The sequence below is a fragment of the Rathayibacter sp. RFBD1 genome, assembly GCF_002932915.1.
Lineage (GTDB): Bacteria > Actinomycetota > Actinomycetes > Actinomycetales > Microbacteriaceae > Rathayibacter.
Window position 1 is genome coordinate 166957 of record NZ_PSWQ01000002.1, and the last position, 87042, is coordinate 253998.

The window sequence follows — 87042 nt, forward strand, 5'->3', positions numbered from 1 at the left end:
GCGGCTCGCAGGTCGTCCTCTCCACGCACTCGCCGATCCTCGCCGCCCTCCCCGGAGCCGACCTCTACGAGCTCGACGAGGCGGGCCTGCGCCGCTGCCGCTACGACGACCTCGACCTGGTGCGGACCTGGCGCGGCTTCCTCGACCAGCCGGCCCGCTTCCTGCGGCGCCTGGAGTAGGTCGGAGGGCGCTCGGCCGCGCCGGAACGGGCCGTTCGTGTTCACAAGGAAGGGAAGTACGTCGGCAGGCAGTCCCGTTCTCGCGGATCCCGGGCCGGCCGGGCGAAAGTCTCCGCCGGCACGAGCACTGTCAGGCCGCGGAGGCCGCCGTCGGCCGGGCGACCCGGGGCGCCCAGCCCACCGCGATCGCGGCGCCGGTGAGCGCGAGCTGTCCGAGCGGCGGCAGGATCGCCGAGACCAGGGAGCCGTCGCCGCCGGAGGTCACGAAGGTGTCGGCGACCGACATCCCGAAGCCGAACCCGGCGAAGAAGCGGAAGACGACGGCACCGGCGACCAGGGCGAGCATGAGCACCGCGATCCGCCGCGGAGTGAGCGGCGACCTCCGGCCGACCAGGGCGCCGACCGTCACGACGATCGCGGCGGCCGTCCAGAACGCGGCCCACCCGGTGACCCAGATCGCGTGGGAGCCGAACTCGAAGCCGTCGCGCTCGGACATGGTCGCGTAGATCTCCGCCAGGGCGACGCCGGGGACCTTCGCCTGCGGATTCCAGACCAGCAGATCCACCGCGCCCACCACCGTGACGCCCGCCACGAGCGCGAGGCCCGCGAGCGCGACGGGGAGGCGCTGAGCGCGGGTCGCCGTCCGCGGTGCGAGGGCGATGGTCCGCGAGCCGCCGAGGACGATCGCCCCGCAGACGAGTCCGGCGAGGGAGACGGGCAGGCCGACGAGGGCGAGGGGTCCGGGGAGGAGGAGGCCGGCCGCGGTGAGCACCGGGCCGACGACGGCGGCGACCAGGGAGATCCGCGCGAGCACCGTGCGGGCCGACGCCGCAGCGCCGAGGAGGTGGACCGCGCCGAGGACCGCGACCGCGACGGCGGCGACGAGCACCGCGGTCTGCACGACGCCGACGGCGGCCAGGGCGGTGTCGGAGGCGGCACCCGGCTCGGGGACGATCCCGCCGCCGGTCAGCGCGATGCCGCTCAGCATCAGCGCGGCCGCGGCGAAGAGCGCGAGTCCGCGGCGGGCGAGGCGGCGCGGGAGCGTGCCCCGCGCTTCGCCGGTGTGCGCGGGCAGGTCGCGGTCGACGCTCACCAGCAGGGCGAGCGCTCCGAGGACGACGCCGCGCCGGGGCAGTCCCAGCTCGGCGGCCCCGGCCAGGTCGGCCCGCCACTCCTCGAGGTAGCGCTCGCGGGCGAGCGGGGGCAGCAGCAGCGACAGGAGCCGCAGAAGCGCGCTCATGCGGTCGCCTCCGCCGCTCGCGGCGCCGTCCGCGCGGTCGACCGCATCCGCTCGACGGCGGCCCGGGCTGCCGGGGCGCCCTCCGCGGTCAGCTCGTAGAGCCGGCGACGCGGGCCGCTCCGCTCGCTCGCGGCCTCCCACTCCGAGACCACCCAGCCCGCTCCCTCGAGCCGCTCCAGGATCGGATAGACGCTGCCCGCCGGTCGCCCGGTGGCCTTGATCACGACCATGCCCCAGGTCGGGCCGTCGGCGTCGAGGAGGGTCCGGAGGACGTCCGCGGTGGCGGACGTGAGGCGAGGGAGTGGCTGCACACGGACGACGCTACCTATGTAGAGATAGGGCGGTCAACTGCTCCGGAGAGTTGTCGACGGGCGGCTCGGACGCGATCGATCACGCGCATGCCGAGAGACCCGAGGCCGTCGACGCGCCGCTCGCCCTGGTTCACGACCTGACGCGCGAGACCGCGCCGTCGATCGTCACTCCGCTGAAACAGCGCCGCAATGAGCGCTTCAGATACTGGGGAGGTTCCAAGCTCCCTCCCACTCGATCCGAAGGTGCACGCTTGTCTCCCTCCCCCTCTCCCTCCTCTTTTAGTCGTGCCGTCCGGCTCACCGCCGCGGCAGCTGTCTGCTCCGGGCTCGCGCTCGGAGCAGCGGTGACGGCCCCTTCCGCTGCTGCGTCCGTCGCGGACGCCGCCCCGGCTCCCGCCGTCGTCGACCTGAGCATCACCGACGCACTCGCGCTCCTCGAGTCGGGGGCGACGACCTCGGTCGCCGTGACTCAGCGCTACCTCGACCGCATCGCGGCCTACGACGACCCCTACGGCGACCAGCCCGGACTCGCCGCCGTGATCCTGGCCAACCCCGACGCCCTCGCCACCGCCGCGGCCCTCGACGCCGAGCGCGCCGCGGGCTCGATCCGCGGACCTCTCCACGGCGTCCCGATCCTGGTGAAGGACAACTACGCGACCTTCGACATGCCGACCACCGCCGGCAGCGCCTCCCTGCACACCTACCGGACGGCTCTGGACTCCACCGCGGTGCAGCGTCTCCGCGACGCCGGCGCGATCATCCTCGCCAAGACGAACATGGCGGAGTTCGCGTGGCACGGCACGTACACGCTGAGCTCCGAGCGCGGGCGGACGAACAACCCGTACAACCAGGCGAACAGCGCCAGCGGATCCAGCGGCGGCACGGGAGCCGCGGTCGCCGCCGGCTACGCCCCAGCCGGGCTGGGGACCGACTCCTGCGGCTCGATCGTCGGGCCGAGCGCGCACCAGAGCCTCGTCGGGTACCGGCCGACCATGGGCCTCACCAGCGTCACCGGCATCGTGCCGTTGTCGTTGCGCCAGGACGTCTCGGGACCGATGACGACGACCGTCACCGACGCGGCCCTCCTGATGGAGGTGCTGGCCGGGTACGACCCGACCGACCCGCAGACCGTCATCGCGCAGAGCATCGACTCCGACTCCTTCGTGGCGGGGCTGAGCGACACCGCACTCGAGGGGAAGCGCATCGGCTACGTGCGCTGGGACTACGAGGAGGACCCGGCCCGCCCGGGTCTGGCCGAGACCACCGCTCTGGTCGACGCGGCGGTGGCCGACCTGCGCGCACAGGGCGCCGAGGTCGTGGAGGTGCCGGACTTCACCCGGGAGTTCGTCTCGGGCACCCTCAAGCCCGGCGGATGGATCGACATGCGGCCGAGCATCGACTCCTTCTTCGCGTCGACGGAGGCGACCTGGCCCGAGGGCCTCGACGCGCTCACCGAGCCGGCCGACGCGTTGACCTTCTCAGACGTGATCGCCGACGGGAAGTCGTCCCTGACCCAGGGCGACATCGACTACTTCCTCAGCAACGAGGACGTGCCGAACCCGGCCTACGACGCGGCCGTCGCCGAGCAGGACGCCGGCAAGGCCGCCATGGACCAGTACTTCGAGGATCACGAGCTCGACGCTCTGGCGATGCCCACGAGCGCCACCTCGGCCACCCCCGACTGGGCGGGCACGACGTTCTGCGACGTCGGAGCGAACACGGGCGTGCCGACCGTCTCGCTCCCCGCGGGCTTCACCTCCACGGGTGCGGCGGCAGGCCTCGAGCTGGCCGCTCCGCGCGGCGCCGACGCGTCGCTGCTGGCGATGTCGTACGACTACGAGCAGGCGACGCTGCACCGCGTGGCTCCGGCCTCCACTCCGGAGCTCGCCGTCACCGAGCCGACGCCCGAGCCGACCGCCACGCCGACCGCCCCGCCGGTGGAGCCGACGACGGCGCCGACCTCGGCCCCCACCACTGCGCCGACCACGGCGCCGGGCCCGCAGCCGACCGCGACGCCGAGCACGGCACCGGTCGCACCGGCGCCGACCTCGACTCCGAGGCCCGGAGCCGCCCTCGCGCACACCGGCGCCGAGGGGACGACCGGTCTGGCGGCCCTGGCCCTCGCGCTGATCACGGGAGGCGCGGGAGCCCTCGCGCTGACCGTCCGCCGCCGGCCCTCGCGCCGCTAGCCGGACCCCGCACGCAGAACGTCGGCCGAGAGCAGCCGCCCTCCACCCTCGGGGGACGGCGGGCACTCTCAGCCGACGTTCTGCGCGCGAGCGCGGGGACTACTTGCGGAACATCCGCGCCGTGGTCTCGAAGAGGCCCTTCACGGGGCGCTGCTGCTCGCCCTGCTGGGCGCCGAGGACGATGATGACGGCGGTCAGCACGGGGATGGCCCACTGGGTGACCTTCTGCACGCGGAGGGCCGTGGTCAGCTCCTGCGAGTTGTGCTCCGACGCCTCGGTCACGCCGGGGGCGCCCTCGTCGGCGTGCTTGGCCTGCGTCGCTCCGGCGACCGCGGCGATCACCGAGGCGGCACCGGCGAGCCCGGTCACGACGGTCTTGACGACGGTGTTCGTGCGGCTCTCCTGCTGGTTGGCCAGGCGGGTCTTGTTGGCGAGGACGAGTCCGATGCCGCCGACGCCGTGGGCGGCGATCGCGGCGAGCTGCACAGGGGTCCAGCGGGCCCAGCCGTTCGAGGAGAGGCGGAGGCGCTCCGCCGGGTCGGACGAGGTGGACGCGGCGCCGTTCAGGCCGACGGCGCCCATGAGCGAGCCGCCGAACCAGGCGGCGGCTCCGAGGTCGTGGAGACTGCGGACGAGGGTGTTGCGGGAGGGCATGTGGGCCTCTTCTCTGCGGCGGCGGACGCCGGCGGTGGTCGGCTGGTGCGGACTCCTCCGACGCTACGCGCGCCCTGGAACCGCGCACGGGGCTTGACCTCTCCCCCACCGACACGCTCCGCTGGAGGTCACCGACCGACCCGAGGAGCCCCGCGATGCCCACCGACGACGAGAAGCGGACGACCCGCGACGAGTTCCACGACGCCGTGAACATGACCGCGAAGGAGCTCGAGGAATGGCTCGGCACCGACGAGTCGAAGGAGGTCGGCCAGAAGCCGGAGGGCGGCGGCGAGTCCGTCGGCCACGAGAGCGGGCGCCGCATCGTCGAGCTGCTCGGCACGAAGCAGGCCGACCTGAGCGACGACGACTACGCCCACATGACGAAGGTCGTCGGCTACGTGCACCGGCACGCGAAGCAGCGTCCCTCGGGCGATGTCACCGAGACGAAGTGGCGCTACTCCCTGATGAACTGGGGCAACGACCCGCTGAAGTGACGGCCGGGCCCGGGGCGGGGTCAGGCCGTCGCGCAGCTCCCGTCGACCTCGCCGATGACGCCGTCCGTCACCGACACCACCGCGCAGTTCGGGTAGCCCCGCTGCGGCCGGTGCGCGGGGTCGAGCGCGCGGAGGATGCTCCCCAGCACCGCTCCGTGCGTCACGACCAGCACGTCCCCGTGCTCGGCCGCCGGCACGAACCGCCCGATCGCGGCCTCCACGCGGGCGCGGACGGTGGCACCGCTGTCGGCCCGGCCGGAGGGGTCGTGGCGGTGGATCGCGTCGAGCACCGAGTCGAGCCCGGCGTCGGTCATCCGCGGCCAGTCGGCGGAGGAGGGCACGTAGGAGTAGCCGTGGTCGGCGAACACCGGCTCCCAGAGCGAGGCGTTCGGCTGCCCCTCGAAGGCGCCGAAGTGCCACTCGCGGAGCTCGACCATCGGCTCGGCCTCGAGCGACGGGTGCCCGGCGAGCGCCGCCGCCGCCGTGGTGCGGGTGCGGGTGAGGTCGCTCGTGAACGCCGCGACGAGCGGCACCTCGCGCATCCGCTCGCCGAGGGCCGCCGCCTGGCGCTCGCCGCGCTCGGTCAGGGGCGAGTCGCACCAGCCCTGCAGCTGGCCGGCGACGTTGAAGAGGGTCTCGGCGTGGCGGACGAGGTGGATCGTGCCGCTCACGGGCGCTCGCTCGCGGGCGTCGTCGGGCGGGCGGGGGTGGTGCGGTGCATGCGGTTCTCCGGGGTCAGCGCGCTACTCCGGAGCGGCGCGCGCGATGTGGAGGGCCACGAAGGCGACCTCCTCGTTGGGCAGGGCGGCCTGGTACTCGGCCGCCACGAAGGAGCGCACGCGCTCGGCGGAGGCGATCGCGCGCGGGTAGCGGGCGCTGAGGCTGGTGAAGAGGAAGTCGTCCTCGCTCTCGAGCAGGCCGCCCGAGAAGAAGCGCTCGGCGAAGTACTGCAGGTGCGCCACGAAGCGGGCGGAACGGAGGTCGTCGCGGTCGAGCGCGGCTCCGCTGGAGTGCTGGATGATCGCGGTCACCGAGCGGATGAGCTGCACGATCCGGAGCGAGTCGATCCCGACCTTGCCGAGCTCCGCGTTGGCGAGGTGGAACGCGACGTTCGCGGCCTCGTCGGCGGGCAGCTCCACGTCCAGGCGCTCGCGCATCCGCTCGACCGCCCGCTCCCCCACCGCGTACTGCACGGGGTAGACCGTCCGCATCTCCCAGGCCAGCCGGTTGGCGACCGAGAGCCCGCGCCGCTGCCGCTCCACCGCGAAGTGCAGGTGGTCGGTGAGCGCGAGGTACACGTGCGGGTCGAGCTTCAGCCCCTGCTCCTCCGCGTCGGCGACGACCGCGCGGGTGAGCTCGACGAACTCCGGCGGGATCTGCGCCAGGAGCTCGACGAGGTTGCGCTGATCCGAGTCGTCCAGCGCCACGAACACCTGGTCGACGCTCGAGGGCTCGATCGCCTCGCCGGCCTTCGCTCCGAAGCCGATCCCCCTGCCCAGGAGCACGCGCTCGACGCCGCGCTCGTCGACGACGAGGACGACGCTCGAGTTGAGCACCTTCTTGATGGTCTGCATGCGTGTCTCCGTCGACGGCCGCGTCAGGGCTGGGGTGGGGGTGGCGGGGCCTCTGCCCGGAGAGCCGGACGGCGCCTCCGGGCAGAGGAGGATCATCCCAGATCCGCGCCGTTCGAGGCGATGACCTTCTGGTACCAGAAGAACGAGTCCTTCCGGTAGCGCTCGGTGCTGCCGTGGCCGAGGTCGTCCATGTCGACGTACACGAACCCGTAGCGCTTCGAGATCTGCGAGCTGGAGGCGCTGATCAGGTCGATCGGCGCCCAGCTCACGTAGCCGAGCAGCTCCACGCCCTCGTCCACGGCCTGGATCATCTGCTCGAAGTGCGCGCGGAAGTAGTCGATCCGGTACGGGTCGTGGACCCGGCCGTCCTCGGTCAGCTCGTCGCGCATACCGAGCCCGTTCTCGACGATGAACAGCGGCTTGCCGTAGCGGTCGTAGAGGTCGATCAGCGAGATCCGCAGCCCGACGGGGTCGATCTGCCAGCCCCACTCGCTCGACTCGAGGAACGGGTTCTTGACGCCGAGGACCGTGTTGCCGGGGGTGCGCTCGGCGTCGGGGCGGACCGACTCCGTCATCGACATGTAGTAGCTGAACGAGATGAAGTCGACCGGGTGCTCGCGCAGCAGCTCGACGTCGCCCGCCTCGAACGGGATCTCGACCCCGCGGCTCTCGAGCGCCCGCAGCGCCAGGCGCGGGTAGGCGCCGCCCGCCTGGACGTCGGTGCAGAGGTAGAGCATCCGCTCCTTCGCCTGCGTCGCCGCGACGTCGTCGGGGTGGCAGGTGTTGGGGTAGGTGGTCAGCATCGTGAGCATGCAGCCCATCCGCGACTCGGGCCACAGCTCCTTCAGCGTCCTCGTGACCGAGGCGGAGGCGACGAACTGGTGGTGCAGAGCCGTGTAGCAGGCCTGCTCCACGCTGCCCTCGACGGTCTCCTCGATGATCCCGCCCGAGGTGAACGGGTGGCGGATGATGCCGTCGATCTCGTTGAAGGTCAGCCACATGTCGACGAGGTGGCCGAAGCGCTCGAAGCAGGTGCGGGCGAAGCGATCGAACAGCCCGATCGTGCGGCGGTCGACCCAGCCGTTGTGCTTCAGCGCGAGCGCGAGCGGCGGGTCGTAGTGCGAGAGCGTGACCAGCGGCTCGATCCCGAGGCGCCGCATCTCGGTGAAGAGGGCGAGGTAGTAGGCGATGCCCTCCTCGAGCGGCTCCGCCTCCTCCCCCGTCGGGTAGAGGCGGGTCCAGGCGATCGAGACGCGGAGGGTGGTGAAGCCCATTTCGGCGAACAGCGCAAGGTCGCCGGGGTAGCGGCGGTAGAAGTCGATGCCGCGGCGCTTGGGGTAGTACTCGGTGTCGTCGTCGGACATCGCCGCCGTGATGCTCTCCACCGTGTTGCGGTGGTGGATCGCGTACTCCTTCGGGTCCGCCTTCGGCTTGTAGGAGGCGACGTCGCTGACCGCCGGGCCGCGCCCGCCCTCGCGCCACGCGCCCTCGACCTGGTTGGCGGCGAGGGCGCCGCCCCATCGGAATCCGTCAGGAAGCGCCATCGGCGAGCTCCTTCTCTCTCTGCGTCACGGTCATGATCCGGTCGCCGGCGGTGATCCGCTCGGCGGCCTCGACGAGCACGGTGTACTCGGCGGAGTTGGTCACGAGCACCGGGGTCGTGGTGTCGTAGCCGGCCGCGGTGATCGCGGCCAGGTCGGCGGTGAGGAGCAGCTGCCCGGCCTCGACCCGGTCGCCGACCGCGACGTGCGCCTCGAACGGCGCGCCGTCCAGCTGCACCGTGTCGATGCCGACGTGGATGAGCACCTCGACGCCGTCCGCGCGGCGGAGCCCCACGGCGTGGCGAGAGGAGAGCAGCGCGATGACCTCGCCCGCGAACGGCGCCCGGACGGCTCCGTCGGCGGGGCGGATCGCCAGCCCCTCGCCGAGCACGCCGGCCGAGAACACGGGGTCCGGCACCTCCGAGAGGGGGATGACGGAGCCGGTGAGCGGCGCCTGCAGCGCGAGCGGGCTCCCGGCGTCGGCCGCCACGTCGCCGAGCGCCTGGACGCTGGCGGAGGCGTCGTCGCGCCAGATGACGAAGGAGACGACGAACGAGACGGCGACCGAGATCAGCAGGCCGATCACGGCGTTGAGCAGGTTCCAGGGGTTCAGCCCGTCGATGAACATCGAGATGCTGGCGACGCCGGGGCTGACCAGCGCGAACGCGGCGACCTGCGTGGCGCCGATGTAGGCGCCTCCGACGACGCTGCCCGTGATGACGGAGACCAGGGCGCGCTTGTTCTGCAGCGTGACGCCGTAGAGCGCCGGCTCGGTGATCCCGAAGAGGGCCGAGAGGCCGCCCGAGAAGGCGGTGGCGCGGAGGGTCGCGCTCTTGGTGCGCAGGGCGATCGCGAGGCTGGAGCCCGCCTCCGCCGCGTTGTGGGCGAGCGAGGAGGCGAGGTAGAAGGTGTCCTTGCCCGCGCTGGCCATCGTCGCGATGGTCGGCGGGATGAACGCCTTGTGCATGCCGACCGAGATGATCAGCGGGAGCACGCCGGCCAGCAGCGCGACGGCCACCCAGCCGAGCGCCCCGTAGAGGCCGATCATCGCGCCGGTGAGCATCGAGCCGAGCCAGTAGCCGAGGGGGCCGAGCAGGAAGATCGTGGCCGGGGCGACGATCACGAGGCACATCAGCGGCACGTAGAACGTGCGGATCGGGCCCCACGAGTGCTTCGTGAAGAAGCGCTCGACGACCGAGAGCAGCAGCACGGCCAGGATGGCCGGGAACACCTGGGCGTTGTAGGCGATGACCGGCACCGGGATGCCGAAGAGCGCGACGCCGCCCTCCTGGTTGAGCAGCGTCGTGAACGCCGGGAAGACCAGGACGCCGACGAGCCCGAGCGCGAGCGGCCGGTTCACGTCGAGCTTCTTCGCGCTCGTGTACGCGACGAGCAGCGGCAGGAAGCCGAACACCGCGTCCGGGATGGCGGACAGCAGCTTGAAGTTGTCGGAGGCCGGGTCGAGCCAGCCCAGCGCCGAGGCGAGGACGAGGAACGACTTGAAGATGCCGGCGCCCGCGATGGCCGGGATGATCGGCGTGAACACGCTGACCACGAAGTCCATGATCGTCGCACCGAGGCGCTTGAGGGACCGCGGCTGCTTCGCCTGCTCCGCGGATGCGGTGGTGCCGCCGCGCAGCTTCTCGACCGCCGCGTACATCTCGCTGACGCCGCTGCCGACGATGACCTGCGTCTGCGGGCCGGTGACGACGCCGATCACGCCGGGCACCGCCTTCAACGCCTCGACGTCGGCCTTCGCGTCGTCCGCCAGCGCGAACCGCAGACGGGTCGAGCAGTGCTGCAGCTTCGCCACGTTGGCGGCGCCGCCGACGTGCTCGAGGATCGCCTTCGCGCTCTCCTGGGTACTCATCGGTACTCCTCCGGGTGTGTGGGGACGCGCGCTTCCCTGCGCTGTGCTGCCCGGCCGTCCGTCGCCGTCCCCGCCCCCCTCCGGCACCGTCATCGGTGCTCCGGCGGAGCGTCAGGAGGCGTCCGGGCACAAAAAAAGGACCCGACGACGCTCATTACGCGTTTCGTCGGATCCTGCCTGCACGACCAGTCACATGTCCGAGAGCGAACGTAACACGGGGGTGGGTGGGGCGTCAAAGAGGGAGGGCGTGCGCACGGCCATCGCGTACGGGCGGTTGTCGCACCGGTGTCGGCATGATGGACACGTGGACACTCTCGACGTCGTTGCGGCGGTCATTAGCGATCGCGGCCGTATTCTTGCCTGCCGTCGGCGGGCGGACAAGGCGGCTGGCGGGCTCTGGGAATTTCCCGGCGGCAAGAGAGAACCTGGCGAAACGGCTGAAGTCGCCCTCGCGAGGGAGATCCGCGAGGAGCTGAGCGTGGAGATCGAGGTCGGCCCCAAGCTGACGTCAGACGAAACGGAGGTCGGCACTCTCACCATTCGGTTGCACTGCTTCCGAGCCGTGGTTCGTGGCCCACGCCCCACGGAGAGCACCGACCACGACCAACTCCTCTGGCTCCTTCCGAGCGAACTCCCCGGACTGGAGTGGGCCCACCCCGATCTGCCGGCCGTTCGGCTTCTTTCCTCTACGGATCGATGAGGTCGAAGCCCTCGTCAGACCTGAACGCTGTGATGATCGAGAGGCTGCGGATGAGATCCAGCATGTCCGCTTCCGGGCGACCGGGAAGCAGGATGACGGGGACTGCCGCGTAGCCCTCGCGCTGCGCAAGATGGGCATAGTCGAGCACCTGCCCGATGGCCATGCGGACGAAGGACCGGGCGGTCGACTTCTTGGCTTCGACAATCCAGCCGCTCGATCGGACATAGAGGTCCGGCTCGACCCGTGAGCTGCCGACCGGGAGCGTCAGACGACTGGGCGGCGTGCCGTTCTCGGTCAGCCAGAGCCCAAAGTCGGACTGCAGCTCGAACTCGATTCGGGAGACGACCCGGTCATCGAGAGGGCTGACATCCGCACCCGCGATGACGATGTCGGAGTGCTCGGGAGGCGTCCAGTCGCCGAGCGAGGCAGCGGACTCCTGCGTGCCACCGTAGGTCGGCAGCCGAGTGATGTCCGCCGCAAGCGGCAGGAGAGTGAAGATGATGCCGCGTCGCTGCGTCCCTTCGGTGTCCGGGATGATCTCCCACCGGTAGGTCGGAGTCCCCGTCGTGAAGGCACCGATGTAGGTCACGCTCGTTCCCTGCACCGTGAAGAGTCGAAGCACCCGCCCATCCTGTGCCGCGTCCCGGAGAGCCCTGTTGCCGCGAAGAAAAACCTGGTCACCGACCTGCCCTTCTCCCGTGTAGGAGTAGGACCCGTCCTCGCGAAGTCCCTCGAACCGGTCGTAGCCGTATCGAGCTCCCTTCGCCGGATCGGTGAAGATGAAGATTTCACGGAGCGCTCGCGGCGTCACGATTCCCTGCTGCTGCTGCCCTCCGTATGCGCGGTGAATATCACGTCGGAGGACCTGGTCGCCCACTTCCAAGGTGAACCGACGCTCGGTGGTGTCTCGTCGAAGTAGACGGGAGCGGACAGCCTCCGCCTGCTCTTCGGTCAGATCCCACCGGGATTCCTCAGCGGGAAGAGTTCCGTAGGAGGAGCGGAGGAGGCTTCGGATTCGACGCTGAGAAACGCCTAGTTCAAGTGAGAGTGTGGCGGGAGTAACGGGAGGCATCTCGCGAGACTAGAAATGCTCGGAGCACGTTCTGTCGAGATGCACTCGTGTTAGCGACAGAGTTACTCATTTTGCGTAAGTGCTGAACTTTGTGCCGCATGGGTCCCAGAAAAGAGGTCACGGAAGAGACCATTACTCACTATTGTCGTAGTTGAAAGACGCTACTGCGGTCGCGTCTGCCGCTGTTGCGGCGTCGGGACGACCCTCCATCAGAGGAAAGAGGTTCTCCCCCTCACTCCCCGCACCCCGCCAGCACCGCCTCCGACGCCGCCCGGTCCCGCGCGTCGATCCCGAGCCCATAGACGCTGAGCACTTCCACGAACTGCTCCACATACCCGCAGCGCAGCTCCGCGGCCGGTGGCAGCCACTCCCCCGGGCCGGCGTCGCTCTTCGCGCGGTTGGTCTGCTCGGACGCGGCGACGAGGTTCGCGGGGTCGTTCGCGAAGGCGAGGCGCTGGTCGTCCGTCCACGACCAGGCGCCGTGGTGCCACGCCCAGCCGAGGGCGACGACGTGGTCGATCTGCACCAGGCGGGAGGTGTCGGTCCCGGAGACGAAGGCGACCGAGGCGCCATCGTAGGGGTCGATCAGGGTGCCGGTGAGGACCTTGCAGTCGCGGGTGCCGGGCTTGAAATTGGGGCCGAGCAGGTCGCGGCCGAGGACGTCGTTGCGGGTGTCGCAGCCGTTGCGGTCGACGTCCGACCACGCCTGCCCGAAGAGGTCGCGGTCGTAGGGGACGGCGGCGGGGCCCTCGACCGAGGGGAGAGCGGCCAGCGTCGCGAGGGACGGAGTGGACGGCTCCGCTTCCGGAGCGGACGGCTCCGCTTCCGGAGCGGACGGCTCCGTTTCCGGAGTGGACGGCTCCGTTTCCGGAGCGGACGGCTCGACGTCCGCCGAGGGGCTGCTCGGCGCGGGAGCAGCCGGACTGCTCGACGCCGCAGAAGCACCGGCCGAGGAGGACACCGCCTCCGGTCCGCCTCCTCCCGCCGTGTCCGACAGCGCGACGGCGGCGACGGCGAGCGCCGCAGCCCCCAGCAGGGCGAGGATCATTCCGGCCCGTCGACGAGCGCGCCGACGCACAGGGGCGGCCGACCAGTGGCGCATGATCGACCCCTCCTGCGATGAGACCCGCGATGCGGTCGACGCGACGCGCCTCCTCAGTATGCGGAGTGACCCGCTCCGGGCTCGACGGTCGGGCGGAGCGTCGGGAACGGGGCGGCCGCGCGGAGCGACGGCGTCGACGGCCGGGATCGAGCCTCCCGGAGGCCACCTCGTCGCGCCCGCGCCGGCGACCCGCGCCTGCTTGACTGCTCCCATGGAGATCTTCATCGGAGTGGTCGGCCTGCTCGGCGGGCTGGTCATCGCCGGGCTCGCGGTCGTCGCGGTGGTCATCGGACGGCGGCGGGCGGTGCCGGCGTCGCTGGTCGACGTCGAGGTGCGGCTGACGCACGCCGGGGACGACTGGTGGCGGGTGGGCGCGCGGGTGCGCAACTCCGGCCGGTCGCTCGTGCCGGTGACGAGCTACAGCGACGGGCGGCCGATCTCGGTCGATCTCGGCGGGGCCGTGTCGGCGGAGTGGTACGGGGCGGCTCCCCGGTCGGACGCGTGGCGGATCGATCCGGCGGTCGGGCTCCTGCTCGGACCCGTCGCGCTGGAGCGCGGGGCCGACCTGGGGGCGACGATCGTCGTTCGCGGGCGGCCGCAGGTGCGGATCGACGCGCCGCTGCGCTACGTGCCGGTGCGCGAGAACGTGATCGAGTCGCAGACGCCGGACGCCGCTCCGGTCTGGGGCGTGTCCGAGGCCGCGGCCGCTCCGGCAGCAGCGCCGGCGTCGGCTCCCCCTGCGCCGATCCGTCCGCGTCAGCAGCGTCCGAGGGACGCCGACCCGTCACGTCCCGAGCGTGAGAGCGTCCTCCGCGGCGGCTTCGGAGTGTGGGCGGCGATGATCGCGGGCGGCGCAGGAGCCGTCGGCGTCGCGATCGGGATCGCCCTCGAGCTGGCCGGCGTCGAGGCGTCGGGGCTGGGCGGCGCGGGCATCATCCTGATCGCGGCCGGCTTCCTCGGCCTCGTCGGCACCCTCGTGATCCGGCTGCTGCGCCGCTGGCTCGAGCCGCCGGCCCTCTGGCGGACGCCTGCGCAGCGCCTCCGCCGTCCCGGGACGATCACCGTCCTCATCCTGAGCTACGCCGGGCTGGCGCTGTTCTGCACCGAGTTCGCGGCTCAGTCGGTGACCGGCGACACGACCTGGGTGGCCGGTGTCGCCGTGCTGATGCTGATCGCCGCGCTGATCGGCATGGGACTCGTCGGGTTCCTCCGCCTGGTGGTCCTGCTCGGCGTGCGCCGGGCCTCCCGGGAGACCCCGTGACCCGAGAGGTCGTCGTCGTCGGAGCCGGCCTGGTCGGAGCGGCGACAGCCCGCGCCCTCACCGAGCGCGGCGATCGCGTGGTGCTCGTCGAGCAGTTCGAGCGGGGCCACGACCGCGGCTCGTCCCACGGCGAGACGCGCATCTTCCGCCGCGGATACCTCGAGGACGACTACCGCGCCCTCACCGGACGGGCCGGGCGCGCCTGGGCACGGCTGGAGGCCGAGACCGGCCGCCGCCTGCTGCACCCGGTCGGCGCGATCGACCACGGCGACCCCGCCGTCCTGGCCGCCGTCGAGGCTGTCCTCCTGCGCGACGGGATCACCGTGGTGCGGATCGGGGCGGACGAGGCGCAGCGGCGCTGGCCGGGACTCCGCTTCGAGACAGACGTCCTGCTGCACCCCGAGGGCGGACGCCTCGACGCGGCGGCCGCGATCGACGCGATGCTCGACTCCGCCCTCGGACGCGGCGCTGTCCTCCGGACGCGGACGCGAGTGCTGGGCATCGAGGAGCGCCGACGACGTGCGCGTGCTGACCACCGACGGCGCCCTCGACGCGGACGCGGTCGTCGTGGCCGGCGGATCCTGGACGCCGCCGCTCGTGGACGGCCTCGTCCGCGCGGCCGGCCGACGCCTCCCTCCGCTGCGCGTCACACAGGAGCAGCCCGCGCACTTCGCGACCGACCTGCCCCTCGACTCCTGGCCGAGCTTCGCCCACCACCGCCCCGGCCTGCCCGTCGTCTACGGGCTCGCGACGCCCGGAGTCGGGGTGAAGGTGGGCGAGCACGGCACCGGTGTCGTCGTCGATCCGGACGAGCGCACCTTCGAGCCCGAGCCCCGAGCGCTCGCCCGCCTCGTCGGCTACATCGCGGAGTGGATCCCGGGCGTGGACGCGGAGAGCGCCGCTCCGATCAGCTGCCTCTACGACAGCACGCCCGGCGAGGACTTCGTGCTCGACCGCGTGGGACGCGTGACTCTGGCGACCGGCTTCTCGGGGCACGGCTTCACGTTCGGCCCGGTCCTGGGCGAGCTGCTCGCGGACCTCGTCGCCGGCGGAGCGGCGCGGGAGCGGTTCCAGCTGCTGTCGGCGTGAGGGGCGGGTGCGTCCGGAGGAGCGGCTTCCGACCGGGGAGCAGCGGGTGCTCCCGGGAGGCGGATTCCGATCCTGCAGCGGATGCTCAGCGGCCTGCGGGGCCTGTCCCGCGCTGCTCGCGGCCGTCCGGGTCGAGGAGGACGGCGTCGTCCCAGCCGCTCGCCGCGTCCGTCGTACGGGCCTTCGCCGGCGGGCGCCGCGCGACCGCGACGACGATCAGCGCCCCCAGCATCACCAGGGCGGCGGTCTGGAGCGGCGGCGCGACCATCGCGAGCGCCTGCCGCACGTAGAGCTCCGGCGGGACCGTGATCGAGTCGCCCTGGTACTGGTTCGGCAGCAGGAGGACGACGACCGGGAGCGCGAGCACTGCGGCCCAGAGGACGACGGTGACCGCGATGGCGGCGGCCCAGAGCAGGCGGACCCGCGTCATCAGCGGGGAGCCCTCAGCAGCGGGACCACGACCGCCAGGCCGAGCGCGATCAGGCCGACGGTGAGGAACGGTCCGATCGCGTTGTCGCTGAGCACGCGGAGGTACTGCTCGGGCCCGAAGGCGCTCTGCGACGGCGAGTAGTCGTACCAGCTGTGGGAGCTGTTCCAGAGGGCGAGGAGTCCGACGAGGACGCTCACGGCGCCGACGACCCCCAGGGCTCCGGCGATGCGGCGCGTGGGGACGGCGGGGCGGGTGTCAGGGCCTGTGTCGGCGTCGGTCGCGTCGCGACGGTCGCCGGAGTCGGGTGCCGCGTCGCGGGGAGCGGGGTCGGGTTCGGCGGGAAGCGGGACGGTCGGCTCGGTCGGGAGTGGGACTGTCGGCTCTGCGGGTCGGGGCGCGGTCGGCTCCGCGGGTGTCGGGACGGCCCGCACCGCCGCTCTCGCGCGCTCCGGAGCGGTCCGTCGGCCGGAGACTCGGGAGCCCGTCGGGCCGCCGACCGATCGCACGTCCTCCTGATCGGGAGCGGACCCGCCGCCTCTCCGGACAGCCGATCGCCCGGTGCCCGCAGCCCCGCCCGACAGGAACGGGGAGCGGAGGCGCTCCTCGCCGCTGCCGCGCCGCTCGGCTTCGCGTCCGTCGTAGCCGCGCTGGAAGCCCGCGTGGTAGCGCGGGTCGGTGCCGCCCTCGTCCGTCCCGCCGCTCTCGCGTGGGGAGCCGTCCGCTCCGGTGCTCCGCGCCATGCCGTCCCCCGCTTCGTGCAGTCGGGCCATCATGTCGCACCTCGCCCGCTGCGGGGAGGTGCCGGGCGGAGCTCGGGGTGCGGTCGACAAAGGCGGGGGTTCAGCGCCCGGCCGCGGTGGTGCGGGACGGGAGGCTGACGATCCCCGCTCCGACCAGCAGCAGGCCGATCGTCACCGCCGTCAGCGCCGGCCAGCCACCGGCTCCGACGGCCAGGCCGAGTAGCCAGCCGCCGGCGGCCGAGCCCGCGTAGAAGGCGATCGTGTAGACCGCGCCGGCGTGCCCGCGGAGTGCCGGAGCCGCGCGCGCTCCCGTCCAGGCGGCGCCGGTCGCGTGCAGGGCGAAGAAGCCGGCCGTGAAGACGAGGAGTCCCGCGATCACCACGGCGACGTTCTCGGCGAGCATCACCAGCAGTCCGACGATCATCAGGGCGACGCCGATCCGCATGACGAGGCGGGGGCCGATCCGCGGCCCCCATCTCCCCGCGAGCCGGGAGGAGACGGTTCCCGCGAGGTAGGCGGCGAAGAGGAGGGAGACGAGCGCGGGCGCCAGCGCGAACGGCGGCGCCTCGAGCCGGAACGCCAGGTAGTTGTAGACCGCGACGAACACGCCGACCGCGAGGAACGTCTGCAGCGCGATCGCGACGAGCATCGGATCGCGGAGCACCTGCGCCGTCTTCGCTCGCCAGCCGCCGGGGGCCGCCTCGCGCGCGCCGCCGCCCCGGGGCGCGAGCACGGCGAAGACGATCGCCGCCGCCGCGCAGACGGCCGTCACGACGAGCAGGGCTCCGCGCCATCCGAGCGCCGCCGCGAGCGGTCCGGCGAGCAGGCGTCCGGCGGCACCGCCGATCGTGGTCCCGGAGACGTACGCCGTCGCGGCGGCCGTCGCTCCGGCGCCTCCGACCCGGTCGTGGATCGCCGCGACGGCGAGGGCCGGGACGGCACCCAGTGCCGCTCCCCCGAGGAAGCGCAGGACGAGGAGGAGCTCGAAGGTCGGGGCGACGCAGGCGAGCAGCGCCAGGACCACGGACGTGAGGACCGCGATCCGCATGGATTCGAGCCGTCCGATGCGCTCGGCCGCCGAGGCCCACGGCAGCACTGAGAGCGCCAGTCCGAGGGTCGCGGCCGAGACGGTGAGCGCGGCGTCGGACGGGGCGAGGGCCCACTCCCGCGCGAGCTGCGGGAGGACGCTCTGCACGGCGTAGAGCTCGGCGAAGGTCGCGACTCCGGCGGCGAGGAGGGCGATGGTCAGCCGCCGCTGCGAGAAGGGTGCCGCTGCGCGCATCGGTCGGGTGCGTGCGGCGGTGCTCATGGTTCCGACGGTAGACCGCCCACGGTTGCATGACTAATGTCCTTTCTCGTACTGTTCATGCGTTCTGGTCATGTCCGGATCTAGGGTGGTGGCGTGTCCGACGACTGGCCCGCGACCCTCCGCCTCCTGCCCCTGCTCGTCGCGGTCGCCCAGACCGGGAGCGTGACGGCGGCGGCCGCCGAGCTCGGGATCCCGCAGCCGACCGCGAGCCGGTCGCTCGCCCGGCTGTCCGCTCTGGTCGGCACTCCCCTGGTCCGCCGGGAGGGCCGCGGGGTGGTGCTGACGGAGGCGGGGACCCGTCTCGCCGAGGCCGCTCAGGACGGCATGTCGGTGATCCGCGCCGGGCTCGCGGAGGTGCGGCAGGCGGGCGACGTGGAGCACGGCCGGATCGACCTCGCCTTCCAGACGCTCCTCGGGGAGAGCTTCGTGCCGGATGTGATCCGCCGGTTCCGCCGACGTTGGCCGCAGGTGGGCTTCGGGCTCCGTCACGGCTCCCGAGCCCTCTGCCTGAGGGCCGTGGCGGAGGGCGAGTCCGAGCTGGCGATCGTCGCGGATCCGCCCGATCTCCCCGGAACCACCACGACGACCCTCTACTCGGAGCCTCTTCTCGCGGTCGTGGACCCCCGTCATCCGCTGGCCTCGCGGCGCTCGGTCACGGTCGAGGACCTCCGCGGCCTCGACCTGATCATGCTGGCGCCCGGCTACGGCCTCCACGAGTCGGCCCGGCGCCTGCTCGCCGTGGACGGCCGCGACCCGGTGCCGGCGTTCGAGGTCGGCGACTACCGCGCCGCCCGAGGACTCGCGGCAGCCGGCCTCGGACTCACGATCCTGCCGCCGAGCCCGTCCTCGGTCGACGACGACGTCCGCGAGATCCCGATCGACGATCCGGGCGCGAGCCGTGAGATCGGTGTGCTCGCCCGCGACACCGGGAACCCGGTCGTCCCCGAGTTCCTGCGGGCCCTGCACGCCGCGGCGGCCGCCCGGCGCCGGTGACCGCTGCTCGGCTCTGCTGTCAAGCACAGGAAGCGGAGGCCCTTCGTGCAGCAAGCTTCGAGAGGATCCCCGCACCGCCAGCGACACCCCCCTCCCCCCGCTCCTGCACCACGTCACCGAGGACGGCCCCGGTCATGATCCTTCTCCGCACCCACGCCAACCGCTGGACCGCGCGCGCCCGCCGCAGCGGCGTCGTCCTCGGCATCATCACCCTGGTCTCCGATCTCCCCCGCCCGGCCTACCGGACGGTCCGCCTCGATCCGACGAGCGGTGAGCGCGTCCTGCTCCGCGACACCGCCGAGCTCGAGGAGGCCTTCGCCGTGCTCCTCGCCGGGCTCGAGCGCTCGCGCATCGCGGCCTCGGCGCCCCCGGCCGAGTCGGCTCCCCTGTGCGCCCCGGTCGACGCGCCCGTCGCAGACGAGGACGACCTCGAGGAAGCCGCCTGACCCGACGGCGTCCTTGCGGGGAGACCCTCACCGCGCATCAGGCGCCGAGCTCTCCGCCCGCCTCCTTCACACTCGACGTGTCGGATCGACGTGCCGTGACACCTCGACCGGCGGATCCGTCCTCGGCAGGTCCCGCGGACCGATGACGCGTCGGAGCCGGGCCGACCTGCGCGACCGCAGGAGAGCCCGGCGCCAGCGCGGATCGGTGCGGGCCCGGAGGTGGGGGTCGAGCGGGCGGAAGCCTCCCGCGGTCCGCTCCTCGATCAGCACGATCGTCGCGGTCGCGAGGTGCAGTCTCCGGACCGGCTCCCTCTCGGGATGCGGATGTCCGGAGCGCGTGCGGAGCTGCTGCTCCAGCTGCTCCGGATCGGCGGACCACCAGGTGCTGACGCCGACGCGTCCATCGGGGAGAGGGAAGCGCTCGGTGATGCGGTACGGGAGGCCGTGCTCGGTCATGCAGTAGTGCCTTTCGAGGAGAGGGTCCGGGAGCCCGGGCCGCGCTGCAGCGGCCCGGGCTTCGGTTCACGAGGTGCGGGTCGAGCGACGGCGCAGCGCCGTCAGAGCGCCGCCGGCCAGGAGCAGAGCGCCGGCTCCGGCCGCGAGGGGCCCGGCCGCCGCTCCCGTCGAGGCGAGCACCGTCGGCACGAGTCCGACCGGAGGCACCGCCACCTGGGCGCAGCTGGCTCCGCCGTCGTCCGCGCACGGGTGCAGGACGGTCGTCGGATCGAAGCCCTCCGGGACCTCGGTCAGGCGCGCCCGGTTGGGGATGGTCCACGCGTCCACGCCGTCGGCGACCCGTCCGGTCACGGTGAACGTCGTCGACGCTCCAGGGGCCAGAGACAGGTTCTCGACAGTCAGGTCGGACGACGCCGGGCCGCCGTCCCGGGAGATCGTGACGTCGCTCAGGTGCGCGAGCTCGGGGATGTCGGTGAGGGTCACCCCGTTTGCCGGCCGAGCCCCCTCGTTGGCGACCACGATCCGGAACCCGGCACGCCCGCCGTGGTCGACCTGATTCCCGATCGCCGTCTTCTCGATGGAGAGCCTGCCCTCGACGGGCGGCACCGGGATCTCGGCGCAGGACGACGTCGCATCGTCAGCGCAGGCGTTCTCGACCGTCGGCGGGTCGAAGCCCTCGGGCTGGTGGGTGATCGAGACGCGGTTGGGGAGGGTCGCGGCGTCGTACCCGTCGGCGACCCGGCCGCTGACGTGCAGCGACACCTGACCGCCGGCGGGGATGTCGAGACCCGTGACGGGCTCCGTGGCCGGCTGCGTTCCTCCGGCGCCGTTCTCGATGGTCGCCTCGAGCAGGTGGTCGAGCGTCGGGACGTCGGTCACGGTCACGTCCGTCGCGTCGACCGTTCCGGTGTTCGCCACGACGATGTCGAAGCCCGCCGTGCCGCCGTGCTCGGCGCTCGCCTGGGACGCGGTCTTCCGGATCAGGAGCGCCCCCTCGCCGATGTCGTGCGGGACGGTGGCGCAGGGATTCGCGTCGGTCCCCGTGCCGGACGAGGCGGGAGCGAAGGGCGCATCGGCGAGGCAGGCCGTGTTCGTCAGCGCACGGTCCCCCTCGCCGGTCACGATCACGTCGAAGGTCAGCTCGGCCGTCGCCCCGACCGGCAGGCTGCCGGCCGCCCAGGAGATGCGGCCCGTCTCCGCGTCGATCGTGGCCGTGCCCTGCGAGGCGCGGAGGGAGTCGGCGTCGAGCTCGGCGTCGTCGAGCACGCCTTTGTCGAGGTAGTCGATGACGGCGGCGTCGGAGTAGTCCCCGGTCCCGTCCGAGGTCAGCGTCACCCGGTAGGGCACGCGGGCGCCGCGGAGCAGCGGAGTGGCGGAGTCGACCGACGAGGTCTTCGCGATGGTCACGTGCGGCGCGAGCGGATCGAGGCGTGCGACCGCGACCGCACCGTCCGAGCCGTAGGCCCAGTCGTCGATCGCCCGCAGGTCGCCGTAGGAGCCGTGCACCGAGTCGTTGGCGTTGGGGACGCGGCCCCGCCCGGAGTCGTCGCCCTCCCAGCGGTGCACCCCGCCGGACGAGTCGGTGCCGCCGTCGCCGGACGTCACCGCGGAGGTGCCGGAGTACCGCTCCGAGTTCGATCCGGCGAGGAGCGAGTCGTCCCAGTGGACCGTCGACGGGTCGTCGCCGCCGCCGGTCGACCTCACGACGGACACGCCGCCGGCGGACGTCTCTGCGTCGACCCGCGTGAAGTGGAACTCGTTCGTGCGGCCGATGGAGGCGCGGAAGGTGACGTCGGGGTCGGTCACGTCGACCGTCCCGCCCTTCGCGTCCCGTCCGTCCCAGTCGACCGAGAAGGGACCGGTCGTCCCCGCGATCCGGGTGAGGTGCACGTCGCGCTCGCCGTCGTAGGAGCCGTCCCCGTCCGCATCGACGTCCACGACGACGGTGCCCGGCTGCGTCCCCAGGACGCCCGTGAGCGTGCCCGCGTCGGAGCCCGCGGACGACCGCCGGAAGGCGAGGCCCTCGATCGTCGGCGCTTGGTAGGGCGGAGCGATCGACTCCGGCAGGTCGGACGACGGCGGATCCAGGAAGAGCTTGTAGGTCTGCAGGCCGTCGATCCCGGAGCGTCCGGACGCCTGGACGTACTGCGCCCCGATGCCGCCCGCCTCGCTCGACTGCGGCATGGGGACCGAGAGATAGGACGGATCGGACGACCCGACCTTCACGTTGCCCTTGTTCGTGGCCTGGACCGTCGAGGCGACCCCGTCGTAGCCGCGCAGCCCGAGCTCGTAGCGGGCACCCGTCTCCGTGACGGCGTGGAGCGTGAAGGAGGAGCGCCGCTCCTCGGGCGAGGAGTAGGACTCCTTCGCCCCGGACTGGATCGCATAGGACTCGGACCACACCCGGCCCGCGACCGCCGCGCCCCGCGCGGCCTGGACGCCGATGCTCCAGACGAGGTTCACCGGCGCCGTCACGTCGTCGTCGGACACCCGGATCTGGAAGACCCCGGTCTCGTCCGCCACGAACGAGCCGCCGGCGGATACCGAGGGCGCCGCTCCGGGCGCGAAGTCCTGCTCGTCGAGGACGGCTCCGCCCGGAGCCGTCACCCGGGCGGTACCGCCGCCGGTCTCGCCCTCGCCGGTGCCCGAGCCCGCCTGGAGCGGGTGGAGGTCCACCCGGAGCGTCTCGCCCTTCTGGACCCAGGCCGAGACGGTCGTCACGCCGGCGTTCGTCGCGCCTCCCTGCAGGAGGGTGTTCTCGATCGTCGTGTGAGGACCGTCGGCGGCGAGGGCGGGCGGCGGCGCGAGGCCTCCGCCCAGCAGCCCGCTCACGAGCACGCAGCCCGCCGTCGTGCCGACCAGCGCTCGCGCCGTCCGCGCTCGGGGTCGTCCGCGCTCGTCCCGCCCCGACTGTTCCGTTCGACTCATCCGATGTCCTCTCCTCTGCCGACCGAGCGCACTGCGTCGGCGGCGACCGTTCAGCCCCACGGAAGGAGAGTATTGCTCGGTTCGACGTCACCACGGCCGGGACGGCTGCATCCGTGGAGAACGGCGCGAGATGGGCGCTGTGGAGGAGGAAACGGCGCGTGAGACGAGCCGAGCTGCGTGTTCGCGACACGTGATCGCAGAGCCTGCGAGGAGTGATCGCGAGCGCGGGCGCGGACTGACCGCGGATGCGGGCGGAAGACGGTCGACGTCGTCGACGGCGCGAAGAGGCGTCCTGCGAGGCGGAGAACCGGCTGTTCCCTCGCCCTGCACTCACCGGGAGACCGACGCCGACGGCCAACGTAACGAGCGACCGTTAAAACGAGAACGGCCCGCCGAAGCGGGCCGTTCTGCTCTGTCTCAACCAGAGTGCGCCCGGAGGGATTCGAACCCCCAACCTTCTGATCCGTAGTCAGATGCTCTATCCGTTGAGCTACGGGCGCAGTCCATCGCGTGGGCCAGAGGCGCACGCAACGAGGTACGACTATACATGCCGGGAGCCCCCTCCGCGAATCGGCGGCGGCGGCGCAGACGGCTCCGTCTCGGGACGCCGCCGCAGCCACGAGAACCCAGGCTCCGTCGCGGTGTCCCGGAGCGCCTCGCAGAGCCTCCGACCGGCGGACGCCGCTGCTCCCCCTCACGGCGTACCGTGGGCTCATGGAGGCCGCCGCGATCGAGCTCGTGGGCTTCGTCGTCTCTCCGCTGCACCGCTACGAGGGCCGCCCCGCCGATGGCCCGGTGCCGTCCGAGGGCAACGAGCAGCCCGAGCGGATCGAGATCCGCGCAGGCCTCGGCATCGTCGGCGACCGCTTCTTCGCCCAGCGCGCGCACCGCCCCGCGGCGATCACGCTCTTCGCGGTCGAGACCCTCGAGCACATCGCCGCCGAGCTCGGCGCAGGGCCCTTCGACCCCGCCGACGCCCGCCGCAACATCATCGTCCGCGGCGCCGACGTCGATGCGCTCGCCGGCCGCACGTTCGCGATCGAGCAGGGCGGGGAGCGGATCGAGTTCCAGGGCGGACGACCGGCCAACCCCTGCGCCTGGATGGACGTCGTGCTCGCCCCCGGGGCGTTCCGGGCGATGCGGAGGCGCGGCGGCGTGCGCACCGCCCCCCTGACGAACGGCGTCCTCCACACCGGGCCGGCCCGCCTGATCCTCCACAGGTCGGACGACATGCTGATCTGAGCCCGGCGGCGAGCGCCTAGGCTCGCAGCGACCGACTCCCCCGATCGAAGGAGGCCCCGTGCTCCGCCCGAGCGACCTCCTCCCCACTCTCGCCACGACTCTGCGGCGCGGAGTCCGCGACGTCTTCGCGACCACGCGCTCTCGGGGGCGAGATCCGCACCGCCGCACCCGCAGCACCGACGTCTCGGTCCAGCGGGTGCACCACCGAGACGTCTGGGCGCGGGTGAGCACAGTGGGGCGCGACGGCGAGCGCACGTTCGTCCTCGTGCCGGGGATCGGAGTCGCGGCCACCTACTTCGAGCGCCTCGCGCCCGCGCTCAACGAGTTCGGTCCGGTGCACGCTCTCGACCTGCCGGGCTTCGGCGGCGTACCGCACCCGATCGACGCGCGGCGCATGGACATCGGCGACTACGCCGAGCTGGTCGGCGCCGTCATCGACGAGCTCGGCCTCGACGATCCCGTCGTCCTCGGCCACTCGATGGGGACGCAGGTGGTGGCCGAGCTCGCCGCGCGCCGTCCGGAGCTGACCACCATCGTCCTGCTCGGACCCGTGATGAACCGGCACGAGCGCCGCCTCCCGACCGCCGCGCTCCGCTTCGCCCAGTCGAGCGTCCGCGAGCCGCTCAAGGTCGCGATCCTCGCCGCGGGCGCCTACCTCCTCTGCGGACCGCGCTGGTTCTCCCGTGTGCTGCCCGAGATGATGCACTACCGGATCGAGGAGACCGTCCCCCGGATCCGCGCGTCCGCCCTCGTCATCCGCGGCGAGTTCGACCGGCTCGTGCCGCGCGAGTGGGCGGAGGAGATCGCCCGGTCGATGCCGCACGCGCGGGCCTGGGAGATCCCCGACGCCTCCCACTCCGTGATGCACGCGCACGCGGAGGAGGTCGCCCGCCTCTGCGTCGAGCACGCGCGGGCGCCGCAGCCCGACCGGGACGAGGCCGCCCTCCGCCGCTACCCCGACTCGGAGGTCGACCACTCCGAGGAGGACGCGCCCACCGAGGACCCGATCGGCGCTCTCCGGGGACGCATCACCGAGCTGGCCGGGATCCTCGTGGACGACGACTCCCTCATCGCCGAGGGCAAGACCCTCCACGCCGAGGCGAGCGATCCCGAGGCACTGCACCAGGTCGCTCCGGACCCGGGCGACGGCGAGCTCGTCGAGGGCGGCGGACCGAGGAAGGACGGCGAGCAGGACGGCTGACCACCGCAGGCCACCACGAGCCGCATGTCGCGCGGCGTGAGACGCCGAGCGCTCGCGAGAGCAGACCTCCCGCCGAGGCCACTCGGCGCCCGCCCGTCAGGACTCCGCGCCGACGATCTCCTCGCGGATGCGCCGCAGGTCCTCGGCGAGCGCCCCCAGCAGGATCCAGTGCTGCGGATGCGGAGTCGCGATCACGAGCGGCGCGGTGAGAGCGGGCAGCTCGTCCGTGATCGCCTCCGGCTCGGGAACGTCGACCGAGGACTGCACGAGGAGCCGCAGATCGTGGGCGGCCCGGTGCAGCTGGACGGCGATGTCGGCGATCGTCGGCTCCCCGACGAGCTCGTCGTCGTAGAGGTCGTGCACGGTCCGCGTCATGCCGCGGACCCGGGTCACGATGCGCCCCAGCCGCGGGACGACGGAGTCGAGGGCCAGCAGCCGGTCGCGGTGGGCGGAGCGGCGCGGGTTGAGGCGGAGGGACTCCTCGCCGGTCGCGATCGCCTCCTCCGCCTTGCTCTGCATGGTCTGCAGCAGCCGGGCGTTGATGAGCAGCTCGTCGAGCCGGCGTCGCGGGACGGGGGCCTGGAGGGCGTCGCCGAGGTCGTCGAGGGCGGCGGCGAGCTGAGCGGTGAGGTCTCCGATCGCCCGCTCGGCCGGCGCCAGCACGACCGGAGGGACGATGAGCACGTTGATGACGACTCCGACGGCCGCGCCCAGCAGGGTCTCGAGGATGCGGTCGAGCGCGTAGTTCGGCGTGACCGCGCCCACCGAGAGCACGAGCATCGCGCTGATCGGGATCTGCACCGCGGAGGCGGGGGTCAGGCGCACGGCCCACCCGACGGCGATCGCGGCCACGATCGCGAGGAGCACGATGATGCTCTCGCCGCCGAGCACCGTGCCGATCACGGATCCGACGATCACGCCGATGATGACGCCGACCGAGCGCTCGAGTGCCTTGGAGAACGACTGGTTGATGCTCGGCGCGACGACGAGGAGCGCGGCGATCGCACCGAAGACGGGCAGCGTCCCCGGGAAGACGACGCCGGCGAGGAGCCAGGTGACGACCGTGGCCGCCGCCGTCTTGACCAGCTGCAGCACCGGCGGCCGCGTCGGCACGGTGAAGCTCGAGGTCAGGCGCATGGGACCACGGTAGCGAGCGCCCGCCGCCTCGCGGTCCCCGCGCGCATCACCGGCTCGCGGCCGCCTCGACGCTCGCGAGCACCGCGCGGAGCGAGCGCGACGCCTCCGCCCGCAGATCGGCGGGCACCCCCGAGAGCAGCGCCCGCTCGGCGTCGAGCACCTCGGGGAAGGCCCGGTCGACCAGCTCCTCCCCCTCGCGAGTCAGCGTGATGAGCGAGCCGCGCCCGTCCGCCGGGTTCGCGGCCCGCCGCACCAGGCCCCGCCGCTCCAGCGAGTGCACGCGCTTGGTGATCGCGGGAGCGGAGGCGAGGGCGATGGTCCGGAGGGTCGTCGGCGACTGCGGAGCGCCGGCGCGACGCAGCGTGGAGAGCACGTCGAACTCGCCTCGGGTCAGCCCGTGGGCGGCGAGCAGCTCCTCCGTCGCCCGCACGATCAGCGCGGAGGCGCGGATCACCCGCCCGACGACGTCGACGGCGGAGGTGTCGAGCTCGGGCCGCAGCACCGCCCAGCCCGCCCTGATCTCGTCGACCGCGTCGCCCGGCTCGCTTTCAGACTGATTCACACGTAAAGTATATCTGCTTCACCCGTGAAACACTTCTCCGGCCGCCGCCGCTCGGACCCCGATCAGAGGACCCGATGGCCGCCACCCCCGTTCTGCCCCACCCCCGCGAGCTCCTCACCTTCGGCCCGCACGCCGGCGCCCATCGCGTCGCCCTGCGCGCCGGCGTCTCGATCGCCGTCCCGCTGCTCGTCCTCTGGGCGCTCGGCCGCACCGATCTCGCCCTCTACGCGACCTTCGGCGCCTTCACGGCCCTCTACGGTCGCCAGCACACGCACCGGCCGCGCCTGCTGATGCAGCTGTCGGCAGCCGCGTTCCTCGTCACCACCGTGACCCTCGGCACCGTCGTCTCCCTCTCTCCTCACCGCGACTGGCTGATCATCCCCGTCGTGGTCGCCGTGACCGTCGCGGCGGCCTACCTCAGCGACTCCCTGCACTGGCACCCGCCCGGCCCGCTGTTCCCGGTGTTCGCCGTCACGGCGTGCGCGTCCGTCCCGTCCGAGCCCTCGCGGATCCCGCTCGCCGTCGCTCTCGCCGCGGGCTCCGCCGCCTTCTCGCTCGTCGTCGGCCTGAGCGGTCTCGCGCTCCCCCGCGCACGCCGCCTCGCCCCGACGCCGTGGCGCACCTCGTTCCGCGCGGCGGCGGCCCGTCCGGCGACGCGCGCCGCCCTGCTCCGCTTCGGGGCCGTCGTCCTGGTGGCGGGCACCGTCCCGACCGCGACGGGCCTGGGCCACCCCTACTGGGCGATGGTCTCCGCCGTCGCAGCCGTCTCGGGAGCGGACGCGGGCGCCCGGCTCGTGCGCGCGGGCCACCGGATGCTCGGCACGATCGTCGGAGTGCTGATCGCGGCCGCGCTCCTGGCCCTGCCGCTCTCCCCGCTCGCCGTGATCGTGGTGGTGGTGCTCCTCCAGATGACCGCCGAGCTCGTCGTCGGCCGCAACTACGGTCTGACCCTCGCCTTCGTCACTCCGCTCGCGATCCTCATGGTCGAGCTCGCGCACCCCGTCGACGAGCTCGTGCTGCTGCGCGACCGGGCGCTCGAGACCGCGCTGGGCGTGCTCGTCGGAGTCGTGGCGACGCTCCTGACCCACGCCGCCTCGCAGCGCTCGCGCTCCCGCTCCTAGGCTCAGGAGGATGGACCGCACGATCCCCGCTGTGCTCGCCGAGATCACGGCGGCCGTCGCCGAGGTGCGCGACGTCGCACGGTCGCAGCAGGACGGCGCGCGGGCCCGCGTCGCGGACCGGCTCGACGAGCTGTTCACCGGAGCGACGACCCGCCGAGACGTCCGGGCGGCGGCCGCCGACGCGCTCGGGCTCTGGGGCGGGGCGGGCTCCTTCTCGGACGTCGGCTCGGCCGAGGCCGACCACGCGATCAGGCGCCTGTACCGGGCCCTGCGCGCCGGCCGCTCCTGGCTGCTCCGCGCCGGCTGACCCGCACGTCGCGACCGCCGCACGACGCCGAGAACGACGAAGGCCCCCTGCTTCCGTGGAAGCGGGGGGCCTTCTCGTTGGCGGTACCGGTGGGATTTGAACCCACGGTGGACGCAAGCCCACACATGTTTTCGAGACATGCTCCTTCGGCCGCTCGGACACGGTACCGGGGTCGAGTGTACGCGACGGCCGGAAGTCGCGCCAATCGAGCGGACGGGCCGCCGTCAGGCGGGAAGGAGGAAGCCGAGCACGCGGTCCCACTCCGGGATCGCGAGCAGGTGGCCGCGGCCGGGCACGACCTCGAGGCGGGAGTCGGGCAGCCGTGCGGCGTACCACTCGGCGTGGCGGCGGCCGGCGACCGCGTCCTCGGCGCCGTAGAGGAGGAGCGCGGGCGGCTCGGCGGACTCGACGGCGAAGCCCCACTCCTGCACGCCGTAGCCGATGAGGTCGGCGGCCATGCCGAGGGCGCCCTGGGCGACGGCGCGCTCGAGCATGCGCGAGAGGCGCTCGCGGACGCCGGGGGTCTCGAGCACCGCGGTGTCGGCGTCGCCGGAGCCGAGCATCCCGAGCAGGGCGTCCGGGGCGGGGGTCGGGCCGAAGGCGCCCTCGAGCGTGCGGGTGAGCGAGCGGACGGCCTCGTCGAGCGGGAGGTCGGCCAGGCGGGCGAGCTCGGCGCGGTTCTCGTCGCCGACCCACGGCACGGCGTCGTCGGGAGCGGGCGTGCCGATCACGGCGACGCGCTCCACGAGGCCGGGGTAGTTCGCGGCGAGCGCGAGGGCCACGCGGCCTCCCGCCGACCAGCCGGCGGCGCTGACGGAGGCGATGCCGACGGTCGCGAGGTACTCGGCGATGTCGGCGGCGGCCTGCTCGGGGCTGGCGCCGACGCCCGCTCCGGCGGGGTCGAGGTCGGTCAGGAGGGAGGAGGCGCCGTAGCCCGGGCGGTCGAACGAGAGCAGGCGCACCCCGTGGCGCGCGGTCGCCTCCGGGTCGGGGTCGAAGTCCGAGGAGCCGGGAGCGGGATGCGCCAGGACGACGACCCGCTCGGAGCCCTCGGGGCCTGACCAGCTGACTCCGAGCGGGCGGCCGGACTTGAGGACGTGCACTGTCGAGGGCATGTCCCACAGTCTCCCGCAGACGTCCGACGCCGACGGAGCGGCGCTCGGGGCCGAGTCGTTCTCCGAGGCGCGATCCTCCGCCTCCGCCCCTCCGCGACGACGCTCCTCCACAGACGGCTTCCACGCGACCTCTCCCCCGGCCTGGCGCGCCCCGCTCGCCGCGTCGGTGGTCGACGGTACTGTCGAAGACACGTTCGAACGAGCGGCGGTGTCGGGGGTCCCCCGTAGCGTCGCGCTCGTCCCCCTCCTCCGCCCCGAAAGGACCTCATGGCCTCCTCGAAGACGCGCACCGCCCCGTACCGCTGCTCGGAGTGCGGATGGACGACCGCGAAGTGGGTCGGCCGCTGCGGCGAGTGCCAGCAGTGGGGCTCCGTGATCGAGAGCACCGAGCGCACCGGCCTCGTCCGCGCGGTCGCCGCTGTGGCTCCGGCCGCCGGCCGCATCGCGCGGCCCATCACCGAGATCGAGACCACGTCCGCGGCGCACCGCCCCACCGGCGTGGGCGAGCTCGACCGCGTGCTCGGCGGCGGGATCGTCTCCGGCGCGGTCGTGCTGCTCTCGGGAGAGCCCGGCGTGGGCAAGTCGACCCTCCTGCTCGAGGTCGCGAGCCGCGCTGCGGCCGAGGGCCAGCGGGTCCTCTACGTCAGCGCGGAGGAGTCGGCCGCGCAGGTGCGCATGCGGGCCGAGCGCACCGGCGCGATGCACGACAGCCTCTTCCTCGCGGCCGAGACCGACCTCGCCACCGTGCTCGGCCAGATCGACGAGGTCCGGCCGGACCTGCTCATCGTCGACTCGGTGCAGACGGTGGCGAGCGACACCGTCGACGGCCTGCCCGGCGGTCCCAGCCAGGTCCGCGAGGTCGCCGCGACCCTCATCCGCGTCTGCAAGGAGCGGGCGCTCCCCCTCGTGCTCGTCGGACACGTCACGAAGGACGGCTCCATCGCGGGGCCGCGCCTGCTCGAGCACCTGGTCGACGTGGTCTGCCACTTCGAGGGCGACCGGCAGACGGCGCTGCGCTTCGTCCGCTCGCTCAAGAACCGCTTCGGCCCGACGGACGAGGTCGGCTGCTTCGAGATGACCGCCGAGGGCATCGCCGAGATCCCCGACCCGAGCGGTCTGTTCCTCAGCCGCACCCGCTTCCCCACCCCGGGCATCTGCGTCACGGTCGCGATGGAGGGACGCCGCGCGCTCCCCGTCGAGATCCAGGCGCTCGTGATCGCGAACGACGGCGAGCACCCCCGCCGCGTCACGAACGGAGTCGACGCGTCCCGGGTCGCGATGATCCTCGCGGTCCTCGAGCGGCAGGCGGGCATCCCCCTGCGGCGCTGCGACGTCTACGTGTCGACTGTCGGCGGCGTGAAGCTCATGGAGCCGGCGGCGGACCTGGCGATCGCGGTCGCCATCGCCTCCGCCCACGCCTACACGCCGCTGCGTCCCGGGATCGCCGCGTTCGGCGAGATCAGCCTCTCGGGAGACATCCGGCCCGCCTCCGGAGCGAAGCAGCGCGCCTCCGAAGCGACACGACTCGGGCACTCCTCGCACCTCGACTCCAGCGCCTTCACCCTCTCGAGCGCCATCACCCACGCGCTCGTCCCCGTTCCCGAGCGCATCCGTCCGGAGCGGGTGCCCACGCACTGACGGCCGCGTCCCCGGCACGCTGCACACGCGCCCGTCCACCGCTCGGAGCCGCCGGCGCCCCCGTCCACCGCATGGTCGAGGATCGCCACCGGAGGCGAACACGGGCTCGATGGGCACTGCCCGACAGCTCCGCCCGACCACGCACGCGTCCGCTCCGCCGCGGCCGCCCGTCGCAGCCTGCCCCTAGACGCCGCCCCCGCCGCCGCCCCCGCCGCCCCCACCCGAGCTGCCGCCGCCGCCCGCGCCGCCGCTCGAGGAGCTCGACGAGGATCCGACGTAGCTCGACGTCGATGACGAGAACGAGGACACGCTGCCGGCGAAGGCCGCCGCGTGGAAGCCGTTCGGTCCGGAGTACCAGACCGGCTCCTCGCCGGTGCGCTCGTAGGCCGACGCGAGCTCCGCCGACCACTCCTTCTCGAGACCGAAGAGCACGGCCCACGGCAGCAGGCGCTCCGTCACTTCGACCACCTCGACCGGTCCGACCGTGCGCCGGTCCGCCCCGCGGGGCGACTGCAGCATCGCGATCCGGTCGGCCTCGGCCAGGCGGATGTACAGCTCGAGCCCGCGCAGATGGTCGCGCAACTCCGCGCCCGCGGCCGTCAGCGGCACCCTCGAGACCAGGATCGTCCCGACGACGGCCGCGACGATCGCGACGAGCATCAGCACGAGCGGGAGCGCTCCGCCGAAGGAGCGGGTCATCAGGAGGATCGCGCCCAGGAAGGCGGCCATGACACCCAGCAGCAGCGGGGCGATCACGAGCACGCTGCCGCCGATCGTCCCGGCCTTCTTCAGTCCCGCCTCGGTCACCCTGTTGCCCAGCGCGGTCTGGAACTGTCCGACGGCCTTGCCGAACTCCTTGTCCTTGCCCGAGAGCTCACGCACCGTCCCCGGCGCCCGGCCGAGGGCGATGTCGAGGAACTCGCGGTCGTCGGAGGCGAGGGGCCGCGGGCGTCCCGCGCGTCGCGTCGGCGTCGTCGCAGGGTCGAGCACCCGCACGGCGTACTCCTGCTTCCGCCCCTCCCCCGTCTCCTCGATGCGCACGAGACCGCGGACGGCGGCGTCCAGGAGTCCGGCCGCGGGGGCCTTCGACGTCTTCCGCAGCAGCGCGGCGGAGAGGAACAGCCCCTCCGCGGGCGGGTCGTACTCGGCGACGACGGTCGGGCGGCCGGGAGCGTCGCGGAGCACGGTCCGGCGGCGGTGCACGGCGAGCGCGAGGCCGATCAGGACCGCGGCGAGGCCGCCCAGCTGCACCCAGGACCAGCCGGAGGCGAGGTAGCGGTCGTCGCGCGGCGTGAAGGTCCCGGGAGCGAAGCCGATCGCCACGGTCACGTTCTCCCCCGGAGCCAGCGACTCCCCCGATGCCGTGACGACCGCGCCGTCGCGGCCGATCGGACAGGGCGTCGTCGAGCCCTCCGGTCCCCGGTAGCAGCTGACGGTCCCCGTCGCGGCGGAGGCCAGCGACCCGGCGAGCTCGACGCGCACGTCGTAGCGGTCGAAGGACTGGCGCCAGCCCGTGCCGTTGACGTCCCAGTAGAACTCGTCCTCGCCGCTGCGCGTGCCGGATCCAGGCAGGGTCGTGTTGTGCTGCGTGTAGGTGAAGACGTAGGTCTGGCTGCCGCTGACGAACTCGTCCGCCGCGCTGGTGACCAGGAGGAAGCCGTCCTCGCGCTCGGTGTCGACCGGCCGCGCCTCCCCGTCGCCGTCGGTGACGGACACCAGGTCGACGTCGGTCGGGTGCCCCTCGTAGTCGAGCGGGATCGCGCGCTGCATGCCGCGGTTCTGCGACGGCGGGAACTCGGCGACGAAGGTCTCGACAGTGGTCAGCGTCGAGCGGCCCTCCTCGTCGCGGTCGAGACGGAAGTCGGCCGAGTACTCCGAGAACCGGAAGCCGTCCACGTCCGCGCGCACGACACCCGCGACGGGCTGCGGAGCCGCGACAGGGTGCGGAGCCGCCACGGCCTGCGCCGCCGCTCCGCCGACCAGCAGCGGGACCGCGAGGGCGACGGCCGCCGCGCGCCGCGCGACCACCCCCGCCCGGCCGGTCGAGGCGGACAGGATCGTGCCGAGCAGCCCCCACATGCCTGCGATGCTACGCGCCGACGCTCGCCCGGCACGTCCCCCGGGCGGACTACTGGAGCAGGAACTGCGTGGGCGAGCCCGAGGGGATGCCGGAGACCGATACCGACAGGTTGTAGGCGGCGCCGCCCGCCTCGACCGCCTCGCGACCGCCGGAGCAGGTGTCGGCGGAGGAGCGGGTGCGGTCCCACGTCAGCGCGCTGCCCATCACCGAGCGGCCCGCCTGGAGGAGCACCGGCAGATCGGCCGCGCCGGTCTGGCAGTCCGTCGAGGTCCAGATCTGCTCGGAGCCGCTCGTGATCGTGAAGACCTGCTTGCTCGTGCCCGCGTCGATCACGCAGTCGGTGCTCGAGATGTTTGCCAGCGAGAGCGAGAGCTGCGGATCCTCGCCGGGCGCGTAGCTCGTGGCGTCCGTGACCGCGGTGACGGCGACGGAGTCGGCCGTGCAGGCGGGTGCGGCGCCGGGCGTCGCACCGGGCGAGGTGGTCGGGTAGAGCGTCGGCAGCACGACGGTCGGCGTGGGGCTCGACGCGGCGTCGGAGCCGGTCATCCGCGGGAGCAGCGACAGCACCACCGCCAGGCCCGCGACGATGACGACCAGCGCGAGCAGCACTCCGGCGCGGCGTCGCCGGTAGACCCGGGAGGGCAGGCGGCGGGGCGGCGGAGTCACCGGGACAGGCTACGACGTGGCGGCGGTCAGAGCGTCTTCAGCATGCGGGTGTTGCCCAGCGTGTTCGGCTTCACCCGGGCGAGATCGAGGAACTCGGCGACTCCCTCGTCGGGAGAGCGGAGCAGCTCGGCGTAGACCTCGGGGTCGACGACCTTCTCGCCGATCGGCTCGAAGCCGTGGCGGGCGAAGAAGTCGACCTCGAAGGTGAGGCAGAACAGGCGCTTCAGGCCGAGCTCGCGCGCGTCGTTCTCGAGGCGCTCCAGGATGTGGTGGCCCACGCCCCTCCCGAGCCAGTCCTGCGCGACCGCGAGGGTGCGCACCTCCGCGATGTCGTCCCACATCACATGCAGCGCACCGCAGCCGATCGCCGTCCCTTGGCCGTCCTCGGCGATGCGGAACTCCTGCACGGCGCCGTAGAGCACCACGCGGTCCTTGCCCAGGAGGATGCGCTCGTTCACGAGCGGCTCGCTGAGCTCCTGGATGAAGGGGACATCGCTCGTGCGCGCGCGGCGCACCGGGTACTTCCAATCGGCCATTCGACAAGCCTAGGCCGCACCGGGCGCGGGATCCTGCGAGCAGGCGCGCACCCCCGGACGACGACGTGCCCGCCCCCTCGCGAGAGGGGACGGGCACGGGGTCGTTCGGCAGCCTGCTACGACATCAGGTCGGGCGTCGCCGGGCCGGCCGTGGCTGCTCCGGTGGACGCGCCGGCGCTGATCGAGATCAGACGCGGGGTCGTGGTGAAGACGAACTTGTTGTCGGCGAAGTCCACGTGGATGTGGTCTCCGGCGCCGAGCTCGCCGTGCAGGATCCGCTCGGACAGCTGGTCCTCGATCTCGCGCTGGATCGCGCGGCGCAGGGGGCGCGCACCGAGGGCCGGGTCGAACCCGACCTCGATCAGGCGCTCCTTGGCCGGCTGCGTCAGCTCCACCGTCATGTCGCGGTCGAGCAGGCGGTCGCCCAGGCGCTTGATGAAGAGGTCGACGATCTGGAGCAGCTCGGGCTTCGACAGCTGCGGGAAGACGATGACGTCGTCCACGCGGTTGAGGAACTCGGGCTTGAAGTGCTTCTTGAGCTCCTCGTTGACCTTGCCGCGCATGCGGTCGTAACCGGTGGCGTTGTCGCCCTCGATCTGGAACCCGACGGGACCACCGGCGATGTCACGAGCACCGAGGTTGGTGGTCATGATGATGACGGTGTTCTTGAAGTCGACGACACGGCCCTGGCCGTCGGTCAGTCGACCCTCCTCCAGGATCTGGAGGAGCGAGTTGAAGATGTCCGGGTGCGCCTTCTCGATCTCGTCGAAGAGGACCACGCTGAACGGCTTGCGGCGCACCTTCTCGGTGAGCTGGCCGCCCTCCTCGAAGCCGACGAACCCGGGAGGGGCGCCGAACAGCCGCGAGACGGTGTGCTTCTCGCCGTACTCCGACATGTCGAGCGAGATCATCGCGTTCTCGTCGTCGAAGAGGAACTCGGCGAGCGCCTTGGCCAGCTCGGTCTTCCCGACGCCCGTGGGGCCGGCGAAGATGAACGAGCCCGAGGGGCGCTTGGGGTCCTTGAGGCCCGCGCGGGTGCGGCGGATCGTCCGCGAGAGTGCCGCGATGGCCTCCTCCTGGCCGATGACGCGCTGGTGCAGGGCCTTCTCCATGAAGACGAGCCGCGAGGACTCCTCCTCCGTGAGCTTGAAGACCGGGATGCCCGTCGCCTGGGCGAGGACCTCGGCGATCAGGCCCTCGTCGACCACGCCGGTGGCCTTGACGTCGCCCGACTTCCACTGCTTCTCGAGGCGCAGGCGCTCACCGAGCAGCTGCTTCTCCTCGTCGCGGAGCGACGCGGCCTTCTCGAAGTCCTGGTCCTCGATCGCGGCCTCCTTGGCGGAGCGGACCACGGCGATGCGGTCGTCGAAGTCGCGCAGCTCCGGCGGCGCCGAGAGGATCGAGAGGCGCAGGCGTGCTCCGGCCTCGTCGATCAGGTCGATCGCCTTGTCGGGGAGGAAGCGGTCGCTGATGTAGCGGTCGGCCAGGTTGGCCGCCGAGACGATCGCGCCGTCGGTGATGGACACCTTGTGGTGCGCCTCGTAGCGGTCGCGCAGGCCCTTGAGGATGTTGATCGTGTGGGGCAGCGACGGCTCCGCCACCTGGATCGGCTGGAAGCGGCGCTCGAGAGCGGCGTCCTTCTCGAAGTGCTTGCGGTACTCGTCGAGCGTGGTCGCGCCGATGGTCTGCAGCTCGCCGCGGGCGAGCAGCGGCTTGAGGATCGAGGCGGCGTCGATCGCGCCCTCAGCGGCCCCTGCGCCGACGAGGGTGTGGATCTCGTCGATGAAGGTGATGATGTCGCCGCGGGTGCGGATCTCCTTCGTGACCTTCTTGAGGCGCTCCTCGAAGTCACCGCGGTAGCGGGATCCGGCGATGAGCGAGCCGAGGTCGAGCGTGTAGAGCTGCTTGTCCTTCAGCGTCTCGGGCACGTCGCCGCGCACGATCGCCTGGGCGAGGCCCTCGACGACGGCGGTCTTGCCGACGCCGGGCTCGCCGATCAGGACGGGGTTGTTCTTGGAGCGGCGGGAGAGGATCTGCATGACCCGCTCGATCTCCTTCTCGCGCCCGATGACCGGGTCGAGCTTGTTGTCGCGCGCCGCCTGGGTGAGGTTGCGTCCGAACTGGTCGAGGATCTGCGATCCCCCCTGAGGCTGCTGCTGCTCACCGCCCACGGCGACCTGCTCCTTGCCCTGGTAGCCGGAGAGCAGCTGGATGACCTGCTGGCGCACGCGGTTCAGGTCGGCACCGAGCTTGACCAGCACCTGAGCGGCGACGCCCTCGCCCTCGCGGATGAGGCCGAGCAGGATGTGCTCGGTCCCGATGTAGTTGTGGCCGAGCTGCAGCGCTTCGCGCAGGGACAGCTCGAGGACCTTCTTCGCCCGAGGCGTGAAGGGGATGTGGCCGGTCGGCTGCTGCTGCCCCTGGCCGATGATGTCCTGCACCTGCTCGCGCACAGCGTCGAGCGAGATCCCGAGGGACTCGAGCGCCTTGGCGGCCACTCCCTCGCCCTCGTGGATCAGGCCGAGCAGGATGTGCTCCGTGCCGATGTAGTTGTGATTGAGCATCTTGGCCTCTTCCTGGGCCAGGACGACGACGCGCCGCGCGCGATCGGTGAATCTCTCGAACATGCTGTCACTCCCTACAGAACCCGCAGGGGTGGGCTCCGATACGTCGACTGTAACCAGCGCTCCCCCCGGTGAGCAGGCCTGTTCGCCCTGGGCGTGCACGCGATCCGGAGGGGTGCGGGCGGCGGTCCCGTCCACCGGTCCATGCGAAGGCATACACTTCCCGCATGAGCAACCTGGAGGAGCATCCCGACGAGCTCCCCGTCGCCGCGGAGCCGGTCCCTCGCGAGTCCGGCGCGGTCGAGATCCTGGAGGCGCGACTCGTCCCGCTCGGCGGTCCGCGCGCGATCGAGGTGCGCCGCACCCTCCCCCAGCGCTCGCGCTCGACGATCGGCGCATGGTGCTTCGCCGACCACTACGGCCCGGTGCGGCTCGGCGAGGAGGCCGGGATGGACGTCCCGCCGCACCCGCACACCGGCCTGCAGACCGTGAGCTGGCTCTTCGAGGGCGAGATCGAGCACCGCGACAGCGTCGGCAGCCTCGCCGTCGTGCGCCCGGGCGAGCTCAACCTGATGACGGCCGGACGCGGCATCTCGCACTCGGAGGTCTCGACCGGGGGCGCGCCCGTCCTGCACGGTGTGCAGCTCTGGGTCGCCCTGCCCGAGGAGGCGCGGCTCGTCGATCCGTTCTTCGAGCACCACCGAGGCGTTCCCGTGGATCTGCCCGGCGCGCTGGTGCGCGTCTTCGTCGGAGGGATGCTGGGCGCGTCGGTGCCCGCGAGCACCTTCACTCCGCTGGTCGCCGCCCAGATCGACCTCGAGCCGGGTGCCCGGGTCGAGCTGCCGGTCGAGGAGTCGTGGGAGTACGGCGTGCTCGTCGACGCCGGCCCCGTGGCGGTCGAGGGCGCGGACGTCCCTCGCACGGACCTCGCCTACCTGGCGCCCGGCCGCTCGCACCTGGTGCTGACGGCCGGGGACGCGGGCGCCCGCGTGGTGCTGCTCGGCGGCGAGCCGTTCGCCGAGGAGCTGGTGATGTGGTGGAACTTCGTCGGCCGCAGCCACGACGACGTAGCGGCCGCCCGCGAGCGCTGGCAGTCCGACGTGATCGCCGGGGCGGATCCCGCTGGACCGTTCGGCACCGTCGACGGGTACGGCGGACGCGCGCTCTCCGCGCCCGTGCTGCCGACCGTGCGCCTCAAGCCGCGCCGCCGGGCCTGAGCCGAGACCGTCAGGGCGAGGCGCTCCGAGGCGGGGCCCACGACGCGGGAGCGCGGAAGTCGCGATGATCCCGCTCGACCACCGCGACTCCCGCGTTCCCACCGGTGCGTCAGGACGCGTCCGACTCCTTCTTCGCGGCGGCCTTCGCCGCGGCCTCGCGATCGGTGGCCTCGGCCGTCTCGCGGAAGGCGCGGCGCGGATCCTGCAGCGCGCTCATCGGCGAGAGGTCGCGCGGAGTGACGGCGTCGACGAGCCAGCCCGTGATGATCCGCCACTTGCGGTCCAGGGTCGGCATCGCCGCTCCGTGGTAGGCGCGGTGGGCGAGCCAGGCGGGGAGGCCGCGCAGCTTCACGCCCTTGATCAGGCCCGCGCCCTTGCCGATGCCGTACTCGGCGACGGTCCCGACGGAGGCGTGGCGGTACTCCTCCACGGTGCCTCCGGTGAGGTCGGCGATGATGTTGCGCGCCAGGAGCTTGGCCTGCCGGACCGCGTTCTGCGCGTTCGGCGGGTAGTACGCGGGCTGCTTCTCACTGGTGAGGTCCGGCACCTGCGCGCCGTCGCCGGCCGCCCAGGCGCCGCCCACCGGCTCGCCGTCCTCGCGGATGACCCGCAGGCGCGCATCCGCCATGACGTGGCCCTTCGGCCCGCGGGGCGCGTCGGTCGCGTCGAGGATCGGGTTCGGCTTCACGCCGGCGGTCCACACGATCGTGGCCGTCGGGATGCGCTCGCCCGAGGAGAGCTCCACGACGCCGTCCTCGCAGGAGGGCATCGTCGTCTTCAGGTGCACGTGCACGCCGCGCGAGCGGAGGTGGTCGAGCGTCCACTTCGAGAGCTCGGGACCGACCTCGGGAGCGACCCGGTCCAGCGCCTCGACGAGGTGCCAGGTCACGTCGCCCATCGAGAGGGAGGGCTGTGCGGCGAGGGTCTTGCGGCTGAGGTCGAGCAGCTCGCTCAGCGCCTCGACGCCGGTGTAGCCGCCGCCGACGAAGACGAAGGTGAGCAGGCGCCGGCGCTCGGCGGGATCGGTGGTGAGCGCCGCCTTCGCGATGTTCTCGATGACGCGGTCGCGCAGGTGCGCCGCCTCCTCCACCGTCTTGAAGCCGATGCCGTGCTCGGCGAGGCCCGGCGTGGGGAAGGTGCGGGTGACGGCTCCGAGCGCGAAGACGACCTGGTCGAACTCGATCGTGCGGGTGGAGCCGTCCATCGCGGCGACGGTGGCGCTGCGCTCGGCGAGGCTCACGCCGGTGATCGCGCCGCGGATCACGCGGGTGCGCTTGAGCGCGGAGACCAGCGGCACCGTGACGTGGCGCGGCTGGACGTGCCCGCCGGCGACCTCGGGCAGCAGCGGCTGGTAGGTCATGTAGGGGTTCGGCTCGACGACGGTGACGTCGATCGGCGCGTCCCCCCGCCTCTTCTCGAGGCCCCAGGCCGTGTACAGGCCGACGTAGCCGCCGCCGAGGATGAGGATGCGCGTCGTACGGGATGCCGTCATGTCCGTTCCCTTCTCGAACCCGGCGCCGGGCAGGCGGAACCGGATGGTGCTGAGGACGCTCCGACGCTACGCGGGGCGCGGCGGCCCGCACAGGGACTTGCGCGACGAGTCGGGGCCGCGCATCCTCCGCAGGCGGGCGGACGGGAGCCGCGCTACTGCAGCGCCGAGGTGAGCCGCGCCAGGTTGTCGAGCAGGGTCGAGCGGAGTGGCTGCTGCCGCCACTCGCGGAGGGTCAGCTCGCGGGAGTGCTCGCGGTAGTCCTGCTGCACCTGGCGCAGGTCCTCGACGAACTCCGAGCCGCGCACCATGAGCGAGACCTCGAGGTTGAGCGTGAAGGAGCGCATGTCCATGTTGCTCGAGCCGATCACGGCGACGTCGTCGTCGATCGTGAAGTGCTTCGCGTGCAGGATGGTCGGCTTGCGGTACATCCAGATGCGCACGCCCGCGGTCAGCAGCGTCTCGTAGTACGAGCGCTGGGCGTGGTAGACCACGGCCTGGTCGCCGATCTCGGAGACGAAGAGCTCCACGTGCACGCCCCGCCGGGTCGCCGTCGTGATCGCGTAGAGCATCGCCTCGTCGGGCACGAAGTACGGGCTGGTGATGATGATCGACTTCTGCGCCGAGTAGAGCAGCGTCAGGAACAGCCGCAGGTTGTTCTCGCCCTCGAACCCCGGCCCGCTCGGCACCACCTGGCAGTCGATCGTGTCGCGCTGCTGCAGCGCCTCCATCGGCTCCGACTCCCGCAGGAGCAGCTCGTCGGTCTCGCTGTACCAGTCGGTGATGAAGATGGCGTTGATGCCCTGCACCACCGGCCCCTCGAGGCGCACCATCAGGTCGTGCCAGTGCAGGCCGCGGCGGATGTTGCCGCGCTTGTTGTAGCTGGAGTCGACGACGTTCTGCGAGCCCATGAAGGCCGCGTTGCCGTCGACGATCAGCAGCTTGCGGTGGTTGCGCAGGTCCGGCCGCTGGTACTGCCCGCGCCACGGCCGTACGGGGAGCATGTACGACCACGAGGCGCCCGCCCGCTCGAGGGCGCGCAGCCGGCGGTGGGTGCCGCTGTAGTAGCCGGGCACGCGGATCGACGCGATGTGGTCGAGGAGGATCCGCACCCGCACCCCGCGCGCCACCGCGCGGTCGAGCGCGTCGAAGAAGGGCGCGGTGGTCGAGTCGGCGGCGAGGATGTAGAACTCGCAGTGCACGTACCGGCGGGCGCGGTCGATCTCGGCGGCCATCGCGCGGATGGTCTGCTCGTAGTCGCCCTGGAGGCGCGCGTCGTTCCCGCCGACCAGCGGCATCGCGCCGAGGTTGCGGTTGAGGGTGACCACCGACTCCAGCCACTGCGGCCACGGGTGCTCCCGGGCGACGCGGTCGATGCCGTCGGTCGACTCCAGGATGAACCGGTTGATCTCCTGCTGCTTCCGGCGGCGCTTGCGCGGCAGCCGGTAGCTCCCGATGAAGAGGAACAGCAGGATGCCGACGTACGGGATCAGGAAGATCGCCATCAGCCAGGCGAGACCGGTGGTCGGACGGCGGTTCCGCGGCACGACGATCACGGCGATCACGCGGACCACGAGCTCGACGACGACGGCCGCGATCGGGAGGATCACGGCCCAGTCGGGTGCGGGCACCGCGCCTCCTCGTTCGTCGTGCGGAGCCGATCAGCGGGCGCGGGAGGCACTCGCGAGGCGGCGGTGGTCAGGAGGCGTCGCGGGGAGGCAGGCCGCGGCGCTCGCGCTCGCGGGCCTCGATGCGGTCGTACGCACGGCGCTCGTTGCGGTCCGAGCGGATGAGGGCGCGCATCACGAACCAGAAGATGGCTCCGACCGTGATCGTCGGCACGAGGGCCCACAGCCCCTGGTTCCACAGCTCCCAGTCCATGCGGCGATCCTACCCGCGGCACCGGCGCGGGAGCCGTGAGCCCGGAGGCCCGTGCGCCCAGCGGCCTTCGCGGGCGCTGGGCGCTACTGGCTCTCGACCGACTTGTTCAGCGCCGCGGCGTCGGAGTTGAGGCCCTCCAGCTCCGAGCGCAGGCCGTCGTACACGGCGATGTCCGCGTCGATGGCGGCCCGGGTGGCGTCGACGGCCTGGCTGCGGGCGAGCAGATCGGCGCGCTCCGTCTCGAACTCGGCCGTCGATCCGAAGTCGCCGCTGTCGGCGCGCGAGTTGAAGTCGTCGATCTCGACGTTGAGCGCGTCGTACTCGGCGTTGTTCGCGTCGACCCGCGCCGTGAGGTCGGCGTACATCGTCTCGATCCGGGAGACCAGGTCCTCGATGCGGTTCTCGAGATCGGTGAAGACCGCCTCGTAGCGGGCGTTCAGGCCCACGACGACCGAGCGGTCGTCGAAGAACTCGGCGTAGTGCGCCTCGAGCGCCGGCGGCAGGTCGGCCACCTCGGTCCCCAGGATCGAGTGCAGCTCGTTGACGCGCTCGCCGAGGCCGCCGGTGCGGTACAGCTCGAGGCGCTCGGCGATCGTGCCGTCCTGCGGGAGGGTCTCGTACGCGGCCTCGAGCTCGTCGCCCAGCTCGGCCTGCTCCTCCGCGTCGAGCCGCACCCACGCGGCGTGCAGCATCTCGTGGGCCGCCGTCACGTCGCGGATCCCGTCGAGGTCGGGATTGGCGACGTCCGAGATGTAGATGCTGGTGCCGGTGTAGCAGCCGAGGACGATGTCGTCGGAGGCGCCGTAGCCGCAGAGGTCGTTGAAGCCGGCGGTCGGCTCGACCGACGGGCTCGACGCGTAGTAGAGGGCGCGGCCGCGGTCGGACATGGCGGTCCGCTCCGCGAAGCCGGCGATCGTGGGGTCGGGCGTGAACGCCTCGGCCGCCCGCCGGTCGGCCAGCGCGGTGCCGACGTCGCCGGAGGAGGTGAGGACGCTCGCGGCGACCGCGGTCCCCACTCCGAACTGCGCGATCGTGAGGACGCCCGCCGCGACGGCCGCGACGATGCTCGATGCCCTGACCATGTCTCCCCCTCGGCTCCTGCGACCCTACTTGACGAGCGGGAACAGGATCGTCTCGCGGATCCCGAGGCCGGTGATCGCCATCAGGAGGCGGTCGATGCCCATGCCCATGCCGCCGGTGGGGGGCATGCCGTGCTCGAGGGCGCGGAGGAAGTCCTCGTCCAGGCGCATCGCCTCGTCGTCGCCCGCGGCGGCCTGGCGGGCCTGCTCGACGAAGCGCTCGCGCTGCACGACGGGGTCGATCAGCTCGGAGTAGCCGGTGGCCAGCTCGAAGCCGCGGACGTAGAGGTCCCACTTCTCGACGACGCCCGGGATGCTGCGGTGCGCGCGCACGAGCGGCGAGGTGTCGACGGGGAAGTCCATCACGAAGGTCGGACGCGTCAGGCCGCCCTTCACGAAGTGCTCCCACAGCTCCTCGACGTACTTGCCGTGCGTGGGGACGTGCACCTCGACGCCCTCGCGCGCGGCGAGGGTCTCGAGCTCGGCGAGCTCCGTCTCCGGCGTGATCGCGATTCCGGCCGCGAGCGACAGGCTCTCGTACATCGAGATGCGGTCCCACCGGCCGCCGAGGTCGAACTCGGTGCCGTCGGCCCAGGTGACCACGTGCGAGCCCGCGACGGCCTGCGCCGCGTTCTGGATCAGCTCCTGGGTGAGGTCGGCGATCGAGTTGTAGTCGCCGTACGCCTGGTAGGCCTCGAGCATCGCGAACTCGGGCGAGTGCGTGGAGTCGGCGCCCTCGTTGCGGAAGTTGCGGTTGATCTCGAAGACCCGGTCGATGCCGCCGACGACGGCGCGCTTGAGGTAGAGCTCGGGCGCGATGCGCAGGTACAGCTCGGTGTCGAACGCGTTCGAGTGCGTGGCGAAGGGGCGGGCGGAGGCGCCGCCGTGCATCACCTGCAGCATCGGGGTCTCGACCTCGAGGAACTCGTGCGAGGCGAAGGTGTCGCGGAGGGAGGCGTTCACGCGGGCGCGGGTGACGACCGTCTCGCGGGCCTGGGGGCGCACGATCAGGTCGAGGTAGCGCTGGCGCATCCGGGTCTCGTCGCCGAGCTCGTTGTGCAGGTTCGGCAGCGGCAGGATCGCCTTCGCGGCGACCGTCCACTCCGACACCCACACGCTCAGCTCGCCGCGCTTGCTCGAGACGACCTCGCCCTCGACGAAGAGGTGGTCGCCCAGGTCGACGAGCTCCTTCCACGCCGCGAGCGACTCCTCGCCCACGTCGCCGAGCGAGACCATGGCCTGGATCCGCTCGCCGTCGCCGGCCTGCAGGGTCGCGAAGCAGAGCTTGCCCGTGTTGCGCTGGAACACCACGCGGCCCGCGAGGCCGACGCGCTCGCCGGTCTTCACGTCCGGCTCGATGCCCTCGTGGCGCGCCCGGACGGCCGCGATGGTGTCGGTGACTCCGACCGCGACGGGGTAGGCGCCGGCGCCGAGGTCGTCGCCTGCGAGCTCGAGCAGGCGCTCGCGCTTGGCGAGGCGGACGGCCTTCTGCTCGGAGGCCTCCTGCTGCGCGGCCCGCTCGGCGGCGGCCTGCTCGGAGTCGGCCTGCTCGGAGTCGGCCTGCTCGGAGGCGGGAGTCGTGGACTCGGGGACGTCGGGGGTGTCGGCCATGAGGGGTCGCGGTGCTTTCGGTTGGGGGCGGACGGCCGCGATCAGGCGAGCAGGATCGGGGCGTTGTCGAGGAGGCGGGTGGTGCCGACGATCGCGGCGACGAGCACGAGTGCCGGGCCGCGGTGGTCGGCGTCGACCGGGAGGAGCGTCGCGGGATCCACGACGACGAGGTAGTCCAGCTTAACGAGCGGCTCGGCGTGCGCGACGGCCTCGGCGGCCTCGATCGCCGCGGCGGCACCGCGGTCCGCGGCTTCCGCGGCGGCCGCGAGGAGGCGCGGCAGCACGAGGCCCGCGCGGCGCTGCTCCTCGTCGAGGTAGCGGTTGCGGCTGGAGCGGGCGAGCCCGTCCTCCTCCCGCACGATGCCGACGCCGTCGATGTCCACGGGCAGGTCGAGGTCGCGGACCATGCGGCGCACGAGGAACAGCTGCTGCGCGTCCTTCTGCCCGAAGACCGCGACGTCCGGCTGGGCGATGCTCAGGAGCTTGGCGACGACGGTGAGCATCCCGTCGAAGTGGCCCGGCCGCGCGCGCCCCTCGTAGAGGCCGCCGACCTCGCCCGCGACGACCCGCGTCGAGGACGGCCCGTCGGGGTACATCTCGGCGACTCCCGGAGCGAAGAGGAGGTCGGCCCCGGCCGCGTCGAGCAGGGCGGTGTCGCCCTCGAGGTCGCGCGGGTAGCGGTCCAGGTCCTCGGTCGGACCGAACTGCAGCGGATTCACGAACACCGACACGACGACGACGTCGGCCAGCTCGCGAGCCCGCTCGACGAGGGCGAGGTGCCCGGCGTGCAGGGCGCCCATCGTCGGCACGAGCGCGATGCGCCGACCGGCCCGCCGCGCCTCCTGCAGCCGCTCGCGGAGGTCGCCGATGCGGTGGAGGGTGCTGATCACCCGACGATGCTACCGGCGGTCCCGCGGCCGCCGGGGCCCTCGGCACCGGGACGCCGTGCTCCTCCGCGAGGCACCGCCTCCCGAGCGGCGTCCCACCCGGGGAGCGGCGTCACGAGCGGCACCGCGCGTCAGCCCGCCGCGCGGCGCAGGGCGTCGTCGACGGAGGAGCGGACGAGGCTGGAGAGGAAGAAGCCCGGCTTCTCGACGCCGATGCCTGCCAGCAGTCCCGCCGCCTGGTCGACGATCGCGGTCGAGAAGGTCGTGGCGGTCGAGACCGCCTCCGCGTAGGCGGCGCGGTCCGACTCCGCCACGGTGACCGGCTCCCCGCCCATCTCGACCACCAGCGCCTGCGCGATCGGCAGCACCGGGCCCGGTGCCGACACGGCGAAGTAGGTCTCGGCGAGGCGCGCCAGGTCGAGGCTGGTGCCGCTGAAGGCCATCGCCGGGTGGACTGCCAGGGGGATGACCCCGGAGGCGAGCGCCGGAGCGAGCACCCCGTAGCCGTGCTCGGGTGCCGTGTGCAGCACCAGCTGGCCGGGCTGCCACGCTCCGGTCGCGGCGAGCCCCGCGACCAGGGCGGCGATCTCGCTCCCGGGGACGGCGACGATCACCAGCTCGCTGCGCTCGACGAGCTCGGGGATCGCGAGCACGGGGACTCCGGGGAGCAGCGCGTCGGCGCGCTCGCGGCCGCTCTCGCTGGTGGTGGCGATCCCGATCACGGCGTGGCCGGCCCCGGCGAGCGCGGCACCGAGCACCGGGCCCACGCGTCCGGCACCGATCACGCCGACGCCCAGGCGTCCGTCGCGGCGGTTCTCAGGCATGCGGTTCCCCCTCCGGAGCGGGCCAGTCGGGCGGGGCGGGTGCGGCCGCCCGCCGCCCCCACTGGTGGCTCGCGTCGCGGTCGGCGGCCCGCACTCCGGCCGTAGCGAGGCTCTCGAAGAAGGCGAGTCCGTCGGCTGCGCTCATCACCGGCACGAGCGGAGTGACGGGGCCGGCCACCGTGTGCACGCGCGCCGAGGCCAGCCCGAGCAGGCGCTGGAGCGGTCCCTGCTGGACCCCGACGCTCTGCATCCGCGCCAGGGGCACCACGGCGACCCGCCGCCAGACCGCTCCGCTGCGCAGGATCGCGACCTCGTCCGTCAGCCGGTACCCGGTCCTCCGGAACGAGAAGGGGCGGAGCCACACCGCCGAGCGCGGCGCCCGGGTGAAGCCGGCCGCGTCGCGGTGCCGGAGTGCGTCTCCGACGGGAGTCGACTCCGCTCCCTCAGCCGGTCCGGGCAGCAGGAGGGCGAGGACGCGCTCGACCGCGGCGAGGTCGCCGACGGGCAGGATCGTGGTGTTCGGCTCGCCGTTCGCCCCGCGGGAGGCCGCGTGGCCGGCGCGGTCGATCCGCACCTGCCACCAGCCGAAGGGGCGCCAGAGCAGCGGCTGAGTGATCTCGACGGCGTGGATCCGGCCGGGCGGGATCGTGTCGCTGCTGGTCGAGAGCACGCCGTAGCCGACCCGCACGCCGTCGGGCGTCGCGGCGATCGAGTACCGGAGCGAGCGCACGAACTGGCGGACGTAGTAGCTGCCCGAGCCGATCAGGCCCGGCAGGATCGCGAAGAGCACGTAGGGCGAGCCGTAGACGGCGACGAACACCACGGCGACGACCGAGGCGGCCAGGAACAGCGTGAAGCCGCTGAAGACGAGCGAGCCGAGGAGTCGGCCCGGCGGGATCGAGACGACCGACTCGGGCGGCGTCTCGTCCTGAGGCTCACCGAACTCCTCCAGCCGGCGCGCCAGGAACCCGCCCGCCGGAGCCGCACCGTCGACCGCCGCCTCCCGCTCGCGCACCCCGGACGCGAGCCGCAGGATGTCGCGGCGCAGGGCGTCAACCAAGCGCGACCCGAGGTACGACAGCTGGACGTTCGCGTCCTGCCCGGCCACGCTCACCTCGAGCTTCGCGGCCCCGAACAGCCGCGCGAACAGCGGACGCTGCACCGCGATGCCCTGGATGCGGTCCAGCCGCGCCCGCCGGTTGGTCCGGAAGAGCACGCCGGAGCGCACCTCGACGACCTCGTCGGTGATGCGGAAGGTGTGCATCCGCCAGGACAGCCAGAACGCGAAGACGGCGACCGCCAGGCCCACCGCGACCGCCAGCAGCGCCCAGCCGACGAGGCCGCGGCGCAGCAGCTCGTCGACCGGATCGCCGCTCTCGAACCCCTCCGGCCCGGGCAGGAACAGCTCGACCAGGCGCTCGCGGAGGTTCGTGATCACGATGCCGAGGACGACCAGCAGGCCGATCCCGCCCTTGAGGACCGGGGTCGCGGGATGGAGGCGGTGCCACTCCCCGTCGGCCAGGTCCGTCTCGACGGCGCGGAGCTCGGTCACAGGCCGGCCCGGCGCGACTCGGCGAGCTCGACCAGGCGGTCGCGGAGCTCCTCCGCGTCCTGCTCGGCCAGGCCCGGGATGCTGACGCCGGTCGCCGCGGCGGCGGTGACGAAGCGGAGGTCGGCGAGGCCGAGCGCCCGGGCGAGCGGCCCGCGGTTGACGTCGATGAGCTGCATCCGCCCGTACGGCACCGACACGAAGCGCTGGAACATGATGCCGCGGCGGAAGAGGAGGTCGTCCTGGCGCAGGAGGTAGCCGTAGGCGCGCGCACGGCGCGGGGCCACGATCAGGAGGGTCACCGCGAGGGCGGCCGCGGCGGCCAGCGGGATCCAGCCCCACGGCAGGCCGATCAGCATCAGCACCACGGGCACGGCGAGCAGCAGCACGCTCGACACGACGGCCGACACGATCTCGACCGCGACGTACCGGGGCGAGACGCGGCGCCACTCCCCCGTGATGTCGAGGCGGTCCCGCCGGCGTCCCCTCGCGTCGCGGCGGGTCGTCGGCGACGCGTCCTCGGGCTCGGCGGGCATGGCGTCGTCCTCACTGCCCGCGGCGGTCCGGGCGTCGGCGTCAGGCGTGGTTCACCTCGCCGACGGCGGTGTCGTCGTCGTCGCTCGGCGGGATGGTGCACAGGTGCTCGGCGACCAGGCCGGCCACCAGCAGGACGAGCGCACCCACGATGGTCGCGACGTCCTGCCACACGGAGCCTAGCGAAGGGATCGCACGGCTCAGCAGGTACACCAGGATGCCGCCGGAGGCTCCGAGCAGCAGAGCACCGACGTGGCTGGACGCCTTCGCCAGCACCACGACGCGCATCGCCCGGAACGGATCGATGGGCCGGCGCAGCGTGCCCTTCGTGGCGCGGTGGATCGGGACGGCGAAGCCGAGCACGAGGGCCGCGACCACGATCAGGGTCAGCGGAACCGTCAGCGGCGGGATGAGCACGGGGCGGCCGGCGGCGGCGATCGCGAGGTCGAGGAGGAACCCCGCGACGGCCCCGGCGAGGCCGAGTCCGAGCAGGGTGCTGATGCGGGTGCGCCTCACGGGGTCCTGCTCTCGGGGTCGGCGGTGGTGCCGCGGGCGGAGTCGCGCCCCGGCCAGGTCAACCCGGCCGGGTGGTCGGTCACGCGGTCGGTCGCCCGTGCGCGCAGCTCGGCCACGGGTCCGGCTCCGGGAAGGACCGCCGCCGGCTCGGCGTCGAGCCACGGCTCGAGCACGAACGCCCGCTCGGCGGCCCGCGGGTGCGGGAGGGTCAGGTGCGCGTCGTCGCGGAGCACGCCGCCGACCGCGATCACGTCGATGTCGAGGGTCCGGTCGCCCCAGCGCTCCTCGCCCTCGCCGCGGATCCGGCCGCCGGCCGATTCGATCGCCGCCGTCGCCGCGAGCAGGTCGTCGGGCTCGAGGACGGTCGAGCCGGTCACGACCGCGTTGAGGTACCCGGGCGCGTCCGCGTCGACGCCCTCGGGCTTCCACGCGGGCGACTCGACGACCTTGGACACCGCCTCGATGCGCAGGCCCGGCGTCGTGGCGAGGGACCGCAGCGCCTCCTCGAGGTGCGCCAGGCGGTCGCCGAGGTTGCTGCCGAGCGCGAGCACGACGTGGCGCACCGGGCGGACGCGCTCCTGCCGCGGCCTCACGAGCGGGTCCTCGTGATCTGCACGGCCACGTCCTCGAACGGCAGCGGGATCGGCGCGTCCGGCTTGTGGACGGTGATGCGGACGACGTCGGCGGCGGCGAAGCCCAGGGCCACCCGGGCGAGGCGCTCGGCCAGGGTCTCGATGAGGTCGACCGGGTCGCGGGTCACCGCGTCGGCCAGGGCGATCGCGAGCTCGCCGTAGTGCACCGTCTCGGCCAGCGCGTCGCCCTCGGCCGCCGGCGCGGTGTCGAGCCAGACCGTCGCGTCGATCACGAAGTCCTGGCCGTTCTCGCGCTCGAAGTCGAAGACGCCGTGGTGCGCGCGCACGCGCAGCCCGGTGAGGGTGATGGAGTCGCGCACGGCCAGGGCGGCGGGGTCGATCGCGGTCACGGGGTCTCCTCCTGGAGTCGGGCGGCGAGGGCCAGGGCGCGGGCGGACGAGCGGACGTCGTGGACCCGGACGCCCCAGGCGCCGTGCCCAGCGGCGACGAGGCTCAGCATGGCGGAGACCTCGTCGCGCTCGGCGGCCGGGGCGCCGGCGGGGGCGAACGGAGCGAGGAACCGCTTGCGCGAGTGGCCGACCAGGACCGGGAAGCCCAGCGAGACGATCGCGTCGAGCCCGGCCAGCAGCGCCCAGTCGTGCGCGCCGACCTTCGCGAAGCCGAGGCCGGGGTCGAGCAGGAGGCGGTCGTCCCGGATCCCGGCCTCACGGGCGGCGTCGACGCGGCGCTCGAGCTCGCCGCGGACGTCCGCCACCACGTCGCCGTAGGACGCGAGAGCGGTCATGCCCGCGCTGTGCCCGCGCCAGTGCATCGCGATGTAGACGGCGCCGCGCTCGGCGACGAGCGGGAGCATCCGCGGATCGGCGAGGCCGCCGGAGACGTCGTTGACGACGACGGCGCCCGCGTCCAGAGCGGCCTCCGCTGTGGCGGCGCTCATCGTGTCGATGCTGACGCGCACCCCCTCCGCGGCGAGGGCGCGGACGACGGGCAGCACGCGGCCCTGCTCGGCGGCGGAGTCGACGCGCGCCGCACCGGGGCGGGTGCTCTCGCCGCCGACGTCGACCAGGTCCGCGCCGAACGCGGCGGGTCCGTCCCCGGCGGGCCGGGTCAGGTCGAGGCCGTGGCGGACGGCGTCGTCGACGGACAGCCAGCGTCCGCCGTCGCTGAACGAGTCCGGAGTGACGTTGAGGATCCCGAGGAGCGCGGCGCGGCCGGTCGGCGTGAGGTCGGCGACGGTGGTGGCCACGTCACTCCCCCCGCGCGGCGCCGATCAGCGCGACGATCTCGGCGCGGGCGGCCGGGTCGGCGAGGGAGCCGCGGGCGGCGACCGTCACGGTCGAGCTCGCGGTCTGGCGCGGCCCGCGCATCCGCACGCAGCCGTGCTCGGCGTCGACCACGACGAGCACTCCCTCGGGAGCGAGGCCCTGCTCGAGCGCGTCGGCGATCTGCTCGGTCATCCGCTCCTGAATCTGCGGTCGCGACGCGACCGTCTCGACCACGCGCGGCAGCCGGCCGAGGCCGACGACCCGCTCGCGCGGCCGGTAGGCGATGTGCGCGACGCCGAGGAACGGCAGGAGGTGATGCTCGCAGACGGAGCGGAAGGCGAGGTCGCGCACGATCACCGTCTGGTCGAGCGGCGACTCCTGGCCGCCCTCCACCACCGCGAACGTCTCGGTCAGCTGGGCCGCGGCGTCGTCGTCGAACCCGCCGAAGAACTCCTCGTACGCCTCGGCGAACCGCCGCGGCGTATCGAGGAGTCCCTCGCGGCCCGGGTCGTCCCCGATGGCCGCGAGGATCTCGGCGACGGCCGCCTCGATGCGCGCCTTGTCGACGGGCACGCGCGCGCTACGCCGTCGCGGGGCGCGGGTTGATCAGCGGCGGGCGCTTCGGCGCGACCTCGTCGGCACCAGCGGAGGAGACTCCCCCGTCGGTCGCACCCGAGTCGATCGGCGCCTTGGCGACCGGGACCGCGATGGGCGGCAGGTCGGACAGGGGGCGCTTGTCGCTCGAGAGCCACTGCGGGCGCTCGTCGATGCGGCGGACGTCCTTGAAGATCTCGGCCAGCTGGTCGTGGTCGAGCGTCTCCTTCTCGAGCAGCTCCATCGCGAGGCGGTCGAGGATGTCGCGGTTGTCGTTGATGACCTGCCACGCCTCGTCGTGCGCCTGCTCGATGAGCTGGCGCGTCTCGGCGTCGACCGTCTCGGCGATCTGCTCGGAGTAGTCGCGCTGGTGGCCCATGTCGCGGCCGAGGAACATCTCGCCCGACGACTGGCCGAGCTTGACCGCTCCGACGTTCGCGGACATGCCGTAGTCGGTGACCATCTTGCGGGCGATGGAGGTCGCCTTCTCGATGTCGTTCGACGCTCCGGTGGTGGGGTCGTGGAAGACGATCTCCTCCGCGACGCGGCCGCCCATCGCGTACGTGAGCTGGTCGAGGAGCTCGTTGCGGGTCGTGGAGTACTTGTCCTCCAGCGGGAGCACCATCGTGTAGCCGAGGGCGCGACCGCGCGGAAGGATCGTGACCTTGGTCACGGGGTCGGTGTGGCGCATCGCCGCCGCCGCCAGAGCGTGTCCGCCCTCGTGGTAGGCGGTGATCAGCTTCTCCTTGTCGCGCATGACCCGCGTGCGGCGCTGCGGCCCCGCGATGACGCGGTCGATGGCCTCGTCGAGCGCGCGGTTGTCGATCAGCTGCGCGTTGGAGCGGGCGGTGAGCAGTGCGGCCTCGTTGAGGACGTTGGCCAGGTCGGCGCCGGTGAAGCCCGGGGTCTTGCGGGCGACGACCTCGAGGTCGACTCCGCCGGCGAGCGGCTTGCCGCGGCCGTGGACCTCGAGGATCCGCTTGCGGCCGAGCAGGTCGGGGGCGTCGACGCCGATCTGGCGGTCGAAGCGGCCCGGACGCAGCAGTGCGGGGTCGAGGATGTCGGGGCGGTTCGTCGCCGCGATCAGGATGACGTTCGTCTTGACGTCGAAGCCGTCCATCTCGACCAGCAGCTGGTTGAGGGTCTGCTCGCGCTCGTCGTGACCGCCGCCCATCCCGGCGCCGCGGTGGCGGCCGACGGCGTCGATCTCGTCGACGAAGATGATGGCCGGCGAGTTCTCCTTCGCCTGCTGGAACAGGTCGCGGACACGGCTCGCGCCGACGCCGACGAACATCTCGACGAAGTCCGATCCGGAGATGGAGTAGAAGGGGACGCCCGCCTCGCCCGCGACCGCGCGCGCCAGCAGGGTCTTGCCGGTGCCGGGAGGGCCGTAGAGCAGGACGCCCTTCGGGATGCGGGCGCCGACGGCCTGGAACTTCGCGGGCTCCTTGAGGAACTCCTTGATCTCGTGCAGCTCCTCGATCGCCTCGTCGGCGCCGGCGACATCGCCGAACGTGACCTTGGGCGACTCCTTCGAGACGAGCTTCGCCTTCGACTTGCCGAACTGCATGACGCGGTTGCCGCCGCCCTGCATGCCCGAGAGCATCAGCCAGAAGAATGCGCCGATCAGCAGGATGGGGAGCAGGAAGCCGAGAGCCGAGAGGAACCAGTTGGTCTGCGGGACCTCATCGTTGTAGCCGGTGCTGCCGAGATCGGCCGCGGACACCGCGTCGACGACCTCCGCGCCGCGAGGGGCCACGTAGTAGAACTGCACCTGCGTGCCGTTGTCTCCGTCGGCCTGCTTGAGCGTGAGATCGACGCGCTGCTCGCCGTCCACGATCTTCGCCGAGTCGACCTTGCCGTCCTTCAGGAGGTCGAGACCCTCCTGCGTCGTGACCGGCCGGAAGCCGGACATGGTGATCAGCGAGGAGCCGATCCACACCGCGACGATCGCCAGGACGACGTAGAGGATGGGACCCCGGAAGATGCGCTTCACGTTCATGCTTGTTGCGGGTGCGACACCCGGCGCCTTTCTGACGAGGAGATTGTGGCTGCCAGGCTACCTCCCGCACTCTGAGCGCCGCCCACGCGTTCGCCGTGGGCCGAACAGCCGCGGGCTGTGTTGTCCGGCGGGGATGCGGCGGGCCGCATCCCCGCGCGCGGTCGGCTCCACGAGATGGTGCGTTCCGCAGAGCGGGGTGCGTCGGACTGCCGGGAAACGCTGGCACGCGTCGGCACCGTCCGGCGGGGATGCGGCGGGCCGCATCCCCGCGCGCGGTCGGCTTCGCGAGATGGTGCGTTCCGCGGAGCGGGGTGCGTCGGACTGCCGGGAAACGCTGGCACGCGTTCCCCGGTCCGCGTCCTCTGCCTTGCGGGTGGAGGCGGATGTCTCACGGGCAGGACGGGCCGCGAGAGCGCAGGAGTTGTCGCACTCGAGCTCGACAGCGACGACTACTGCGGTCTCGGGAAGGAGGCGAAGGTGTCCGAGCAGGACGCGCCGCGAGAGCGCAGGAGTTGTCGCACTCGAGCTCGACAGCGACGACTACTGCGGTCTCGGGAAGGAGGCGAAGGTGTTCGAGCGGGGCGCGCCGCGAGAGCGCAGGAGTTGTCGCACTCGAGCTCGACAGCGACGACTACTGCGGTCTCGGAGGGGGCGAAGGTGTCCGGGCGGGGCGTGCCGCGACGAGGGGCAGCAGGCGCGGACGGATCGGGCCCGCCCGGCCCGGGTCAGGCCGACTCGAGGAGGGGCTCCGGGTCGCGGAGGGCGGGCACGAGGCCGCGGCGGCGGCGGGCGGCGGCCAGCACGGTCACGGCGAGCGCCCCGACCAGCCAGAGCACGAGCACCAGGACCGCGTGCGCGACTCCGATGCTGCCGCCGGCGATCAGCGAGCGGAACGCCTCCACCGTCCAGGTCAGCGGCAGCACGCCGTGGATCGCCTGGAAGAAGGCGGGAGCGGTCTCGACCGGGTAGGTGCCTCCGGCCGAGGACAGCTGCAGCACGATCATCAGCAGCGCCAGGAACCGGCCCGGGGCGTCCAGCAGCGCGATCAGCGCCTGGTTGATCGCCACGAAGGTGAGGCTCGTGAGCACGGCGATCCCGATCAGCCCGGGCAGGTTCGACGCCTCGACGCCCACTCCGAAGCGGATGACGAGCGCGGCCAGGACGCCCTGGGCGACCGCCATCAGCGCGCCGGGCAGGTAGCTGCGCAGCGCGATGACCCAGGCGGGACGGCGCGCGGCGAGGAGGCGGGAGCTGAGCGGGGCGCTCATCAGGTAGAAGGCGAGCGCGCCGACCCAGAGCGCGAGCGCCATGAAGTAGGGGGCGAGGCCGTAGCCGTAGGACGGCACGCGGTTCATCCGCTCGGCGTCGATCCCGACCGGGGCGGCCGCGACGGTGCTGAGCTCCTGAGCCTGCTCGCCGGTGTAGGTGGGCACGTCGTCCGCGCCGTCCGAGAGTTTCGTGTCGAGGGTGCGCGATCCGGAGGCGAGCGAGTCGATCCCGTCGGCGAGGTCCCGCGAACCGGTGGCCGCGTCGGCCGAGCCGGTCGCGGCGGTCTCGGCGCCGTCCGCGAGGTCCGAGGCGCCCGTCGCGAGGGCGGCCGTCCCGGAGGCGAGGTCGGAGGCGCCGGCGGCCGCGGAGGCGATGCCGCTGGTGAGCGGGCCGACCGCGCCGGAGAGGGTGTCCACTCCGCCGGCGACCTGCGCGGCTCCGCCGTCGAGGGTCGCAGCTCCCTGGGCGAGGGCCTGCGCACCGGTCTGCAGCTTCTGGGCGCCGTCGGCGGCGGAGGTCGCCCCGGTGGACAGAGCGGCGGTGCCGGTCGCGAGGTCGGAGGCTCCGCCCGAGACCGTGGCGGCACCGGCGGCGAGCGCCGTCAGTCCGCTGCCGTCGTCGCCGACGAGCGCGGTCGCACCGGAGGCGAGCGTCTGCGCGCCCGCGTCCGCCGAGGCGGCTCCGCCCGCGAGAGCGGCCGCACCCTGCTCGAGGGCGGTCAGCTCGGCCACACGCTGGGCATCGGACAGCGAGTCGTACCGCGAGAGCAGGGAGGCGAGGCCGGAGTCGACGCCGGAGGCCCCGGTGGCGAGTTGCGGAGTGGCGGTCGCGAGCGCTCCCGCGCCGGTCGCGAGCTGCTGGGCTCCTGCGAGGGCCTTCCCCGCTCCGTCGGAGAGGGAGGCGGACCCGGTGGCCAGCGCCTCGGCGCCGGACGCCGCCGAGGCCGCGCCGTCCTTCAGGGTCGACGTCCCCGCGGCGAGGTCGGCGGCGCCCGAGGCGAGCGACGCCGCTCCGCCGTCGAGCTGCTGGGCGCCGTCGGCGACCGTGCGGGCTCCCGTGTCGAGCGCCGCCGCCTGGTCGGGCAGCTGCCCGGTCCCGCTCGCGATCCGCTGGAGTCCCGACGAGAGGTCGGACGCTCCGGAGGCCGCGCTCCCCGCGCCCGAGCGGAGGGAGTCGGCGCCGGTCGCCAGCTGCGCGGTGCCGTCCTGCAGCTGCGCGAGCCCGACGACCAGCTCGGAGGAGCCGGACGCGGCGGTCCCGGCGCCGTCCGCCAGCTGAGCGGCGCCGTCGGCGGCCTGCTCGAGGCTGGAGTGCACGTCGGTGAAGCCGAGGTAGACGTTCTCGAGGTAGGTCGCGCCGACCTTCTCCTCCAGCGTCTTCGTCACGGTGGTGCCGATGGTGGAGGCGATGTTGCCGACGATCAGGTTGGCCGCGTCGTTCGTCTCGATCGACAGCTTCGCCTGCACGGCCGCGGCGGGGTCGTCGCCGCCGACAGAGGCGACGTCGGCCGAGAAGCCGGCCGGCACCGTCAGCACGGCGAGGACGTCGCCGGAGGCGAGCTCGCGGGACGCCTCGTCGGCACCGGTCGCCGTCCAGGCGAAGTCCGAGCCGGACGTGTCGGTGGTGAGCTGCTCGGTCAGGTCGTCGCCGAGGGCGAGCGCGGAGCCGTCCGAGGCGGTCGCGCCGGTGTCCTCGTTGACGATCGCGGCGGGCACCGTGTCGAGGTGGTGCGTGGGATCGAGGTTGGCCGAGGTCAGCAGTCCCGCGTAGATCAGCGGAATGAGCGCGATCGCGGCGAAGACGACGACGAGGCGCGGGTTCACGGCGCGCAGGGCGCGGCGGAGCGGGGAGGTGGTCATGGTCCTTCTACTTCGTGGAGTGCAGGGCGGCGAGCCGCGGCGAGGCGACTCCGGTGACGAGGAGCTCGGCGATGTCGGCGGAGGCCGAGGCCGCGGGACGGCGGGCGTCGCCGTCGAGGAGCCAGCCGACGACAAGCCAGGTGGTGCCGGCGGCGAGGAGGACGGCGAAGCGCTCGACGCGTGCGTGGTCGCCGCCGCCCGATCCGCGCTCGGCGAGGGGCGAGAAGGCGAGGAGCCGCTGCGCGAGGAACGCGACGACCGACTCCTGCACGGCGCGGGCCGTGCCTCCGCTCAGCACGCGGCGGTAGAAGTCGGCGTGCACGAGCAGGCCCTCGAGGAGCCCGCGGACGATGCGGGGGACCGCGCCCTCCCAGTCGGCGGGGGCGGTGCCGGGAGCGACGTCGCCGAACAGCGCGTGCATCCGCTCCACCGCGGCGGCCTCGATCAGGGACGGCACATCGCCGAAGTGCTGGTAGAACGTGGGGCGGCTGACGCCCGCGGCGCCGCAGAGCTCCGTGATGGAGGGCTGGTCGTCGCCCGGGCGGTCGAGGGCCGTCGTGATCGCGGTGAGCAGGAGCTCGCGCGAGCGGGTGAGCCGCGGATCGGTCACGGGGTCCTTCTTCCCGGCGCAAGGAGCGCCTTCTTTACGTCCGTCAGATAACTTACAACCGTAAAGAAGAGCGCGCAAGCGTCAGGAGGAGGGCGGCTCCGGGAGCAGCGTCGAGATGGCGGACGTGTCGACGATCACCGAGTCGTGCGGAGTCAGTCCCGGGCTCCGGGGCGTCGGCACCGGCAGGCGCACGAGCAGGGCGCCCGGATCCACGCCGAAGCGCCCGGAGCGGGTGCGGCCGACCGGATCGCCGTCCAGCTCGGCGAGCACCGGCTGGTCCAGCTCGAACGAGAACTCGCGGCCGGGCCACTGCCGGAGCGAGGCGAGCCCGTTGCGGTTGCCGGTCGCCACGTCCAGCGCGAGGCCGAAGCGCCGACGCAGCAGCACCAGCTCCAGGTCGCCGTCGTCGAGCACGGCTCCGGCGGCCAGCTCGATGTTCGCGACCACGGAGCTGCAGTTGCAGGCCAGCACCATGAAGCAGCGCTGCGGAGGCTCCTCAGCGCCGTCGATCGTCAGGGTCACCTCGAATCCGGCCTTGAACATCGCCGGCGCCCCCGCCGCGAAGTAGGCGCCCCAGCCCACCCGCTTCTTCAGCTCCTCGTCCGTCTTGTCCATGATCTCGGCGTCCAGGCCCACCCCGCCCATCACCATGAACACCCGCTCCTCGCCGTCGTCGAACGCGGCCGTGCCCACGTCGATGGCGCGGTCCTGCCCGAGCAGGGCGATCTCGACCGCCTCGGGCAGCGAGCCGAGCGGGATCCCGAGGTTCCGCGCGAGGAGGTTGCCCGTGCCGCTGGGCAGCAGGCCGTAGGGGACGCCGGTCCCCCGCAGCACCGTGGCGACGGCGCGGACGGTGCCGTCGCCTCCCATCGAGCAGACCAGGTCCGGGCCCGCCTCGAGTGCGGCGCGGGCCGCGGCGGCACCGGAGTCGCCCGGGCTGGTCTCGAACCAGAGCGGCTCGTTCCAGCCGTGGCGGCGCGCGATCGTCGCGACCAGGTCCTCCGCGGCGCCGACGTCGTCGAACTTGCTCGGGTTGATCACGACGGCGACGGTGCGCTTCTCGGGTGCCTTCACCCCGTCAGTCTGACGGCACCGGCGACCGGTCCAGTCGCGCTGACGCCTCCAGCGCGAGCACGGCGCCGATCTCGGCCGAGAGCGTGGCGGGCAGCGACGGAGGCGCGTCCCAGCGGGGCCCGGCCAGCAGCACGCCGCGACGGACGCTCGAGCTCTGCAGCGCGGCGACGCTGCCGGCGACGAAGCGGCGGAGGCGGGCGGCCACCGCGGGCGCGACTCCGCTCGTCGTGGCGAGGTCGACGAGGTGCCGGTAGGCGATGCCGCCGAACAGGGCGCCGTCCCCCGATCCCTGGTCGACGAAGACGCCGTCGGGGGCGAGCCGGTCGATCAGGTCCTCGGCGGTCCGGGAGGCGTGGGCGACCAGGCGGGGGTCGGGCCGCAGGCGGTGCAGGGCGAGCGCCGCGCCGATGTACACGGCGTGGTTGTAGCTGAAGGCCCAGTCGTCGCGCGCGGAACCTCCCTCGCGGCCGATGCCGTCTGCGACGAAGCCGGTGTCGTCGTCGCGGAGGCGCACGTGCATCCAGTCGAGGGCGGCGCGCGAGAGCTCCTCCCGGCCGTCGGGCCGCAGCCGCTCCAGGCGCGCGCCGAGGATCGCGAACGGGCCGTTCGCGGGCGCGTTCTTGTAGTCCAGCTGCCGGCGGCGCCAGGCGAGGCTCGCCCCGTGCCGGAGGTTCCAGCCCTTCGCGACGGCGAAGCGCCAGAGGCGGTCGGCCCGGTCGAGGAACCGCGGGTCGCCGGAGGCCTCCCCGAGGCGGGCGAGCGCGCCGCCGAGCCACATCATGTCGTCGAAGTAGCCGTTGACCAGGCGCCCGCCGTTGCGGAGGCGGATCGCGCGGTGGATCCGCCGGGCCCGCTCCAGGTGCGCCTCGTCGCCCGTGCGCGCGAAGGCGTCGACGGCCGCGTCGATCGCGTGCGCGAGCCACCAGTAGTTGAACTCGAGGTCGGCCCGCAGCGAGGTCGGGTAGCTCATGTGGTAGCCCAGCAGCGGCACCGCGAAGAGCCGCTCGAGGCTCTCCTGCGCGGTGTCCGCGGGGCTACTCGTAGACGTGCGGGGCGAGGACGGCGACATCGCGGAGGTTGCGGTAGCGCTCGGCGTAGTCGAGCCCGTAGCCGATCACGAACTCGTTCGGGATGTCGAAGCCGACGTAGGCCACGTCGACCTCGACCTTGGCGGCCGCGGGCTTGCGGAACAGCGCGCAGATCTCGACGGACTCGGCGCCTCGGCTGCGGAGGTTGCCCTGCAGCCACGAGAGCGTGAGGCCGGAGTCGATGATGTCCTCGACGATCAGCACCTTGCGGTTCGTGATGTCGGAGTCGAGGTCCTTCAGGATCCGCACGACGCCGGAGGACTTGGTGCCGCTCCCGTAGGACGAGACGGCCATCCAGTCCATGACGATGTCGAGCTTGAGCTCGCGGGCCAGATCGGCCATCACCATCACGGCGCCGCGCAGCACCCCGACGATGAGCAGGTTCTCGCCCGCGTAGTCGCGCTCGATGGCGCGGGCCAGGTCGCGGATCCGCTCGTGGATCTCGGCCTCGGTGTAGAGGACCTCGGTGATGTCGTCGGCGATGTCGGCTGCTTCCACCCGGCCACTCTACGGGTGCCCGGCCCCCGTCTCCCCTCCGCGAGACTCCGCTCTCGTACACCTCCGTCGGCGAGTCGCGTGCCGGAGCGGCGTCTCGCGGGGAGGGGCCGGGCGTCTCGCGGGGACCGGCGTCGCGGGGACGGGGTCAGGGGGCCGCGGGTGCGAAGACGAGGGTGGTGCCGCGGCGGGTGGCGAGGACGCCGGGGAGGTCGACGCCCTTCTGGCCGTGCCAGTCGGTGACCAGCGCGGCGACCGCCAGCGTCTGCGAGCGCGAGAGCGCGACTCCGAACTCGTTCGCCACGACCAGGCGGATGATCCGCTGCCGCAGCGCCGGCGGGTCCGCGGCGAGCCCGCGCGCGTCGACCGTGACGTGCCCCGCCTCGTCCTGGCCCACCAGCTCGAGCGCCCAGTCGAGGGCGAGCGCGTCGAGCGCGTCCCCGTCCTCCCGCAGCTGCTCGGCCGTGCGCGCCAGGGCCTGCGCCACTCCCGGCCCGAGCTCGTCCTCCAGCACGGGCAGCACGCGGTTCCGCACCCGGACCCGCGAGTAGCGGGGGTCGTCGTTGTGCGGGTCGTCCCACGGCACGAGCCCCTGGTCGGCGCAGGCGAGGCGGGTCGTCTCGCGCCGCAGGCCCAGGAGCGGCCGCCTCAGCGGCCCGCTCACCGGCGCCATCCCGTGCAGCGAGGCCGCACCGGCTCCTCGTGCCAGGCCCAGCAGCACCGTCTCGGCCTGGTCGTCGAGGGTGTGGCCCAGGAGGATCGCGGCGGCGCCCGTCGCGGTCAGCGCGTCGTCGAAGGCGCGGTAGCGCGCGCTGCGGGCGGCCGCCTCCGGACCGCCCTCGGCGGACACCGTCACCACCTCGCGCAGCACCGGCGCGAGCCCCAGCCCGTGCGCCTGCTCCGCGACCCGCCGCGCGACCTCCGCCGACGCCTCCTGCAGCCCGTGGTCGACGATCACCGCGCCGGCCCGCCTCCCGCCCCGCGGGGCCTCGAAGCCGACCGCCGCCGCGAGCGCGAGCGAGTCCGCTCCCCCGCTCAGCGCGACCAGCACGAGCGCTCCGGGGTCGAGCCCGTCGAGGCTCTCGCGCACCGCCCGCCGCAGATCGGCGACGGCGGGGGTCAGGCGGGGGCGATCGGGCACATCAAGTAACGTAATGCCAGCGATCCGCCCCTCCCGCGCGCGCACCCGCGCGAGCGTTCCGGAGGCCGATCCGTCCGCCGATGCGCCGCTCACGGCGCCACCGACTCAAGGAGAGAGCATGGCCGCATACGACGTCGTCGTCGAGATCCCCAAGGGGAGCCGCAACAAGTACGAGGTCGACCACGAGACCGGTCGCGTCTACCTCGACCGCGTGCTCTTCACCTCCTTCGTCTACCCGACGGACTACGGGTACTTCGAGAACACCCTCGGCCTCGACGGCGACCCCGTCGACGCGCTGGTGCTGCTCGAGTACCCCGTCTTCCCGGGCGTGGGCGTCTCCGTCCGCCCGGTCGGCGTGCTCAACATGAGCGACGAGGCCGGCTCCGACGCGAAGGTGATCGTGGTCCCCGCGAAGGACCCGCGCTGGCAGCACATCCAGGACATCGGCGACGTCCCGGAGCAGACGAAGAACGAGATCAAGCACTTCTTCGAGCGCTACAAGGACCTCGAGCCCGGCAAGTGGGTCAAGGTCGACGCGTGGGGCGACGCCGCCGAGGCGGAGCAGATCGTCCAGGACGGCATCAAGAAGCTGGCCGAAGAGGGTCACTGACCCCTCGCATCAACGAAGGAACCCCCTCCCGTCGTCTCGACAGGAGGGGGTTCTCTCGTTGTGCTGTGCGGCCGCGGCTCAGGCGGCCGGGCGGCCGACCATGCCGGCGGGCGTGCCCCAGGTGTTCCAGATGCGCACGGGCTTGCCGTAGTCGGCGGCCTCAATGATCTGGTTGTTCCCGAGGTAGATGGCCACGTGGTAGTAGTCCCCGCCGCCACCCCAGAAGATCAGGTCGCCGCGCTGGCGCTGGCTGTAGGGGACGAGCTTGCCGGCGCCGGCCATGGTGTTGTACTGGTTCGTCGCCGAGTGGGTGCCGATGTAGATGCCCGAGGACGCGTACGAGGCCTTGGTGAGGCCCGAGCAGTCCCACTGGTCCGGGCCCATGCCGCCGAGGACGTACTCCTCGCCGAGCTGAGCCATCGCGTACGAGATCGCGTTCTCGACGGCGCCGCTGGTCGGCACCAGGACCGGAGCGGTCACCGGCTGCGGGAGCGGCTGAGCCGCCGGCTGGGCGACCGGCTGAGCAGCGGGCTGGGCGGGAGCAGGAGCGGGCTGCTGCTGCGCGGGCTGCGGCGCGGCGGGCTGCGGGAGGGACGCGGTCTGACGCGACGGGGCGGCGGTGTCGGCCTGTGCCGAGGACTGCTGCTGGGCGGAGCGGGCGGTGGACTGCGCCTGAGCGGCGGCCTCCGCCTCGGCCTGCGCCTGAGCGGCGGCCTCGTCGGCCTGGCGCTTCTGCTCGCCCGCGAGGTACTGGGTCTCGGCCTCGACCGAGGAGTCCTTCAGCAGCGCGAGCTGGGCGACCAGCTCCTGCGACTTCTCCTCCTGCGCCGAGAGCGACGCGCGGGCCGACTCGGCGGCGGCGTCGGCGTCCTTGCGGGCGGCGTCGGCCTCGTCCGAGAGCGCCTGGTGCTCGGTGACGGCGCGGTCGGCCTGGTCGCCGAGCGACTCCGCGTTCTGCTTGTCGGCGAGGGCGTCGGCGTAGACCTTCTGCGACTGCTCCGAGAGCTGCGACATCGCGCCGAGCTGGTAGAGCAGGTCGCCCGCGTCCTTGCCCTTGGCCACGAGGCTGGCGGAGAGGTCGCCGCCGGCGGCGCGAGAGAGGTGCGCGGCCAGCAGGCCGGCGCGCATCTTCGAGGTCTGGGCCTTGGCGGAGGCGGTGGTCGCCTTCTCCTCGAGGTCGGCGACGGCCTTCGCAGCGGCGTCGAGCGCCTCCTTGGCCTGGCGCCAGGCCTCGGCCTTCTTCATCGCGGTGATCGACTTCTCGTCGACCGCGGTCTGCAGGCTCGCGATGAGGCCCGTGATCGAGTCGATCTCGGCCTGCTTGCTCGCCTCGTCCTTCTTGGCGTTCTGCACGTCGTCCCACGTGGGGTACTTCGCGTCGTCGGCGAGGGCCGGGGTGATGCCGAGGGACGCGGTGACCGCCGTGACCGCGAAGGCGGCGGAGATGACGAGCGGGAGGCGGCCCTTCCAGGCGCGCTCCCGGGGTGCCGGGGTGAAGGTGCGTGCGGTCGTCTGTGCGTCAGCCAAGGGTGACTCCTCGTTGGGCCATGAAAGGTTGGGCGTCGACGGCGGAGCCGTTGACGCGGGTCTCGAAGTGCAGGTGGCAGCCGGTGGAGGCGCCGGTCGAGCCGACGGCGGCGATCTGCTCGCCCGCCTGGACCTGCTGGCCGACGCGGACGTAGATCCCGCCGGACATGATGTGGGCGTAGCCGGTGCTGATGCCGCTGCCGTGGTCGATCAGAACCCAGTTGCCGTAGGTGCCGTTGGGGCCCGCGTAGGAGACGGTGCCGCTGTGCGCCGCGAAGATCGGGATGCCGCAGCCGCCCGCGAGGTCGGTGCCGCGGTGGTACGAGCCGGAGGATCCTCCGCCGGTCGAGATGCTGTCGCGCGGGCCGAAGGTGCCGGTGATGCGGCCTCCGGCAGGGCGGACCCAGCCGGAGTCGCTGACGGCGCTGGAGCCGCCGCCGCCCGAGGGGGCGACGTACCCGCCACCGCCACCGCCACCGCTGCCGCCGCTGGATGCGGCTGCGGCCCGAGCGGCCTCGCGGCGCGCGGCCTCGGCCTGGGCGGCGGCCTGACGGGCGGCCTCCTCCTCGGCGAGCTTCCGGAGGCGCTCGGCCTCGCGGGCGGCGACGCCGGCCTCGTACTCGGCCACGGTCTTCGACTCGGTGTCGCGGAGCGCGGCGAGCTGCTGCTCGAGCACGACGCTCTGCTCCTGCTGCTCGGCGAGCGCGGCCTCGGACGCCTCCTGGGCGGCGGTCGCCTCGGCCAGCTTCTGCTCGGCGGCGACGCGGAGGCGCTCGCGCTCCGCCTGCGCGACCTCGGCCTGGTCGGCGAGGGAGGACGCGGTGTTGCGGGCGGTGCTGGCCTGCTCGTAGATCGCGGAGGAGCGCTCGACCAGCTTGGTCATGCTCCCGATCTTCGACAGCAGCTGGTCGGCCTGGCCGGCCTTCTGGTCGAGGAATATGTTGACGGACAGGTCGGTGCCGGTGCTGCGGTAGAGCTGCGCGGCGAGCAGGCCCGCCTGCTGCGAGGCCTTGTCGGCCTCCTCGGCGCTGGCGGCGGCCCGGTCCTCGAGCTTCTTCGACTGGTCCGAGGCCTCGTCGAACGCCTGCTGAGCGGCGAAGTGCTCGTCGCCGCGCTGCTGCGCGAGCTGCTGGGCGGAGGCGACCTCGCTCTGGAGGTCGCCGATCAGGGACGTGATCCGGTCGACCTGAGCGGCGGCGGCGGCGGTGTCGCCCTTCGCCGCCTCGACGTCGGCCCACGACGGGTACTCGACCGCCTGGGCGGGAGTGGCGACGAGCAGGCCGGCGACGAGCGCGACGACGGCGGAGGCCAGGGCAGCACCTCGGAGTCGCCCGAGTCGCGGCGCGCCGGGGAGGCGGGCGGGACGCGGACGGCGCAGGGAGTGGGGCATGGGACCTCGGGGATAGGGGGCCCTCCCTCCGCGGCGGTGCGGCTCCGGCGCGCGGGTGGGGGGAAGAGCGATTCCGCCCCACCCTAACCGCGGCCCTGCCCGATCTCCTAGACCCGGGTCAACCCCGGACGGGGTGCACGCCGCCTGCGGAACCGTCGATTTTGCATCCTGCGCCGCAGCCCCCTATGCTTGCGTGTCGGTAGTCATGGGGGGTCGGCCGCAGGGTCGCCCCGCGAGTCTCCGGCCCCATCGTTTAGTGGCCTAGGACACCGCCCTTTCACGGCGGCAGCACGGGTTCGAATCCCGTTGGGGTCACGGATGGGTCGGTACTACCAGCACCACCAGAAGTACCAGCACCACCGGAAAGTGCACCGGCTCGAGAGGGTCGGGGCGTGAAAATAGAACAGCCTCGAAGGCAGTATGCTTGTCTTCGCAACGAGGCCCTGTAGCGCAGTTGGTTAGCGTGCCGCCCTGTCACGGCGGAGGTCGCGGGTTCAAGTCCCGTCAGGGTCGCAAAGAGGCCCTTCCGAGAGGAAGGGCCTTTTTCAGGAGATCACCTCTCCAGCGACATCACGTCGCAACGGCTCTGTAGCTCAGTTGGTAGAGCGCACGACTGAAAATCGTGAGGTCACGGGATCGACGCCCGTCGGAGCCACTGGAACCCTCGCCTAGCTTCTACATGGCGGGGGTTTCTTCGTACCCGGAGGTCCCCGCCGCCGCGATCCGCTACGTGCGCCCGTCCTGCCGATCCGGACCGCGCCGAGCAGTGACGGCAGCCCGGATCCCGTCCAGGCGGTCTGCGTAGGCTGGCCCGGCCATGCAACCCGACGCCTTCCCGCCGCCCGATCCCGCGACGCTCGCGCCCGACTCCGCTGCGACGACGTCGTGGCCGGCCGAGCCCCTCCCCTCGGTCCACGCGCCCTACTCCTCCCTCCTCTACCTGCCCGATCCTCGGGTCCGCTGGGGCCTGCCGACCGCCGTGCTCACGATCGTCGGGATCGTCCTGCCGCTGGCCGTGCTCATCCTGCTGTTCGGGTTCGGCGTGCTCCCCTACTCCGCCGGACTCGCCTTCGCGGGGGCGCTCGCGAGCTACCTCGTCGCGCTGATCGTCCCGTTCGCGGCGTCTCGGCTGCGCGGGCTGGGCACGATGGCGGCCGACTTCGGGCTGCGGTTCCGCTGGATCGACGTGCCCATCGGGATCGGGCTCGGCATCGCGGTGCGCGTCGTGATCCTGTTCGTGCTCGCCGCGTTCGCTCCGCTCCTCCAGGACGCGCAGGGGAACCTCGACATCGACCCCGATCCGCTGTGGTTCGTGCTGAGCTCGGTCCTCATCCCCGTCGTCGTCGCGCCGCTGGTCGAGGAGGTCCTCTGCCGCGGCGTCGTGATGCGCGCGGTGCGGAACCGGATGCTCCGGGGCTCCGCGGAGTCGGCGCCGCCCACCCGCGGCCGCCGCGTCTGGGCGATGATGTTCAGCATCCTGGCGTCCACGGCGGTCTTCGCCCTGCTGCACGGGCACCAGATGGTGAACGCGGCGACGATCGTGACGCTCGGCGTGACGACGGTCACCGCGGGACTCGCGCACGGCTGGATCGCGACGATCACCGGGCGGCTCGGAGCGGCGATCGTCTCGCACGCGACGCTGAACGGCTCCGCGGTGCTGCTGCTGGCGCTGCTGCCGCTGCTGACTCCGTAGGGGGATCTCGAGACGCCCGCTGCGCGGGCTGCTCGATCGGCCGGAGTCGGGGCGCCCGATCGGGGGCGTGGGGCGGCGCGTCAGACGTCGTAGGTGCGCGCCCCGGGCAGCGGGCCGCGGACCTGGCGGTGGAGGCGCTCCATGTCGGCGTCGAGGGTGGCGGCGGTGCGGGCCGCGTCGGCGAGGCCGTCGAGGAGCTCCTGCGGGACCTGGCGGTCGTACTTGTAGTAGATCTTGTGCTCCAGGCTCGCCCAGAAGTCCATCGCGATGGTCCGGAACTGCACCTCGACGCAGACGTCGACGGATCCGCCGGAGAGGAACACGGGCACCTCGACGATCGCGTGCAGGCTCTTGTAGCCGTTCTCCTTCGGCTCGGCGATGTAGTCCTTCACCTCGAGCACCGTCACGTCGGACTGCGAGGTGAGCAGGTCGAAGACGCGGTAGACGTCCGAGACGAAGCTGCAGGTGATCCGCACGCCGGCGATGTCGGTGATCGCGTCGGCGATGCCCTCGAAGGTCGTCTCGCAGCCCTTGCGCTCGATCTTCTCGATCAGGCTGTCGGCCGACTTGAGCCGGCTCGTGACGTGCTCGATCGGGTTGTACTCCTGCAGCTCGCGGAACTCCTCCTGCAGGATCGACACCTTCGTGACGATCTCGTCCATCCCGAACTTGTACTGGAGCATGAAGCGCGCGAAGTCGTCGCGCAGAGCGCGGATCTCGGCGACGGTGGTGGCGTCGAGCGCTTCGGCGACGGCATCCGTCAGCGGAGGGACGGCGTGCGCGGGTTCGGGGATGCGGGATTCCACAGTCGGACACCCTACGCGCGGAGTCGTTCGAGACCGGTGGGAGGCGCCCGGCCTAGCCTGGGAGCGTGATCACCGAGCCCCGCCCGCTGCGCTTCTGCGCGTTCGTCATGAACACCGCCTCCCACATCCAGCACGGCCTCTGGCGCCACCCCGACGCCCGGCAGCACGAGTTCGACGACGTGCAGCTCTGGATCGACCTCGCCCGGACGCTGGAGCGCGGCCGCTTCGACGCGATGTTCTTCGCCGACGTGGCGGGGCTCTACGGTCCGGCGGACGGCGACTGGGACGTCAACGCCCGCGAGGGGCTGCAGCTGCCCAGCAACGACCCGTCCGTGCTGCTCTCGGCCCTGGCGGTGAGCACCGAGCACCTCGGCTTCGCGTTCACGAGCTCGGTGCTGCAGTCGCATCCGTTCGACTTCGCCCGGAAGGTCTCGACCCTCGACCACCTCTCGAAGGGGCGGATCGCCTGGAACATCGTCACCAGCGCCCTCGACGGCGCGGCCCGCAACTTCGGCTACGACCGGCTCGAGGAGCACGACGAGCGCTACGCCTGGGCGCAGGAGTACCTCGACGTGGTCTACAAGCTGTGGGAGGGCTCGTGGGACGACGGCGCGCTCCTGCGCGACAAGAGCGGCTCCTTCGCCGACCCGGCGCGCATCCACCGCATCGACCACGTCGGGAAGCGCTACCGCGTGCAGGGGCCGCACCTCTCGGCTCCGTCGCCCCAGCGCACGCCCGTGCTCTTCCAGGCCGGCTCCTCCCCCGCGGGCCGGCGCTTCGCCGCGCGGAACGCGGAGGCGCAGTTCGTGTTCTCGGGGTCGCCGGAGAAGACCCGCGAGCTGATCGAGGACACGCGGGCCCTCGCCGCGGCGGCCGGTCGCGGAGCGGGTGCGCCCTCCTTCTACCTGGGGCTCTCCTTCATCACCGGCGACACGGAGGAGGAGGCGCGCCGCGCCGAGCGCGAGATCGACGAGTACCTCTCCTCCGACGCCTTCCTCGTGCACTCGAACCTCGGCTTCGACCCGGCGACGGGCGAGAAGCTCGACCCCGACCTGCCGCTCTCGGCGATCGAGACCTACGCCGGCCAGAGCCACCTGCAGTGGATCCGCGACGCCTCCCCCGACCGCGAGCCGACCGTCCGCGACCTGGCCCGGCTCTCGGCGAAGCTGCGCGGACGGGTCGTCGGCACTCCCGAGCAGATCGCCGACCACCTGGCGGGCTGGCGCGACGCGGGGATCGACGGGATCAACGTCGTCAACTGGATCCTGCCCGGCAGCTACGAGGAGTTCGTCGACCGGGTGATGCCGGTGCTCCAGGAGCGGGGCCTCGCGCAGACCGAGTACGCCGAGGGGACGCTGCGCCGCAAGCTGTTCGGGACGGACGAGCTGCCGGCGACGCACCCGGCGCGGGCGTACCGCGGGGCGTTCGCGGGCTGAGCCGCCGCGGGCCGGGCTCTGCGCGTCCACCGCGCCTGCACCGGCTGCCCGCCCCGCCCCGCGCTCTCCGCCGAGCGGGGGACGCGAGGTCGGGCGCGGCTCCGTAGCGTCGAGGGATGATCCAGACCTGGGGAGTCCTGACCGCGCTGTACGGAGTCGTCGTGACGGCGGTCGCGGTGCTCGCGATCGTCCTGCTGGTGCTGCTGTGCCGCCTGGTGCTCGCCGCGCGCGAGAACCTGCAGGCCTCGACGCGGCTGCGCGAGCTGCAGATCGAGCGGATGCTTCTCGAGGACGAGTAGCGGACGCGCGTCGCCGGCCGCGACCAGGTCTCCTCAGCGAGGAGCACTCGCGGCCGACGACGCGCGGGCCGGTCAGGGCAGAGCGGGTCGCGCCTCAGGGCGGGGCGCCCGCGGGATGAGCAGGCCGAGGGCGACGGCGACCAGCGCTCCGATCGCGCCGATCACGAACGTGGTCTCGAAGCCCTGCGAGCTCGGCAGCTGCACGTCGCCGACCGACACGGTCAGCTGCGCGAGCACGCCCGCGGTCACGGCGGAGGAGAGCGTCGTGCCGAGGGTGCGCATCAGCGAGTTCAGCCCGTTCGCGGCGGCGGTCTCCGAGGCGGGGACGGCGTGCATGATGAGCGTCGGCATCGCGGCGTAGGCGAGGCCCAGGCCGACCCCGATGAGGGCGTTGATCACCAGGATCTGCCACACCTCGCCGCCGAACGGGAGGATCAGCAGGTACGAGACCGCGATCAGCCCGGAGCCGGCGATCAGCACGAGCCGCGGCCCGGACTGCGCCGAGAGGCGGGCGGCGAGCGGGGACGTCGCCATCATCGCCAGGCCCGAGGGCGCGAGCACGAGGCTCGCCACGATCAGGCTCAGGCCGAAGCCGACGCCCGACGCGGTCGGCAGCTCGAGGCGCTGCGGCAGCGTGATCTGGGCGCCGAAGAACGCGAAGCCGACCGCCACCGAGGCGAGGTTGGTGAAGAGCACGGCGGGGCGGGCGGCCACCCGGAGGTCGACGAGCGGGCTCTCCTGCCGCAGCTCGTACCAGCCCCAGAGGAGCAGGACGGCGATGCCGCCGAGGCCGGAGCCGAGGATCGCGGGGCTCGTCCAGCCGGAGTCGTTGCCGCGCGAGACGGCGATCAGCACGCCGCTCAGCCCGAGGGCGAGGCCGATCGTGCCGACCACGTCGAAGGTGCCGGGCGAGCGCAGCGTCGACACCGGCACGACCAGGAGGACGAGGACGATGTCGAGGACGCCGAGGCCCGCGGACATCCAGAACAGGACGTGCCAGTCGGTGTTCTGCGCGATGAGGGCGCTGAGCGGCAGGCCGAGCGCGCCGCCGATGCCGAGGGTCGCGCTGACCAGGGCGATCGCGCCGGGGAGCCGGTCGCGGTGGAGGGTGTCGCGGAGGATCGAGATGCCGAGCGGGATGACGCCCATCACCGCGCCCTGGAGGGCCCGGCCCACGACCAGCGTCCACACGTCGCCCGCGAAGGCGCACACGATCGAGCCGATCACGAGGACGACCAGCGCGGCCACGGCCATCCGCCGCTTGCCGTAGAGGTCGCCGAGGCGGCCCGAGACCGGGGTGAGGATGCAGGCGCTCAGCAGCGTCGCGGTGATCACCCACGCGGTCTCGGTGCGGTCGGCGCCGAGCAGCGTCGGCAGCTCGGACTGGATCGGGACGACCAGCGTCTGCATGAAGGAGGCGCTCATCCCCGCGAAGGCGAGGACGGCGGTGATGAGGCGCGGGTCCGGCGAGCGGGTCAGGGAGCGTCTGTCGGAGTCGGGCACGGCTGTCCTTCGTGTCGGCGGCGGACGCGCACCCGGACCGCGGCGGCGGGCGGGCCGTCGTCGGCGGGATCGTATCGCTCGGCTCTGCTTTCGACCGGCTCGGGGCTCAACAGCGCGGGCCGCCGCTTTGTTCCCTCCTCCTCCTTCCCGCGCGCGTCGGGCAGGACGAGGATGGGCGGATGATCGACATCGAGAGCTGGATCGCCGGCTACGAGAAGGCCTGGGCCACGGACGACGCGGCAGACGTGGCCGCACTGTTCACCGAGGACGCCGAGTACTTCACGGCGCCGCACCGCGACGCGATCACTCCGCGCGACGCGATCGTGGAGTGGTGGCTGGCGGAGGAGGAGCCCGCCGACCCGACGTTCGCGTGGGGCCTGGTCGCGCTGACGGAGGAGACCGCCGTGGTGGAGGCGCGCACCGTCTACCCGGGCGACCGCACCTACCTGAACCTCTGGGTCATCCGCTTCGCCCCCGACGGGCGGGCGCGCTCGTTCACCGAGTGGTACATGGAGGAGCCGGCCGACTCCGTGTCCTGACCCGCGGGGGTCCGCAGGCAGCGGCGAGGAGCCCTCAGCGGCGTCCGGTCAGAGCTGCGCGGCCGCGAAGGTGTCGCAGCTGGTGGCGTCGCCCTCGAAGCCGGCCTGGAACCAGCGCTGGCGCTGCTCGGCCGAGCCGTGCGTCCACCCCTCCGGATCGACGGTGCCGGTGGCCTGCTCCTGGATGCGGTCGTCGCCGACGGCGGCCGCGGCGCCGAGCGCGTCCTGGTACTCCTGCGCCGTCACCGACTTGAGGTAGGGCGTGCCGGTCTCGTCGGGCACCGTCGAGGCGTCGCCCACCCAGGCTCCGGCGAAGCAGTCGGCCTGCAGCTCGAGGCGCACCGAGTCCGACTCGGGACCGGTGCCGGAGCGGTCCGCCGACTCCATCGCGCCGGTCAGGTTCTGGATGTGGTGGCCCCACTCGTGGGCGAGGATGTACATCTGCGCGAGCGATCCGCCCGAGGTGTCGAACCGGGTGCGCAGCTCGTCGAAGAAGTCGGTGTCGAGGTAGATCGTCCGGTCCGGCGGGCAGTAGAACGGGCCGACCGCGGCGGTCGCGCTCCCGCAGCCGGTGGTGGTGCTGTCCTCGAACAGGTCGACGCCGGTCGGGGTCGTGTAGGCGACTCCGAGGGTCGGCGTCTGCTCGCCCCAGTAGCGGTCGAGCGACTCGGCCGCACCCTCGAGGCGGCAGTCGACCTGCGTGTTCGCGTCGGCGCCGCTGTCGCAGGCCACCGCGGTGGAGGTGACGCCCTCCGGCGAGGACCCGCCTCCGCCGAACACCTCGCCGAGGCCCGAGAGGTTCACGCCGAGCAGCTGCGAGAGCAGCGCGAGCACGACTACGCCCACCGCGCCCCCGCCGACGGCGATGCCGGTGGTGCGGCCGCGACGGCGGACCTTGCCGCCGCTGAGCTGGGAGTCGTCGTTGAAGGTCATGCCGACGAAGCTAGCGCTCCGCGGACGGGCTCCGCTCGGGCTTGCGGTCAACCCCAGCGCGACTCGCTGGCCGAGCGGATGATCTCGAGCAGCGCCTCGCGCAGGGGGCCGTGCTCGAGCGAGCCCGGGAACATGTCGACCTCGAGGCGGTGCGCCCGGCGCCAGGCCTCGCCGCCCGCGTCGGTGAGCGCGACGAGCTGCCGGCGGCGGTCCGACGGATCCGTGGTGCGCGAGACGTGGCCCTCGCGCTCGAGGCGCTCGATGGTGCGCGACATGGTCTGCACCTCGACGTGGGCCGCGGCGGCCAGCTCCTTCTGCGCGACGGGACCCGCCTGCAGGAGGTGCAGCACGATCAGGCCGGCGTGGGTGAGGCCGATCTCGGCGAGAGCGCCGTGCCAGGCGTGCTCGACCATCCGGGAGGCGGTGGAGAGCAGCCGGCCGGTGGGCCAGTCCTCCATCCCGGAGGCGTCGTCCGCGCGCATCTGATCAGGGTAGACCCGCTCCCGGGGCACGACGGCACCGGGCGCGGGACGCTCAGGCACGGGCGCCCGGGCATCCCGGCCGCGAGGCGCGGACCGCCCCGCCCGTCAGGACGCGAAGCGGTCCGTCGCCTCGATCAGCGCGTCGAGGATCCCCGGCTCGTCGAAGGCGTGGCCCGCGTCGGCGATCATCCGGAAGTCGGCCTCGGGCCAGGCCCGGTGCAGGTCCCAGGCGGTGAAGGCCGGGGTGCACATGTCGTAGCGGCCCTGCACGATGACGGCCGGGATGTCGCGGAGGACGCCGGCGTCGCGGATCAGCTGCCCCTCCTCCAGCCAGCCCCTGTGCACGAAGAAGTGGTTCTCGATGCGGGCGAAGGCGAGCGCGAAGACGGGATCGGACCAGTCCGCGATCAGCTCCTGCTTCTGCAGGAGGGTGATGGTCGACGCCTCCCAGGTGGTCCAGGCGACGCCGGCGGGGCCGTGCACGGCGGGGTCCGCGTCGTGGAGCAGGCGGTAGTACGCCTCGATGAGGCTGCCCCGCTCGCCGGCCGGGACGACGGAGGTGTAGCCCTCCCAGAGATCCGGGTAGACCGCGGCGGCGCCGCCCTCGTAGAACCACTCGAGCTCGGCGCGGCGGAGGGTGAAGATCCCGCGGAGGACGATCTCGCTGACCCGCTCGGGGTGGGTCTCGGCGTAGGCGAGGGCGAGGGTCGAGCCCCAGGAGCCGCCGAGCACGAGCCAGCGCTCGACGCCGAGGTGCTCGCGGAGGCGCTCGATGTCGGCGACCAGGTACCAGGTGGTGTTGGTCGAGAGGTCGGCCTCCGGCTCGCCGGCGTGCGGGGTGGAGCGGCCGCACATCCGCTGGTCGAACAGCACGATGCGGTACTTCTCGGGGTCGAACAGCCGGCGGTGGGCGGGCGAGGTGCCGGCTCCGGGGCCGCCGTGCAGGAACACGACGGGCTTGCCCTCGGGGTTGCCCGAGACCTCCCAGTAGAGCGAGTGGCCGTCGCCGACGTCGAGCATGCCGGAGTCGTGGGGCTCGATCTCGGGGTACAGAGTGCGCATGGCCCGCACCCTACCGACTGTCAGGGTCGCGGTCCGCGAGGCGGGCGGCCCGGCACCGGAGAGGGCGGGAGCGCCCGCGTCCACCCGGCGCACCCGCATCCCGCGGTCGTTACTGTGGAGCGGACCTGCACGCCCCCGTCGAAGGAGCCCCCATGCCCACCACTGTGCGCGGCGTCATCGCCCGGTCGAAGGGCGCTCCCGTGGAGCTCGTCGACATCGTCGTCCCCGACCCGGGCCCGGGCGAGGCCGTGGTCGACATCGAGACCTGCGGCGTCTGCCACACCGACTTCCACTACCGCGAGGGCGGGATCAGCGACGACTTCCCCTTCCTCCTCGGTCACGAGGCGGCCGGACGGGTCAGCGCGATCGGAGAGGGAGTCACCCACGTCGCGGTCGGCGACTTCGTGGTCCTCAACTGGCGCGCGGTCTGCGGCGAGTGCCGGGCCTGCACCCGGGCCGAGCCCTGGTACTGCTTCGACACCTTCAACGCGACGCAGCGGATGACCCTGGAGGACGGAACCGAGCTCAGCCCCGCCCTCGGGATCGGGGCCTTCGCCGAGAAGACCCTCGTGCACGCGAAGCAGTGCACGAAGGTCGATCCGGAGGCGGACCCCGCCGCGGTCGGCCTGCTCGGCTGCGGGATCATGGCGGGCCTCGGCGCGGCGATGAACACCGGGAACGTGACGCGCGGCGACTCCGTCGCGGTCATCGGCTGCGGAGGAGTCGGCACGGCCGCCGTGGTCGGCGCCGCTCTCGCGGGCGCCGGCACGGTCATCGCGATCGACCGGGACCCCAAGAAGCTGGTCGCGGCCGAGAAGCTCGGCGCCACGCACGTCATCGACTCCAGCGGCCTCGACGAGGCGGGCGTCGTCGCGGCGGTGCAGGCCCTGACGAACGGCTTCGGAGCGGACGTCGTCATCGACGCCGTGGGCCGCCCCGAGACCTGGCGCCAGGCGTTCTACGCCCGCGACCTCGCCGGGACCGTGGTGCTGGTCGGGGTGCCGACTCCCGAGATGACGCTCGAGATCCCCCTGCTCGACGTCTTCGGCCGCGGCGGCTCGCTGAAGTCGAGCTGGTACGGCGACTGCCTGCCGGAGAGGGACTTCCCGATGCTGACCGGCCTCTACCTCCAGGGCCGACTGCCCCTGGACGAGTTCGTGAGCGAGCGGATCGGGATCGAGGACATCGAGGAGGCCTTCGCCACGATGGCCGGCGGCGACGTGCTCCGCTCGGTGGTGGTGCTCTGATGGGCGCGCGGATCGAGCAGCTCGTCACGAGCGGCACCTTCAGCCTCGACGGCGGCACCTGGGACGTCGACAACAACGTCTGGATCGTCGGCGACGACTCCGAGTGCGTCGTCATCGACGCCGCCCACGACGCGGACGCGATCCTCGCGGCCGTCGGCGAGCGCCGACTCCTCGCCGTGCTGCTGACCCACGGGCACGACGACCACCTCGACGCGGTCGAGGGAGTCCGCGCTGCGACCGGCGCCCCGGTGCTGCTCCACGAGGCCGACCGGATGCTGTGGGACGCCGTGCACCCCGGTACGGCCCCGAGCGGCGCCCTGGTCGACGGGCGGATCGTGCCCGTCGCCGGCGTCGAGCTCGAGGTGCGGCACACCCCGGGCCACACCCCCGGCGCCGTCTGCTTCGTCGCCGAGGCGCTCGGCACGGTGTTCACCGGCGACACGCTCTTCCAGGGCGGGCCGGGGGCCACCGGCCGCTCGTACAGCGACTTCCCGACGATCATCGACTCGATCACGGAGCGCCTGCTGACGCTGCCCGCCGAGACCGTCGTCCGGACCGGCCACGGCGACTCGACGACGATCGGAGCGGAGGCGCCGCACCGCGAGGAGTGGATCGCGCGCGGGCACTGACCGGGCGGGGGCCGGGCTCAGAGGCGGCGGTCGGCGGCGCTCTCCGCGGGGGCGGGGGCCTCGGCTGCCCCGTCCTCCGCGGCTCCGGAGTCGGCCGCACCGGTCGCGGACGCGCCGGCCACGGACGCATCGACCGGCTCCGCCCCTCCGCCCGCCGTGGCCTCCCGCAGGTACTGCGCCGACATGACGCGGTAGGAGCGGGTGAGCATCGCCGCGCCGGCCGCGATGATCATGACGACTCCGCCGACCAGGAACACCAGCGCGATCCCCCGGCCGATGCCATCGCCGAGCAGCCCGCCGAACGCCGAGCGCCCGGCCGGCGACTCCATGTACGGGATGAGCGCGAACTCGGCGATCGGGGCGATGAGGAACGACGTGATCGGAGCGGCGGCCGACTCGAACGCCGCCGCGAAGCCGAAGACGCGCCCCTGGGTCTCGAAGGGGACGACCTTCTGGATCACCGTCTGCTCCGCGGCCTCGACCGCCGGGATCAGGGTCATGTAGATCCAGATGCCGCCGGCGTAGAGCCACCACCAGTCGCGGAGGGTGAAGACCGCGCCGATCAGGCCCATCGCCATCACGAGCAGCAGCATCGTCCGGATCGGGTTCCTCCCGAGGCCGAACCTCGCGACGAGCAGACCGCCGATGACGAAGCCGGTCGCCGTCACTCCGAGCACCACGCCCCACAGCTCGACCGGGAACACCTCGAGGCCGTACGGGTCCATCAGCGCCATGTAGACGCCGCCGATCAGGTTGTTGAACGTCGAGAAGACGATGAGCGCGAACAGCCCGGTCGCCGCCCGCACCGCGGTGATGCTGCCGCGGAGATCGATCAGCGGCGCCCTCTCCCCCGTCGGAGCGGGCCGGTCCTCCGGGATGCGCAGGAACAGGAGGTGCAGGAGCGCGGCGGCGGAGAGGCCGATCGCGATCACCAGCGTCCACCCCATGCCGAGCAGGCCGATGGCGAGCCCGCTGAAGACGCTCGTCACCACGAAGGCGAGGCCCTGGACCGTCCCGACGAGGCCGTTCGCGCGGGCGTGCCCCTCCACCGGGACCAGCAGGGTCACCGTCGTGGACAGGGCGATGTTGCGCATGTTCTCGATGACGGCGCCGAAGAGGATCGTGCCCGAGAACACCCAGAACCAGGGGGCGCGGAAGTCCAGGAGCGCCGCCTCGGGCAGCGCGAGGAAGAGACCGCCCGCGACGCCGAACGACACGAGCGTGACCGCGCCGGCGAAGACCATGACGCGGAACTTGCGGTGCCGGTCCACGATCGTGCCGAAGGCCATCGCGAAGACCGCGACGAGCAGCATGTAGGCGCCGCCGATGATCCCGGTCGCCAGGACGGAGCGCGTCTCGAGGTACACCCAGAATGTGAGCGCGAACCAGAGGAAGCTCGTCGTCACGTTCGCGACGGCGGTGTTGAGGAGGATCTGGTGGAAGTCGCGGAGCCTCGTCGAGGCGTCGACGGCGGCTCCGGGCACGGGGGCGGTCGAGGACACGGCTTCCCTCCGCTCGCGACGGCGCCGTCGGTCCCGCGGCGGGAGTCGAGGGTCGTCGCAGCCACTGTAGGACCGCGCCGTCGGCGAGTCGAGAGGGGCCGGGCGTCCGGCGGGGATGCGCTGCCGCCTCCCGCGCGGAACGAGGGCGCCGCCGCCCTCGCGACCCGGATCAGCGGGCCTCGGGGGCGGCGGCGCCGACGGGTCAGACGATGGCGGCGCGGAGGGCCGCGGCGGCCTCGCCGACGTCCGGGGCGCCGTAGATGGCCCCGCCCGCGACAGCCACGAGGGCGCCGGCGCGCTGCACCGACTCGATGGTGGCGGTGCTCACGCCGCCCGCGACCGAGAACGGCACGCCGGAGGACTCGCCGTCGCGCAGCAGAGTCTCGAAGGTGAAGCCCTCCTCCGCCTGCTCGTCCAGACCGGCGTGCATCTCGACGAACTCGGCGCCGAGGGCGACGACCTCGCGGGCGCGGGCGGCCTTGTCGGGCACGCCGATGAGGTCGACGACGACGCCCTTGCCGTGCTTCCTCCCGGCGGCGATCGCGCCGGAGATGGTGCTGTCGCCGGCGACGCCGAGGACCGTCACGAGGTCGGCGCCGGCCGCGAAGGCCATGTCGGCCTCGAGCTCGCCCGCGTCCATCGTCTTGAGGTCGGCGAAGACCGTCTTGTCGGGGTGCGCCTCCTTGATGGCGGTGATGGCGGAGAGGCCGGCGCTCTTGATGAGCGGGGTGCCCAGCTCGAGGATGTCGACGTGCGGGGCGGCGGCAGCGGCGAGCTCGAGGGCGGCGTCGGTGCTGAGGGTGTCCATGGCGAACTGGAGCTTCACGGGGTTCTTCTTCCTGTCGAGGTGGGGAGTCGGGTCATTCGAGGTTCGCGTGGCGCGGCCAGAGCTCGTCGGCGCTGTCGCCGCGGCGCTGCCAGAGCGCGTGGAACAGGGCGTCGCCGGTGAGCACGACGACCTGCTCGAAGAGCCCGCCGGAGTACTGCGCCGAGGCGGCGCCGGAGCGGTCGAGCTTGTCGGCGGCGGGCACGACCACCACGGCGGAGGCGAGCCCGGCCAGCGGGGAGTCGGCGGCGGTCGTGATCGCCGCGACCCGCGCTCCGGCGTCGACGGCGGCCTGCGCGGCGCGGACGATGCCCCCGGTGGTGCCGGAGCCGCTCGCGGTGAGCAGCACGTCGCCGCGGCGGATCGCCGGGGTCGTCACGTCGCCGACCACGTGCACGACGAGTCCGAGGTGCATGAGGCGCATGGCGGTCATCCGCAGGGCGAGGCCGGAGCGGCCGGCGCCGTGGATGAAGACGCGATCGGCGCCGGCGAGCAGCTCGAGGACGGTCTCGAGGCGGTCGGTCGTCAGCGAGGCGGTCGCGGCGGACACCTCGGCGGCGATCACGGCGAGCGCCTCTGCGGGGTCGGTGGTGCGGTCGTCAGCGGGCATGGATCCACAGTGCGCCCGGCGACCGGATCCGCGCGCCACCTGATCGAGGAGGTCCGCCTACCCGATCGGGTGGGCGGTGCCGCTCGCGGGTAGGACGGGTAGGTTCGGGGGATGGATCCCGCCGAGTCCCCCGCCTCCCGCACGCTGCTGCAGCAGCACGCCCGCACGGTCGCCGAGCAGGCCGACCGGCACGCGGTGGCGCTGGAGTCGGTGCTCGCCGCGCTGCGCGCCGAGCGCCTCGACGACCGTGCGGCCCGCACCGTCGCGATCGACATCGCCGCGAACGCCCTGGTCGAGCTGCGCACCGCCTCGGACGAGCAGCGCAGCGCGATGCTGGAGCCCGTCGTGGGCGCGTTCGCGCGGCTCCGGAGCGACCTGCGTCCGCTCGTGCGCTTCGGCGACCTCGACGTGCAGTTCGTCGAGCCGCCCGCCACCGGGCGCGCCCTCCCCGGCGAGGTGGCGCACGCGGCCCGCGCGATCGTGCGGAGCGCCGTGCTGGCGTTCGTGGAGTCGGAGCAGACGCGCCGGGTGCGGATCCAGTGGGACTGCGACGGGCTCAACCTGCTCATCGAGATCCGCGACGACGGCCGGGGCGAGCTGACGACCCGCGACGACGCCCTGCGCCCGATCGCCGAGCGCGTGCGCGGGCTCGACGGGGAGCTCTCGGTCGCGTCGACCGCGGGCTGGGGGTCGACCCTGTCGATCCGCCTCCCCCTCGATCCGCCGGCGCAGCCCGACGGGCTCGACCTCGCCGAGCTCAGTGCGCGCGAGCGGGAGGTGCTGAACCTGATCACGCTCGGCGCCTCGAACCAGCGGATCGCGGACGACCTCGGCATCAGCGGCAACACGGTGAAGTTCCACGTGTCGAACCTGCTGCGCAAGGCCGGGGCCCGCACCCGGGCGGAGCTGGCGGCGCTGGCGCGCTGATCGATCCGGGTGCCGCGTCCTGGCAGAGCCGTCCCCGGACGCGCGGACGGGCCGCAGCGGCCGCCGAGGGTCTTCCCCTCCTGCGGTACTGCGGCCCGTCCGGCCGATCAGCGCGCCCCGATCACTCGCTCCGGAGCAGCCCGAAGCGGAATCGGCCGGAGCCGTCGAGCGTGTCGTCGATGCCCGAGATCGTGGAGGAGGCGATGACGGTCTCCGTGCCCTCGAGGAGCGGCACGGTGATCGCCTTCTCCGCCGCGAGGCGCTGCGCCTCCTCGATCGCCGCGGTGCGCTCGTCGCCGGGGGCCAGGCTCCGCTCGCGCAGCACGACCTCGTTGTAGGCGTCGTCCTTCACGGCGGCGCCGAGGATGGAGGGGGCCTCGTCGGTGCCGTAGAGCAGGTTCAGGTAGTTGTCCGAGTCCGGGTAGTCCGCGAACCAGCCCTGCTGGTAAAGTGGGTAGGAGGTCGACTTCTCCTTCACGTACTGCGTCCACTCCGTCGACTGCAGGTCGACCGTGAACAGCCCGCTGCGCTCGAGCTGGTTCTTGATGAGCGCGTACTCGTCCGAGGTGCTGGAGCCGTAGTGGTCGGTGTTGTACTGCAGCTTGAGATCGACGGGACCGGTGATCCCGGCCGCCTGGAGCGCGGCGGCGGCCTCGTCCGCGCTGGGACCGCCGCTCCCGTCGCCGAAGGCCTCCTCGTACGCCGGCGTCGATCCGGTCAGGGCGCTGGGGACGATCGAGTAGACCGGCGCGTAGGTGCCCTTGTAGACCTGGTCCGACAGCTCGTCGCGGTCGATCAGGTCGGCGACGGCGGTGCGGACGGCGAGCGCCTTGTCGGCGTCGGCCTCGGAGGTCGCGGAGCCGTAGGGCATGGTCTCGGGGTTGAAGACCAGGAAGCGCATCTCCGCGCCGGGACCGGAGTGCACCGTCAGGCCCTCCTCGCCGCGGAGGTCCTCCGTGTCGGTCGCGTTCAGCGTGCGGTAGGCGACCGCGATCTCACCGCGCTGGATGTCGAGCTTGAGGTTGCTCTCGTCCGCGTAGTAGCGGACGATCACGGACTCGTTGGCAGCGGCGCCGAGGAGGCCGTCGTAGGAGTCGTTGCGGGTGAGCTGCACGAGCGAGTTCAACTTGTAGCTCGTGATGGAGTACTGCCCGCTGAAGGCGTCGCCGGCGACGATGTCGTCGTCGGTGGTGAGGGAGTCGGCCGAGAAGACGTCCTCGTCGACGATCGCGGCGGCGGGGCTGGTGAGGATCTGGGGCCAGAGGGCGTTGTCCGGGGTGGCCAGTGTGAAGACGACGGTGGAGTCGTCCTCCGCCTCGACCGAGACCATGTCCGAGAGCAGCGACGAGGGGCCGTTCGGAGCGGCGATCGCCACCTGGCGCTCGAAGGTGAAGACCACGTCCGAGGCGGTGAGCGGATTGCCGTTGGCGAAGGCGGCGTCCTCGCGCAGGGCGACGCGGTAGTGGGTGGGGTCGGTGAACTCGGCCGAGGCCGCGAGGTCCGGCACGGGATCCGTCGATCCGGGGGCGGAGGTCAGCAGCCAGGAGAAGACCTGGTTCTGCAGCGTCGCCGAGCCGAGGTCCCAGGAGCCGGCGGGATCCAGGGCGGTGACCTTGTCCGTGGTCCCCAGGAGGATCCCGGGGGGCGCCTGGGCGCCGGTGGTGCCCGGCGAGCAGGCGGTGAGGGCGACGGCCATCGCCGCACCGGCGACGAGGGGAGCCAGTACTCGGGATCTCATGGGGAACTCCTTGCGGGTCAGCCGTGCGGCGGGGATGAGGGAGGGACGCCGGGGCGCTGGGTCCATGGTGCCGAGGGAGCGTGCGTCCGGCGTCGAGTAGTCGTCGGGGTCTGCGGCCGCTCGCTTCGACAACTGTCGCACCGCGCTCCGGCGCCGCGCCCGGCCGGGAGGGCCCGGGTTCGACGTCTGCTGTGCCGCGGGCCCTCCGCCCTCGCCACCTGTCCATGGCCGCCGATCCTCCGCGTCGTCAGAGTGGAGACCTCACGGTTCCGCGCGGGTCGGACCGGGAGAGAGAGGTCGCGGTGCGCGAGAACGTCGACACGGTCGTCATCGGAGGAGGCGCGATGGGCTCCGCCACCGCCTGGCAGCTGGCCCAGCGCGGCACGGACGTGGTGCTCCTCGAGCAGTTCGGCCCCGGCCACGAGAACGGCGCATCCCACGGCCGCACCCGGAACTTCAACGAGGCCTACGCCGCCGACGACTACCTCGACCTCCTCGGCGAGGCCTCCCGCCTCTGGGACCGGCTGAGCGTCGAGGAGGGCACGACGCTGCTCGACCGGGTCGGCCTCGTGAACCTCGGACCCGTCGGACCCCTCCGCGCGGTCCGGGAGGCGCACCGCGCCCACGGCGTCGCGAGCGAGCTGATCTCCGCCGCCGAGGCCCGCGACCGCTGGCCGGCGCTCCGCTTCGAGAGCGAGGTGCTGCACGTCCCCAGCAGCGGACGCGTCCGCGCCGCCGACGCTCTGCTCGCGCTGCGGGCCGGCGCCGAGCGCCGAGGCGCCCGCTTCCGCTACGACACCCCCGTCCGCGGGATCGACGTCGTCGGACCGGACACCGTGATCGTGACGACCGACGACACCGAGTACCGCGCCCGGCGGGTCGTCGTCACCGCGGGAGCGTGGACGCAGCCCCTCCTCGCCGGCCTCGTGCCGCTGCGCCCCCTCCGGGTCTCGGAGGAGCACCCCGCGCACTTCCGGCTCCGCATGCCCGACGCGGCGTGGCCGAGCTTCAACCACACGCCCGACCCGGACCGCGCCGACCACGCGTACTTCCTCAGCCCCGTCTACGGCATGCTCACGCCGGGCGAGGGCCTGAAGGTCGGCTGGCACGGAGTGGGCAGGAGCGTCGATCCGGACGCCCGCACCCGCCGCCCGGTCGCCGAGCATCTCGCGGCCCTCCGCCGCTACGTGGCTGAGTGGATCCCGGGCGCCGACGCGGAGGTCTGCGACGTCATCAGCTGCACGTACACGATGACCCGCAACGAGGACTTCATCCTCGACCGCAGCGGGCCGATCGTCGTCGGAGCGGGCTTCTCCGGCCACGGGTTCAAGTTCACCCCGGCGATCGGGCGGGTCCTCGCGGACCTGTCCGAGGGTGTCGCCGCCCCCCGCCGCTTCGCCGCGACGGCGCGTCCGGTGCTCGCGGGTCCGGACCTGTAGAGCGGACCGCCTGCGGAGCGGGCGCGCACCGGGACGGACGCCTGCCCGACCGACCCGCGCCGGAGCGGACGCCTGCCCGACCGGACACGCTTGAGCGGACGCCTGCCCGACCGGACGCGCGCCGAGGCGGGCGCCCGCAGGAACGGACGCCCGCTGAGCCGGACCGGGTGCCGCCCGGTCCGACCCGCCGTCAGCCCGCGGCCGCCAGCTCGTCCCGGCTCGCGGCGGCCAGCGCCTCCCGGGCCGCGCGCTGGAGCGCGGGATCCGGCACGGGGAGCGATGCCAGGAGCTTCTGCGTGTACGCCTCGCGGGGCGAGCGGAGCACCTCGGCGGTCGACCCCTGCTCCACGACCGCGCCCTGCCGCAGGACGACCACCCGGCCGGCCACGCGGTCGACGACGGCGAGGTCGTGGCTGACGAAGAGGCAGCCGAAGCCGAGCGCGCCCTGCAGCTCGGCGAACAGCTCGAGCACGGTCGCCTGCACGGAGACGTCGAGCGCGCTGGTCGGCTCGTCGGCGATGAGCAGGCGCGGGCGCAGCGCGATGGCCCGGGCGAGCGAGGCCCGCTGCCGCTGCCCGCCGGAGAGCTCGTGGGGGAAGCGGTCGGCGAAGGCGCGGGGCAGGCGGACCGCGTCGAGCAGATCCAGGACCTCCTCGCGCACGCCGGCGGCCGACTCCGCGCGCCCGTGGATGACGAACGGCTCGGCGATGCACTCGCCGATGGTCAGGAACGGGTTGAAGCTGGTCGCCGGATCCTGGAAGACGAAGCCGAGGTCGGCGCGCGCGGCGGCACCGAGGGAGGCGCGGCGCCCGACGAGCTCGGAGCCGAGGACCCGGAGCGAGCCGCCGGTCGCGGGGACCAGCCCGGCGATCGTCCGGGCGAGCGTGGTCTTGCCCGAGCCCGACTCCCCCACGAGGCCCAGGACCTCGCCGGGGGCGAGCGTCAGCGAGAGGTCGGCGATCGCCGTGAAGGAGGGCTTGCCCAGGCGCCCCGGGTAGACGATCTCGAGCCGCTCCGCCACGACGAGCGGCTCGCTTCCCGGAGCGGGCTCGGGCCCCGCAGCGCCGGGCGCGCCGATCCGCGGGACCGCGGCCAGGAGCGAGCGGGTGTACTCGTGCTGCGGAGCGGAGAACAGCGACTGCACGTCCGCGGTCTCGACGATCCGGCCGCCGTTCATCACGATCACGCGGTCGGCCAGGTCGGCGACGACCCCCATGTTGTGCGTGATGAGCAGCATCGACCCGCCGAGATCGCGCCGCAGCGTGCGCAGGAGCTCGAGGATCTCGGCCTGCACGGTCACGTCCAGCGCGGTCGTCGGCTCGTCGGCCACGATCAGCGGGGCGCCCTGGATCAGCGCCATCGCGATCACGATCCGCTGCTTCTGCCCGCCCGAGAACTGGTGCGGGTAGTCGTCGATCCGCCGCTCGGGATCGGGGATCCCGACGGTCCGGAGGATCCGGACGGCCTCGGCCCGCGCCTCGCGGCGGCCGAGGGAGGTGTGCGCGCGGAGCCCCTCGACGATCTGCCAGCCCACAGTGAAGACCGGGTTGAGCGCGGTCGACGGCTCCTGGAACACCATCGCCGCCGCCGCTCCCCGCAGCCGCCGCATCGTCTTCTCGGGGGCGCCGACGATCTCGACGTCGCTCCCGCCGTGGCGGAGGCGGATGCTGCCGGAGACGACGGCCGACTCCGGCAGCAGCCCGAGGACCGCCTTGCCGGTGACGGTCTTGCCCGAGCCCGACTCCCCCACGAGGGCGACGATCTCCCCCGGCGCGACGTCGAGGTCGACGCCCTCGAGCGCCAGGACCGGGCCGTGGTCGGTGTCGAAGACGACGCGGAGGTCGCGGATGCTCAGTACGGCGGTCATCGCCGGGCCTTTCTCTGGCTGCGGCGGCGGACGCGCAGGCGGGGGTCGGACAGGTCGTTGAGGCTCTCGCCGACGAGGGTGATCCCGAGCACGACGATCATGATCGCGGCACCGGGAGCGACGCAGGTCCACCAGATCCCGCTCGTGACGTCCTGCACCGAGCGGTTGAGGTCGTAGCCCCACTCGGCGGCGGAGGTGGGCTCGATGCCGAAGCCGAGGAAGCCGAGGCCGGCGAGCGTCATGATCGCCTCGGAGGCGTTCAGCGTGATGATCACGGGCAGGGTGCGGGTGGAGTTGCGGAGCACGTGGCGGATCAGGATCCGCCGGTCCCGCGCGCCCATCACGCGCGCCGACTCCACGAAGGACTCGGAGACGACCCGGAGCACCTCCGCCCTGACCACCCGGAAGTACTGCGGCACGAAGACGACGGTGATCGACATCGCCGCGGCGAGGACTCCGCCCCACAGGCTCGACTGGCCGCCCGAGATCACGATCGACAGGACGATCGCGAGCAGGAGGCTCGGGAAGGCGTACACGGCGTCGGCGACGACCACGAGGATCCGGTCGAGCCAGCCGCCGACGTAGCCCGACACCGCGCCGAGCAGCACGCCCGCCGCGACCGAGGTCAGGAGCGATAGGGCGATCACCTGGACCGCGGTCCGCGCTCCCCACAGGGTGCGCGAGAGGACGTCGTAGCCGCCGACCGTGGTGCCCAGCAGGTGCTGCCCGCCGGGCGGCTGCTGCGCGCCGAAGTTGCGGCCGTCGACGGCGAGCTGGTCGTAGCCGAACGGGGCCAGCAGCGGCGCGCACGCGGCGACGATCACGAGGGCGCCGACCAGCGCGAGGCCGATCAGGAGCATCGCCCGCTGGGACCCTGCGCTGCTGCGCACCTGCGCGACGAGGGGGAGGCGGTCCCGCAGCGGACGCGGCGGAGCGGAGACGGTCGTCATGTCAGAACCTCACTCGGGGATCGATCAGGGCAGCGAGGACGTCCACCGCGAAGTTCGTGACGGCGACGATGATGGCGAGCACCGCGACGATCCCCTGCACGGCGACGAAGTCGCGGGCGGCGAGGTACTGGCCGAGCATGAAGCCCAGCCCGCGCCACTCGAACGTGGTCTCGGTGAGGACCGCACCGCCCAGGAGCATCGCGATCTGCATGCCGATGACGGTGATGATCGGGATGAGGGCGGGCCGGAAGGCGTGGCGGGAGACGAGCCTCCCCTCCGAGACACCGCGGGAGCGGCCGGCCTCGACGTAGCCCGCCTGCAGGGTGCCGATCATGTTGGTGCGCACGAGGCGGAGGAAGGTGCCCGCGGTGAGCAGGCCGAGCGTGAGGCCCGGGAGCACCGCGTGGGCGAGCACGTCGGTCACCGCGGAGCTGCTCCCGGAGCGCAGCGCGTCGACGAGGAAGAGCCCGGTCGGCTGCTGCAGCGTCGTGAGCATCAGCTCCGTCCCGGTGCTCGAGCGGCCCGCCGTGGGCACCACGTCGAGGACGACGCCGAAGACGAGCTTGAGCAGGAGCCCGGCGAAGAAGACGGGGGTCGCGTAGCTGAGGATCGCGAGGACCCGCAGGACGATGTCGGGCATCCGGTCCCGCTTGCGGGCGGCGATCGCGCCGAGCGGCACGCCGACGACCAGGGCGACCAGGAGCGCGTAGACGGCGAGCTCGAAGGTGGCGGCGCCGTAGACGGCGAGGACCTCGGTGACCGGGCGGTTGTCGCTGATGGTGGTGCCGAAGTCGCCGCGCAGGACGCCCCCGAGGTACTCGACGTACTGCACCAGCACGGGGCGGTCGTAGCCGGCGGCGGCCACCCGGGCGGCCAGCTCGGCCCCGGAGAGCCGTCCGCCGAGGGCGGCGGTGATCGGATCGCCGGTCAAGCGCATCAGGAAGAAGACCATCGTGACGAGGATGAGCACCGTCGGGACGATCAGCAGGAAGCGGAGGAAGAGATAGCGCAGGAGGGGGTTCGAGGCGCTCTTCACGCCGCGACGCCCGGGGAGGACGAGGGGCAGTGAGACGGACACGGGGCTCCTTCCGGCAGGGCCGGTCGCTCCGGCCCGTCTCACGCTAGGGAGTGGGTCCCGCGCTCCTCGCCGTCAGGATTCGCGTTCTCGGAGCGGCCGTTCCGACAGCTGTCTGAACGGCTCCGGAGCGCCTCGCTCGCTCACCTGCGCGCGGGAAGAGGGGACTGCGGCTTGGTCACTCCGTAGGCGAAGGAGGTCTCGATCGAGGCCAGGGCGGGGATCATCCGGATCCTCGTGCGCACCAGCGTCTCGTACCCCTCGAGGTCCTCGACGGCGATCTTGAGGAGGAAGTCGCTGTCGCCCGCCATGAGGTAGGCCTCCGTCACGTGGGGGATCCCGCGGATGGCCGTCTCGACCTGCTCGACGATCTCGGGGCTGTGGCTCTCGAGCCGCAGGCGCACGAAGGCGGTGATGGCCAGGCCCACCGCGCGGGGGTCGACGACGGCGCGGTAGCCGATCAGCACGCCGTCCTCCTCGAGCCGGCGCACGCGGCGCAGGCACGGTGAGGGCGAGAGGCCCACCCGGTCGGCGAGGTCCTGGTTGCTGAGCCGGCCGTCCTGCTGGAGCTCCTGCAGGATGCGCATGTCGATGTCGTCCATACCGCCGATCCTGGCAGATCCTGCCGCTACCACCGGATTCCGCGCTCGGATCCGCAATCGCCCGCCTCCTCCCCCGACCTAGCCTCGGAGGGTCGGCATCCACCGGCCCCGCCGAGAGGACCGCCATGACCAGATCCGCCCTCACCGGGACCGTCGCGATGATCGCGACCGTGGCCACCTGGGCCGGATTCGCCCTGAGCATCCGCGGGATCGGCGGGTCGGGCCTCACCACCGTCGACGTCGCGCTCCTGCGCTTCGGGATCCCGCTGCTGGTGCTGGCACCGGCGCTCCCCGGCGCGCTCCGGGCGATCCGGCGCGAGTCGCCGCTCACCCTCGCCTGCCTCGCGGTCGGCGCCGGGCTGCCCTACTTCCTCACGGCCGCCGCGGGCGGGAGCCTGACGAGCGCGGCGCTCGTGGGCCTGGTGATCCCCGGCTCGGTGCCGGTCTTCGTCGCTCTGCTCGCCCTCCTGCTGATGCGCGAGCGCCCGAGCGGCGCCCGCCTGGCCGGACTGGGCGCGATCGTCGTCGGCGTCGTCGTCATCGTGGTGCTCACCTCGGCGGCGTCGGTCGCCCTCGGCATCGGCATCCTGCTCGCCGCCGGGATCCTCTGGGCGGTGTACACGCTGGGCCTCCGGCGGACCCGGCTGACCCCGGTCGCGGTGCTCCTGGTGGTCTGCGCCCCCTCCTTCCTCCTGAGCCTCGTCGCGGCGGTCACCGGCGCCCTGCCCTCCACCCTGTTCTCGGGGTCGGCCGATCCGAGCGCCGTCGCGGTGTTCGGCCTCGTCCAGGGCGTCGGCGTCGGGATCGTCGCCGCGCTCGCCTACACCGTCGCCGTCCGATCCCTGGGCGCGGGCCGCGCCGCGGCCTTCGGGTCGCTGAGCCCCGTCGTCACCGCCCTGGTCGCGCTGCCGCTCTTCGGCGAGACGCTGCCGGCGAGCGAGATCGTCGGCCTCGCCCTGATCGTGCTCGGCGTGATCGTCGCGAGCACGGCGCGCCGGACCGCCCCACCCGTACCCGACCCCGTCC

General features: G+C 73.0%; 80 protein-coding genes, 5 tRNA genes and 1 pseudogene (1 of these 86 only partly in view). 27 read left to right on the top strand and 59 right to left on the bottom strand.

Going from position 1 to position 87042, the window contains the following annotated elements; translation table 11 throughout:
* A protein-coding gene (locus C5D50_RS00905) for an AAA family ATPase (RefSeq protein WP_258069514.1) crosses the window boundary here: on the top strand, positions 1-179 show its 3' portion. 529 nt of this gene lie to the left of the window's left edge; the window shows 179 of its 708 coding nt (coding positions 530-708); its start codon lies off the left edge, out of view; its stop codon occupies positions 177-179.
* 130 nt (positions 180-309) lie between these two features.
* Here the strand turns inward: C5D50_RS00905 and C5D50_RS00910 are convergent, their stop codons facing one another.
* Positions 310-1419 (bottom strand): hypothetical protein, encoded by a 1110-nt coding sequence (locus C5D50_RS00910; protein WP_104282474.1) that lies wholly within the window; start codon positions 1417-1419, stop codon positions 310-312.
* Positions 1416-1730 (bottom strand): PadR family transcriptional regulator, encoded by a 315-nt coding sequence (locus C5D50_RS00915; RefSeq protein WP_104249735.1) that lies wholly within the window; start codon positions 1728-1730, stop codon positions 1416-1418. The genes C5D50_RS00910 and C5D50_RS00915 overlap by 4 nt, the downstream gene beginning before the upstream one ends.
* Before the next feature lie 344 nt (positions 1731-2074).
* On the opposite strand from C5D50_RS00915, the gene C5D50_RS00920 reads away from it, so the two are divergent.
* Positions 2075-3919 carry an amidase family protein gene (locus C5D50_RS00920; RefSeq protein ID WP_258069515.1) on the top strand — a complete coding sequence of 615 codons (1845 nt, stop codon included), beginning with the start codon at positions 2075-2077 and terminating at the stop codon, positions 3917-3919.
* Positions 3920-4018: 99 nt separating this feature from the next.
* On the opposite strand, the gene C5D50_RS00925 is transcribed toward C5D50_RS00920, so the two are convergent.
* Positions 4019-4573: a hypothetical protein gene (locus C5D50_RS00925; protein WP_104225963.1), complete on the bottom strand. Its 555-nt coding sequence runs from the start codon at positions 4571-4573 to the stop codon at positions 4019-4021.
* Between the two features lie 155 nt (positions 4574-4728).
* On the opposite strand from C5D50_RS00925, the gene C5D50_RS00930 reads away from it, so the two are divergent.
* Positions 4729-5067 (top strand): DUF3140 domain-containing protein, encoded by a 339-nt coding sequence (locus tag C5D50_RS00930; RefSeq protein ID WP_104282476.1) that lies wholly within the window; start codon positions 4729-4731, stop codon positions 5065-5067.
* A 20-nt stretch (positions 5068-5087) separates the two neighbouring features.
* Here the strand turns inward: C5D50_RS00930 and C5D50_RS00935 are convergent, their stop codons facing one another.
* The 4 genes from C5D50_RS00935 to C5D50_RS00950 form a co-directional block, all read right to left on the bottom strand.
* Positions 5088-5738, bottom strand: coding sequence for a histidine phosphatase family protein (locus tag C5D50_RS00935; protein ID WP_104282477.1), 651 nt, complete (start codon positions 5736-5738; stop codon positions 5088-5090).
* Between the two features lie 72 nt (positions 5739-5810).
* Positions 5811-6641 (bottom strand): PRD domain-containing protein, encoded by an 831-nt coding sequence (locus C5D50_RS00940; RefSeq protein WP_104282480.1) that lies wholly within the window; start codon positions 6639-6641, stop codon positions 5811-5813.
* 92 nt (positions 6642-6733) lie between these two features.
* Positions 6734-8185, bottom strand: a complete 1452-nt coding sequence (locus C5D50_RS00945) for a glycoside hydrolase family 1 protein (protein ID WP_104282481.1) — start codon at positions 8183-8185, stop codon at positions 6734-6736.
* Positions 8172-10052: a beta-glucoside-specific PTS transporter subunit IIABC gene (locus C5D50_RS00950; RefSeq protein WP_104282482.1), complete on the bottom strand. Its 1881-nt coding sequence runs from the start codon at positions 10050-10052 to the stop codon at positions 8172-8174. Before C5D50_RS00950 ends, C5D50_RS00945 begins: the two co-directional genes overlap by 14 nt.
* 304 nt (positions 10053-10356) lie before the next feature.
* Between C5D50_RS00950 and C5D50_RS00955 the strand changes: the two genes are divergently transcribed.
* Positions 10357-10752, top strand: coding sequence for a (deoxy)nucleoside triphosphate pyrophosphohydrolase (locus C5D50_RS00955; protein ID WP_258069516.1), 396 nt, complete (start codon positions 10357-10359; stop codon positions 10750-10752).
* On the opposite strand, the gene C5D50_RS00960 is transcribed toward C5D50_RS00955, so the two are convergent.
* Positions 10739-11629 carry a hypothetical protein gene (locus C5D50_RS00960; protein ID WP_258069517.1) on the bottom strand — a complete coding sequence of 297 codons (891 nt, stop codon included), beginning with the start codon at positions 11627-11629 and terminating at the stop codon, positions 10739-10741. The two genes, C5D50_RS00955 and C5D50_RS00960, sit on opposite strands and share 14 nt — an antisense overlap.
* A 427-nt stretch (positions 11630-12056) precedes the next feature.
* Positions 12057-12872 carry an HNH endonuclease family protein gene (locus C5D50_RS00965; protein WP_104282485.1) on the bottom strand — a complete coding sequence of 272 codons (816 nt, stop codon included), beginning with the start codon at positions 12870-12872 and terminating at the stop codon, positions 12057-12059.
* Between the two features lie 265 nt (positions 12873-13137).
* Here C5D50_RS00965 and C5D50_RS00970 point away from each other — a divergent pair, with 265 nt between their 5' ends.
* Positions 13138-14187: a hypothetical protein gene (locus C5D50_RS00970; RefSeq protein WP_104282486.1), complete on the top strand. Its 1050-nt coding sequence runs from the start codon at positions 13138-13140 to the stop codon at positions 14185-14187.
* Positions 14184-15276: pseudogene (locus tag C5D50_RS00975) on the top strand (FAD-dependent oxidoreductase). Before C5D50_RS00970 ends, C5D50_RS00975 begins: the two are co-directional and overlap by 4 nt.
* An 85-nt stretch (positions 15277-15361) precedes the next feature.
* On the opposite strand, the gene C5D50_RS00980 reads toward C5D50_RS00975, so the two are convergent.
* The 3 genes from C5D50_RS00980 to C5D50_RS00990 all read right to left on the bottom strand — a co-directional run bounded on the left by C5D50_RS00980 (position 15362) and on the right by C5D50_RS00990 (position 17755).
* A complete protein-coding gene (locus C5D50_RS00980; RefSeq protein ID WP_104224071.1) occupies positions 15362-15706 on the bottom strand; it encodes a hypothetical protein in 345 nt (114 codons plus the stop codon).
* Complete coding sequence (locus C5D50_RS16270) at positions 15706-15903, bottom strand: hypothetical protein (RefSeq protein ID WP_146086858.1); 198 nt, start codon at positions 15901-15903, stop codon at positions 15706-15708. Before C5D50_RS16270 ends, C5D50_RS00980 begins: the two co-directional genes overlap by 1 nt.
* Positions 15904-16546: 643 nt before the next feature.
* A complete protein-coding gene (locus C5D50_RS00990; protein ID WP_104282488.1) occupies positions 16547-17755 on the bottom strand; it encodes an MFS transporter in 1209 nt (402 codons plus the stop codon).
* Positions 17756-17848: 93 nt separating this feature from the next.
* On the opposite strand from C5D50_RS00990, the gene C5D50_RS00995 reads away from it, so the two are divergent.
* Together C5D50_RS00995 and C5D50_RS01000 are read left to right on the top strand one after the other, a co-directional pair.
* Positions 17849-18748 carry a LysR family transcriptional regulator gene (locus tag C5D50_RS00995; protein ID WP_104239291.1) on the top strand — a complete coding sequence of 300 codons (900 nt, stop codon included), beginning with the start codon at positions 17849-17851 and terminating at the stop codon, positions 18746-18748.
* 134 nt (positions 18749-18882) lie between these two features.
* Positions 18883-19194, top strand: a complete 312-nt coding sequence (locus C5D50_RS01000; protein ID WP_104282489.1) for a hypothetical protein — start codon at positions 18883-18885, stop codon at positions 19192-19194.
* 66 nt (positions 19195-19260) lie between these two features.
* On the opposite strand, the gene C5D50_RS01005 is transcribed toward C5D50_RS01000, so the two are convergent.
* The 3 genes from C5D50_RS01005 to C5D50_RS01015 all read right to left on the bottom strand — a co-directional run bounded on the left by C5D50_RS01005 (position 19261) and on the right by C5D50_RS01015 (position 23078).
* Positions 19261-19650, bottom strand: a complete 390-nt coding sequence (locus C5D50_RS01005) for a hypothetical protein (protein WP_104239289.1) — start codon at positions 19648-19650, stop codon at positions 19261-19263.
* Positions 19651-19716: 66 nt separating this feature from the next.
* Positions 19717-22578 carry a DUF11 domain-containing protein gene (locus C5D50_RS01010; protein ID WP_146086859.1) on the bottom strand — a complete coding sequence of 954 codons (2862 nt, stop codon included), beginning with the start codon at positions 22576-22578 and terminating at the stop codon, positions 19717-19719.
* Positions 22579-23005: 427 nt separating this feature from the next.
* Positions 23006-23078 (bottom strand) — tRNA-Arg (locus tag C5D50_RS01015).
* A 214-nt stretch (positions 23079-23292) separates the two neighbouring features.
* Between C5D50_RS01015 and C5D50_RS01020 the strand changes: the two genes are divergently transcribed.
* Together C5D50_RS01020 and C5D50_RS01025 are read left to right on the top strand one after the other, a co-directional pair.
* Positions 23293-23820, top strand: coding sequence for an MOSC domain-containing protein (locus C5D50_RS01020; protein WP_104248232.1), 528 nt, complete (start codon positions 23293-23295; stop codon positions 23818-23820).
* Positions 23821-23878: 58 nt separating this feature from the next.
* Entirely contained in the window at positions 23879-25021 is a 1143-nt protein-coding gene (locus C5D50_RS01025; protein ID WP_104333295.1) for an alpha/beta fold hydrolase, read from the top strand.
* Between the two features lie 96 nt (positions 25022-25117).
* Here C5D50_RS01025 and C5D50_RS01030 read toward each other — a convergent pair whose 3' ends face one another.
* Both C5D50_RS01030 and C5D50_RS01035 read right to left on the bottom strand, forming a co-directional pair.
* Positions 25118-26158, bottom strand: a complete 1041-nt coding sequence (locus C5D50_RS01030) for an aromatic acid exporter family protein (protein WP_104225996.1) — start codon at positions 26156-26158, stop codon at positions 25118-25120.
* Positions 26159-26204: 46 nt separating this feature from the next.
* The gene (locus C5D50_RS01035) at positions 26205-26720 is read right to left on the bottom strand and encodes a MarR family winged helix-turn-helix transcriptional regulator (RefSeq protein ID WP_104282493.1); all 516 of its coding nucleotides are present in this window, start codon (positions 26718-26720) and stop codon (positions 26205-26207) included.
* A 74-nt stretch (positions 26721-26794) separates the two neighbouring features.
* Between C5D50_RS01035 and C5D50_RS01040 the strand changes: the two genes are divergently transcribed.
* Complete coding sequence (locus C5D50_RS01040) at positions 26795-27841, top strand: FUSC family protein (RefSeq protein WP_104282494.1); 1047 nt, start codon at positions 26795-26797, stop codon at positions 27839-27841.
* A 10-nt stretch (positions 27842-27851) separates the two neighbouring features.
* Positions 27852-28148: a hypothetical protein gene (locus tag C5D50_RS01045; protein WP_104282495.1), complete on the top strand. Its 297-nt coding sequence runs from the start codon at positions 27852-27854 to the stop codon at positions 28146-28148.
* Between the two features lie 78 nt (positions 28149-28226).
* Here C5D50_RS01045 and C5D50_RS01050 read toward each other — a convergent pair.
* A tRNA-Ser gene (locus C5D50_RS01050) sits at positions 28227-28316 on the bottom strand.
* Positions 28317-28372: 56 nt separating this feature from the next.
* Complete coding sequence (locus tag C5D50_RS01055) at positions 28373-29263, bottom strand: alpha/beta fold hydrolase (protein ID WP_146086860.1); 891 nt, start codon at positions 29261-29263, stop codon at positions 28373-28375.
* A 267-nt stretch (positions 29264-29530) separates the two neighbouring features.
* Between C5D50_RS01055 and radA the strand changes: the two genes are divergently transcribed.
* Positions 29531-30901: a DNA repair protein RadA gene (radA, locus tag C5D50_RS01060; RefSeq protein WP_104224086.1), complete on the top strand. Its 1371-nt coding sequence runs from the start codon at positions 29531-29533 to the stop codon at positions 30899-30901.
* Positions 30902-31084: 183 nt separating this feature from the next.
* Here the strand turns inward: radA and C5D50_RS16425 are convergent, their stop codons facing one another.
* From C5D50_RS16425 to C5D50_RS01080, 4 genes are all read right to left on the bottom strand, one after another.
* Positions 31085-32980, bottom strand: a complete 1896-nt coding sequence (locus tag C5D50_RS16425; protein ID WP_181137260.1) for a DUF2207 domain-containing protein — start codon at positions 32978-32980, stop codon at positions 31085-31087.
* A 49-nt stretch (positions 32981-33029) separates the two neighbouring features.
* A complete protein-coding gene (locus C5D50_RS01070) occupies positions 33030-33647 on the bottom strand; it encodes a hypothetical protein (protein WP_104249710.1) in 618 nt (205 codons plus the stop codon).
* A gap of 26 nt (positions 33648-33673) precedes the next feature.
* A complete protein-coding gene (locus C5D50_RS01075; RefSeq protein WP_104282498.1) occupies positions 33674-34183 on the bottom strand; it encodes an amino-acid N-acetyltransferase in 510 nt (169 codons plus the stop codon).
* A gap of 116 nt (positions 34184-34299) precedes the next feature.
* Positions 34300-36810 carry an ATP-dependent Clp protease ATP-binding subunit gene (locus C5D50_RS01080; protein ID WP_104224090.1) on the bottom strand — a complete coding sequence of 837 codons (2511 nt, stop codon included), beginning with the start codon at positions 36808-36810 and terminating at the stop codon, positions 34300-34302.
* 164 nt (positions 36811-36974) lie between these two features.
* Here C5D50_RS01080 and C5D50_RS01085 point away from each other — a divergent pair, with 164 nt between their 5' ends.
* The gene (locus C5D50_RS01085; RefSeq protein ID WP_104282499.1) at positions 36975-37964 is read left to right on the top strand and encodes a pirin family protein; all 990 of its coding nucleotides are present in this window, start codon (positions 36975-36977) and stop codon (positions 37962-37964) included.
* A gap of 109 nt (positions 37965-38073) precedes the next feature.
* On the opposite strand, the gene C5D50_RS01090 is transcribed toward C5D50_RS01085, so the two are convergent.
* The 21 genes from C5D50_RS01090 to tilS form a co-directional block, all read right to left on the bottom strand.
* Positions 38074-39456: an NAD(P)/FAD-dependent oxidoreductase gene (locus C5D50_RS01090; protein ID WP_104249708.1), complete on the bottom strand. Its 1383-nt coding sequence runs from the start codon at positions 39454-39456 to the stop codon at positions 38074-38076.
* 152 nt (positions 39457-39608) lie between these two features.
* Entirely contained in the window at positions 39609-41084 is a 1476-nt protein-coding gene (gene cls / locus C5D50_RS01095) for a cardiolipin synthase (protein ID WP_104224093.1), read from the bottom strand.
* A gap of 67 nt (positions 41085-41151) precedes the next feature.
* Positions 41152-41334, bottom strand: a complete 183-nt coding sequence (locus C5D50_RS01100) for a hypothetical protein (protein WP_104224094.1) — start codon at positions 41332-41334, stop codon at positions 41152-41154.
* An 83-nt stretch (positions 41335-41417) separates the two neighbouring features.
* Positions 41418-42416, bottom strand: a complete 999-nt coding sequence (locus tag C5D50_RS16430) for a hypothetical protein (protein ID WP_104255539.1) — start codon at positions 42414-42416, stop codon at positions 41418-41420.
* Positions 42417-42440: 24 nt separating this feature from the next.
* On the bottom strand, positions 42441-44024 hold the full coding sequence (gene lysS / locus C5D50_RS01110; RefSeq protein ID WP_104282500.1) for a lysine--tRNA ligase: 1584 nt from the start codon (positions 44022-44024) through the stop codon (positions 42441-42443).
* A gap of 41 nt (positions 44025-44065) precedes the next feature.
* Positions 44066-44914: a pantoate--beta-alanine ligase gene (gene panC / locus C5D50_RS01115; protein WP_104282501.1), complete on the bottom strand. Its 849-nt coding sequence runs from the start codon at positions 44912-44914 to the stop codon at positions 44066-44068.
* A 128-nt stretch (positions 44915-45042) separates the two neighbouring features.
* Positions 45043-45735, bottom strand: coding sequence for a Rossmann-like and DUF2520 domain-containing protein (locus C5D50_RS01120; protein ID WP_104224097.1), 693 nt, complete (start codon positions 45733-45735; stop codon positions 45043-45045).
* Positions 45728-47287, bottom strand: coding sequence for a PH domain-containing protein (locus C5D50_RS01125; RefSeq protein ID WP_104282502.1), 1560 nt, complete (start codon positions 47285-47287; stop codon positions 45728-45730). The genes C5D50_RS01120 and C5D50_RS01125 overlap by 8 nt, the downstream gene beginning before the upstream one ends.
* Positions 47284-47820 carry a PH domain-containing protein gene (locus C5D50_RS01130; protein WP_104234302.1) on the bottom strand — a complete coding sequence of 179 codons (537 nt, stop codon included), beginning with the start codon at positions 47818-47820 and terminating at the stop codon, positions 47284-47286. The genes C5D50_RS01125 and C5D50_RS01130 overlap by 4 nt, the downstream gene beginning before the upstream one ends.
* 40 nt (positions 47821-47860) lie before the next feature.
* Positions 47861-48334: a DUF3180 domain-containing protein gene (locus tag C5D50_RS01135; RefSeq protein WP_104224100.1), complete on the bottom strand. Its 474-nt coding sequence runs from the start codon at positions 48332-48334 to the stop codon at positions 47861-47863.
* Positions 48331-48927 carry a 2-amino-4-hydroxy-6-hydroxymethyldihydropteridine diphosphokinase gene (gene folK, locus C5D50_RS01140; RefSeq protein WP_104282503.1) on the bottom strand — a complete coding sequence of 199 codons (597 nt, stop codon included), beginning with the start codon at positions 48925-48927 and terminating at the stop codon, positions 48331-48333. The genes C5D50_RS01135 and folK overlap by 4 nt, the downstream gene beginning before the upstream one ends.
* Positions 48924-49316, bottom strand: coding sequence for a dihydroneopterin aldolase (folB, locus tag C5D50_RS01145; RefSeq protein ID WP_104347803.1), 393 nt, complete (start codon positions 49314-49316; stop codon positions 48924-48926). The genes folK and folB overlap by 4 nt, the downstream gene beginning before the upstream one ends.
* Positions 49313-50173: a dihydropteroate synthase gene (gene folP, locus C5D50_RS01150; protein ID WP_104238405.1), complete on the bottom strand. Its 861-nt coding sequence runs from the start codon at positions 50171-50173 to the stop codon at positions 49313-49315. The genes folB and folP overlap by 4 nt, the downstream gene beginning before the upstream one ends.
* A 1-nt stretch (position 50174) precedes the next feature.
* The gene (folE, locus tag C5D50_RS01155; RefSeq protein WP_104282504.1) at positions 50175-50765 is read right to left on the bottom strand and encodes a GTP cyclohydrolase I FolE; all 591 of its coding nucleotides are present in this window, start codon (positions 50763-50765) and stop codon (positions 50175-50177) included.
* A gap of 7 nt (positions 50766-50772) precedes the next feature.
* Positions 50773-52788 (bottom strand): ATP-dependent zinc metalloprotease FtsH, encoded by a 2016-nt coding sequence (ftsH, locus tag C5D50_RS01160; RefSeq protein WP_104224104.1) that lies wholly within the window; start codon positions 52786-52788, stop codon positions 50773-50775.
* Positions 52789-53513: 725 nt separating this feature from the next.
* Positions 53514-55916 (bottom strand): YhgE/Pip domain-containing protein, encoded by a 2403-nt coding sequence (locus tag C5D50_RS01165; RefSeq protein WP_104288916.1) that lies wholly within the window; start codon positions 55914-55916, stop codon positions 53514-53516.
* A 7-nt stretch (positions 55917-55923) separates the two neighbouring features.
* A complete protein-coding gene (locus C5D50_RS01170; RefSeq protein ID WP_104248069.1) occupies positions 55924-56526 on the bottom strand; it encodes a TetR/AcrR family transcriptional regulator in 603 nt (200 codons plus the stop codon).
* 81 nt (positions 56527-56607) lie between these two features.
* On the bottom strand, positions 56608-57600 hold the full coding sequence (locus C5D50_RS01175; protein WP_104226014.1) for a diacylglycerol kinase family protein: 993 nt from the start codon (positions 57598-57600) through the stop codon (positions 56608-56610).
* A 4-nt stretch (positions 57601-57604) separates the two neighbouring features.
* Positions 57605-58669, bottom strand: coding sequence for a glycoside hydrolase family 76 protein (locus tag C5D50_RS01180; protein WP_104282506.1), 1065 nt, complete (start codon positions 58667-58669; stop codon positions 57605-57607).
* Entirely contained in the window at positions 58635-59186 is a 552-nt protein-coding gene (hpt, locus tag C5D50_RS01185; protein ID WP_104224109.1) for a hypoxanthine phosphoribosyltransferase, read from the bottom strand. Before hpt ends, C5D50_RS01180 begins: the two co-directional genes overlap by 35 nt.
* A gap of 145 nt (positions 59187-59331) precedes the next feature.
* Complete coding sequence (gene tilS, locus C5D50_RS01190; protein ID WP_104282507.1) at positions 59332-60324, bottom strand: tRNA lysidine(34) synthetase TilS; 993 nt, start codon at positions 60322-60324, stop codon at positions 59332-59334.
* Between the two features lie 118 nt (positions 60325-60442).
* Here tilS and ppa point away from each other — a divergent pair, with 118 nt between their 5' ends.
* Positions 60443-60934 (top strand): inorganic diphosphatase, encoded by a 492-nt coding sequence (ppa, locus tag C5D50_RS01195; RefSeq protein WP_068255683.1) that lies wholly within the window; start codon positions 60443-60445, stop codon positions 60932-60934.
* Between the two features lie 78 nt (positions 60935-61012).
* On the opposite strand, the gene C5D50_RS01200 is transcribed toward ppa, so the two are convergent.
* Complete coding sequence (locus C5D50_RS01200; protein WP_244229573.1) at positions 61013-62461, bottom strand: NlpC/P60 family protein; 1449 nt, start codon at positions 62459-62461, stop codon at positions 61013-61015.
* On the bottom strand, positions 62454-63851 hold the full coding sequence (locus tag C5D50_RS01205) for a peptidoglycan DD-metalloendopeptidase family protein (protein WP_104282508.1): 1398 nt from the start codon (positions 63849-63851) through the stop codon (positions 62454-62456). The genes C5D50_RS01200 and C5D50_RS01205 overlap by 8 nt, the downstream gene beginning before the upstream one ends.
* Positions 63852-64093: 242 nt before the next feature.
* On the opposite strand from C5D50_RS01205, the gene C5D50_RS01210 reads away from it, so the two are divergent.
* From C5D50_RS01210 to C5D50_RS01225, 4 genes are all read left to right on the top strand, one after another.
* Positions 64094-64166, top strand: a tRNA-Glu gene (locus C5D50_RS01210).
* Positions 64167-64290: 124 nt separating this feature from the next.
* Positions 64291-64364, top strand: a tRNA-Asp gene (locus C5D50_RS01215).
* 69 nt (positions 64365-64433) lie between these two features.
* A tRNA-Phe gene (locus tag C5D50_RS01220) sits at positions 64434-64506 on the top strand.
* Between the two features lie 162 nt (positions 64507-64668).
* A complete protein-coding gene (locus C5D50_RS01225; protein ID WP_104282510.1) occupies positions 64669-65544 on the top strand; it encodes a CPBP family intramembrane glutamic endopeptidase in 876 nt (291 codons plus the stop codon).
* Between the two features lie 80 nt (positions 65545-65624).
* Here the strand turns inward: C5D50_RS01225 and C5D50_RS01230 are convergent, their stop codons facing one another.
* Positions 65625-66227, bottom strand: coding sequence for a GTP pyrophosphokinase family protein (locus C5D50_RS01230; protein WP_104234325.1), 603 nt, complete (start codon positions 66225-66227; stop codon positions 65625-65627).
* A gap of 230 nt (positions 66228-66457) precedes the next feature.
* On the opposite strand from C5D50_RS01230, the gene C5D50_RS01235 reads away from it, so the two are divergent.
* Together C5D50_RS01235 and C5D50_RS01240 are read left to right on the top strand one after the other, a co-directional pair.
* On the top strand, positions 66458-67786 hold the full coding sequence (locus C5D50_RS01235) for an NtaA/DmoA family FMN-dependent monooxygenase (protein ID WP_374953130.1): 1329 nt from the start codon (positions 66458-66460) through the stop codon (positions 67784-67786).
* 116 nt (positions 67787-67902) lie between these two features.
* Complete coding sequence (locus C5D50_RS01240; RefSeq protein ID WP_104224402.1) at positions 67903-68085, top strand: hypothetical protein; 183 nt, start codon at positions 67903-67905, stop codon at positions 68083-68085.
* Positions 68086-68157: 72 nt separating this feature from the next.
* Here the strand turns inward: C5D50_RS01240 and C5D50_RS01245 are convergent, their stop codons facing one another.
* Complete coding sequence (locus C5D50_RS01245; protein ID WP_258062342.1) at positions 68158-69588, bottom strand: MFS transporter; 1431 nt, start codon at positions 69586-69588, stop codon at positions 68158-68160.
* Between the two features lie 179 nt (positions 69589-69767).
* On the opposite strand from C5D50_RS01245, the gene C5D50_RS01250 reads away from it, so the two are divergent.
* Positions 69768-70127 (top strand): nuclear transport factor 2 family protein, encoded by a 360-nt coding sequence (locus C5D50_RS01250; protein WP_104255526.1) that lies wholly within the window; start codon positions 69768-69770, stop codon positions 70125-70127.
* Between the two features lie 48 nt (positions 70128-70175).
* Here C5D50_RS01250 and C5D50_RS01255 read toward each other — a convergent pair whose 3' ends face one another.
* From C5D50_RS01255 to pip, 3 genes are all read right to left on the bottom strand, one after another.
* On the bottom strand, positions 70176-71060 hold the full coding sequence (locus C5D50_RS01255; RefSeq protein WP_104282511.1) for a neutral zinc metallopeptidase: 885 nt from the start codon (positions 71058-71060) through the stop codon (positions 70176-70178).
* 47 nt (positions 71061-71107) lie between these two features.
* Positions 71108-71542 (bottom strand): MarR family winged helix-turn-helix transcriptional regulator, encoded by a 435-nt coding sequence (locus C5D50_RS01260; RefSeq protein WP_104224399.1) that lies wholly within the window; start codon positions 71540-71542, stop codon positions 71108-71110.
* A gap of 105 nt (positions 71543-71647) precedes the next feature.
* Positions 71648-72604: a prolyl aminopeptidase gene (pip, locus tag C5D50_RS01265; RefSeq protein ID WP_104282512.1), complete on the bottom strand. Its 957-nt coding sequence runs from the start codon at positions 72602-72604 to the stop codon at positions 71648-71650.
* A gap of 152 nt (positions 72605-72756) precedes the next feature.
* On the opposite strand from pip, the gene C5D50_RS01270 reads away from it, so the two are divergent.
* The gene (locus tag C5D50_RS01270; RefSeq protein ID WP_104226021.1) at positions 72757-73851 is read left to right on the top strand and encodes an S-(hydroxymethyl)mycothiol dehydrogenase; all 1095 of its coding nucleotides are present in this window, start codon (positions 72757-72759) and stop codon (positions 73849-73851) included.
* On the top strand, positions 73851-74480 hold the full coding sequence (locus tag C5D50_RS01275; RefSeq protein WP_104247850.1) for an MBL fold metallo-hydrolase: 630 nt from the start codon (positions 73851-73853) through the stop codon (positions 74478-74480). The genes C5D50_RS01270 and C5D50_RS01275 overlap by 1 nt, the downstream gene beginning before the upstream one ends.
* Positions 74481-74497: 17 nt before the next feature.
* Here C5D50_RS01275 and C5D50_RS01280 read toward each other — a convergent pair whose 3' ends face one another.
* The 3 genes from C5D50_RS01280 to hxlB all read right to left on the bottom strand — a co-directional run bounded on the left by C5D50_RS01280 (position 74498) and on the right by hxlB (position 77418).
* Complete coding sequence (locus tag C5D50_RS01280; RefSeq protein ID WP_104282513.1) at positions 74498-75982, bottom strand: MFS transporter; 1485 nt, start codon at positions 75980-75982, stop codon at positions 74498-74500.
* Between the two features lie 202 nt (positions 75983-76184).
* Positions 76185-76808: a 3-hexulose-6-phosphate synthase gene (hxlA, locus tag C5D50_RS01285; RefSeq protein ID WP_104282514.1), complete on the bottom strand. Its 624-nt coding sequence runs from the start codon at positions 76806-76808 to the stop codon at positions 76185-76187.
* A gap of 34 nt (positions 76809-76842) precedes the next feature.
* A complete protein-coding gene (gene hxlB, locus C5D50_RS01290) occupies positions 76843-77418 on the bottom strand; it encodes a 6-phospho-3-hexuloisomerase (RefSeq protein WP_104282515.1) in 576 nt (191 codons plus the stop codon).
* Positions 77419-77529: 111 nt separating this feature from the next.
* On the opposite strand from hxlB, the gene C5D50_RS01295 reads away from it, so the two are divergent.
* Complete coding sequence (locus C5D50_RS01295) at positions 77530-78345, top strand: response regulator transcription factor family protein (protein ID WP_104239653.1); 816 nt, start codon at positions 77530-77532, stop codon at positions 78343-78345.
* Positions 78346-78466: 121 nt separating this feature from the next.
* Here C5D50_RS01295 and C5D50_RS01300 read toward each other — a convergent pair whose 3' ends face one another.
* Positions 78467-80083 (bottom strand): ABC transporter substrate-binding protein, encoded by a 1617-nt coding sequence (locus C5D50_RS01300; RefSeq protein ID WP_104282516.1) that lies wholly within the window; start codon positions 80081-80083, stop codon positions 78467-78469.
* 302 nt (positions 80084-80385) lie between these two features.
* Between C5D50_RS01300 and C5D50_RS01305 the strand changes: the two genes are divergently transcribed.
* A complete protein-coding gene (locus C5D50_RS01305) occupies positions 80386-81522 on the top strand; it encodes an FAD-dependent oxidoreductase (RefSeq protein ID WP_258069518.1) in 1137 nt (378 codons plus the stop codon).
* Positions 81523-81712: 190 nt separating this feature from the next.
* On the opposite strand, the gene C5D50_RS01310 is transcribed toward C5D50_RS01305, so the two are convergent.
* From C5D50_RS01310 to C5D50_RS01325, 4 genes are all read right to left on the bottom strand, one after another.
* Positions 81713-83389 carry an ABC transporter ATP-binding protein gene (locus C5D50_RS01310; protein WP_104282517.1) on the bottom strand — a complete coding sequence of 559 codons (1677 nt, stop codon included), beginning with the start codon at positions 83387-83389 and terminating at the stop codon, positions 81713-81715.
* Positions 83386-84339 (bottom strand): ABC transporter permease, encoded by a 954-nt coding sequence (locus tag C5D50_RS01315; RefSeq protein ID WP_104282518.1) that lies wholly within the window; start codon positions 84337-84339, stop codon positions 83386-83388. Before C5D50_RS01315 ends, C5D50_RS01310 begins: the two co-directional genes overlap by 4 nt.
* Position 84340: 1 nt before the next feature.
* The gene (locus tag C5D50_RS01320; protein WP_374953334.1) at positions 84341-85375 is read right to left on the bottom strand and encodes an ABC transporter permease; all 1035 of its coding nucleotides are present in this window, start codon (positions 85373-85375) and stop codon (positions 84341-84343) included.
* 182 nt (positions 85376-85557) lie between these two features.
* Positions 85558-86016 carry an Lrp/AsnC family transcriptional regulator gene (locus tag C5D50_RS01325; RefSeq protein WP_104282519.1) on the bottom strand — a complete coding sequence of 153 codons (459 nt, stop codon included), beginning with the start codon at positions 86014-86016 and terminating at the stop codon, positions 85558-85560.
* Positions 86017-86141: 125 nt separating this feature from the next.
* Between C5D50_RS01325 and C5D50_RS01330 the strand changes: the two genes are divergently transcribed.
* The coding region (locus tag C5D50_RS01330) for a DMT family transporter (RefSeq protein ID WP_104288917.1) at positions 86142-87042 on the top strand (901 nt) is incomplete at its 3' end.

Bases quoted from the DNA above. Each gene is read 5' to 3' on its own strand.
- C5D50_RS01020 (WP_104248232.1), top strand. From the start codon at position 23,293: ATGGAGGCCGCCGCGATCGAGCTCGTGGGCTTCGTCGTCTCTCCGCTG.
- C5D50_RS01055 (WP_146086860.1), bottom strand. From the start codon at position 29,263: ATGCCCTCGACAGTGCACGTCCTCAAGTCCGGCCGCCCGCTCGGAGTC.
- C5D50_RS01295 (WP_104239653.1), top strand. From the start codon at position 77,530: ATGGATCCCGCCGAGTCCCCCGCCTCCCGCACGCTGCTGCAGCAGCAC.
- C5D50_RS01030 (WP_104225996.1), bottom strand. From the start codon at position 26,158: ATGCGCCTGACCTCGAGCTTCACCGTGCCGACGCGGCCGCCGGTGCTG.
- C5D50_RS01275 (WP_104247850.1), top strand. From the start codon at position 73,851: ATGGGCGCGCGGATCGAGCAGCTCGTCACGAGCGGCACCTTCAGCCTC.
- C5D50_RS00980 (WP_104224071.1), bottom strand. From the start codon at position 15,706: ATGACGCGGGTCCGCCTGCTCTGGGCCGCCGCCATCGCGGTCACCGTC.
- C5D50_RS01080 (WP_104224090.1), bottom strand. From the start codon at position 36,810: ATGTTCGAGAGATTCACCGATCGCGCGCGGCGCGTCGTCGTCCTGGCC.
- C5D50_RS01240 (WP_104224402.1), top strand. From the start codon at position 67,903: ATGATCCAGACCTGGGGAGTCCTGACCGCGCTGTACGGAGTCGTCGTG.
- C5D50_RS01010 (WP_146086859.1), bottom strand. From the start codon at position 22,578: ATGAGTCGAACGGAACAGTCGGGGCGGGACGAGCGCGGACGACCCCGA.
- C5D50_RS01205 (WP_104282508.1), bottom strand. From the start codon at position 63,851: ATGCCCCACTCCCTGCGCCGTCCGCGTCCCGCCCGCCTCCCCGGCGCG.
- C5D50_RS01090 (WP_104249708.1), bottom strand. From the start codon at position 39,456: ATGACGGCATCCCGTACGACGCGCATCCTCATCCTCGGCGGCGGCTAC.
- C5D50_RS00945 (WP_104282481.1), bottom strand. From the start codon at position 8,185: ATGGCGCTTCCTGACGGATTCCGATGGGGCGGCGCCCTCGCCGCCAAC.
- C5D50_RS01130 (WP_104234302.1), bottom strand. From the start codon at position 47,820: ATGCCCGCCGAGCCCGAGGACGCGTCGCCGACGACCCGCCGCGACGCG.
- C5D50_RS01100 (WP_104224094.1), bottom strand. From the start codon at position 41,334: ATGGACTGGGAGCTGTGGAACCAGGGGCTGTGGGCCCTCGTGCCGACG.
- C5D50_RS01255 (WP_104282511.1), bottom strand. From the start codon at position 71,060: ATGACCTTCAACGACGACTCCCAGCTCAGCGGCGGCAAGGTCCGCCGT.
- C5D50_RS01075 (WP_104282498.1), bottom strand. From the start codon at position 34,183: ATGGCCGATTGGAAGTACCCGGTGCGCCGCGCGCGCACGAGCGATGTC.
- C5D50_RS00965 (WP_104282485.1), bottom strand. From the start codon at position 12,872: ATGATCCTCGCCCTGCTGGGGGCTGCGGCGCTCGCCGTCGCCGCCGTC.
- C5D50_RS00930 (WP_104282476.1), top strand. From the start codon at position 4,729: ATGCCCACCGACGACGAGAAGCGGACGACCCGCGACGAGTTCCACGAC.
- C5D50_RS01180 (WP_104282506.1), bottom strand. From the start codon at position 58,669: ATGTCGCCGTCCTCGCCCCGCACGTCTACGAGTAGCCCCGCGGACACC.
- pip (WP_104282512.1), bottom strand. From the start codon at position 72,604: ATGCGCACTCTGTACCCCGAGATCGAGCCCCACGACTCCGGCATGCTC.
- C5D50_RS01045 (WP_104282495.1), top strand. From the start codon at position 27,852: ATGGACCGCACGATCCCCGCTGTGCTCGCCGAGATCACGGCGGCCGTC.
- C5D50_RS01040 (WP_104282494.1), top strand. From the start codon at position 26,795: ATGGCCGCCACCCCCGTTCTGCCCCACCCCCGCGAGCTCCTCACCTTC.
- C5D50_RS01310 (WP_104282517.1), bottom strand. From the start codon at position 83,389: ATGACCGCCGTACTGAGCATCCGCGACCTCCGCGTCGTCTTCGACACC.
- C5D50_RS00970 (WP_104282486.1), top strand. From the start codon at position 13,138: ATGGAGATCTTCATCGGAGTGGTCGGCCTGCTCGGCGGGCTGGTCATC.
- C5D50_RS00925 (WP_104225963.1), bottom strand. From the start codon at position 4,573: ATGCCCTCCCGCAACACCCTCGTCCGCAGTCTCCACGACCTCGGAGCC.
- C5D50_RS01260 (WP_104224399.1), bottom strand. From the start codon at position 71,542: ATGCGCGCGGACGACGCCTCCGGGATGGAGGACTGGCCCACCGGCCGG.
- C5D50_RS01270 (WP_104226021.1), top strand. From the start codon at position 72,757: ATGCCCACCACTGTGCGCGGCGTCATCGCCCGGTCGAAGGGCGCTCCC.
- ppa (WP_068255683.1), top strand. From the start codon at position 60,443: ATGGCCGCATACGACGTCGTCGTCGAGATCCCCAAGGGGAGCCGCAAC.
- C5D50_RS01085 (WP_104282499.1), top strand. From the start codon at position 36,975: ATGAGCAACCTGGAGGAGCATCCCGACGAGCTCCCCGTCGCCGCGGAG.
- C5D50_RS00940 (WP_104282480.1), bottom strand. From the start codon at position 6,641: ATGCAGACCATCAAGAAGGTGCTCAACTCGAGCGTCGTCCTCGTCGTC.
- C5D50_RS01325 (WP_104282519.1), bottom strand. From the start codon at position 86,016: ATGGACGACATCGACATGCGCATCCTGCAGGAGCTCCAGCAGGACGGC.
- hxlB (WP_104282515.1), bottom strand. From the start codon at position 77,418: ATGCCCGCTGACGACCGCACCACCGACCCCGCAGAGGCGCTCGCCGTG.
- C5D50_RS01300 (WP_104282516.1), bottom strand. From the start codon at position 80,083: ATGAGATCCCGAGTACTGGCTCCCCTCGTCGCCGGTGCGGCGATGGCC.
- C5D50_RS00990 (WP_104282488.1), bottom strand. From the start codon at position 17,755: ATGAGCACCGCCGCACGCACCCGACCGATGCGCGCAGCGGCACCCTTC.
- C5D50_RS01225 (WP_104282510.1), top strand. From the start codon at position 64,669: ATGCAACCCGACGCCTTCCCGCCGCCCGATCCCGCGACGCTCGCGCCC.
- C5D50_RS01000 (WP_104282489.1), top strand. From the start codon at position 18,883: ATGATCCTTCTCCGCACCCACGCCAACCGCTGGACCGCGCGCGCCCGC.
- radA (WP_104224086.1), top strand. From the start codon at position 29,531: ATGGCCTCCTCGAAGACGCGCACCGCCCCGTACCGCTGCTCGGAGTGC.
- ftsH (WP_104224104.1), bottom strand. From the start codon at position 52,788: ATGAACGTGAAGCGCATCTTCCGGGGTCCCATCCTCTACGTCGTCCTG.
- C5D50_RS01005 (WP_104239289.1), bottom strand. From the start codon at position 19,650: ATGACCGAGCACGGCCTCCCGTACCGCATCACCGAGCGCTTCCCTCTC.
- C5D50_RS00950 (WP_104282482.1), bottom strand. From the start codon at position 10,052: ATGAGTACCCAGGAGAGCGCGAAGGCGATCCTCGAGCACGTCGGCGGC.
- C5D50_RS01120 (WP_104224097.1), bottom strand. From the start codon at position 45,735: ATGCCTGAGAACCGCCGCGACGGACGCCTGGGCGTCGGCGTGATCGGT.
- C5D50_RS16430 (WP_104255539.1), bottom strand. From the start codon at position 42,416: ATGGTCAGGGCATCGAGCATCGTCGCGGCCGTCGCGGCGGGCGTCCTC.
- C5D50_RS01230 (WP_104234325.1), bottom strand. From the start codon at position 66,227: ATGCTCCAGTACAAGTTCGGGATGGACGAGATCGTCACGAAGGTGTCG.
- lysS (WP_104282500.1), bottom strand. From the start codon at position 44,024: ATGGCCGACACCCCCGACGTCCCCGAGTCCACGACTCCCGCCTCCGAG.
- C5D50_RS01315 (WP_104282518.1), bottom strand. From the start codon at position 84,339: ATGACGACCGTCTCCGCTCCGCCGCGTCCGCTGCGGGACCGCCTCCCC.
- C5D50_RS01165 (WP_104288916.1), bottom strand. From the start codon at position 55,916: ATGACCACCTCCCCGCTCCGCCGCGCCCTGCGCGCCGTGAACCCGCGC.
- C5D50_RS00910 (WP_104282474.1), bottom strand. From the start codon at position 1,419: ATGAGCGCGCTTCTGCGGCTCCTGTCGCTGCTGCTGCCCCCGCTCGCC.
- C5D50_RS01250 (WP_104255526.1), top strand. From the start codon at position 69,768: ATGATCGACATCGAGAGCTGGATCGCCGGCTACGAGAAGGCCTGGGCC.
- C5D50_RS16425 (WP_181137260.1), bottom strand. From the start codon at position 32,980: ATGTGGGGGCTGCTCGGCACGATCCTGTCCGCCTCGACCGGCCGGGCG.
- C5D50_RS01235 (WP_374953130.1), top strand. From the start codon at position 66,458: ATGAACACCGCCTCCCACATCCAGCACGGCCTCTGGCGCCACCCCGAC.